This window comes from Cohnella thailandensis (assembly GCF_014212135.1).
GTDB lineage: Bacteria > Bacillota > Bacilli > Paenibacillales > Paenibacillaceae > Cohnella > Cohnella thailandensis.
The window spans coordinates 115,343-230,685 of the sequence record NZ_JACJVQ010000024.1; the positions used below are offsets into that span (position 1 = coordinate 115,343).

Sequence of the window (115,343 nt, forward strand, 5' to 3'; positions counted from 1 at the left end):
GCAGGGGATGTATACCCCGTTGCTGTTGGCCGTTGCCAAAGGAAGAGTAAATTGCACGCGCGCGCTGTTAGAGAAAAACGCCGATCCGAACGATGCGCTGCCTTCGGGCAAAACGGCGCTTATGATGGCGGCGGAGCTTCAAAACGAGGAGATGGTCCGAATCTTGCTGGGGCAAGGAGCGGCCTCCGGAGTTCGAGACTCCGAAGGCCGCGATGCCATGCATTACGCTAACAAAAACGAAGCGATTGCCACTCTTCTCTACTACGCAGGCACCTGATCCTTACTTTGCGTTCGCCATCTCTTCCCGGTAAGTCTCTATCCATTCCGGATGTTTAGGGACTTGCTGGGCGAATTTCAACAATAGCGACAATCCATCGGCGGCGTTGTCTTTCAAAGCCGATTGGAATTGCTCGTAGCTCTCCGGCTGGAACCGTTTAAACAAGTCTTCCATATTGATGTAGTCGTCAGGAGCGCCCTCCGGCCTTTGCGGCAGGCTGTCGTAACGGTATGCCTCCCGATGCTGAACGTCTCCCGCGGCCAGCTCTCTTGCTTCCGGGCTGATCTCCAATAAGTCGACGTACACCCGGTTTACCGGCAATTGGCCCTGCTTCCAGGCAGCGGCCTCTTCTTTGTCTCCCTTCTGAATTTGAATTCTCGGTAGATGAGAGAGTTGGTTTTCTGAGATTTTCATACGGCACCTCGATTATTTCCATTTGTTATCTATATCGGAAGGTAGTTGGCAAAGTTGAAGCCCTAGAAATTCATAAATCCGCGATTTTACTCCTTCCTGCTAAGTCCGAATACTCCTCCTGAGCCATTTGAATTTTAGCCGATTCTGATATAATTTTCCCCAATAGCAAGCCAGATCACGCGAATGATGGGAGAGCCATGACTGCGATAGCCGGAATATTCTTGGAAAATGAGACCGTTTCCGCGGAGCTGGCCGGAGAGATGATGAGGTCATTGGAGAAGTATCCCGCGAATGAGGTGCGAACTTGGCATGGCGGGTCGGCGTTCCTGGGCTGCCACGCGCAATGGTTTACGCCCGAATCGGTTCACGACCGGCAGCCTTGCCGGGATGAACGGCACGGGCTTGTCATCGCCGCGGACGCGATCATCGACAACCGGGAGGAGCTGTTCCGCCGGTTGCAGGTCGAGCGATCCAGACGGGAGCGGATGAGCGACAGCGATTTGATTCTGGCGGCCTACCTCCATTGGGGAGAAGAGGCCCCGAAGTATCTAATAGGCGATTATGCATTCGCGATATGGGACGAGCGGAAGCGCCGCTTATTCGGAGCGCGGGATCTGGCGGGGAGCCGCACGCTGTATTACGCGGAGCGGCGGGGGCGGTTCGCTTTCTGCACGGTGATGAATCCGCTGTTCGCGCTGCCAGGTGTCGCGAGAGACCTGAATGAGTCCTGGCTGGCCGAGTTTCTCGCGATCCCGATCGTCTTGGACACGATCGACGTCCGCTCAAGCGCGTACCGCGATATCGGCCAAATCCCGCCGGCCCATTCCTTTACTTACGAGGCTGGAAGGTTAAAGGTCGAGCGTTACGGATCCTTGGCGGCCGAGGTCCCGAAGCTGAAGCTGAAGTCCGACGGAGACTACGTGGAAGCGTTCCGCGACGTGTTCGGCGAGGCCGTCTCCTCCAAGCTGCGAAGCTGCCGCAAGGTCGGCGCGAGCTTAAGCGGAGGTCTGGATTCGGGGGCCGTCGTTAGCTTCGCCTCGGGCCCATTGGCCGAGGAAGGCCGAACGCTGCATACGTACAGCTATGTCCCCAAGCCGGACTTCACGGATTGGACGCCGGGGTACATGGCGGCGGACGAGAGTCCTTACGTCCAGGCGGTAGTGGACCATGTCGGCAATATCTCGCACAACCGGATGGACTTCGCGGATCGGAACTCGTATGAGGAGATCGACGATCTGTTGGAGTGGATGGAAGCCCCCTATAAATTTTTTGAAAATTCTTACTGGTTCAAAGGGATCCTCGAGCAAGCGAGCAAGGATGGCGTCGGCATTCTGTTGAACGGGGGGAACGGCAACTACACGATCTCGTGGGGACCGGCCTTGGACTATTACGCCCGGCTGATGCGACGATTCCGTTGGGTGCGCTTATCCCGCGAACTGAAGGCGTACGGTCGGCAGATGCATATCGGGAGATCGCGATTGCTCCCCTATATCGGCAAATCGGCATTCGCGCTGCCGTCGTCTACGAAGCCGCTGCCGGATATTCCGCTGGCGATCCATCCCGAATTGGCGGAACGCACCGGCGTATTCGCCAGGCTGAAGGGGCATGACGTCGGGCTAAGCGACTCCTGGATGAACGAGTTCGAGGCCCGGACGTACCAGTTCGACAGCCTGTCGATTTTGAACCATCAAGGGACGTCCTCGACCAAGCTATCGTTGAGGTATGCCGTTCGAGAGAGAGATCCCACGTCCGATCCGAGGGTCGTACGCTTCTGCTTATCCGTGCCGATCGAGCAGTATGTCCGGAACGGCATGGATCGCGCGCTCGTCCGGAGAGCAACCGAAGGGTATCTGCCCGACAGCGTCCGGCTCAATCAACGCGTTCGCGGAGTGCAAGGTGCCGATTGGATCTATCGGGTGCTCCCGTCGTGGGGCGCGATTACGGAAGAGCTGCATCGGTTATGCCACGATTCCGGGGCTTCGCGGTTCCTGAACGTAGAGCAGATTCAATCGTCGCTTCTGCGCATCGGCAATCCTCCCCGGCCCGAGCAGGCTTTCGACCGGCATGCGAGATTGTTGATGCAGAGCATCATCGTGTACCGTTTCCTCCGGCAATGCTCCTGAAGTTCCTATCGAAAGGAGGTGAACCTCATGAGAAAAGAGTGGATGGAACCGACTCTGGAGATTCTGGACGTCAGCCAAACGTTCGGGGGACCGAACGGCCTGTTCCCGGACCGCAACGGCAAGGGCTCGAACAACGGCCGCCCTCATGCTCCGGAAGCTTCCTAAGCAGATCGAATCGCGCCATACGAGGGTCCTCATCCGCTAACCCTGTTGAGGGCCCTCCTTAAATGTACAGTTAATTCCCGTACTCGGGAACTTACATACACAGGAATCGAGGTGTTCGATAATGGCTGACGCGGTCGGGCCAACCCTATACACGGCTTTCGGATTGAGCATAAGAAGCGAGCTTCGACTTACGGAGCTGCCGCAGACAACCGGCAAGACCGGCGCGGCGGACGTCGAGATCGAGATCGGGGATTTGTCGGCCGCCTGGAGGACACACGGGGATCCGGACGATTACTACGCGTACCTGGACGGACAATTTCTGTTCTATGTGCCCGACGTTGCGATCTACAGCATCCGCGGCGGGAAGCACATCGTCGTGTCTCCCTTCGCCGGAGCGGGGGAGCAGAGCATTCGCGTCTACCTGCTCGGCACCTGCATGGGGGCGATCCTGATGCAGCGCAGGACGCTGCCCCTCCACGGCAGCGCCGTCGTGATTAATGGACAAGCTTACGCGTTCGTCGGCGAATCGGGCGCGGGGAAGTCGACGCTGGCCGCCGCGTTCCGGAACCGGGGCTATCGGCTCCTGAGCGACGACGTGATCGCGGTAACGGTCGGCGCGGACGGCAACACCCCGATCGTCATTCCCGCCTATCCGCAGCAGAAGCTCTGGCAGGCCAGCATCGATCAGCTCGGCATGGAATCGGACGCGTACCGTCGTCTGTACCTCTCCAAGTTCGCCATCCCCGTCGAGTCCGGGTTTGCCCATGAGGCGGTTCCGCTTGCGGGTGTCTTCGAGCTGACCAAGACGGAAGGGGCCAAGGTGGAGCTCTCGGCTTATCAAGGCCTGGAACGGCTCGCCATCCTTCGAATGCACACGTACCGCGACTTCCTGATTCCTCATCTGGCGGGGGAGGAATGGCACTTCTCGACCGTTGCCGGAATGGCGAGCCGGGTCGGGATGTATCGTCTGCGCAGGCCGACGGCCGGATTCTCGGCGCACGAGTTGGTTGACCGGGTACTGCGGACCGTACTTGAGGAGAAGAAGGTCATGAACGGATGAGGGGCGGAGATCGGCTGGGATTCGTGCCTTTGCTCGTCTATCTGAAGAAGCTTCGCTCGTTTGCCGGGGGAAGGCTGTACCTTAACCTGTTCGGGACCATGATCGTCAGCCTTCTGGAGGGGATCGGAATTCTTCTGCTGGCTCCGATGCTGAGTCTGATCGGGCTGCTCGATTCGTCCGTAGGAGGCATCCCTTATCTGGCTTCAGTTGCCGAGCCCCTTCGGAGCTTGCCTGCCTCCTGGCAGTTGCCCGTCGTGCTCGCGGTTTTCGTTGCCCTGCTTCTGGGCCAAGGACTGCTTCAGCGTCGCCTGACGAACATGAATTCCGAGCTGGAGCAGGGCTTTATCCGCCACCTGAGGATGGACGTGTACAGGGGTTTGCTGCAGTCCGACTGGGCGTTTTTCCTAAGGCGCAGAAAGTCGGATTTTATCCACCACGCCACAACCGAGCTGCCCCGGGTCAGCTTCGGGATTTTTACGTTTCTGCAGCTGGCGACGTCCTTGCTGTTTACTTTGATCCAGATCGGTTTCGCTCTGTGGCTGTCGGCGCCGCTCACGATAGTCGTTCTGCTGTGCGGTCTGGCGCTTGCCGTTTGCTCCCGTTCCAAGGTGAGAAATTCAAGGGCGATCGGGCAGGAGACGACCGAGCTGATGCAGCGCTACGTGGCCGGCATGACCGATCACTTTAATGGCATCAAGGACATCAAGAGCAATCGTCTGGAAAAGCAGCATCTAACCTGGTTCGGAGAGCTATGCGATCGGCTGGAACGCAATATCATCCAGTTCACGAGGCTGCAGTCGGCTTCCCGGTTCCAGTACAAGGCAGCGTCGACTCTTCTCATCGCGGGTTTCGTTTATTTGGCGTTCTCCGTCCTTCACGTTCAAGCCGAGACCCTGCTGTTTATTGTCCTCATCTTCTCGCGTTTGTGGCCGAAGTTCTCGATGCTGCAGTCCGGCGCGGAGCAGCTCGCCCAAACGATCCCCGCCTTCCGCAACCTATGGGAGCTTCAGCGGGAAGTCGAAGCGGCTCAAGAACCGGAGCCGCCGGAAGAGAGCGAAGCTGTACGTATCGTTCAAGGCTTTGAGCTCCGCGACGTCTCCTACCGGTATGACCGCCAGGGGGACGCGTATGCGCTTCGCGACGTGAATCTTCGCATTCCGGCGAACCGGATGACGGCCATCGTCGGCAAGTCGGGCGCGGGCAAAAGCACCCTGATCGACCTGCTGATCGGACTTATTCAACCGGAACGCGGGGAGGTTCTGGCGGATGGCAAGCCTCTGGTCGAAGGGATGGGGAACGAGTTAAGGCGGGCGGTCAGCTATGTATCGCAGGAGCCTTTTCTGTTCCACGAGAGCGTGAAGGATAATTTGCGTTTGGCGGCGCCCGACGCAACCGAAGAGCAAATGTGGGAGGCCCTGCGGTTCGCCGCCGCGGAGCCGTTCGTCCGAAAGCTGCCGCAGGGGCTGGATACTCTGCTGGGAGACCGGGGAGTTCGCCTATCCGGAGGCGAACGCCAACGGATCGTTCTCGCTCGCGCTATTCTGCGGAAGCCTTCCGTCCTTATCCTGGACGAAGCCACCAGCGCGCTCGACAGCGAGCATGAAGCCAGCATTCAGGAAGCCTTGGTTCGGCTTCGGGGGAGCATGACCCTTATCGTGATCGCTCACCGGTTGTCCACGATCCGGGACGCGGATCAGATTGTGGTATTGGACGGCGGGAAGATCGTGCAGCGCGGCGGATATACGGAATTGGCGGAAGAGAACGCAGGGGTGTTCGGGAGGTTGTTGGGGTACCAGGTGGGGTAAGAGTGCACGGGAAGGGGAATCTCGGAGAAAGAATGATTTTCCGGGATCCCCTTGACGAGGGAATGAAATCGCTTTATTATGGGTTTATTAAATCGATTTAAAAGATAGGAAATGACCATGACCAAGGACCATGTAACGCTAAAGGATATCGCGCGGATCGCGGGCGTATCGACGGCGACGGCTTCGCTTGCCCTGTCGGGCGATTCCCGGGTGAACGTCAAGACGAGGCGCGCCGTGGAAGAAGTCGCGAAGCGTCTCAAGTATGTACCGAACGAGATCGGCAGAAGCCTAAGAGCCAAGAAGGCCGAGACGATCGCCCTTATCTTCCCGAATACGACCCACTTCGCGTTCTCCCATCCCTACTTCGTCCAATTGCTCGAAGGGATCACCGAAGTGCTCGTCGAGAACAGCTTCCACCTATTGCTGTCCACGGCTCCGTCGGAAGCCGACGAGGCCGCCGCCTACGACAAGATCTTGCGCAATCGGCGCGCGGACGGCATCATCCTCTGGCCGGCGTCGATCCGGGACCGCAACATTCAGCGCATCGTCGAGTCGGGCTATCCGGTCGTCTATCTCGGCAAGTGGCACCACGACGAGGTCGTCACGGTGGAACGGGAAGAGTTCGGGGGAGCCTATAAGGCGACCGAACATCTGATCAAGCAGGGACGAAGGAAGCTGGTCATGATCTCCGGCCCGCTGGACTATCAGGTAAGCATTGAACGGGTCGAAGGCTTCAAGAGAGCGCTTCAAGATCATCAGATTTTGTTCGAACCGTGGATGGTCGTCGAGAAGGACTTCTCGATGGAAGCCGGTGTCGAGGCGGCCAACGAGCTATTGGAGAGCGGGCATCGCTTCGACGGCATCTTCGCGGCGAACGACAGGATGGCAATAGGGGCGATGAAGGGCCTGCAGCAGGCGGGCATAACGATTCCGGGCGACGTCGCCGTCGTCGGCTGCGACAACATCGAGATGGCGGCCATGACGAGCCCGACGCTTACGACGATCGACCAACCGATGCGCGAGATCGGCGCGATCGCAGCCCGGAAGCTGATCGCCTTGCTCAATCGGGAAGACATCGGCGAGAAGCAGACCGTCGTTCCTTCGCAGTTGATAATCCGTGAATCTTGCGGCGCCGAAGCTTGATCGCGGATTGTTTTTTAAATGAAATTTAAATCGATTTAAAAGATTTGTTTGCAAGCGGTGTCAACTAGGATATCCCGGTTGGAGGTGAGGTGCGAAATCGAGGGTCCCGGAGGCAAAAGCAAGAAAAGGGGATAATCGAAAGAAGAAGCAGCAAGAGAATCAGCAAGAGTAAGAACGAGATCAGACAGAGAAAGCCTTGCAAAGAGAGATAGGACCGAGAGTGCATACTGATCCAACTTCGTAAGAGGAGGATTCTCCATGAACCATCGTTCCCGATTCATGCCTTCCCGCCTTGTGACTGGCGCGCTTGCCCTTATTCTCGTCGCCGGACTTGCGGCCTGCGGTAGCAACAATAACGACGTTTCGTCTTCCGCCTCGGGAGCTTCGTCCCAAGGGAAGGAGGCTTCCGGCAAGAAAGTAACCGTCACCTTCTGGAACACGTTCACCGGATCCGACGGAGACACGCTTAAAGAGATCGTCGACGGCTACAACGCCAAGAACGAAGGCAAGATCGAAGTGAAGATGGACATTCTTCCCGCCGACCAATTCAACCAGAAGCTCCCGCCTTCTATCGCCACGAGCACGGCGCCAAGCCTGGTCGCCATGTCGCCGACATCGGCTTCGGCCTTCATCCAGAACGGAACGCTTCTACCGCTCGACGATTTCTACGCGACGCCGGGCGTGAACAAAGCGGACTTCGAGGATTCGGCCATCCAGCTCGGACAGTCGGGCGGCAAGACGTATCTGCTCCCGATGCAGGTGTTCGGCATTCAATTCTATTGGAACAAGGATCTGTTCAAGGCGGCGGGCCTCGATCCCGAGAAGCCGCCGGCGGACTTCAACGAGCTCGCGGACTACGCCGTCAAGCTGACGGACGCGTCGAAGAACCAATACGGCTTCCTGATGCCGATCAAGGGAGCGCCGCAGTATTACTCGATATTCGTGTGGGGCAACGGAGGAGACATGGTCGACGTGGACGCCAAGCAATCGGTGCTGAACGCGCCGGAGAACGTCAAGACGTTCGAATGGCTCGCCGATCTGGCCGTGAACAAGAAAGTGACCCCGAAGGGGCTGAACGGCGTCGAGACCGACAAGCTGTTCCTCGGCGGCAAAGCCGGCATGTACATCACCGGTCCGTGGCTTGCGGCCGGGCTGAAGACGAACAATGTCAACTTCGGCGTCTCTCTTCCCCCTAAGGGCTCGGCGGCTCAAGCGACGATCGCCGACGGCGTCGGCTTCGCGGTGCCCAAAGGAACGTCCGACGAAGAGCGGCTGGCCGCTTACGACTTCATCGGCTACTGGAACTCGACCGAGATCGCCAAGGAATGGTCGCAGAAGATCGGCTTCCCGCCGTACCTCAAGTCGGTAGCAGACGATCCGGACATTCAGGCCGACGAGACGATCAAATCGATGTCGAACCTCGGCTCCGCGGGACGCGCCTTCCTTCCGGGCATCGTGAACGCGGACCGCATCAACTCGGACGTCTTGTTCCCGCTCATGGAACAGATCGTTAGCGGACTCGATCCGGCTGCCGGCGTGCAGAAGGCTTCCGATGCGATCGACGACATCCTGAAGACCGAGAAATAATCCGTAACGTACGCTAAGACAAGGGAAGACGCGGCCGGCCGCCGCTCTCCGGCAACCGAGCCGGAGCTTGGCCGAGACCGGCCGCGAATCCAACCAACGAAGGTGCTGAACATGACCAAAAGCTTCAAGAACGCGCTTCGCGTCTGGAACCGTCCCGACCGGGCGGCCTATCTGTTCATCGCTCCCGCTCTCGCGATCCTGTTCCTGTTCACGGTCGTTCCGCTGCTGGCCACCTTGGTCATCAGCACGCTGGACATGGACGTTTTCCTCCAGGTGAAGGGATTCGTCGGGTTTGATCATTTCTCCGCGCTGTTCCGGGACGAACGGCTGCTGGACGCCGCCCTTCACACGATCTACTTCGCCGGGGTCGAGGTGCCGCTGCAGATCGCGCTCGCGCTGCTGATCGCCGTCTACGTCTCCAAGAACACTCGCTTCCGCAAGTTTCTGCGGTCGGTGTATTTCGTGCCGTCGATCTGTTCGTTCACGGCGATCGGCATCCTCGCGTCGTTCTTGCTCGACCCGCAGACGGGCGTGTACCCGAATTACCTGACCCATCTGGGCTTGCCGAGGCTCGAATTCTTCCGCGATCCGACCTGGGCGATGCCGTCGGTTATCCTGCTGACCGTCTGGAGGAGCTTCGGATACAGCATGATCATTCTGGTGGCGGGAATCCAATCGATCCCCGACTCCTATTACGAAGCGGCTCAATTGGACGGGGCAAGCAAGCCAAGACAATTCTTCAGCATTACCGTCCCGATGCTCATGCCGGCCCTCAGCTTCACGGTCATCACGACGATGATCGCCGCTCTGCAGGTGTTCGACCAAATCTTCGTTACGACGCAGGGAGGACCGCTGAACAAGACCGAGACGATCGTCGGCTACATTTACAACACCGGGTTCCAGATGGCTCCTTACGATCTGGGCTACGCCTCGGCGATCTCGGTGATGCTCTTTGTCCTGATCATGGCGATCACGCTGGTCATGAACCAATATTTTCTCCGCAAAGAATCGGATATGGCTTAGGAGGACGACCGCATGGAACGACGCATAACGGGAGGGAAAATACTAGCCTTCATCGGCTCGGCTGCGCTGCTGGTTGCCGTGCTGCATCCCTTTCTCTGGCTCCTCGCGGCGGCCTTCAAGCCGGAGCAGGAGTTCATGAAGTATCCTCCCACCGTATTCGCCAGTCATTATACGTTCGACTCGTTCGCGAAGGTATGGGATTCGATTCCCCTGCTTGATTTCTTTAAGAACACGGTAATCTTCTCCGTCGGAGTCATGATTCTGTCGGTGTTCCTGGACTCGATGGCCGGGTACGCCTTCGCCCGAATGAAGTTCAAAGGAAATAAGACGCTGTTCACGCTCGTCCTCGTGACGATGATGATTCCTTTCCAAGTGCTGATGATTCCCTTGTTCGTCGAGGTGTTCAAGCTGGGCATGCTCGACACGTACTGGGGCTTGATCATACCGCGGGCGGCCAGCGCCTTCGGCATCTACCTGATGCGCTCGTTCTTCATCTCGCTGCCGAAGGACCTGGAAGAATCGGGCCGGATCGACGGCTTAAGCGAATTCCAGATTTACCGGAAAATCATGCTGCCGCTGTGCAATTCCTCCATGATTACGCTCGGCATCTTCCACCTCATGAACAACTGGAACGACCTGCTGTATCCGCTCATGCTGACGAGCTCCACCGAGATGAGGACGCTGTCGGCGGGACTGGCCATGTTCGTCGGCCAGCGCAACATCGAATACGGGCCGACGCTCGCGGCGTCCTTGCTGGCGCTGCTTCCGCTGCTGGTCGTCTACGTGTTCGCGCAGCGATTCTTCGTGCAGGGCGTGGCGACGTCCGGCCTGAAGGGCTGATCGGCTGAAGGACCGATCGCGCAAGGAACCGAAAGGCGCGGCAGCTATTCTTATCTCTACCTTACTAACAACTACGACTGAACGAGGTGCCTGACGATGACTCTGCTTAAAGCGAAATCGATTCTGAGCAAGGACTTCCGGATCGGCCGGGCGAGCGACAGACTGTTCGGCTCCTTCGTGGAGCATATGGGAAGCGTCGTGTACAACGGCATTTACGAGCCGGATCACGAGGCGGCCGACGAGGACGGCTTCCGGAAGGACGTGCTGGAGCTCGTCCGCGAGCTGAAACTGTCGGTCGTCCGATATCCGGGCGGCAACTTCTCTTCCGGCTACAACTGGGAGGACGGCGTCGGGCCGAAGGAGCGGCGTCCGGTCAAGCTCGATCTGGCATGGCGGCAAGTGGAGCCGAATTCGTTCGGCTTGGACGAATTCATGCGCTGGACCGGGAAGGTCGGGGCCGACGCCATCATGACGGTCAATCTGGGGACGCGGGGAATCGACGAAGCTCGGAACCTGCTGGAATATTGCAATTTTCCCGGGGGAAGCCAGTACAGCGACCTGCGCCGATCGCACGGCGTTCGCGATCCGTATAAGATCAAGACTTGGTGCCTGGGCAACGAGCTCGACGGGGAATGGCAGATCGCGCGCAAGACGGCGGACGAATACGGAAGGCTTGCTTGCGAGACGGCCAAAGCGATGAAGTGGGTCGATCCCGACATCGAGCTGGTCGCGGTCGGCAGCTCGGCGCGGCATATGCCGACGTTCCCCGAATGGGACCGCACGGTCCTGATGCATACGTACGAGCACGTGGAGCAGCTGTCGCTGCATCATTACATCGGGAAGAGAGAGAACGACACGCCGACGTTCCTCGCGATGCCGCTTGAGATGGAGCAGCAGATCAAGGACGTCATCGCGACTTGCGACTACGTCCAATCGGTCAAGCGCAGCAGCAAGAGGATGAAGCTGTCGTTCGACGAGTGGAACGTCTGGCGGGAACCGGACGTGCCGTATACGCCTTGGCAGACCGGCTGCCCGTATGACTGGGTCAAGTTCCATATGGAGGACGCGCTCGTGTTCGGCTCCGCGCTCCTATCCATTCTGCGGCACGCGGACAGGATCGATATCGCCTGCCAGTCGCTGCTCGTGAACACGATCCCGATGATCCTAACGAACAAGGGGGGCGCGGCTTGGCGCAACCCGACGTTCTACCCGTTCCTTCACGCGTCGCGTTACGGGCGGGGAGAAGTGCTTCGCCTCGAGACGGAGTCGCCGAAGTACGACACCAAGCTGTACACGGACGTCGCGAAGGTCGATTCCGTCGCCGTCTGGAACGAGGAGAAGGGCGAGCTCACCGTCTTCGCGGTGAACCGGAGCGAGGAATCGATCGCTTACGAGCTCGATATCCGGGATTTCGGGAACGTAAGCTTCGCCGAGCACCTCGTCATGAACCATGAGCGGCTCGACGCGGTCAACACGGCGGACAACCAAGGCGAAGTCAGGCCGCGGGCCGGCGGTACGACGACGCTGAACGGCGGACGGGCGGAGAGCGTGCTGCCGCCGTATTCGTGGAACGTCGTTCGGTTCAACGTCCAATCGGCATAAGAGAGGGAGGGGCTTAAGCGATGAGCGATTTGAAGACGAATAACGCGGAGGGAAGAGCCTCCGCTTCCGTCGGGGGCGGCAACCCGCTAATCCGGCACCGCGCCGATCCTTGGATTTACCGGCATGAAGACGGCTATTATTACTTCACCGCGACCGTGCCGGAATACGACCGGATCGAGCTTAGAAGAGCGAAGACGCCGGAAGAATTAGCCGCGGCCGAGCCCGCCGTTGCCTGGCGGAAGCGGGAGAGCGGGCCTCTGAGCGCGAATATTTGGGCTCCGGAGCTTCATTACATTCAGGGCAAATGGTATATCTACTTCGCGGCGGCGCATACGTCCGATACGGTCGAAGGCTTGTTCGACCACCGGATCTACGTGCTGGAGAACGGTTCGGCGAACCCGCTCGAAGGCGATTGGATCGAGAAAGGGCAGCTCAAGACCGGCTGGGAGTCGTTCTCCCTGGACGCCACGACGTTCGAGCACCGGGGCGTTCATTACCTCGTCTGGCCGCAGAAGGATCCGGCGATTCCCGGCAATTCGAACCTGTATATCGCCGCTCTCGATACTCCTTGGAGCATCCGAGGGCAAGCGGTGCGCCTCAGCGTGCCGGAGTTCGAGTGGGAGACGGTCGGCTTCCTCGTCAACGAAGGCCCGGCCGTTCTCAAGCGGAACGGCAAGATGTTTATCGCTTATTCCGCCAGCGCTACCGATCACCATTACTGCATGGGCTTGCTGACGGCTAGCGAGGACGCGGATCCGCTCGATCCGGCGTCGTGGACGAAGTCGCCCGTTCCGGTGTTTCGCACCGACGAGGAGGCGGGAGTTTACGGGCCCGGCCACAACAGCTTCACGACGGCGCCCGACGGAACCGACCTGCTTGTCTACCACGCGCGCGGGTTCAAGGAGATCGAGGGCGATCCGCTCGACGATCCGAACCGGCACACGTGCGTGCAGCCGTTCGGGTGGAAGGAAGACGGCACGCCCGACTTCGGCCGACCGATTCGCTGGGCGTAGAAAATAACGGCGAACAAGATTCCTGCTTTAACGATGCGATAAAATTGTGAACTCTATCAAAGTATGCTCTCTCTTTTTCCGGCAATAATTGATAGTACCAGAAGGAGGGAGAGCATGATTACGAGACCGTTTAACGTATTGCTCACGTTCAAGTCCGGCAAGATGAGAGTCGTGACCATCGTGGATTGCGACGGATTCGTCGATCTGCAGAATCGATGCTACAAGAATAATTTCATGCTGTATCCGGCGCTGGGCTTCTCGTTTAAGGTATCGGAAGTCGCGAGCATGGAGCCTACCTCGGAGATGACGGAGGATTTGCAGGGGCAGCTTGAATTGTACGATTGGCTCGAGTCGGGTGAAAGGAGCGATGCTTGAAAGGCAGCTAGGCCAACACCGAGCGGACATTACGTAAAATAGCTTTCAAAAATGGAGAATCCGGGGAGACGTTTGCTACTACTTTAATTTTTCGATTCCGAACGTCCAGGCTCTTGAATTGATCCGTTAGAACGACTCCAGTAAGCGGCAAGCCTTCCGGAATAGGCACTTCAAATGCGTAATTTTTGGATTGACTCGTAATAGGACAGACAACCGCAAATCCCGTCCTTTCGTTGAATTCCAACTCCGATAAAACAATCGCGGGTCGCCGGCCTGCCTGTTCTCGTCCCGCTTGCGGATCAAAGTCCAACAAAACCAGGTCTCCGCGCGCCGGAATGTTCAAATTCGCTCGTCTCCTTCGATCCCAAGGTCGATTTCCTCATGGCGCTCTGAATCCGGTTTAATCTTCGAGAGCAGCATTTGCAGATGAACCCGCAATTCCTCATTCGTTTCTTGGAGTTTTGTCTTTGGGCGAAGCAAAATGTGATTCTCCGGCGTCAGGATCGCTTCCAGCTCCATGCCTTCAACCAGGTTCAACTGCCTCATGAACTGATTCGGAATACGGACCGCGCTGCTATTGCCCCATCGGCTCAGCGTTACAGTCGTCATAAGGATCAAGTCCCTTCTTGAATGGTTATGGTCCAATTATAGCTCACCTCCTCTAATATGTATATCTTTAGGATATACAAAAGGGACACTGATGATACTTAAGTAAATGCCTGCGGAAAAAGATTGGCGTTTATTGTTCTATTGAACTCTAACCGAGCCGGTTAGAGTTTTTTGGCATAAGGAAGTGAATGAGCATGGACGAAATCCCAGCGTCGAGAAAAATCCAAGTACGGCCGGTTTATGGAGAAACGCAAGAACATCCTCGCATGCCCCACGCATAAGGTACCCATTAAGACTTTATCGGGAGGTATCTTATGCGCTCTCTATATGCCTATCGCTTCGAAACAAACTGGAAGATCGAGGCGGACATTCGGCAAGCGTGGAGCTTGATCAGCGGAGGCGATTATGGCAGCTGGTGGCCGGGAGTGAGCTCGATGCTTATCCATAAGAGTTCGTCTCCGTCGGGAGTCGGCAACCGGTACCGGTTTGTCTTTCATACCAGGCTGCCTTACAAGCTGGAGTTCGATGCGGAATTGATGGCGGCGAGAGAGCCGGAGTACATCCGAATTCGGGCGACCGGGGACCTGGAGGGGTTCGGCGTATGGACTTTAAAGCAGGAGGGGCGCGTCGCCCGCATACGATACGTCTGGCGGGTCAACGCCAACAAGAGGTGGATGAACGCGTTGGCTCCGCTGATCGGGCCCGCGTTCGTCTGGAACCACGATCAGGTGATGCGGGAAGGAGCGAAGGGCCTCTCGGACGCGCTAGGGGCCCCTCTTGTCTCCTGCAAGTCCAAGGCCGGATAAATCGCGAAATCCCTCTTAAGTAATAGCGTTCACATAGAGTCGGCATATCTGCTCCAATGCAGGAAGCGGCAGAGGCTGAGGCGAAGATTCCCCTCCTCCCAATCCGCTAAAGACGGAATGGGAAATAAAAGGTCCGATGAACATGTTGATCGACATCTCCACGTCTTCGTCCGCCAGCTTGACAAGTCCGCTCCGCGAGGAGCTTCGCAGCAAATCCGCCAGGATTCCGACGCTCCTCGGAATGGTCTGCTGAAACGACTCGCTGATTTCGGGGAAGCGGGCAGACTCCGAAAACACGATGCGGAGGATGGAAACGTACAGCGGGTTCGAAAGCTTCTGAGCGATGACCTGGGACATCATCAGCAGGATGCCGTAAAGCTGCTCCCGGCTCTCGGGAACGGGCAAGCTCGTAAGCGCGGGCTGCTTCTCTTCGGTCAGTTCAAGGATCACTTCGTTAAGAAGATCGGAGAACAAGGACTCCTTGGTGGCGTAGTATCGGTATAACGTCTGCTTGGATACTCCGGCTTCGGCGGTAACGAGATCCATGCTCGTTCCGGCGTAGCCCCGGGTAAAGAACAGTTTTCGCGCGGCCTCCAGGATTTGTTTGCGTTTAGCGGCTTGTCTCGACGTTTGAATAGGCATAGGCAAGATACTCTCCCATTGGTCTGTTGCTTCCACTAAGTATTTCATAGACGGATATGAGGGTCAATAAAGGAGACTTCGTTGACAGAAATATTGGAAAATTTTATATTGATATTATCAAACTGTACTGTACAGTTTGATAATCTTGCACGCAAACATCGGAGGATGAACGAGAGAAATGGATGGGCTGCGATTCGATTTGAGCAAGAAGCTGAACTTGTCTTTTCGTCTTTTCCTGGCTATTACTCTAGCATTGGCTTGCTTCGTGCCGTTCGCTTCTCCTAGGGCGGTATCGGCCGCGGGGGGGTTGGACGAGGGTGCCGGCAGCGAGGAGGATCCTTATCTCATCCGCTCGGCCGAACAGCTGTACGAGGTCAGCGTATCCCAAAGCGTCTATCTGAACAGCCGCTTTCGGCTGGCAGCGGATATCGACTTCACGGGCTGGGATTGGTCGCTTCGCCCATGGACGCCGATCGGCAGCGACGCCGCCCCCTTCACCGGAGATTTCGACGGCGCGGGGCATGTGGTTATCGGCTTGGCGATTAACGAGCCTTCTCTAGCGTATGCCGGCATGTTCGGCTATAACGACGGAACCATTCGCCGCTTAGGGCTTCAAGACGTCCATGTCTCCGGGAACAGTTATACCGGGGCTTTGACGGGTTATAATACGGGAACCATTCATGAGGCATTCTCGGCGGGAAGCGTCGCCGGGCTCAACCTTGTCGGCGGATTGGTCGGTTTGAATACCGGCGGAGGCATCGTTCGATATTCCCATTCGAGCGCCGACGTGTCGGGCAACGAAGCGGTAGGCGGCCTGGTCGGCTACAATTCGGATAACAGCAAGATTCTATTCTCCTATGCGACGGGGGATGCGAGCGGCTCTGCCCGGGTAGGCGGCTTGGTCGGCCTCAGCAACGGGACCGGGGCTCTTATCCAGCATGCCTACGCGACGGGAGATGCCGACGGAACCGTCTGGGATGTAGGCGGAATCGCCGGCTTTATCGGTCCGGGCAGCACGACCCAGTTCGTATTCGCCACCGGCAGCGTCGCCGGCGTACCGGCCGACAAGATGGGCGGCCTGGTCGGCTACAGCGCCAGCGGAAGCCTCTATTACGGCTTCTGGTTGACGGACGGAACGACGGTCGGAGCCTTCGGCTCCAACTATGGCTTCGCCGGCGCACTTAGCGGGCATACCTTGAGCGAACTGCAGCAAGAGCAGACCTTCGCGGGCTGGGGACCTTCCTTTACGGACAATTGGTGGTTGCCGGACGACGGCAGCTTGCCTCAGCTGGCTTCTTCCATCCAATTAACGAACGTATCCAGCTCCGTTTATCTGTCCAATGCGCGGAGCTTGACGTTAACCGGACAAGCGTCTTCTGTTGATGAGGATGATCTGAAGGACGGCCTCGGTCTGCATATTCGGGTAACGGACGCCGACACGGCTCCGGTAACGGACCTCTCCCGGCCTACCCTGATCCTTGACGGAAGCGGCGAGTGGCAGACGACGATCGACTATTCGGAGCTCCCTCAACCGATAGCCGATGGCGACTACGCCTTATCGGTATGGGGCGTCGGCCCGGATCGGAATACCGCGCTTAAGCAAACGACGATTCGGATCGACACCGAGGACCCGGTTATCGAATTCGACGCGGACGGTCAAGCGACGCCTGCGAGAACGGCGGAGAGCACCGTAACCGCAACGGATACGGGCAGCAGCGTCGCTTCTCTGGTATACGCGTGGACGCAGAGCGCGGACGTTCCCGCTAGCGGCTGGACTCCCTTTGCCAGCGGCGACGTTGTGAAGCAAACGGCCGGGGACGGCGAGTGGTATCTGCATGTCCGAGCGCAGGATGAGGCCGGGAACATCGCCGATGCCGTATCGAACGCTTTCGTACTCGACAACACGCCGCCGGTCCTTGTGCTCAATGGCAGCAATCCGATGAGCATTCCGCAAGGCGGGACCTATGCGGAGCCGGGGGCGACGGCGACGGATGCGATCGACGGCGGTCTCCCTTCCTCGTCCATCGGGATTTCGGGCACGGTGGATCCCGAGCGCATCGGAGAATATGCGATCCGATACGAGGTTGCGGATCTCGCAGGCAACGAGGCCGCGGCAACCCGCACCGTGCGCGTCTACGACGGCGACGCGCCAGCGATTTATTTGAACGGCGAGAGCCTCATAACCGTGGAAGCAAACAGCCCGTTCGTCGACCCCGGAGCAACGGCGCTGGACGTGCAGGACGGCGACCTGACTTCCTCGATCGCGGTCACCGGAACGGTGAACACGGCCGTTCCCGGCACATATTCGCTTGCTTATGACGTTACCGATTCCGCAGGCAACGCGGCCGAGACCGTGACGCGCACGGTAAAAGTGACGCCGCAGCCAATCGCGGCAAGTCCAAGCCCGGTCGTTCCCCGTTTGTATATCGACAAGAACGGAATCTTGATCGACCCGGCGGCGATAGACGCGGCGAAGCCGTCCGTCACGCTGGAAGCGACGCCTAAGGACGACTCGATTTACGTCAGCGTTCCGGCTTCGGTTCTGAGCGAATTCGCTAACCGGAACGCCGATTTCCTGATCGAGATAAAGTCACCCTACGGAAGCTATCGAATGCCGGTCGATCTGGCCTCGCGAATTCCCGGGCTGACGGATTTGCTAACCGAGAACGGCCTCGAATCCGGGGACATCCGCTTTAAGCTCACCATGACCGATAAGTCCGGAGACAAGGACATTCAGGAGGCGCTTGCCGCAAGCTTGCCGAATGGCAAAGCCATTAGCCCCATCGTGGAGTATCGCATGGAAATCATCGACATCCGAACAGGACGAACCATCGGGACGGCGGATTCGTTCGGCAAGGCTCTTGAAGGTATGATTCCGGTAACGGAGCAAATGACGGATATGCCCGATCAATGGGGCGCGTTCCGCTATAACGAAACGAACGGGACGTTCGAATTCGTTCCCGCACGGGCGGTTAAGAGCGGAGATGCATGGGTTGCGGCATTCCGATCTTATACCGATGGAATATTCGCGGCTGTACGGAATCCGGTAAGCTTCTCCGATCTCCGGAACGGTTGGAGCGAGCCGTATATCCGGCTTGCGGCGGCGAAGGATCTGGTAGACGGAATCGGCGGAGGACAATACGCGCCGGATAAATCCGTAACGAGAGCGGAGTTCGCCGCCATGCTTGTCCGGATGCTCGGACGAGGAGCCTCCGCGGGCGGCGCGGCGCCTTACGATGATGTGAAGCAGGATGCGTGGTATTTCGATGAGGTCGTCGAGGCGAAGGTGTTGGGACTGCTGGACTTTGCGAAGGGCAATCGCTTCCTGCCCGGGCAACCGTTGACCCGCGAGGAGATGGCCGGCATGTTGGCTTCCGTAATGGCCCTTGAGGAGCTGCCGATGACGAAGGAATATGTCAGCCTGGACGGCTACGAGGATATCGGCGACGTGAGCGCCGGTTATCTGGAGGACGTTCGCCTGATGGTTAAGCTGAAGATCATGACAGGAGTAAGCGAGGCGGAGTTCCGCCCGCAAGGGGAGACGACGCGAGCTCAGGCCGCTGCCGTGTTCATTAGAGCGCTGCGAACGCTCGGCATGATCGACTAAGATCTCTAGGATACACCTAACCGATTTACGATTGCCAGCCGCCTCCATTTCCGGAGGCGGTTTGGCGTTTTATCTCATATCCTCTCACGCTTTAAACGAGAACCCCTCTATCTTGAATTTCCTTAGGTGCTCTTGCACCTCCCTTCGCGTCCGAACCTTCGACTGGCCGAACCCTTCTTGGCGCAGCGCCTGGTCGACAAGCTCCCGCAGCTCGGCGAACCTTATCGGCGGCATGCCTCCTTCCGTCAGGACCATCAGCACGCTGCCGTCTTCCCGGTCCGGCGTGCTTATCATCAATAGGTTCTTATTGTTCGGCTGTTCGGCTGCCTCGCCGATCCCCAGATCCCCCTCGATGCTGTCCAGCGTTCGCTGCATTCGCTCTTTGCGATCCTCGATTTCTTCATACCGAATCAATCGCTCCAAGTAATCCAGCTTAAGTCCGACCAGCTTATCCCGCAAATTCCCCTCTCTTCCTTCCAGGTTCTTGGCCCATTGCTCCACTCGATACAATTCCGTCTTCACTTTCTTCGTGCCTCCCATGGTGGATAAATTAATCGGTTATCGTCCTGCCTTCCGAGCCATCCGACTTTCATATGTAAAGTGTTTTTCAGGATGGCGTTCCATATATATCCTGCAAAATAAAGAAAGGCGCCCATTAGGGCACCCTTGGTTTTTTGGCCAGACTGTTCAATTTTTCCACCTCCCCCTATCCAAATTGTCGCATATGTGGAAGGCGGGAGGAAGAAATATTTTCCACGCCTCCGAATGAACTTTCCGCCGCCTATGCTACTCTTATAAAGGAGCGAGGTGGAGAGATGAAGATCGCCCGAGGGGTCAAACAAGCGCAGAAGGGGAACAAAGAAGCGCTGCTTCAGCTGATCCTGGCAGAGAAAGACGCCTATTACCGGCTTGCCCTCTCCTATATGGGGGACGAGCACGAGGCCGTGGACGCTCTGGAGGAGATGATCGTCGTCTTGTACGAGAAGATCGGTCAACTGAAGAAGGCGGATTCGTTCTACAGCTGGAGCAAAACCATATTGGCGAATCATTGCAGAGCGGCGCTGAGAAAACGGAACAAGCTGGTTCTCGTAGACGAATGGGACAGCGACAAGGCTGCGAAGCCCGTACATAGCGGAACGAGCGATCCATACGAACAACAGGAACAACGCATGGACATCCGTCGCTCGCTCGAGAGGATCCATCCGGATCAGAAGGAAGCGATCGAGCTGAAGTATTTTCACGACATGGATTACGAATCGATCGCCAAGATCACGAACGTATCGGTCGGAACCGCGAAGTCGAGGGTGTTTAACGGGTTGCGCAAGCTCAGGGAATGGCACGGGGGTGAAAAGGATGGAGAGAATTGAGCGGCTGCTCGCGGACGAGAGAGAACGGATGGAGTCCATCAACGCGCCGGAAGGGTTAGAAGATAGACTTCGGCACGCGTTGGAGCGGGCTCCGGTCAAGAAGAAGCGCAGCAGAGCCCCAAGATGGACGGCCGCCGCGATCGTGCTTGCCCTGCTTGTATCGGCCGTGGGCTACAACTATGACGCCTTCGCCTATTATGGACAGAGAATTCTCGGCTTCGACGAGGTCATGACGGGCACGCTGAAGGAATTGAACGAGGCCGGATTCGGGCAAACGGTCGATCGGCGCGCGACGCTGCAGGACGGAACCGAACTCATCGTCAGCGGCGTCATGGCCGATGCGAACCAGTTCATTCTGTACTACACGCTGCGCAATCCGAACGGGATCGGCGAGCAGACGCGGCAGTTTTTCCGATTGTCGAGCATTACGGGCTTCTGGACGAACTCTCCTGCCATTAGCGGAACGTCCGTGATGAACGAGGAACAGACGGAGATGGTCGGCTCCTTGAGCTTCGAGCCCGTGAGTCCGTTCGCCAAGAAGCTGACGCTGCATTACGCCGAACAAACGGCCGATAATCGCGTGATCGAGGGCAGCCTGGTCTTCCCTTATCACCCCGACGAGGCGATCCAGACGCAGATTAAGCAGTCGATTAGGCAAAAGGTTGCGGTGGATCAAGGAACGATCAACTTCCAATCCATTACCGCGACTCCTCTCTCGACCGTAATCAAGGGGACGTGGAATGTCGAGGAGCTGGATCGGGTGCGGCTGCCGTTCGACGGAATCGAGCTTATCGCGGACGGCAAACCGGTATCGATGCAGGGAAGCGGGTTCAGCCATACGGTCAATGGCAGGACGTTCGAACTTCAATATGACGCGCTTCCTAAGGAATTGAATTCTCTGAAGCTGATCGTTCGACAATTCCCGGGGTATAAAGAGCTGGAGAAGAGAGTGGAGCTGTCGACCGCATCGGCTGAGGAGCCGATAGATTTAGCCGGCAAGGAGCTTTGGATCAAGAACGTCAAGACGACCGGCGGAGGCGCCGAGATTACGATTGCGACCGAAGACGACGTTCTTCTGGAAGGGGTCGCGCTGCAGACCTCGCAGGGTACGACCGAGCTGAACACGACCGTCGGCCAGACGGAGAAGAAGCGGGAGGACGGCCGTGTCCTCAAGGAACGCACGCTGCTGTTCGACTCGGCCGGTCAGCCGGAATACCTGCTCATTCAGGGGATGCATTATCGAAAGGCATACGATTACGAGGTGAACATTCCGGTGGATTAAGGCTCGGATACGCGATAGAGAAGAAGCTAGGCGGCTGCCTAGCTTCTTCATGCTGTTGAGGAAGGAGGTTATCCTTTACGCGACCGTGTTGCTGATTTCCTTTACGAAGCCATTTTGCTCGGCCAAGCCCAGCGCTTGATTGATGGCGTCACGGGCGCTGGCGCTGAATTCGAACCATTGATCCGCCGTAACGTCATGGATCAGAACGGTCGAGTTCTCGTTGAACAAGGTATAGAGATCGTATTGCCGGAGGCTTTGCTCCTTCGCGTCGATAAAATCGAAATGCCCGATTTTATAATACCCGCCCGAGTCGACCAAGTGGAAGGACCAGGAGTAATTGGCGGGAGCTTCAACCTTATTTCCCTTGTTTTCTTCCAGCAACCGATAAATAGCCGCGATATTGGCGTTCCCGTTGATCCGGTCGACGATGCCGCCCATCGTCATATGGATTTCGTGCAACAAGGCTTTCACGGACGTTCCATCGATCTTAAGGGGCGCGGTATCCACCGTTACCGTTCCGTCCCGGTAATCGACCTTGCTGCCGAACGTCTCCGCGATGAAGCGAAGCGGAACGTAGATTCGATCGTTCTTCACGTACGGCTTCGCGTCCAGCGCGACGGCTTGTCCGTCCTTCGTCGCGGTGCCGCTATTCGGCTTAAGCGTGACTTTCATGCCGCCGCTCTTCAAGGTCACTTCCGAATTCGCCCAATTCACGGTCGCGCCCAGATTCTCGCTGACGACTCTGAGCGGAACCATCGTGCGGTTGTTTTTGGTTTCGGGCTTCGCGTCGGAAAGGACCGTGACGCCGTCGATCTTCATGGCGGGACCTGCCGCGCCTGCCGCATAAGCAGGCAGAGATGTCAGGACTAAGGATGAGGCAAGAAATAGGCTTGCATAGAGCTTCTTCATTTTTACGCGCTCCTTCAGAGGCTTGTTGGGTTTGCGAGCAATCTCCATTAATAGACGCATCTAACTTATTTTTGTTTCAAGAGACCCGTCGATGTCTATTCCTCTTGACACCCTTACCCTCCCGCACTACAATAATCAACAATTAAACATCCGGATCATGCCGATGAAGAGATTCCAACTCGGAGGCGTTCTCGTCAAGAGCAGTCCAGGCGGACTGATTCCTAAGCTTACCGGCCCCGCCCGTTACCGCGGAACCAAGAGGATTGGACGCGCCCGCGCGCGACCGATCAAGTTGGGTGGCACCGCGAGCCGACGCTCCTCGTCCCAATTAGGGACGAAGGGCGTCTTTTTATTTTCCTACAAACCGAAGGAGAGGTAGAGAACATGAATCGAGTGTACAATTTTTACCCGGGGCCGGCGGCATTGCCGTTGGAGGTGCTGGAGCTGGGGCAGCAGGCGTTCGTCGAATACGGCGGTCAAGGAATGTCGCTCCTGGAGATGTCGCATCGAAGCGAGCCGGTGGAAAAGCTGGTCGAGGAGACGGAACAGCTGCTGCTGGAGATCATCGGATTGCGGTCGGGGTACGAGGTTCTGTTCATGGGAGGAGGGGCGAGCGCTCAGTTTGCTCTGGTTCCGATGAATTTTCTCGCCCCGGGTCAAGTCGGCCGTTACGTGCTGTCGGGAAGCTTCTCGGAGAAGGCCTACCAAGAGGCGCGGACGGTCGGCCAAGCGGAGATTCTGGCAAGCGGCAAGGCCGAGAATTGGGCTAAGCTGCCGGATCTCTCCCAGCTGGCCATCGGACATGACACCGCCTACGTTCACATGACCACGAACAACACGATCGAAGGCTCGCAGTGGACGGACATTCCCGATACCGGCGACATTCCGCTGATCGGCGACATGACGAGCGACATCCTGAGCCGCAGCCTTGATTGGACCAAGTTCGCGATGTTCTATGCGGGCGCGCAGAAGAACCTCGGTCCCGCCGGAGTGACGGCCGTCGTCGTTCGAAGCGATCTTCTGAAGGCCGGCAACGGGAAGATCCCGACGATTTTCCAATATGCCTCCTATGCGAAGAACAAGTCGCTGTACAACACGCCGCCCGTCCATTCGATTTTTATGATGAAGCTCATGCTGGAGTGGGTCGCGCGCCAAGGCGGCATCGCGGAGCTGGAGAAGCGGAACGAGGAGAAGGCTGCCCTTCTCTATGAGGCCATCGATACGAGCGGAGGCTTCTACCGGGGAATCGTGGAGGAGCCGTTCCGTTCGCGGATGAACGTGACTTGGCGGATGAAGGACGAGGAGCTGGAGAAGAAGTTCGCGCTCGAGTCGACGCAGTACGGATTGATCGGCTTGGCCGGCCACCGCAGCGTCGGGGGGCTTCGCGCTTCCATCTATAACGCGGTGCCGGTCGAGGCTTGCCGGGCGCTTGCCAACTACATGCGCGATTTCGCCAAACGGCACGGATAAGGGGCAAGGAACGGCGAACGCTAAATCCACGACCTTCCGGGTCGTGGATTTTTTGGGATTCGGAAGCGATATGGACGCGAGGGAGACCTTGACTTAATCTATTAGAGGAAGGAGGAAAGCCGACTTGTATCGAATCCTGATCTGCGAAGACGACCCTAAGCTAGCCGAGCTGATGGGAGATCATATTAAGAAATACGGCTTCGAGGTGGCGGCCGTGACCGATTTCGGCCGGATCCTGCAGCAGTTCCGGCAGGTTGAACCGCATCTCGTGCTTATGGACGTCAATTTGCCCCAATACGACGGATTTTATTGGTGCCGCCAAATTCGGAGCGTGTCCACCTGCCCGATTATCTTCATCTCGGCGCGAGCCGGAGAGATGGACCAAGTGATGGCGCTCGAATACGGGGCGGACGATTATATGACGAAGCCGCTTCAAGCCGAGGTCATGGTCGCCAAGATTCGCAGCCAGCTGCGCCGCGTTTACGGGGAATATGCCGCGCAAGCGGAGGAGCGGGTCGTTCGCGAAGCGGGGATGACGCTTTACCCGGAGCGGATGGAGCTTCATTACGGCGATGCGTCCGTGATCTTAACGAAGAAGGAGGCGCTGCTCGCGGAAGCGATGCTCGAACGCTATCCCCGGGTCGTCGCCCGGGAAGAGCTGCTGGAGCTGCTGTGGGACGACCAGACGTACGTAGACGAGAATACGCTTAACGTCAACGTGACCCGGCTGCGGAAGAAGCTGCAGGAGGTCGGGGTTCCCGAGGGGATCGAAACGATTCGCGGCGCCGGGTACCGGATCCGACCGGCGGAGGAGGGCGGGAAGCCGAGATGAAGCTGTTCCTGCGCGAGCACGGGCTGCTCGTTGTCCTCCAATTCGTGCAGCTCGCTCTTGTCCTGTCCGTCTACGTCCTGGATGGATACCGCGATTGGCGGACGGGCTTCTATGCCGTCTTCATCGGCATGTTCGTTCTCCTGGGTTATCTGGTCTATCGTTATTTCCGTCATGCCCGTATGTACAAGCTGCTGTCAGCCCCCCCATTATCTCTGGAGGAATCGATTGCGCCGCTAGGCGAGGCCGCCGTCCCCGGTGCGCTTCATGAGCTGCTGCAGAACCAATACCGGCAGTATCAGCATCAAGCGAAGGCATGGGAGCACCATAGAAGGGATCACTTGTCGTTCATGAACCAGTGGGTGCACCAGATGAAGACGCCGCTCGCCGTCATTCACCTGACCGTGCAGAACCGGGAAGAGCCTTCCTTCGCCAGCATCGGCGAGGAAGCGGAACGTCTCGAGCAGGGGTTGGAAAAGGTGCTGTACGCCGCCCGGTTGGAGGCGTTCGAGCAGGACTTTCAAGCGGAGCGGGTCAACCTGCGGGAGCTGGCGGCGGGAGCGATCAACGAGCATAAGAGGCTGTTTATCCGCAGCGAGGTGTATCCCGACAACCAGGTAGACCCGGAGCTGTGGGTCGAGACCGATGCCAAGTGGATGCGATTCGTCCTGAACCAGATCGTGAGCAATGCCATTAAATATTCGGCCGGCAGCCGGACGAAGGTAACTTTCGAGGCGAAGGCCGATGGCGGCGGCAACGTCACGCTGGAAATCCGGGATCGGGGCGTCGGCATTCCGCTTTCCGACCGGAAGCGGGTATTCCAGCCTTTCTTCACCGGAGAGAACGGTCGGCAGTTCCGGGAATCCACGGGCATGGGGCTCTATCTGGCGAAGAAGATTTGCGATCAGCTGCAGCATCCGATCGGGCTGGAATCGGCCGTAGGCGAGGGAACCGTCCTGAGGATCTCCTTCCGGCAAGTCCAACCTTACACGGATGTAAGGTAACTGAAAGCCTAATCGATAGGACGGATCTCCCTTCTCCGGTAGACTGACATCAAGAGTTCTTCATTCACGGAAAGGGAGTTAAAGACGCGATGGATATTCTTAAAGTGGACCAAGTGAGCAAAATATACGGCGAAGGCGTCCAATATCGGGCGCTGAACGATATCTCGTTTACGATGGAGAAGGGGGAATTCGTCGGCGTCATGGGACCGTCGGGCAGCGGCAAGACGACGCTGCTGAACCTGGTGGCGACGATCGACCAGCCGTCCAGCGGGGACATTTATATCAACGGGCAAGTTCCGCATCGGTTGAAGAAGAACAAGCTGGCGCAATTCCGGCGGCGGGAGCTCGGGTTCGTGTTTCAGGACTTCAATCTGCTGCATACGCTCACGGTCGAGGAGAACATCGTTCTGCCGCTCGTCCTAGAGGGAGAACGCGTATCGGTCATGGAGCAGAAGGCGCGCAGGCTCGCGGAGAGATTGGGAATCGAGCATATCCTCGGCAAGCGAACTTACGAGATCTCCGGCGGCCAAGCGCAGCGTGCCGCGATCGCGCGGGCGATCATCCATTCGCCCAGCCTGCTGCTGGCGGACGAGCCGACGGGGAACCTGGATTCCAAATCGGCCAAGGACGTCATGCTGACCTTGTCGGAGATTAACGGCACCGAAGGGACGACGACGCTGCTGGTTACCCACGATGCCTTGGCCGCCAGCTACTGCCACCGGGTGATCTTCATCAAGGACGGCCAGCTGTACAACGAGATCCATCGGGGAGACAATCGCCAGGCGTTCTTCCAGCAGATCATCGATATGCTGTCGTTGATGGGAGGGCATGCGCATGACCTTGCGTCGGTTCGCGTTTAACAACGTCCTCCGCAACAGCCGGATCTATGCCGCTTACTTCCTGAGCAGCGCCTTCTCGGTCATGGTCTTCTTCGTTTATTCCATGTTCGCGTTCCACCCCGGGCTGAACGGGGAGACGATCCAATCGGACGTATCCATGGCCATGCATTTCGCCGAAGCGATCATCTATGCGTTCTCGTTCTTCTTCGTGCTTTATTCGATGGGCGCGTTCCTGAAGACCCGCAAGAAGGAATTCGGCGTTCTCGTCATGCACGGCATGTCCAACATGCAGCTGCGCGGTCTGGTCTTCATGGAAAATATGATCATCGGCTTCGCCGCCACCGTAACCGGAATCGGGATCGGTCTCGTCTTCGCCAAGCTCATCCTGTTGGTTGCGCAGAACGCGCTGAGGCTGGACCAGACGTTAACGTTCTACTTTCCAGCGTCCGCATTAGGGTTGACCTTCGGGGCGTTTATGGTATTGTTTTTCGCCATCTCGCTGTTCACCGTCGCGATTCTGCGGGGCCATAAGCTGATCGACTTGCTTAAAGGTTCGACGAAGCCCAAGCCGGCGCCCATGGCGTCCGCTTTCCTGAGCTGGGCGGCCGTCCTGCTGCTTGCGGGAGGGTATGCGGCGGCGCTGTCGGTCAAGGGGACGCTCGTCGTTTACGCCATGATCCCGGTGACGCTTGTCGTCATCGTCGGCACTTATTTTTTGTTCACGCAGCTAAGCGTTTATCTCATTAATCGCAGCAGGGGGAACCGAGCGTTCTTCTGGCGCCGCACCAACCTGGTGCTGTTCTCGGACCTCGCTTACCGCATGAAGGACAACGCCCGGACCTTCTTTATGGTGGCGATCCTGTCCACCGTTGCGTTCAGCGCGATCGGCTCGCTGATCGGCTTCAAATCGATGTACACGAATATCGTCAAAGACGAGAATCCCTTCGCTATCGAATACATGTCGTCCGCGGGCAATCCCTCGGAGCTGTCGGCTCGGCACCTGGATCTTATCGATGGGGCTTTGGCGGAATCGGGCGCGGACTACCTGAAGTACGAGGCTGACATCAAGTACGCGAAGCTGGAGTCCGGGCAGACGGCTGCCGTCGTGAAGGCGTCCGAATTCAATTCGATCGCGAAGGCCGCCGGCGAGAAGCTTGCCGAGGTGCGGGGGAACGAAGCCGCGGTCGTGTATTACAACAACTCTTTATATAAGAAAAGCGCGGATTTGTCCGACGTCGCGCTCGCGGATTCGAAGGTATCCCTTCATCCGGTGCAGGCGATCCAGTCGGTGTCTCTCCGAATCTTCGGGGACTATTACGTGGTCCCGGACCCGTTGTATGAGCAATTGGGCAGCGGGGAGAAGGTGGACCGGTTCCATGCGTTCGACGTTCGGCATGGCTCGGCGGATCTGGTCGAGATAGGCGAACGGCTAGAGAAGGAGCTCAACCAAGACGGGGCGAACGGCCGTTTCGATTTCTTCAGCCTGGATTACCAGTTGTTTCTATTGGATCAAGCCTACGGGATGATCTTGTTCGTCGGACTGTTCATCGGCATCGTCTTCTTCGTGGGGGCGGGCAGCTTCCTGTACTTCAGGCTGTACACGGATCTGGAGGAGGACAAGCGCAAGTTCCAGGCGATCCGCAAGCTGGGATTAAGCGACCGGGAGATGTCCCGCGTACTGACCAAGCAAATCCTGCTGCTGTTCTTCGTTCCGATTCTGGTTGCGGTCGTTCATGGGGCCGTCGCTCTTACCGCCTTGCAGCATTTGTTCGACTACGGGCTGCTCCGCGAATCCTCGCTGGTGCTCGGAGCGTTCGTCTTGATTCAAATCGTTTATTACCTGCTAATCCGTACGAGCTACATCGCTAACGTGAAGCGGGCGTAGACGATAAGCCGCAACGGATAAAGAAGCCAGCCTCGCGGCTGGCTTCCAGACTGGTGACAAAGTCATACGGCGACTTGCATGCCCGATATCGGCTAACGGAAACTGGCGACTCTTAAACACTGATTTATTGCCCTTTGGAAATGTAACGGACATACAGTCCGTCAGCATTCGGAAATGGCTTTGAAAAGGGGCTTTTACCCTTCTAAGGGTTTTCTACGGGCTGTATGTCCGCAAGAGTCGCAGTTAACCCGTTTGAAGACGCGGGCATTCCTTTTTTTCGGCTGCGAGCGTCCGGTTTCATTGGACGCCGTGTTTACGAAGATATCTGGGTTTCTTGACACTCTGAAAGCCAGCCTCGCGACTGGCTTCTTTGCGTGCATCTTGAGTTACAGATTCCAGATCCGGTAAACGATAACCGCTGCTTCCGCGCGGGTAAGCGTATCGCCCGGAGCCAGCTTGCCGCTCTTGCCGTTGAGGATTCCGGCTTTCACGAGAGCGGCCGCGCTCGCCTTCGCGTCGGCGGAGAGGCTCGCCGCGTCGGCGAACCCGTCCAGCGTGCCTCCGGCTTCGAGCGGCTTGCCGGACGCCTTTAATGCGCCAGCGGTCAGCGCCATCATATCCTCGCGGGTAAAAGGGGCGTTCGACTGCGCAGCGCCGTCGCCGTCGCCGGCCCCGGCGAAGTCCGCGTCCTGCAGCTCCAGCGACCGAACGAGAAGGGCGACGAAGTCCTTTCTCGTAATCGAGGCGGATGGAGCGAACGTGCTGGCGGACGTCCCGCGGATGACGTCGCGCGCGGCCAACGCTTCGATAGCCGGCTTCGCCCAGCGCGCGTTCGCCAAGTCTCCGAACGTCTTGGATACGAACGCCACCGCGTAGCTGCTGAAGTGAGTCGTGCGGAAGACGACCGTGCCCGTCGCCGCGTCGTAGCGGCCGTTCGGAACCGGCGTCGCCTTGCCATCGCCGTCGATATACCAGACGACGATCGAATCCGGGCTGCGAAGCTCTTCCGCCGTCGGCTTATAAGGAATGGATATCGCAACGGGTGCGCTCGGGTTGCTCCAAGACGTCGCCTTGCCGTCGACGAGCAGGCTCAGCTCCAGAACCGGCCGATTGCCGATCTTCTCTCGCGTCGCGGCATCCAACGATTCCGGCGAGCCTACGGCCACGCGGATAGCTGCTTGCCCGGAGCCCGCCGTCTCGCCGGTCAGCATATCGCTCGGGATCGCGATCTCCGCCAGGCCCGTCTTCCAGGTCAGGACGAAGCTGTCTTGCCCTTTCAAACGCTCGGTCGGCAGTTGAACCCCGTAAGCGGTCGAATTCTCCTGCTTCGGCGTCTCGACGACGATCCGTTTCGTGCCGTCCGCGGCCGGCGAAGCCAGCTCGAGCGCTTTCTTCAGGTTGTCCTCCGACACGATTCCGGTCGTAAGTTGTCCTTCTTTCTTGACCTCTGGCTTGATCGAGACGACGCCATCCTTGTTCTCGATCGATCCCACCGACGGCGCCGTTCCGCCGCCGACGACGATAACCGGGCCGGAGCTCTTGCCGGTCAAGGTCAGCACGCCGAACACGGACGTATCCATGTATCCGGTGCCGGTCGTGTCGTTCCAAGCGGCGACGCTTTGACGGGCGCCGTCCTTCGCGTCGTTGATCTGAACGTCGAAGCCGAGCTTCTTGCCGTTATCCGGCGAGATCGCTTGAATCGGAATTTTCGCTTCCACGGCGTAGTTCGTCCCCGTCGCTTTGGTTGCGGCAACGAACCCATCGGCGAGCCTGGTCGGGCTGACCGAGACTTCATTGTCGTAGTTAACCCGGTACTGCCCGTCGTCTTCCTGATAGAACGAAGTCTTGCCGTTGTTCGGATCGAGGAAAATCTCGACGGAATCCTGCTCCCAAGCGTTCGGGTTCGCCTTGTCCAGCTGCGAGTCGCTTACTTGGATCAGCACGTACAAATAGTTCTCGTCCCAGAGAGCCTTCGCCGTGCCGGTCGCGCCCTGCCAAGCCGTCTGGTAACGGTCGATCGGAAGCTCGGACGCCTGGCTCCAGGCCGCGTCGACCGTTCCGTCGATGACGGGAGTCCCGTACGCGGCGTTCGCTTGGTTCGCCTCGGACGAGTCGGGAGCATGCTCCTCCATGTACTTGGCCGGGTCGATGACTCCATAATAGGCTTGCTTAGCCTGCAGATCTTTATCGAAAAGCAGAGGGTTGGAGGAAGCTCTCCAGCTCGTGTTGTCGTCCATGCCCCAGAAGGTTACCCTTGCGATGTGGTCGGCATGGGCGCGGAACAGATCCATCAGCTGCGCGTACAGGTAGCCTTGGGCTTCGGCCTGCTTGTCGGACAGCTGGTAGTTGCTTCCTGCCTGGATATCCAGCTCGGTGATGCTGACTTCGACGCCCAGCGAGATGAACTTCTCCAGAGACAGCTTCACGTTGTCCGGGTTCGTGTTGATGCTGTAGTGCGCCTGCATGCCGACGCCGTCGACCAGAAGCTTGCCGGGATGCCCGGCCGCGTAACGGTCGTTCAGCTCCTTGACCATGCCCGCGATGGCCTGGGCTTTGTTCTGGTTGTCCTCGTTATAATCGTTGTAGTAAAGCTTGATGTTCCACTCGGGGTGATCGTCCAGTACTTCTCTGGCCGCCAGGAACGCCTGCTCCACATAGTCCGGGCCGATGGCTTTGTACCACGGCGATTGCCGGAGAGAGGCCTGCCAGTCCGTCGGATTAGAAGGATTGTCGTTCATCGCTTCGTTCACGACGTCCCAAGAGATCACCTTGTCTCCGAAGTGCTCCATGACCGTGCGGATATGCGTACGGAGATTGTCCAGAGCTTCCTCCCGGCTCAGCGGAGAGCCGTCGGACGCGTTCGTGTTCATCCACTCCGGCGACTGCTGGTGCCAGACGAGCACATGCCCGTGCATCCGCATGCCCTCGGCAATCACCTTATCGACGAGCGCGTCCGCCGAGGAGAAGGTGAAGTCGCCCTTCGTCGGCTGCAGGGCATCCGGCTTCATGGCGTTGGCGGCCGTCGCGACGTTGTGATGCATCTTCAGCAGTTCAAGCCGAACGCCTTCCAGGTCTTCCGCGGAGATCGCGTTGCCGATCAGGAAGTCGTCCTGGTAAGCCGTCTTGACCGGAACCAGGTCCTTCTGAATGGAGACCGGTCCGGATCCGGTGCCGGCGAAGCCGATGTCGTCGATGTAGAAGGAGGCGGCCGCGTTGTTCGAGCTCTCGATGTAGACGGTCAGGTACTCGCCGCCTATGGAGTTGTAGCGGTACGTTCCTTCGTATAGAACCCAGCCGTCTTCCGAGCGGATCGTCTTGGCGGAGAGGTTCACGTAGTTGGCGCTGCTTCCGTCGCCGACCTGCGTGGAGAGCTGAAGCTGCGAGCTGTCGGGCGAGATCAGCTTGACCCAGGCCGAGATCTTGTACTCGCCGCCCTTGTCGACGTACTTCTCCACGCGCAAGGCCGGGCCGTGCCAGTTCTCGGATCGACCTTCTACTTTCAGCGCATAGGAGCCGCCTTCGGTATGGTTGGCCTCATCCGTCACCGTCAGCGTCTCCGTGCCGGCCCGTCCGACGAAGCCTCCCGCCGTTTGGTCCTCGAAGGTCACCGTGTCGAATGGAAGCGCGGGATCGCGAGGCGGCTCTTCCTCGCCGCCGGAGGAGGTTTTCTCCGTGATAAGCACATCCCCGATATAGAAAGGAACGGTCGCCCCGGCATCGTTGGATTGCACCCGGAGGGCGGTATCCTTGCTCGTATCTACCGTGAACTCCTTCGTCAGGGTAACCGCCTGGCCCGCCTGCAGGTTCGCGCCCGCCAGGAAGGCGTAGCTGTCCACCGTCTGCAGATAGGCCTGCGATCCGCTCGGAACGGCGGCGTCGGAATCGACGTAGACGGATACGGTGACCGAGTAGGTTTTGCCGTTCGCGAGGCCGATGTCGGCGAATTTGAAATCGGCCGCGTCCCAGCTGTTCTTGCGGTTGCTCAGGTATAATGCCGCTCCGTCGTCATTGCCGGCGAACGTCTTGTCCGCGACGGGAGTCAGGCTGACGCCTCCGGCTTGCGACGCCAAACCCTTGCCATTCGCGAACGTCTCGCGGTAGACCGTCGTCGCGTTGTCGGAAGTCTCGGCCTTGGAAGACGGCGCCAGCCCCCATAACGAGAAGAGCAAAGCCGCCGCGAGCAAAATCGAAGTGAACCGTTTGAGCTCCGTGCTCATGAGTCGCATTCCCCCAGAATCGTTTTTTTAAATCGGATTAAGCGCTTACATGAATTCCCGCAGCCTGGCCTCCTTTCTCGAACAAAATTATAACGATTATCCAGAAAACGGTTACCCGAGGAACTAAAGAATATCCTTTTGATATTTATCCAGTTGGTTTGTGCGTTTGCGTACAGGATTCTTGCGATTTTACAGTAGACGCCATTCCGCCGTTCGGCGATAGTAGCATCGAGCCATCCCAACCCCATGCGCAAAATGGAACAGAGAGAGGAGAACGAGAGAGAAAATGAGCAATCAAACGAGGAATCCGGGTGAACCTATCCCCGATATCAAGCTGTCGGACTTGTCCGTTCGAGAGAAGATCGGCCAGACGGTCGTCCTGCTGTCCGGCCGGGCGAGAGAGATCGAGATGGAAGGAAGCCTGGAGGCGTTCTTGGCCAAGTATCCGGTAGGAGGCTTCTTCGTCGGAGCGGAGATCATCAAGGACGTCATGACGAGCAACAGCTTCGAGCAGGTGAAGGAAGCGACGGAGCAGTACCAGTCGGCGACCAAGATTCCGCTGATCTTCGCTTCGGACTTGGAGAACGGCTGCGGGAGCATGATTCCCGGCCTGACGAAGCTGCCGTTCCCGATGGCGCTTGGCGCGGCGAAGAGCGAGCAGCTGGCCTACGACTACGGCAAGGCGACGGCGCTCGAAGCGCGGCTGGCCGGGGTGAACTGGACGTTCTCCCCGGTCGCCGACCTGAACGTCAACCGCTTCAACCCGATCACGTGCATTCGCGCGATCTCGGATAAGCCGAGCTGGACGATTCCGCTGCTGAAGGCGGTCGTCCGCGGCATGCAGGACCACGGGCTGGCGGCGACGGCGAAGCACTTCCCCGGGGACGGCTGCGATTATCGCGACCAGCATCTGACGACGACGGTGAACTCGCTGTCCCGCGAGGAGTGGCTGGCGCAGCACGGAGCTGTCTTCCAGGCGCTGATCGACGACGGCCTGGCTTCGATCATGACGGGGCATATCTCGCTGCCTTCGTTCCAGTCGGAGACGGTACTCGGCGGCCGCTTCCTGCCGGCGACGCTGTCCGCGGAGCTGTCGGACACGCTGCTGAAGCGGCAGATGGGCTTTAAGGGAGCGATCGTCAGCGACGCGCTCATCATGGGCGGGTACTTGAAGTGGTACGAGCGCAGCGATGCTTATCTGCGCACGCTGAAGGCGGGCACCGACCTGATGCTGTGGCCGGAGCTGACGTACTTCGAGACGGTGGAGCGGGCCCTCGAGACGGGCGAGCTGACGATGGAGAGGCTGGACGATGCCGTCGAACGGGTGCTGAGAATGAAGCGGCGCTTCGGCGTTCTCGCTTCCGAAGAAGAGCCTCGGCCCGTGCCGGTCGAAGAGGAGGATTCCGCCGCGATCGAAGCGTTCGCGTCCCGAACGTCGCAGCAGGTGGCCGAGCGCAGCCTGACGCTTGTCCGCGACGAGATCGGCCTGCTGCCGGCGAAGCCGGACGCGGTACGCAAGGTATTGATCGTCGGCATTACGCCGTCGAACGCCGATTACGAGGAGCTGTCCGCGCTGGGGGAGACGTTCAAGCGCCGCGGCATCGAGGCCGAGACGATCCGGGGCGTCTGGTACGAGGACCTGATCAAGCGCGAGCCCGAGTTCGATCTGATCGTCTACGCGCCGATTCTGCGCCACCATCATCCGATGGGGCCGCTGGCCTTCAGCGCCGACGAGGCATCCGCCTGCTGGAGCGCGCTGACCGCCGGCCGGAGCAAGTCGGTCGTCGTCTCCTTCGGCTCGCCGTACGTCATTGCCGATTACTTCGACATGGCGCCGGTCGCCGTGAACGCCTACAGCAACGTGCCGTCTTCGCATGAAGCGTTCGTGCGGGCTCTGCTGGGCGAGATTCCGTTCGCGGGCGTCGCTCCGGTGGACAATCTTTGATCGCGATTTAGCCCGCATAAATAGGGTGTACCCCGTCATCTCGGATGACGGGGTACACCCTATTGCTATTTAACCTCACGCGCTCAAGGCAATCTCCTCGTCGTCTTTCGCGCGGTTGAACGCATCCCGGTCGAACTCGCCTTCCGAGTCGGCGACGAGAAGAGACGTGACGGTCGTGCCCGTCGCGTTGACGGCGGTGCGGCCCATGTCGATGAGCGCTTCGACGCCGGCGACGATGCCGATGCCTTCGAGCGGCAGGCCGAGAGCGGTCAGCACGACGGTCGTCGAGATGACAGCCGGGCCGGGAACGCCCGCGACGCCGATCGAGGAGATGATGCTGACCAGAACAAGAACGATGTAATCCGTGACGTTAAGGTCGATGCCGAACACCTGGGCGGTGAAGACCGCTACGATGGCCGGCCAGACGCCTCCGCAGCCGTTGAAGTTGACGGACGCTCCGAGCGGGGCGACGAAGCTCGCGATGCGCGGGGAGACGTGCAGCCGCTTGGTGATGACCTCCAGGTTGACGGGCAGCGTCGCGTAGCTGCTTCTCGTCGTGAAGGCGACGGCGATGGTCGGATAGATCTTGCGGAAGAACCGGATCGGATTGACCTTCGCGACGAGCAGAACGAGTCCTCCGAACACGAGAACGAAGTGCAGAATCAAGGCGACGTACGAGGAGACGATGACGCTCCCGAGCTCCTGCAGCGTATCCCAGCCGTAACGGGCGGTGATGCCCGCGATCAGCGCGAAGACGCCGTAGGGAGTCAGGCGGATGACGAACTTGACCACCTGGTGAAGCACTTGGGTCAGCGATTCGATCAGATCCCGGACGGGTCTCACCGCCGCCTCGTTCTTGGAACCGATCTTGATGATCGCGACCGCCAGGAAGACGGCGAAGATCAGGATCGGCACGACCTTGCCTTCGGCGGCGTCGCTGAACGGATTGGAAGGAACGAGATCGAGGATGACTTCGGAGAACGTCGGAATCTCGCGCGCCTCGAAGCCTTCCGGCACCTCCTGGCGGATGCCGCCGCCCGGTCCGAACGCAAGGGCGACGAGAAGGCCGATGACCGAAGCGATCCCGGTCGTTCCGAGGAACCAGGCGAACGTTTTAAAGCCGATTTTCCTCAGATAGTCCAAGCTTTTGATCGAAGCGATGCTGTTCAGGACAAGCACGAAGACGAGAGGGATGACGAGCATCCGGATCAGGTTGACGTAGATGCTTCCGAACGTCGTGACGCCCTTCGTCTCGAGGTCGAGGTTCTGCAGGAGAATCCCGGCAAGAACGCCCAAGCCGAGCCCGATGAGGACGCGCGTGCCGAAGCCGACGCGTTTCTTCGCAAGGATAAAGAGGATGAAGAAGGCGAAAATCGAGGTGACGAAGCTGTACCAATTCGTCTCGATCGCCGATAGCAGGTTGTTCTCGATGTCGTTCATAAGGGATGAAGGCCTCCTATGCCGATGACGCGATTTCGGCTGCCGGATCGGCGAGCCGCAAACGGGAAAAATGGGCGGCCCGAAGGCCCCCATTTTCCGCCGGCCGTCTAGGGGACGGCATTCCGCGATAGGCAATATTATTTAGACAACAGTCGGTAAAGCACTTGAGCCGCTTCGGCTCTGGAAGTAATGCCTTTCGGGTCGAGCTTGGCGCCGTCGCCGGCGACGACTCCGCTCTCGACGAACGATTGGAACGCCTCCTGCGCGAAGCCGGCGATGTCGCCGGAGTCCGCGTAGGAAGAGAGGGACGCGCCCGTCTTCTCCGCCGGAAGCTCTCCGAGCTGTTCCAGCGCGCGATGCAGCAGGGTAAACAGCTCTTGGCGGGTAATCGTCTTGTTCGGCGCGAACAGGTTGTCGCCGACGCCGGTCGCGATGCCCAGCTTCTTGGCGGCGGCCAGATAACCCGTGTAATACGCGTCGCCCGCGTCCGCGAAGTTGGCCGCGCCGGCGGCTTCCGGCTGAATGCCGAACGCCTTGAGCAGCAGCACGATGAATTGTCCCCTCGTGACTTGCCCCTCCGGATCGAAACCTCCCTTGTCGGTTCCGGTCGCGATGTCGCGCGCGGCCAGGTAGCCGACGGCCTTGGAATACCAAGCGCTGCCCGGAACGTCCGCGAAGGATACAGGATTGTAGCCCACGATGTATTGCGAGAAATGCGCCGTCCGGAAGTCGACCGTTCCGGTCTCGGCGTTGTAGTGTCCGCGTACCGTCTCCAGCTCGCCTTCATCGGTAACGTAGTAAACGACGATGGCTTCCGGAGCTTCGCCCGCCTTCAGGGTATAAGGAAGGAAGACGTTCGCCTGCCCGCCTCCGAACGAGGAGATCTTCTCGGTTCCGAGGAACACCGTCAGGTCGTAGACCGGACGGTCCCCGAGAACCTGCTTGCCCTCTTCGGTCAATTCGCTCTTCGCGATAATGATCGTCACGTCGCCCGTGCCGGCGTTCGCGCTGATCGCTTCGATAGCCTTGGAATCGAAAGCAATCGTGCCTACCGAACCGTACTTGATTTGGAGGCTGGCGTTCGTTCCCTTGGCGATCTCGTCGAGAACGGCCTTCGGAATGTTCAGTTGTGCGGTCTTCGTGGCGTCGGCCGTCTCGACCTTCAGCTCCAGGACCGCTTTCTTGCCGTCGGACTCGGATTTCTTGACGCTCTCGATAAGCTTCGCGGCCGCTTCGGAAGTAAGGCTGGCGAGCGTGTCGCCCGTGCTCGCGTCCGTCTTGGACGGGACGTCCGCCGAGACGGTCACGGAGCCGCCGGTTCCCGGATTCGTTGCCGTGTCGTCATCCTTATCGGTATTGGTGTTAGCAGGCGGATTCGATCCGCCAATGGAGCCGCCCGAATTGGCGCCGACCACGACTTCGACCGATTTTCCGGCATCGTATGGAACGGCGGCCGGAGCAACCGGCTTGGTCCCTGTTTCAGATCTAACGGTTACGGGGCCTTGGTAGCCGGGCTTGGAAGCATAACGTACATAGTAGGTGCCCGCAGGCAGGTTGTCGATCGAATCCTTCGTCGGATCGTTCGCCGTGTAGACGCTGTTCGCTACGCTGGCGAGCTTGTATTCCAACGCTTTGTTTTTCGTTCCCGCAATCTTGCCGTCGGATGCTTGAGCGCCGGAAGCCGCTTGCGTAGAGAGGCCGGACGGAACGGTTTCAAGACGCGAGTAAAGGGATTTCAACGCCGTGATCAGATTCTTGTTGTGGAAGCCGATCTCGTATCCTTCGCCGAACGAGTAGTCCGGAGCGACGTTGGAGCTGGCGCTGACCCAAGAGTACATCAGCTCGACGTGGCCGAGAATCGGGGCAGCCGCGCCGTCTGCGTTAACGTTATTCTTGCTGTACGAGAACAGGTAAGGAACTTGCAGGCGGTCGGCCTTCAGCTCGGTGCCGTTCTTCGTATAAGTAATTTGCGCAGGAGGAGCGGCCGACTTGTTCTGGGTCTGGATGTTGGTCAGATACGTGCTCACGATGTCCCCGTACAGGTAGGCGTAATCGTGGTTATTCGTTCGGACTTGCAGCTCGTCGTTGTTATGCGGATGCAGGGAGCTAGCCACGTCGACGCCGGCCGTCAGCTTCGTATCCCAGAAGTAGATCTTGTCGACGCCGTACGCTTTCGCCGTGTTCGCGATAAATCGGATGTCCGCTTGCGTATTCGGGCACCAGGAGCCGCCGAACAGGATCACGTAGTTGCCCTCGGTTGCCAGAAGGCTCTTCAGCTCGTGGTAGGTCACATGCTGAAATACATCGTAATTGTCGACGCCCTGTTGGAAAATGGTCACCTTCGACTTGCCTTCCACGGCCGGAGTCGAAGGGTCGTATGCCGGATTCTCCGCCCAGAAAGTCTTGTTGAAGGCGTTGCCGATGAACTCCCAATTCGTCAGGGTGCGGTACTCGGCCGGCTTGGCCGCGCTCAGCACGTTTTGCACTTTCGCCTTATAGCTTGCCACGTTCGCCGGATCGGAGAAGTAGCTCGAATCGTAAGTCGCGCTCTCGTCCTCTCCGTGCTTCTCCAGGGAGGCGATGATCGGGGCGGAGGCTCCATTGCCGTCCTTGTGGTCCTTGTTGTACACGAGCAAGTACGGCGCTTCCGCCTTAGGAGCGGATACCTTCTCCCCGCTCGAATTCGTGTAGCTGACCTCTCCGCCGTAGACCCCGTAGGTAACGCTGCTAACGGAAGCCGAGTCCGTCAATGGGCGCGGGTTCGAATAGGTGGCGCCGCTGACGGACAGGTTCGGGAGGTACTTGTTCACCAAGTCCACGTAATAATGGGAGTACTTGTTGCCGCTGTCCGCGATGTTCAGATCTTGGCCGTCCAGCTTCGTGTCGAAGTTATAGATGGTCGAGATGCCGTATTCCTTGGCGACATCGTTGATATAGCCGATGTCGGCCTGCGTCTCGGCGCTCCAAGCGCCTCCGATCAGGAGGGCGAACGTTCCTTCGCTGCCGAGGATCGTGACGAGGTCCTCATAGGTCGTCGTCTTGAAGACGTGCGTCTTGTTGGCAAGGCTCGGATAGACGTCTTGGAAGTAATCGTAGTGGCTGACCGGGCTGGTTAACGAAGCCGTTACCGGCCCGGCGGCGCTCGCGGCTCCGACGCCAAGAGCGGGGAGCGCCAGAGCGGTAGCCAAGATCGGCGCAAGGAGCTTCTTGCAGGATTTGAATAAGTTCACTGGAGGGTTCTTCCTTTCGTAGTAGGATGACCGAAGCTAACGCCGATTTAGCAGATTTCTTCCTCCAAAGAACCGCCGCTGCCGCCGCCGGACGAGGAAGAGCCGGAATCGGAAGAGGAGCTGGGCGCCGGAGCAGGAGCCTGCGAGGAACCCGAGTCGGAAGAAGGAGCGGCAGGCGTTTGAGCGGCCGGAGCGGAGGATGCCGAAGAGCTCGCGGCGGATCCGCCGGAGGAAGAGGACGTCGTGGCCGATTCGTTCGCCTTAGGAGCTACGCTGCTCTTCGTGACGAAGCTGCCGGCCTTCTTCGTCGTTTCGCCCTGCGTAGAAGAGGAAGCGGCAGAAGAAGAGGAAGAAGAAGCGGAGGTTGTCTCACTGGCTTCTGCCTTTGGCTTCTCGGCAACGGCCTGAGCCGCAGGTTGAGAAGGTGCTGGAGCCGAGGCGGGAGCTTCTTGCTTCGCGGAAGAGCCCGTTGCCGCGGATGCGACGCTCTTGGTCGTCGGCTTCGCTTGCTCTTGCTTGGAATCGGCCGTCGGCTGGGCCGTCTTGGCCGACGAGGCGGCTGCCGGTTCCGATGCCGTATTGTCGGCCGCGCCATCGGACGCCTTCGGATGGGCGGCTTCCGGCGCCGGGGACTCCGAAGACTGCGGCGCTGCCGGAGCGGTGGAGGCTGCCGTCGTACCCGCAGGCTGAGAGGCATCGGCCTTCGGTTGCGCGGTCTCGGCCGGCTGCGGCGTTTCGGCTGCCGGCGTCTGTTCCGCTGTCGGCGGAGCGACGGTATCGCTAGCCGAGGTCGGAGCGGGATCGACTGCCTCCGGCTTCTGGCTGGCGGACACGGCCGCGTAGGTCAAGACGGCGAACGCGAGCGACGCGACGATCAGCGAGACGCTTAATTTCGATGCTGCGACTTTTCTTTTTCTCATGGATGGTCCTTCCCTTCATCGGATCTAATAGTGGAGTGTCTGTTTACGAGATAAAAAAAGAGACTTAACGCAGAACGCACGCGCGTTCGCGTTAAATCTCTGGCTGTCCAGTCGATTTCGCTTTTTATCATCCCGTAAACGGGCACATTTTGTGATCTGTTGCTATCGTAATGCACGCCAAAACGGGTGTCAATAACAAAAATAACAATTTCCTATTGAAATTATCGGATTTGCAGATTGAGGTAGGCTAATAAAGATTAAAATTTAGTTATTGACCAATCACTAACCGCATGGTATAGTGAGCTTGAGTTAGTAATTGATCAATCACAAATTGATTCGGGAGAGGTGCTTAAAATGAAAAAAACGATTGTGGTAGGAGCGACGGGAGGCACTGGAGCATCGGTGACGGAGGAGCTCGTCAGAAGAGGGATTCCGACGGTGGCGTTCGGCCGTTCCCGCCGGAAGCTGGAGCATTTGAAGGCCGCGTTCGGGAATCCGGCGCACATGACGATCGCGGTGGGCGATGCCTTCCGTCCGGACGATATCGTCGCGGCTTCGGAAGGCGCGGACGTCCTGTTCCACTGCGCCAACGTCCCGTACCATGAGATGGCGAGCAAGCTGATTCCCCTGGGCGAATCGGTGATGAAGGCAGCCGACCGGATGGGCGTGAAGGTCGTCGCCATCGACGGGATATACCCATACGGGAGAAGGCAGGCGGACCGGGTGACCGAAGAACATCCGAAGCAGCCGCATACGAGAAAGGGCAAGGTCAGGCTCGCTTTCGAGCACATGCTGTTCGATCCGCGTTGGAGCCGGGCCAAGGTGCTGATCGCCCGCCTTCCGGATTATTACGGACCGACGGCGAACGAAGCCTCGTACTTAGGCTCCACCCTGGAAGCGATAGCCGCGGGCAAAATGGCCTTCTTTATCGGCAACATGCGGGTTCCCCGCGAGTTCGTTTACCTGCCGGACGCGGCCTACATGATCGCGGAGCTCGCGGGCAGGGAGGAAGCCTACGGGCAGAATTGGAACATCCCCGGCGGCAGCATCGTTTCCGGCAATGATATCGTACGTTTCGCGCGGAAGGCGAGCGGCGCCTCAAAGCCGGTGATTCCGCTCGGCAAGATCGGCTTGTCCCTGCTCGGAATGGGCGTCCCGGTCATGAAGGAAGTCGTGGAGATGCTTTATTTGACCGAAGAGCCTCTGATCCTGAGCGGAGAGAAATACGAGCGGATGATCGGCCCGATCCGTTCGACGCCGATCGAAGCGGGGATCTCGGAGACGATTCGCGCCTTGCAACGGAAAAATAGCAATAGTGTCCCCATAGGTAATTGATTAATCACTAATTTCAAAAAGGGAGAGACCTGTCATGAACCGCTTGATCATCTACGCCCACCCGAGAAAGAAGAGCTTCAACCATGCGATCCTGGAGACGGCGGAGAGGAGCTTCCGCGAGGAAGGGGATGACGTTATCGTCCGCGACTTATACGAAATGGGTTTTCAGCCCGTGCTCGGCACGAGCGAGCTGTTAGGGGGAGTCGGAGAAGACGTCGTAAGGGAACAGTCTTATCTAACGTGGGCGGATCACGTCGTGATGATCTATCCGCTCTGGTGGACGGGAATGCCCGCCATTCTCAAAGGATATGTGGAACGAGTTTTCTCGTACGGATTCGCTTATAAATATGATAAGGGACTTCCCGTCGGGCTGCTGAAGGGCAAGCAAGCGACGGTGATCCACACGCAGAACAAGTCGTGGGGGCAGTACGAAGCCGACGGGACGGCAGAAGCGCTTCGGCTTACGATCGACGAGGGGATATTGGCGTATTGCGGCTTCGAAGTATCCTCGCATCTTGTCTACGACTCGGTGCTCTCCTCGACAGAAGACGACAGGATCGCTTGGCTGGAACGGCTTCCGGAACGGTTGAGGGAACATGAATAACGCGGCTAGACCCTTAATGAGCGAAATCACGAGTCGACTAGGAAGTTAGCAACCAAAAAACTCTGGCCGAAGGGCCAGAGTTTTCCCGCGATGCGTTCTTACTTCCCCGAGCTCTCCGAATAAGCCTTCTCCAGAGCGTCCAGGAACACCTCGGTCGGCTGGGCTCCGGACACCGCATACTTGCGATCCAGAACGAAGAAAGGCACGCCGCGAACGCCGATCTGGGCGGCGAACTGCTCGTCCTCGCGCACTTCCTCGGAGAAGTCCGAACTCGTCAACGCGGCAAGAGCGCCCTCCCGGTCCAAGCCGACCTCGGCGGCCAGATTGGCCAGCGTCTCATGATCCCCGATGTGAAGGCCGTCGGTAAAGTAAGCCTTGAATAGCCTCTCCGCCATCTCGTTGCGCTTGCCGAATTGCGACGCATAATGCGTCAGGCGGTGAGCGTCGAACGAGTTGGTCAGCACGGACTTGTCCATATGATACTCGAGGCCGATCGCCCGTGCCTGCTCGGTCAGATTGCGGTTGTTCGCCGCCGCCTGCTCGACGGTCATGCCGTACTTGCGGGCCAGCATCTCGTTCACGTTGTAATCCACGTCGCGCTTCGCGTTCGGATCGAGCTCGAAGCTGCGGAATTCCACCTCTATATCGTCGCGGTGAGCGAATTGCTCCAGCGCGCCTTCCAACCTGCGTTTGCCGATGTAACAGAACGGACAGGCAAAATCGGACCAGACTTCGACTTTCATCGGGCACCATCCTTTATGGAATATGGTTCTTATCAAATGTAACACACTTAACTTTCTGAAGCCAGATTGGCTTAATCGGCTTCATTCCAAATGGCTGCAAGTTGTCCGTAAAAGGAATGTCTTTAGAACTAAATTCGAGCGGAATAAGGAGATTAGTACCAAATTCAGTCTGAATTTTCCTTGTTTGATAGGACAGGCGCGTGGTATATTCTGGGTCGTAATATCCATAAAATTCTCTCGCAAAATGATAAAGGCAAACCTATCGAAAGGTAGGGACGCAAAGCCATGGGTCTACAGCTCTACGGAGCCAAGATTGCCAGGTTGCCAAAGTGCGCTTACGTGCTTTATTTTGGCATCCCCTATGGCGTGATGCTTTTTTTGCGTTGGGAGAAATTCGGAGGAGGACTGGGAAGTGGGCGGATTCAACAGAAAAACAGCACTACTTTTATGCATCGTCTTATCCCTGGTTTTCTCGAACCTGGGAGTCGTGTCCGCTCGGAGCGAGAACGGAGCCGGCGGCATGGCCGATCTGCAGGGCAACTGGGCGGAAGAGCCGATCTCCCGTTGGTTGGATCAAGGCCTGATTGCGGGGTACTCCGACCAAACGTTCAGACCCGGCAGCACGATCTCCAGGGCCGAGTTCGTCGCTCTCGTCAACCGGGCTTACGGCTTCGGCGAGCAAGGGACAACGAATTATTCGGATGTCCCCGCGGGCAAATGGTATTCGGCCGACGTTGCCAAGGCGACGCTGGCGGGATACGTGTCCGGATTCGCGGACGGATCCTTCAGGCCGGATGCCGTCATCAGCCGTCAGGAAGCGGCCAAGATCGTCGCCGGGCTGATGAAGCTGGAGACGAGCGGAGATTCGAGCCTAAGCGGCTTCAAGGACGCGGACCGAATTTCGCAATGGAGCCGTCCCTATCTGAATGCGGTCGTGGAGAACGGTTATATGACCGGGTTCGCGGACGGAACGCTGAAGCCGACGCAATCGATCTCCCGCGCGGAAGCGGTCGTTCTGCTGGACCGCATCGCCGGAACGCGGATCCAAACGCCGGGCACGACGGGCGGAGAGGCGGAGGAGACGATCGAGGGCAACGTAACGATTAATGCGGCGGGAGCAACCCTGAAGAATACCGTCGTCACGGGCGACCTGTATTTGGCTGCCGGGATCGGAGAGGGCGAGGTTTATCTCGACAACGTCACCGTCAAAGGCAGAACGATCGTGGCCGGCGGCGGGGAGAATAGCGTCGTTCTGAACGACGCCAACCTGAACGAAGTCATCGTCGAGAAGGCTAAAGGGAAGGTAAGGCTGTTCGCCAAGGGCAAATCGAACATCGCCAAAACGACCGTCAAGTCCGAGGCGAAGCTGCAGACGGAGAACGAAGAGCAGAAATTCGCGAACGTCGAGATCGCGAACCGCGGCGAGAACGTGGAGCTGCAAGGCCGGTTCGGCCATGTAGACGTTAAGAACAAGCTCACCTTGGTCGTGATGGCCGGAGCGAAATTGGACGAGCTGGTCGTCGGAGAACAGGCGGAAGGCGCCGTCGTCAACGCGGGCGACCTGGCGGTGCTGATCAGCGTCGTTCTAAACGCTTCTGTCAAGATGGACGGAGAAGGCACGATTCAGTCCGTCGAAATCAACGCGCAAGGCACCACGATCGAGTTGAGCGTCGAAAAGTATACGATGGGGAATGGAGTAACTCTCGTCGTTATCAACGGCAAGAACGTCACGGGCCAGCCCGATTCGAACGGCAGTAGCGGCAGCGGCGGCACTCCGCCGGCGACGACTGCGCCGCCGACGAATCCGGAGCCGAGTCCTAGTCCGGAACCAAGTCCTAGTCCGGAACCGAGTCCGGGTCCCGGAACGGGCTCCGGAGACGAAGAGCTGCCCGGCGTCTATGCGGCCGCCATTATCGGGGATAAAGTCTACTCCTACTTCGACCCCTACGAGAATTATTCCGCATTAAGCTATGTGCTCGAGGATTCGGTCAACGAAGCGGTATACGGCGCCGCCTATTCGGGCGAGGATGGACAGCTTGTCGAATTCATGGTCGAAGAAGGCGCGATACCGGCTTCCCGTTACGCAGCCTATTTGACGGACGGGATTCACTACGATCTCTACGATTTCCCGATGGTCGATACGATTTCGGCGAATGAGGCCGTATACGGATATGTTTACTACGAAGGCTTGGAGGATATCCGTTATCGAATCAACGACTATATCGTGTCGGATCTTGGCAATCAGGTAACGGAAGGCGCGCTTCCTCTTGCCGACGGGGACCGATTGACGATGTCCGTGAACGAATACTTCCTCGTCCAAGCGACTTGGAACGCGGCCGAGAAGAAGTGGGTTCTGGACAAGGTGGGCGGGATCTCCGCGCCGGCGGGATTGACGGCCGAGCCCGTCTCCGATACCCAAATCAAGGTTCAATGGGAGCAGGACCCGGACGCCGACTACTATTATCTGTATACGAGCGACTCGGCGGACGGCCCATATGTTCCCGTTACGGATTCTTCCGGCGGGAAGCTGAAGATCGCGGACGCCAGCTATGCGGTTTCGGATATCGCGCCGAACACGACGAAATACTTCAAGGCTACCTCATTCCGCGAGGACATCGGCATGGAGTCGGCGCTTAGCGAAGCCGCCAGCGCCAAGACCTATGCCAACGAGCACCTTGAGCTGGGCTTCGTTCCGACGGATTCCGTCCTGAATTCGGACGAGCCGATTCTCTATATGACGGATAAGGCTAACAAGAAGCTCTACGCCTTAAATTATGAGACGCGCGAGCTCGCCTCGTTGTCGTTCGACCTGCCGCCGGAGAGCCTGACTTATGCCGATGGCGAGATCTACGTATCCCTGTTGAAAATGAAGCATGACCCCTATGCCGATAAGGAGAGCGGAGCCATCGCGATCGTGAACGCGGCGGATCTGTCCGTCGAGCAAGTCTACGATATCGATCTGGACCCATACGATATCGCGGTAGGGCGCGACGGTTATATCTACGTATCGTCTGGGTCCGGCCAATGGACCGACGTGATCTCCTATTCCAGAAGCGATACTGCTTTAATTCTGGTGGAAAAGAGCACGATCAGGCAGCAAAGCTACATCGAGATGCATCCAACGCTGAATAAGCTGTACGCGATCAACACCGACGTTTCCCCGCGCGACTTGTCCGCGTACAATCTGTTGAACGGAGAGTTCGTCGAAGCTTCTTACCCGGGAGGCTATGATTCTCCTTACCACGGCACCTATGCGATGAGCACCAAGTTCAGGCTGTCCCCGGACGGGCAATACATCTTTAACGGAGCGGGAACGGTGTTCCAAGCCGCCGACAACCAAGAGGACGATATGGTATACGTCGGCAAGCTGAATAAGGGCTTCGAGGGCATCGCGTTCGATATAGCGAACGACCGATTCTTGACGGTCGCGGCCAACGCGAAGGGGATCGGCATCTACGACTACGCTACCTTCGCTCAGACGGGGGCGCTGCCGACCGACGGTCTGGGGCAAGCCGTCTTCAACGGCGGCGGGCAGCTCTTCGCCTTGACAACGTTCGGAGAGAAAAGCATCATCGAATTCATTCGATCCTAGTCAATCGCAGCACATCCTATGGCGTCGACACCGAGCGGAAGCTCGGAGTCGGCGTTTTTTTTTCGCGCGGATTCTACCAATCGCTCAACCATTTTTAACAGAGGAGGTTAATGGTACAAGCAGAGGAGTCTAGCCGGAATATCCTATGGTATCTCAAATAAGAAAGGGGGAGAACCATGAGAAAAGCTAGAGTATCCTCCTACGATTACCAAAAATCCGCCGGACACTACGATTGCTACTGCGAGTTCAAGCAGAAGAAATCTTACGGGTACGACGACAAGAAGAAATCCAGCGGGCACGACAAGCACAAATCCTATAGCCACGGCAAGAAATCGTACGGCTACGACATGAAGTCGTATGGCTACGATAAGAAATTGCATGGGCACGACAAGGGAAAATCCTGCGGCTGCGACAAGAGCAAGTCGTACGGCAAGCGCCATTACTATGGCTCTTGGCTTTAATCCGGAGGCGCCCGGGACAATGAGCGGCAGAGAACCGATGGGCTATTGCCATCGGTTTTCTCATGGAAGAATAAAATGGAAAAAGGAAAATAACTTAACGAGCTTCGGGAGGGATCCGGAGCTTTTTTCGATTTTCCGGCCTCCAAAAATGAGAGATTCTGGATACATAATTTTGACGGGATAGTACTAAAGGATTATCTTAATAGGAACCAACAGCCTACCGACTAATCGAAAGGAAGGAATGCACCTTGCTGAAATTGAACATTCGAGCCAAGCTGACCTCCATTACTCTAATATTGCTTATCGTGCCTATTTCCGTATTGGGCCTCGTTACCTATCGGGTAACCGAAGACGAGACGGACCGCATGATCGAGAATTCCTTGAAGAACAGCGTTCGGCTGGCCGGCCAGATGATCAAGACGCTCGACGAATCCGTGCAAAACGGGCAAATGACCGAGGAGGAAGCGCAGGAGAAGTTCCGCGTGCTAGCGCTCGGAGAGAAGGCGGAAGACGGAACGCGGCCGATCAACGAGACGATCGATCTCGGCGAGAACGGCTATTTCTTCGCGATGGACGAGCGGGGCGTCATGCTCGCGCACCCGACCCAGGAAGGAGCCAGCCTGTGGGAGAATAAGAACAGAGACGGATTTCTTTACATACAGAACATGGTTAAGCTTGCGCAAGAGGGAGGCGGCTTCACGACGTACGACTTCCCTCTGCCGGGCTCGGATAAGGAAGCCGTCAAAATTACCTACAGCGAGCAGGCGCCCGCATGGGGCTGGATTCTGGCCGCGGGTTCGTATTTGCAGGATTACAATGCCGCCCAGAAGCACATCGTAAGCGCCATCCTGATTACGCTCGTCTCTTGCGTGGTCGCCGGCAGCGTCGTGCTCGCGTTCTTCTCCATCCGCATATCCCGGTCGATCCGCCAGGTGACCGTCCGGGCGGAGGAGATCGCGGCCGGGGACCTGACGGGCGAGGCTCTATCGATTAGGAGAAGCGACGAGATCGGCCGGTTAGGGCAGTCGATCAACCACCTCATGGACAACCTTCGCGAGCTGGCGGGCAATCAGACTCTGAGCGCCAACGCGATCGCGGCTTCGGCTCACACGCTGACGACCGTCACCGCCGAGACGACGCAGGCGGCGAACCAGATCTCGCTTGCCGTCGCCGAGGTCGCCGGCGGCAACGATACTCAAGCGGCAAGCATCCGGGCGACGACCCGGGCGATGGAGGAGATGGCCGGCGGCATTCAACGAGTGGCGACGACGGCTTCAAGCTCCTATGAGTCCGCCGTCCAAACGCTTCGGCAAGCCGAGCTGGGGCAAAGCCAAATCGTCCTGTCGGAGGAGCAAGTGGCGAGCGTCAACGAAACGGTAGGGGACCTCGGCGGCCTGATCAACCAGCTCGGGATCCGCTCGGAGCAGATCGGGCTCATCGCCGAAGCCATCAAGGAAATCTCCGGGCAGACGAACCTGCTGGCGCTGAACGCCTCCATCGAGGCCGCGCGGGCCGGCGAGCAAGGCAAGGGCTTCGCCGTCGTGGCGGGCGAGATCAAGAAGCTGGCGGAACGCTCGACCGAGTCGGCCGGCCGGGTCGCCGAGCTCATCGAGAGCGTTCAAGCGGATATCGAAGCGTCCGTCGTATCCATGAGAAAGGGAGAAGAGGAGGCGGAACGGGCTGTCGGCGTTATCCGCCAGACCGGGGAAGCCTTCGCCCGCATCCTCGAGTCGACCCGAGGGGTGGTCGATCAGGTCGAAGAGACGACGGCAGCCGCCCAGCAGATGGCGGCGAGCTCGGAGCAGATCGCGGCGTCGCTCGATGAGATGGAACGGCTGTCCGGGCAGACGGCGGAAGCTTCCCAGTCGGTATCCGCCGCCGCCGAGGAGCAGCTCGCTTCCATGGAAGAGATCGCTTCCTCCGCGAGCAAGCTGAGCGACATGTCCGACCGGATGAAGCAGCTGGCGGAGAGATTCAAGCTGTAAGCCGGTAAGCGGAGAGCGCATAAAGGAGAGGAGTTCCGTCATGACTGCCGAGAAGAACATGCTCAAGCAAGCCTACAATAACTTCGCCGAACAACGGGAACGGACGGAGCTGGAGCCTTGGAAGCGGGAGGAACGGGAGAGCTTCCTTAACCGCGTTAAAAGTGAACGACGCGAATCCTTGCTGGAGATCGGGGCGGGCACGGGACGCGACAGCTTGTATTTCAGCCGGCAAGGGCTGGACGTAACGGCGGTCGATCTGTCGGAGGAGATGGTGAGGCTCTGCACGGAGAAGGGGCTCCGCGCTCGCTTGATGGATTTTTCCGAGCTGGATTTTCCCGAGGGGACCTTCGATACGGTGTATGCCCTCAATTGTCTCCTCCACGTCCCGAAGGCGAAGCTAGACGGCGTGCTGCAAGAGATCAAGCGGGTGCTGAAGCCGGGAGGGCTGTTCTTCTGCGGCTTGTACGGCGGGGAGGACTCGGAAGGCATCTGGGACAAGGATGCTTACGAACCGAAACGCTTCTTCGCGATGTACGAGGACGACCGAGTCGTTGCGGCGTATACGCGGCAGTTCGAGCTGCTCGACTTTCATACCGTGGATATGGGGCAGGGACGGCCGCATTTTCAGTCGCTGCTGCTCCGCAAATAAAACAAGCACCATGCTTCCGGAGGGAGACTCTAGGGCATGGTGCTTTTGCTATATTCCTTGATTATGGAACCCAACTCTTGAAACCCATTGCAATAAAGTTAGTTTGTTTATTAGACAAACTAAGTTACAAGTGTTATCATTACACCAAGCCAACCCAAACTTTCCCTCATACATTAAAGGAGGTGTTAAGCCATCATGGATCAAAATGTTAAGCAAGCGATACTTAAGGGAGAAACCACGCTTGGGATTGAATTTGGATCTACAAGAATTAAGGCTGTACTGATTGATTTCAATTTTGAAATAATCGCTTCCAGCACTTATGAGTGGGAAAATCAATTGATCGACGGTTATTGGACTTACAATCTCAACGAAATGATCAACGGGTTGCAAGAAGCCTATCACCTAATAAAGCAAGAAATTGAAAATAATTATGGCGTAACCTTGCAAAAAATCGGTTCAATCGGATGTTCTGCCATGATGCAGGGCTATATTGTACTTGACCAAGCAGGCGAGCTATTGGTTCCGTTTCGTACATGGCGAAATGCTACAACGGGTACAGCTGCATCGGTGCTAACCGAGAAGTTCCAATATAAAATTCCTCAACGCTGGAGCATCGCACATTTGTATCAAGCGATTTTAAACGATGAAGATCATATCGCTAGCATAGATTATCTTACAACTTTGTCCGGTTACGTACATTGGCTGTTGACTGGCAGCAAGGCTCTTGGAATAGGGGATGCTTCTGGCATGTTCCCAATCGATGAATCTGCACGGCAATATAATGAAAAAATGGTGAAGCAGTTCGACGAATTAATTGCGGATAAAGACTACCCGTGGAATCTCAAAGATATTTTGCCTAAGGTTCTTACCGCGGGTGAGCATGCCGGGTATCTCACTGAAGCTGGTGCAAGACTATTAGATCCATCAGGCAACTTGCAAACTGGCATTCCGCTATGTCCCCCAGAAGGTGATGGCGCAACAGGCATGGTCGCTACGAATAGCGTTAAAAAGCGCACCGGTAATATCTCCGTAGGCACATCGATTTTTGCGATGTTTGTACTGGAGAAAGACTTATCTACGGTGTACCCTGAGATTGACATCATGTCTACACCTGATGGCAGCCCCGTCGGTATGGCTCTTGCTAACAACTGCTCCAGCGATATTAATGCATGGGTCAGATTGTTTCGCGAATCTTACGAAGCAATGGGAATAAAACCTGATATAAACCAGATATTCAGTGTACTGTTCAATAAAGCACTGGAAGCTGACGCCGACGGAGGCGGCTTGCTAAGCTACGGCTACTATTCAGGCGAGAACATTACCGGGCTAGCAAAAGGTCGTCCGCTGTTCGTTCGTTCTCCAGAAAGCCGCTTCAATCTGGCTAACTTTATGAGAACACATCTTTATACCGCATTTGCTGCGCTAAGGCTAGGAATGGATATTTTGACACAGAAAGAGCATATAACGATTGACGGTATTTTGGCACATGGCGGGTTGTTCAAAACGCCGCTTGTCGGTCAAAAAATGTGTGCCGCAGCACTGAATGTTCCTGTTTCGGTCATGTCTACGGCTGGAGAGGGTGGCGCATGGGGGATGGCAATCTTGGCATCCTATATGCTTAACAAAGAACAGCACGAGAGCTTGGTAAATTATCTTACCACTAAAGTGTTCAATGACGCAGAAGTACAAGAGGTTTACCCTGACAGCGCAGATGTGAATGGATTTGCTTTGTTTATGGAGCGATACACGGAAGGGCTGGTAATTGAGCAGGCGGCGGTAGATCATTTTGTAGAAAATTGGAAGAAATAATACCCAACAAAAGATAATCCTGAATTTCGAAATACTTCACTTCGAAAATATGAAAAGCGCCGCGACGCTCACATCTCAAGTCGTCATTGCTTTAGCATCTTGTATTAATAGAAACGGAGATTCCATGATTTGCAGCCCCGGCATTCAGTTCACTTTGATGACTGGGTGGGCGGCCTAAATCCCCATCGCTTATATCCGGTCAGCTAGCCGCAATCAATGATTCCCCCAATTGCCGCCGTGCCCCCTGCTTTTCTCATCCAGATAGATATCCAGAGCTTTAATCCCGCGGCGCGCGAGCTTAATGAAGAGCACGACGCAGTAGATGCTGACCGCAATCGCGCCGATGTAAAGAAAGACGAGGATTAAGGACAGGAACCCGCCTACAAGGTTGAATCCGCTCAATCGTATCTACCTCCGTATCGTTAATAGCTTTAATGGACATCCCTCGACATTATACCTGATTTTTCCTGAAAACCCAACCAATTGATGAGACGACTCTGGACTGGTGTAACCGATGAATAGGAGAAAGAGGGCTCTCACCGAGCGCGGCTTATTTCATGGCGTCCAGTTTCGACCTAGACCTAAGTAGGGGGAACCTCCTCATCCCCGGGCGGTTCTTCGGTCGGTCGCTTATCCGATATACTTCAGTCATTGAAGAAATCAGCAGGAGGTCAGGAAGAATGACGGAAGCGGTACTAGAGCTTCGCAATTTGACGAAGAGAATCGGAAGGCGCAATATCGTCGATAATCTCACCTTCGACATCCCCGCGGGCGAAGTATTCGGGTTCCTCGGGCCGAACGGCGCGGGCAAGACGACGACGATCCGCATGATCGTCGGGTTGATCTCGATGACGAAGGGCGAGGTAAGAATAAAGGGAGTCTCGGTAAAGGATCATTTCGAGCTTGCGATGACGCATGTCGGAGCGATCGTCGAGAACCCGGAGATGTATAAGTTCCTCACGGGCTATCAGAATCTGGTCCATTTCGCTCGTCGCCATAGCGGCGTTACGAAGCAGCGGATCGACGAAGTCGTGAGCATGCTCGGCTTGCAGAACCGGATTCACGAGAAGGTCAAGCGCTATTCGCTCGGCATGCGCCAGCGTCTTGGCGTCGCGCAGGCGATTCTCCATCGCCCTTCGCTGCTTATTCTGGACGAACCGACGAACGGGCTCGATCCCGCGGGCATTCGGGAGCTTCGGGACTACCTGCGCAAGCTGACGAGAGAGGAAGGCATCTCCGTTATCGTCTCCTCGCACTTGCTGTCCGAGATGGAGCTCATGTGCGACCGGGTCGCTATCATTCAGTCCGGCAAGCTCGTCGACGTTCGCTCCATGCAGGATGCGAGCGGCGCCGCGCAGTCGAAGATCCTGCTCGAGGCCGGCGACCCCGCCGCGGCCCGGCAGCTGCTGAGCCAGCTGTTCGACGCTTCGCAGCTCGCCGTCTCCGGCCCGTATATCGAGATCGCCGCCGACAAGTCGGCTATCCCGAATATCGCCCGCGTGCTGGTCGCCGCCGATATCGAAGTGCTCGGAATCCATTCCGTTCAGAAGTCGCTTGAAGATCAGTTCCTCGAAATTACCGGAGGTGAGATGGTTGTCTAGCTTGTCGCAATTGATTCGCAATGAGAACATGAAGATTTATTTCCGCCCCCGGACTTGGCTGATGGTGCTGTTCCTGGTCGGCACCGTCGCGCTCATGAGCGGAATCATGAAGTGGGACGAGAGCCGGAGCGAGACGGCGGATTGGCGGGCCAGCCTCACCCAGCAGAACGAGAAGATGGCCTTGGACCTGCAGAGCTCCGCCGATATGGACGAGGGGTCTCGAGAGTATCTGCAAGAGAGAATCACGCTGAACGACTATCATTTGTCGCAGAATATCAACCCCGACAAGCTCACCTTGTGGAGCTACGTCAATAGCTCCGCCTCCCTGATCATCCTGGTGACGCTGCTGACCGTCGTCGTCGCGGCCGACATGATCGCGGGCGAATTCACCTGGGGAACGATCAAGCTGCTTCTCGTCGGCCCGGCTTCCCGGACGAAAATCATGCTCGGAAAATATATCTCGACTATGGTCTTCGCCTTGCTCCTGCTTATCGTCTGCTTCGCGGCCGCCTTGATAGCCGGCGGGATTCTCGCGGGCTTCGACGGGCTGAACACGCCGGATATTTACATGGGCTCCGACGGAATTATCCATGAAGGCAGCATGTTCCTTGCTTCCATCGAGAAATACGGGTACAACGTCGTCATGCTCGTGATGTACGTCACGATGGCGTTCATGATCTCGTCCGCGTTCCGCAGCTCCTCGATGGCGATCGCTTTCTCGCTGCTGTGCATGCTGGTCGGCAATACGCTGTCGGGACTATTAAGCGGATATAGCTGGGTCAAATATTTGATTTTCCCGAACATCGACCTCACTCAATACATGGAAGGAGCGACGCCGCTCCGTCCGGAGATGACGCTGGGCTTCTCCATCGCGATGCTTGCCATCTACTACGTCGTCTTCCAATTCGTCGCCTGGCTGTTGTTCACGAAGCGCGACGTAGCGGGTTAACTCGATTGAAGGGAAAAGATTAAAGGATAAAGGGGCACCCCTTAGTCGTCATGTACGACCTGAGGGCGTGCCCCTTTGAACAGTTCCGGATTCGGAGACGTCTTCGTAAACTCCGAGAGAAAGAGAGTCAAATACCGGACGACCTCCTCCGGCTCGAGTCCCCATTGCTTCTGAATGAGGTGCCCTCGAACCGCCATCCGCGAAAGCAGGCTGAGAACCGAATGGGTGAACATCTCGGCGAGAAGGTCGGGGTCGAATTCGGCGCGCAGGGAGCCGTCCTGCATTCCTTCCCGGATCGCCGAGCGGAAGTCGATGAAATCATGCTGTATGGCGGCTTTATAATTGAGCCGGAATTCCTCGGATGGGAACGTGAAGCGGTAATGATGGTCGAACATGGCGACGAATCGGATTTGCTCCTTCTGGTCCCGGTAAACCTCGAGCATTCCTTGCATCATCAGCGACAGTCTCTCCGCCCCTGTGCTTCCCTTCTGTCCTAAGCGATTCATCTGGGTCGCTATTTCTCTCAGGCTGCGAACCTGAAGCTCGAAGATGATGTCTTGCATGGAATTGAAGTATTTGTACAGAGTCACCCGGCTAATGCCGGCTTCGGCAGCGATGTTCCCGATCGTGACTTCGTTCCAATCCTTCTCCAGCAACAGCTTCTTGGCGGATTGCAGAATATATTCTTTGCGTTTAACGCGAATCTCTTCGATTTCCTCGTTCCAATTCTTCAAGGCCAACCATCCCTTCGGCGATTCCTCGCGAGCATGCCTCGCCGGATGCCGGAATAATCCTATCATATCCAATTCGCGCGTAAACGGAAAGCGTTAGGAAGAAAGAAAGTTAACACGAAATAAAAGGGGGTTTACAACGTGTTAACCTCAGTGTATGATAATTAAAGCCGTACGGACGGCATATTTGTTAATTATAAAACCTAGTATCCGCATGTGAAATATATGTCTACCAGACGACTGGAGACACAGCTGACTTCTACTCCTCGGGGAGTGGCGGTTTGGTTGTGTCTTTTTTCGTGCGGACTAAAGACAATTTTCTTAAGGAGAGGGTAGAAGACAATGTGGAGAAAACAGATTTGGAAAAAAACGTTGGCCGTCGGCGCGGTCCTAACGATGATGCTGACCCCGCTCATCGCCTGCTCGAACAATCAAGCGCAGCCTAGCGAGAAGGGATCCGCCGGCGCCCCTGCATCGGAGACATCCGCCGCAGGGGGAACGCCGGTATCCTACCGTCTCGGCGATATCGTGAACCCGGAGCAGACTAACAATTTCAATCCCTTCCTGAAGACCGGCAACTACGCCCCGCTGTTCGATTACATCTATAACGGCCTTTATTATTTCAATCCGGTCAAAGGCGAATTGGTTCCTCGGCTGGCATCCAATGCGGGAACCTGGTCCGAGGACGGCAAGAGCTTCACCGTCAAGCTGAACGCGAACGCGAAGTGGCACGACGGCGAAGCCTTCACCGCGGATGATGTCGTCTATACGTTTCAAGCATTGAAAGAGCATGCGGCGCTTGACTATTACAGGCTGTGGGGAGACGCAAGGCTTAAAGACGTGAAGGCGGTCGGCGAAGACGCCGTAACGTTCGAACTGAATGCGTCTTTCCCGTCGCTGCCCAACTATCTCTCCACGGTTTACATCGTGCCGGAGCATTTGTTCTCCAAGGAAGATCCAACGACGTTCTTGAACAAAACCCCGATCGGAACCGGTGCGTTTATCTTCCAATCGATCAACGAGAGCGCGATTATTCTGAAGGCGAACGCCGACTTCTTCGAAGGAGCGCCGAAGATTACGGAGCTGGTCATCCAGCGCTTCAAGGATTCTCCGGGGCTGACGTTGTCTCTGCAGAAAGGAGAGATTCAAGGATCGACCGGAACGCTGGCGATGCCTAGCCTTCCCAAGCTGCTAGAGAATCCGGACAACAAGCTTCAGCGATATCCGGGACTTGGCATTTTCGCCGTCATCATCAACAACGACAAACCCGGCTTAAACGATCCTGTTGTCCGTAAAGCGATCCAGCTTGCCATCGATAAGAACGAGCTCGTGGAGAAGGGCGAGATGGGCGCGGCAACGGTCGGCAATCCGGGCTTCCTGTCCCAGAGCTTCGGTGACCTCGTCGATCAATCGCTGCTCGAGAATCCCGATTATCAAGTCAACGTAGACAAGGCGAATGAACTGCTCGCTCAAGCCGGCTACGCGAAGAATAGCAAGGGCGTGTACGAGAAGGACGGAGTCGAACTCTCCTTCACCTACTACACGGCGGCGAACGCGCCGGCCCAGAACAAGGAAGCGGCCATGATTACCGATTGGCTATCCAAAGTCGGCATCGGCACGACGATCAAGATGGCGACATGGCCTGAGCTGACCAGCATCGCGGCTTCGGGCGATTACGATCTTATTCAGAACAGCATTACCGTTCCGCCGGATCCGCAAGCCGCGCTGGAAGTGTTCCATAGCAAGATGACGGCGCCTGTCGGGCAGAATACGCCGGGGCTGAACTGGATGAGGTTCCGCGACGACCAGATCGACGCCTGGCTGGACCAAGCCTCTTCGGCTTCGGAAGAGGAGCGGGCGGGACTCTACAAGCAGATTCAAGACCGAATCGCCGAGGTAGTACCGGTAGCCGTGCTCTATACGAGCGGCAAAGCTCCTTACAGCGAGACGAAGTTCACCGGCTACGACACGAACGTGCCCGCGACATCCTCCATCTCGTTAACGAAGGTTCAAGCCAAGTAAGCGCCGCGGCCTCGCGGTTCAGCGAAGGAGAAACAGGAATGAGAATTCAACCCTCTTATGCGGTTAGAAGGGTCGCGTTCGCCGCGGCGACCCTTCTCGCCGCGATCGTGATGAACTTTCTTCTGCCGAGGCTTATCGCGGGAAACCCGGCCGAGATGATCGCGTCCCAGACCGCGCTCGGCTCACCAGAGGTGGCGGAAGCGATCAAGAAGCAATTCGGGCTGGAGAACGACAGCCTGCTCTATCAATTCAAGCAGTACATCGTTCAATTGGTGCACGGAAACCTCGGGATCTCGTACTTCAACTACCCGACTCCGGTCGCGGAGGTGCTGCTGAAGGCGCTGCCTTGGACGCTTGGGATCGTGTTGCTCTCGACCGTGCTCAGCTATGCCGCCGGCTGGCTGATCGGCATTCGGGGCGCATTGAAGCCGGGGACTTGGTTCGACAATGCGGCCTTGGGCGTCAGCTTCTTCATCAATTCCGTTCCTTACTTCTGGATCGGAATTTTACTGATTCTGCTGTTCGGCTATAAGCTGGATTGGTTCCCGATGGGGCAGGCTTTCTCGGTGGACTACGATTCGTTGTCGGCGGCGGGCAAGCTTCGCTCCATCTCCTACCATACCGTTCTTCCGATCGTGTCGCTGGCCATCGCGTCGCTGGCCAGCCACATTCTGGTTCTCCGCAATAACTTGAGCCGGGCTCTTACCGAGGATTACATGGTTCTTGCCCGGGCGAAAGGGCTGTCCGGCCGCAGACGAACCTTCCACTATGGAGTGCGCAACGCGTTTCTCCCTTCTTTTACGGGCTTCATGCTGTCGCTGGGCCATGTCGTCGGAGGGGCGATCACCATGGAGATCGTCTTCTCTTATCCGGGCATCGGCATGCTGACTTACAATGCCATCCTGAATCACGACTATCCGTTAATCCAAGGCGCGTTCCTGATGATCGCGGTATCGATCATAGCGGTCAATCTATTGGCCGACCTGATCTATCCGTTTATCGACCCTCGCGTCAATCTGAATTAGGAGCGACTGCAGATGCGCAACAAACGAACCCTTCCGCGGGAACGCTCCGGCAAGGCGAAGCTATGGGGCGGAGCTTGCATCCTGCTGATCTTCGCGGCGGTCTCTCTGGCGACGGCCCAGATCGCGCCTTACCCCAAGAACGATATGGAGTTTGAAGTGTGGCTGAAGCCTTCCGCCGCTCATCTGCTCGGAACGGACAGCTACGGGCAGGATGTGTTCTCGCAATTAGTTTACGGGACGAGAACGTCCTTCCTCGTCGGCGTTCTGGCGGGGCTCATCACGACGATTATCGGCGTGCTGGTCGGGGTGACGGCCGGCTTCTACCGGCGCTGGGTCAGCGACGCCCTGATGTTCGTCGTCGATCTGCTGCTGATCATTCCCGTCATGGCTTTGATGATCATTCTGGCGTCATTCTTGCCCTCCATGGGGCTGACCAGCATCGTTCTGGTCATCGGCTTGCTGAGTTGGCTGTACATGGCCCGCAGCATTCGCAGCCAGACCTTGTCCGAACGGCAGAGAGGCTACGTCGAAGCCGCCCGGGTCGCGGGCATGAGCGATCTGTCCATCATGCTGCGGGAGATCCTTCCCAATCTCTATCCGATCATTCTCGCGAACTTGGTCAGCGTCACGACCCATGCCGTATTGGCGGAGGCGGGACTAAGCTTCCTAGGCATCGGCGACCCGAAGAACGTCAGCTGGGGGACAATTCTGGCGCTCGCGCACGCCAACAATGCCATCATGTACGACGCTTGGTGGTGGATCGTGCCGCCGGGGCTGGCGACCGCGCTGTTCTGCTTCGGCTTCATCCTTATCGGCAACGGCTCGTTGGAGCGGTTCCGGCACAAACGCGGCGCGTCGCAGCAAACATAGGAGGTGCTGAGCGGATGAGCTTGCTAGAAATCAACGACTTGCGAATCGAATACGTCTCGGCCAGAGGCCCCTTCAAGGCCGTGGACGGGGTGAGCTTCACGATAGAGCGGGGGGAGATCTTCGGCCTCGCCGGGGAATCGGGCTGCGGCAAATCCACGACCGCGTATGGCATCGGGCGGCTCCTAAGAGGACCGGCCCGGATCGCGGGCGGGAGCATCCGCTTCGACGGCACCGAGCTGACGGAGCTGTCCGATGCCCAGTTCGACGCCTACAGATGGGCACGAATCTCGATCGTCCTGCAGAGCGCGATGAACAATCTCAATCCGGTCATGAAGATCAAGGAACAGCTTATCGATGCGATTCTGGCCCATCGCAAGGCCACCCTTCGCTCGGACGCGCTTCGCCAAGCCGGGGAGCTGATGGAGCTCGTGGATCTGCCGAAGGACCGGCTGGAGAGGTTCCCGCATGAGCTGTCCGGAGGAATGCGCCAACGGGTCGTCATCGCCATGGCGCTCGCTCTGCGGCCGGAGTTAATCATTATGGACGAACCGACGACGGCTCTGGACGTGATTACGCAGAAAGGGATCATCGACAAGATCATCGAGCTTAAGCGGGCTTTCGGCTTCTCGGTGCTTTTTATCACGCACGATCTGCCGTTAATGCTGGAGATCTGCGACCGCATCGGGGTGATGTACGCCGGCCGGATAGCGGAGATCGCTACCCGGGAACGGATGCTGGCCGGTGCCCGGCATCCTTATACGCAAGGCCTGCTAAGGTCATTCCCTTCTCTGACCGGGCCGAGGGTGCGTCTCGAGGGCATTCCCGGATCGACGCCCGACCTCATCGCGCCGCCGCAGGGCTGTCGGTTCCGGGAGCGCTGCCCTCATGCGCTTCCGCAGTGCGGGAACGAAGCCCCGTTCGTTCTTGAGGACCGGGACGGCCGGGTCAGCTGCCATTTATACGCCAAGGAGGAAGCCTTCGATGAAGCCGCTGTTGCAAGTCCATAACGTCAGCCAGGTTTACGAGAGCGGCGGGCTCCTGCGCAAGGGCAAGGTTCGGGCGGTCCGGGACGTCAGCCTTGTTCTCGGAGAAGGGGAAGTGCTCGCCGTCGTGGGGGAATCCGGCTGCGGCAAAAGCACGCTGGCAAGAATGATCCTGGGGCTGCTTGAACCGACCGCCGGCCGCGTCGAATTCGAGGGCCGGGCGGTCGATCGTCGCCGAAGGGGACGCCTGGAGACGGCCAAGCGGCTTCAGATGATCTTCCAGGATCCTTTCGAGACGATCAATTCGAATCAGAGGGTGGAGACCGTGATCGGGCGGCCGCTGCAGCTTCATGGAGCGAAGGGACCCGTCCGCGAGCGGGTCCTGGAGCTGCTGGGGCAAGTCGGATTGACTCCTGCGGAGGACTACATCGATAAATATCCTTCCCAGCTGTCCGGGGGACAGAAGCAGCGCGTCATGATCGCCAGGGCGCTCGGCATCGGCCCGCGCGTGCTTATTGCCGACGAGCCGACCTCGATGCTGGACGTCTCGATCGGGATCGGCATTATGAACTTAATGCTCGATCTGAAGCGGGACAACGACCTGTCTCTTCTCTGGATTACCCATAACCTAGGCAGCGCAAGGTACATGTCCGACCGTATTGTCATCATGTTCGGCGGTCAGATCGTCGAATCCGGACCGACCGAGGACGTGATCGCCTCTCCCGGTCATCCTTATACGAGAGCTCTGCTCCATGCTTCTCCGGACCCTTGGCGGCAGAAGACGGAGGGGGAGAAGTTCGATGACGCGGAACGCGAGGAATCCGGATTGCCGGAGTCCGGCTGCCGATTCCGGAACCGATGCCCATGGGCTCGGGAGGAGTGCGGGCAGAACGAGATTCCTCTAACGTCGCTGGACGCGGAACGGGAAGTCCGCTGTTTATTCCCGTTGCCTTCCGATCCCGCCTCCTCCCCTTTGCCGCATGAAGAAAGGACGGTCGACTAGTGCAAAAAAGACCTAATATCGTTTTGGTTTATTGCGACGATCTGGGGTACGGGGACTTGGGCTGCTACGGCTCGGACGCCATTCGGACTCCGCATCTCGACCGGTTGGCCGAAGAGGGAGCCCGATTCACGGACTGGTATTCGAATTCGCCGGTATGTTCTCCCTCCCGGGCTTCGCTGCTTACCGGCCGTTATCCGGCACGAACGGGCATCGAACGCATCCTGACCGGCAAGCGAGGATCGGCCGGGCTGCCCTCGGACGTACCTACGATCTCCTCCGTGCTGAAGTCCCATGGATACCGCACCGGCTTGTTCGGCAAGTGGCATCTCGGAACGCACCCGGACAACGCGCCGAGCGCCCATGGCTTCGACGAGGCGTTCGGCTTCCTCGCGGGCTGCGTCGATTATTACTCCCATATTTTCTACTGGGAGCAGGCCGGCGGCGTTAACCCCGTGCACGATCTCTGGCATAACGGCCGAGAGGTGTGGAGGAACGGAGAATACCTGACCGACCTGATCACGGACAGAACGATCGAATTTATCGAAGCGTCCCGCAACGAACCCTTCTTCGCTTACGTGGCCTACAACGCCCCCCATTATCCCATGCATGCGCCCCAGCGCTATCTGGACCGCTATCCGGAATTGCCGGCGGACCGCCGGATCATGGCCGCGATGATTTCCGCCGTCGATGACGGCGTAGGAGCCATAGCGGATGCGCTTAAGAGAAAAGGCTGCTACGAGGACACGATCTTCTTTTTCTCCAGCGACAACGGTCCGTCCACCGAGTCCCGCAATTACTTGGACGGCAATGAGGACAAGTATTACGGCGGTTCGGCGGGACTGTTCCGCGGACATAAAGCGAGCCTGTTCGAAGGGGGCATCCGGGAACCTGCCATCTGGAGCTATCCGGCGGCGGTCCAAGCGGGCCAGGTTCGCCGCGAGCCCTGCATGATGGCCGACGTTCTGCCGACGATTCTGGATCTGGCGGACTTGCCTCCGTTGTCTTCCGTGGATGGGGATAGCGTGAGCTCCCTTCTGCGAGGGGGAGAAGGAATGGCCCGGGAGCGGTTATTCTGGTCGTATGGGGATCAGGCGGCCGTTCGCGAAGGAGATTGGAAGCTTGTCTTGAACGGGCGAATCGACTTCACCGAGACGGCGCCGGATGCCGTTCACCTGTCCGACTTGGGTTCGGATCCGTCGGAACGCGTCAATCTGAAGGACGAGTACCCCGAGATAACCGAACGGCTTCGACGAGCCGTCCGAGAATGGCTGGAAAAAACGAAAAATGAAGGCAACATTTAGAAGGGGGACTGCGAGATGAGAGCGGTCATGGTCATGTTCGATTCCTTGAACCGTCATATGCTTCCCAATTACGGCTGCGATTGGATCAAGGCGCCTAATTTCGCTAAGCTGTCGGAACGGATGGTTACCTTCGACAAGTGCTACGCGGGGAGTTTGCCCTGCATGCCGGCCAGGCGCGATCTCCATACGGGCAGGTACAATTTCCTTCACCGCAGTTGGGGGCCGCTCGAGCCGTTCGACGATTCCGTCGTAAGCTTGCTTAGGAGGCATGGCGTTTATACGCATTTGTGCACGGATCATGGGCATTACTTCGAGGCCGGGGGCGCTACTTATCATACGAACTACAACTCATGGGAGTTCGCAAGGGGGCAAGAAGGCGATCCGTGGAAAGGGCAGGTCGAGGATCCCCACATCCCGGAGTCGCTGTCGGGACCGAAAATCGGCGATTTATGGCGGCAGGACTGGGTGAACCGCCCTCACTTGGACTCGGAAGAGAAGCAGCCGCAGGCGGTTACGGTCGCGAACGGGTTGTCCTTTATCGAGACGAATCGCGATCAGGACAACTGGTTTCTTCAGATCGAGACGTTCGACCCTCACGAACCGTTCTTCACCCAACAGAAATACAAGGACCTTTACCCGCACGTCTACGAGGGCAAACACTTCGATTGGCCCGATTACGGAAGAGTGAAGGAAGCTCCGGAGGAAGTCCAGCACGCGATCTATGAGTATGCCGCGCTTGTCAGCATGTGCGACGAGTACCTGGGCAAGATCCTGGATGCCTTCGACCGGTGGAATCTATGGCAAGACACGATGCTTATCGTCAACACGGACCACGGTTTTCTCCTGGGAGAGCACCGTTGGTGGGGCAAAAACATTCAACCCTTGTACAGGGAGATCTCGAACATTCCGTTGTTCGTCTGGGATCCGCGGTACGGACGGTCAGGCACGCGTTCCGACGCGCTAGTCCAGACGATCGACCTGGCTCCGACGCTGCTTCATTACTTCCATATAGAAGCGCCCAAGGACATGCAGGGGCGTTCGCTTCACCAAGTCATCGAGCAAGATCGGCCGATTCGCGAAGCGGCGCTGTTCGGCATTCATGGCGGCCACGTTAACGTAACGGACGGCCGGTACGTCTACATGAGGGCGCCGAACGGCCCGGAGAACGGACCGCTGTACGAATATACCCTGATGCCGACGCACATGCACCAGCCATTCGGCGTCAAGGAGCTGGCGGATATCGAGCTGCAGGAGCCCTTTGACTTTACCAAAGGATGCCGCACGATGAAGATCCGAGCGAACACGTACTTGAACCCCTACCTGTACGGCAGCCTTCTATTCGATCTGGAGCGGGATTCGAAGCAAGACTCGACGATAGAAGAACCGGAGACGGAGGCGCGGATGATCCGGCATCTGGCAAGGCTTATGAGGGAGAACGGAGCGCCGGAGGAGCAATATGAGAGGCTCGGAATCCCGAGGGACGGGAACGTAGCCGAAGAGACGCTTCTCGCGGAGAGGTTGAAAAGGAAGGAGGGCTACGAAACCGATCTGGGGATCGGGGAACGGTGGACGGCGGAGGGAAGGAATCTCTACTTAGCCCTTAAATGCCTGGCGCCGGCAAAGCTCAGAGAGACGGCCGATGTCCGGCTGTCGGGATACTTGTCTTCCCGGCAGACCCTGGAGATCGGAGCGGATGTCGTATCCGCCTTCGCCGTCGAGCTGTTCGGCGGGGATACGAGGATCGCGTCCGTGCTCCGCCAGCTTTTTGCGGTGCCGAAGCCGTAATTCGAATGGTTTTGCGACCCGATAATTTTGCTTGGAACGCTCCCTTCGGGGGCGTTTTTTGCGTTGCAGCCAAAAATGAGAATTGTTTCGCTTTCGATGAGAAATCGCTCATTTTTAAAATTTTCCTTAACGAACCTTGTATAATAACGAGCAGTGTAGTCAATTTGGACTAAATTGGCAAAGGAGCTGGCAGACATTAATTGGTTATCCAGATTGGCCGTATTAAGCCTGGCGCTGCTTCTGACCGTGGGCACGGGTTCTGCAATCGCGGCATCGAATAGTTCTTTATACATAGAAGACGAGAAAGTAAGCTTGAACAAGAGCCTTCGCCTGGTGGACGGAGTAACCTTCGCCCCCGTCCAGGAGTTGGCGTCGTTGATGAATTGGCGCGTCGCTTATGACAGCGATTCCAATTACGTGGTCGTCATGAACGATGGCGGCGACAAGCTGGCGTTCCGGGCGGGAGAGTCCGAGATTCGCTACAACGGCAAGAATTACGATATCGCGCAGACGGCGAGATCGATCGACGGCAATACGTATCTTCCGCTGCGGGTTCTGACGGAAGCGATGCATGCCAGGATCGGCTGGGAAGCCGAGGATAAGCTCTCCTCCGTTATCGGCGTGGAGAGCTACGCGGTTCAGGCCGGCGATAATCTCGCCGGCATCGCGGAGGCGAACGGAACGACCGTCGCCGCCCTTAAGGCCCGCAACGGACTGACGAGCGAAGCCTTGAACGCGGGAGATCGCTTGCAGGTCATCGTTCCCGAGTTCATGGATCCGGCGACGGCGGACGTGGCGCTTCTCGCCAAGCTTATTCAAGTCGAGGCCGGATATGAATCCTATCAAGGGAAGCTGGCGATCGCCAACGTCGTTCTGAACCGGGTGAAGAGCGGGCGATTCCCGGATACGGTCAGCGGCGTCATCTACGCGGCGGGTCAATTCCCTCCGGCAAGGAACGGCAATCTGCAGACGCTGTCGGCGTCGAGCGAGAGCGTTCAGGCAGCCAAGGAAGCTCTGGCCGGCGAGAACAACGTACCGGGAGCGCTGTATTTCTTCAATCCGAAGCTGGAGCCGGCGAAGGCCAAGAAGGCCAGCGTCGTCAAGACGATCGGCAATCATATGTTCGTTAGATAACGATAAAGGCAGGATAAGAGCGGTGTCTCGGGGAGGAACCTCCCTGGACGCCGTTTTTGGTATTTTTGTTGCGTTGACAGACCTTGGCCCCGGTGATAGTATCAAGCCGACTTTTCCTACTACTCCATGCAAAGAATGTGATGATGTGGCTCAGACCCAGCCTCGAACCCTACCGGGTAGACGGCAAGCGATCTTAACGAAATACTTATCCGGAGAGGCCTTCGACTATCGCCAGTTGATCGCTCTCTTTATTCCGATCTTGATCGACCAAGCGTTCATTATCGGCCTTAGCCTGTTGAACACCGCCATGATCTCTTCCGCGGGAGTGGATGCGGTCAGCGCGGTAAATATGGTCGACTCTCTCAATGTCTTTCTGCTCAGCATTATCGTGGCGTTATCGACCGGCGGAACGGTGATCGTCGCCCAATACAAAGGAAGCGGCAATGTCGGGATGGTACCGAAGGCGGCGGCCAGCTCGATCTCCTCGGTATCGCTGTTCTCGCTTACGATAGGCCTTCTTATGATGCTTTTCCACAACCAGGTGTTAAATCTGTTCTTCGGCTCGGCAAGCCCGGAGGTCATGGAACTGGCGCGGACTTACCTGCTCGGAAGCTGCGCCTCCTACTTCGGCCTGGCCATCGTGGAAGCGGTGTGCGGAGCGCTGAGGGGGATCGGGAAATCCAAGGCATCGCTGGTTTTGTCCCTTATCTTGAACTTATCCTACGTTCTGCTGAACGTGCTCTTCATTAACATCTTGAAGATGGACGTACAGGGCATGGCCATCTCCGTGAACATTGCCCGTTACCTCGGGGCGATCTGCGCGGTCGTCTTCCTGCTGCGGATCGACACGGAGCTTCGGGTCCGTCTGAAGAATCTGTTCCGCATGAACCTGGGAATGGCGCGCAAAATCCTGTCGGTCGGAATCCCGTTCGCCGCCGAGCAGATGTTCTTCAACGGGGGCAAGCTGCTCACGCAGACGTTCATCGTCGGGATGGGCACCTACGCCATCGCGACGAACGCGGTCAGCGGAGCGATCGCGATGGCCCTTCAGATTCCTTCGAGCGCGCTCTCGATCGCGGCGGTGACGGTGGTGGGCCAGAGCATCGGCGCGCGGAACGTCCAGGACGCCCGGAAGTTCATCAAGTCGTTCCTCTGGATCTCGTCCGGGTTCTTCGTCGTCATGACGCTGATCGCGCTGCCGCTGTTCCATCCGATCGTCGACGGCTTGTTCCATTCTCCCGAAGCGATCAAGGACGACTTGTTCGTCATCTTCTTGATCAACGCGCTTGCCCAGATCCCTCTGTGGTCGGTCAGCTTTATCCTACCTTCCGCGCTGCGGGCGGCGGGCGATTCGAAGTTCACTTCCACCGTCTCGCTGCTGTCGATGTGGCTGTTCCGCATCGTTCTAGGCTACTTGCTGGGTGTCGTGTTCGACTATGGGATCGTCGGCGTGTGGCTTGCGATGAACATCGAATGGGGCGTTCGCGGGGCGATATTCCTGATCCGTTATCGCGGGACGAAGTGGTACCGGAAGCGGGTAATTTGAGCCGCATCCGGTACCGGATCGAGTCCGGGGCTAGTCCTTCACGACAAGCCCGAACAAATTCGCGAAGATGTAAGCCTGCTCTCGCGAGATGATGCAGCCCCGGAGACTCTCCGCGTCCACGCTGAGCCCGTCGAAATCGTTGTCGCTCAGATCGATTCCGGCGAGATCGGTCGCGGAGAACTGGGCATGGTCCAGCCTGTTCCGGCGGAGCTCGAAGCTCTTGAACTTCGAGTAGCTGAAGTCGGATTTGGCGAGCGAGCAGTCTTGGAAGGTTACTTGCTTCAGATCCGCGAACCGAATGGCGGCGTAATCCGCCAAGCAGCCGTCGAATACCGTATTCCGGATCGTCGCGTCGGCGAGGTTCAGGCCGAGCATCTTGCAGTTCGCGAACTCGACGCGGTGAAGAATGGCCCCGCTGAGGTCGAGGTTGGACAGGTCGCACTTCTCGAACCGAACGTCCGTCAGCTCGATTCCGGGCAGGGCGGAATCCGAGAACGTCACGTTGCGGAGAATGGTTTTCTCGATGCTCACCTTGCTTGCCTGGCATTCCTCAATTAGGCTATCGCGTATCAACGCTTTTTCCAGACGGTCGTCGGATTTCAACTCGTGAAGCTCCATAGCGGAAAGCGCGCTCTCGTCGGGAATTTGAGGCGTTTCCAGCTTTGGGGCTTGTTTTTTGGCGCTCATCTTTGTCCGCTCCTTGTTCGTCCCCGCCTGGGAACGTTAGTTCTCTTATTATATAGCGGCCTATCGTCGAGTAGCAAAAGACCCTTCTAACCCGGCAGCTCCAACACGAACGTGCTTCCCGCCGGAGAGCTCTCCGCCAGGCGAAGCTCTCCGCCGAGAGCGCTCGCGAGAAGGCTGCTGTAGGTAAGCCCCAGTCCCAGCCCGCGGATGTGCCGCTTCTTCCGCTCGCCCCGATAGAAACGCTCGAAGATGTACGGGAGCTCCTCCGCGGAGATGCCGCTGCCGTTGTCGGCGACTTCGATGCGCGCCTTGCCTTCCGCCTCAAGCAAACGAAGAGTCAGCTCGATCGGGCGGCCCGGCACGGCGGCCTGCTGGCCGTTGTTCAGCAGATTGACGACGATCTGCTGAATGCGCAGAGCGTCGCCGGCAATGTATACGGGCTGCTCCGGCAGCTCGGTCTCTACCGTCACGTTCATGCCGGCGTAAGGAAGCGACCATTGGAAGGCAATTTCGGACAGCAGCCCCCCGAGCTCCAGCCGGTCCTTCCGAACCTCGACATAGCCCGCGGCGAACGCGTTGTAATCGAGCAGATCCGTGACCATCCGTTCCATCCGGTCCGATTCCTTAAGCGCGATGTCCAGGAACTCCTTGGCTTCCTCCTGCTGCACGACATCGTCCCGGACGGCCATCATCAGCCCTTTGATCGAAGTGACGGGGGTTTTGAGCTCGTGCGTCACCCCGGCGAGCGACAAGGCTCGCCACTCCTCCAGCTGCTTAAGCCGGCTTGCCATATCCTTGAACGAATCGACCAATTCGTCCAATTCTTTCTCGTTCGATTGCACGTTCAGATTGACGTCGTAACGGCCGGCGCGGATCAGGCGGGCGCTCTCCGCCACTTGGCGAATCGGCAGCGACAGCTTGCGCGACAACAAGTAGATCGTCAGCCAGCCGCACAGAATGAGCGTTCCGAACAAAACGCCGAGCAAGGCGACCTCATTCGGGCTGTAGCTGAGAGACTTCTTGGAGAGCAGCAGCGATACTTGGCCGATTTGCTCCCCGTCCGCTTCGATCGGAGTGATGACCGCCTGAGAATTGTCCCTCCGCGAGGCGCTCAAATCATCCGACAAATAGCTTCTCACCTCGTCTTGGCGAAGGGGAGGCTTCGAATACTGCAGATTCCCCTCGTCGTCCGTGATGATCAAGCACAGATCGCCCTTGAAGTCGAAGTACCGCAGACGGCTGTCCAGCAGCGGGTCCATCTGGGGAGGAATGTTCAGCGTCCCGTCCGCCGACGTGACCCGATCGGCGATCTCTTGGCCCAGCAAGCCCGCCGTTTTCAGCCGGCTGTCCTTCGCCGTATCGCGAATCCAGTATAACGCGCACAGGGCGATGATCGTAAAGCCGACGCACAGAATGATAATATAGCGAAAAGTCCAATAGGACAGAATGGACGTCTTCTTGCGCCGCCGCATTATTCTCCAATCCACAGCTGATACCCCGTTCCTCTGAGCGTCCGAATCTCTCCCGCCTCTGCCGGCCAGTGGGCAAGGGACTGACGCAGCCTTTTGATCGATAGGTCGACCGCCCGGTCGCTCCCCTCGTAGTCCGCTCCCCACACGTGTTCGATTAACTGCTCTCTGGTGAAAATCCGGTTAGGAGACTCCGCCAAAAACAGCAGCAGGGACAAATCGCGAGGATTGAGCGGAACCTCGGCCGCGTTCAGGAACACGCTCTTGGAGGCGAAGTCCACCATCAGGTTGCCGAAGTGGCGCTTGCTCTCCCCGTCGGTCCAATGCGGCCGCCTGCGCAGAGCCGCCCGAACGCGCGCCACGACTTCGTCCGGCACGAAGGGCTTGGTCATATAGTCGTCGGCGCCGTCGTTCAGGCCCAGCAGCCGGTCCTGAATGTCGCCCCTGGCGGTCAGCATGATGACCGGACAGGCGCTCTTGTCCCGGATGGCGCGAAGCAGCTCCCAGCCGTCCATGCCCGGAAGCATGACGTCGAGCAGGACAAGCGAGAAATCCGAAGCCTCGAAGACGTTCAACGCCTCCAGGCCGTCGGAGACGACGGTCGCCGCGTAGCCCGCTTTGCGCAGGTAGGCGGCGAGAACCCTCGCGATCGCGTCCTCGTCCTCGACGATCAGGATGGATTTCATGGCGGCCGTTCTCCTCTCTCAGGGTCGTATACTAGTTACTTTTACATAGGAAGAATCGCGCCGCAAGGGCTTTCCCGAATTTCCCGGCTTTATTTCTCTCTGACATTCGCCCGACATATTCGCTTGCTATCATGGTCTCGAAGCCATAAGGACATTGCTAGTTTAGAGATCGAAGGAGGAAACCATAGTGAAGAGAAAAACGAAAGGCTGGCTGATCGGCGGGGCTTTGGCGGTAGTCGTCCTGGGGACGGGCGCGTACACGTGGTCGAATGATTATCTGGGCAATAACATCGACATCGAAGGAGTCATCCCCGCCGATGCGGGGGCCGCATCGCCATCCTCTTCCGCCGGTTCCTCCGCGGAGCCGGGAGCGAGCGCATCCTCGTCGGCCGCTTCCGGCGCGACGGTTACGGGAGAGCAGCTGAACGGCAACTGGACGATCTCGGAAGGCTCCAAGCTCTACCTCTCGGTGACGACCTCCCGGGAGACGGTGAATTTCGTGGACGAAGCGGTCAGCGGCAGCTGGGCACTGAACGTGGACGACGCCTCGCAGACGAGCGCCGAGGGCAAGATCGACATGGCTTCGCTCGATTCGGGCAACGGGCAGCGCGACGGGCATGTCAAAGGAGAAGAGTATCTCAACGTTTCGGAATTCCCGGAGGCGACGTTCCAAGCGACCTCGTTCGAAGGGCTTCCGGCGGAATGGACGGAAGGCTCAGCTTCCGACTTCAAGATGACGGGGACGCTGACGGTTCGGGGAGTCGAGAAGGAAGTTACGTTCGACGCCAAGACGATGTACCGGGACGGACAAGTCCTGCTGTCGGGAACGGCGATCGTGACGTTCGCCGACTTCGGGATGGAGAATCCGCACAGCGTCGTGCTCGATACCGAGAACGATCTCAGCGTTCAACTCGAACTGGTGCTCGATAAGGCGTAAAAAGCAAGACCGTACAAGGACAAAAGGCTACGGCGTCAGGGGACGACGCCGGGCCTTTTTGGCATGTTTACCGACTTTAATCGTTAGGACGACTGATTCCGCGGGTAATAGAGATAGCTATCCGTATCTCTATATCTAGGGGAGAGTGATGAAGTTGAGTAACCGAATTCGTCTGGAACCGGAAGCTCTGAAGTTCGCGGAAGAGACGTCGAAGCCCCCTTATTTGTATCAGCTCGGCCCGGAGAAAGGAAGAGAAGCGGTTGACGAGACGCAATCGGTCCCCGATCCTAATCCCGTTCCGCAGCCGATTGCTTTTATCGAAGAGACCAAGATCGTCGGCGGGCCGAGCGGCCACGTGAACGTTCGGATCGTTCGTCCGATGGACTCGAAGGGGACGCTGCCCGTCGTTCTCTATATCCATGGCGCGGGCTGGGTGTTCGGCAACGCCCACACGCACGACCGGTTAATCCGCGAGCTCGCGAACGCCTCCGGAGCGGCCGTCGTTTTCCCGAGCTACAGCCTGTCGCCCGAAGCGAAATACCCGACGGCTCTGAAGGAGATTTACTCCGTTCTCGAATGGATCTCGCTGTCCGGCGAGATTAGAGAGCTTGATCCCTCCCGGATCGCGGTGGCGGGGGACAGCGTAGGCGGCAACATGACGGCGGCGATCACCCTGATGGCGAAGGAGCGGAGAGGACCTTCCATAGCCGGCCAACTCTTGTTCTATCCGGTCACCGACGCTTCGTTCGACACGGACTCCTACCGCGAATTCGCGGAAGGCTACTTCCTCCGCCGGGAGGCGATGATGTGGTTCTGGGATCAATATTTGCCCGATAAGGAGCGGCGCGAGGAGATCACGGCATCTCCGTTAAAGGCGACGGTCGAGCAGTTGAGCGGCCTGCCTCCCGCGCTCGTCATTACGGCCGAAGCCGACGTGCTCCGGGACGAGGGGGAAGCCTATGCGGAGAAGCTGAAGCAGGCCGGCGTCGAGGTCACGGCTACCCGCTACGAGGGAATCATCCACGACTTCGTCATGCTGAACGCCTTGTCCGGCACGAAGGCGGCCCGGAGCGCCATCGCGCTCGCCGGCTCGTGGTTAAAAGATAAGCTTCGCTAAGCTTCTGCCCGTGCGCGGGTGCAACCTCTTGGTTTTTTTCATCGTAAAGGATTAATAACGCAAATATTCGGTTAATGGTGATTAAGAGGATCTATATCAACCGAATGGGGGATCGCGATGAAGATCGAATGGCCGAGGGAAGCAGAGGAAGCTTATCTTGCCGATTTCAGGGAGTCCGCCCGCCAGTCAACCGATATGATCAGTTTTTTTGCCCTGTACAAGTATTATTTGAAAAAGCTGAAGGACACCCATGTCCTCGATCGATACATCGTTGCCGTGGAAGCGGCGATACGGGAGAACGTGCGCTGTCCTCATTGCCGGAGCGAATACGCCTTCCGCTACTGGACGAGCATGGCGGGAGACCATCTCACGCATGCGGTCGAGCTGATCTGCCGGCCTTGCGGCGATTGTCATACCTTGGCCGAGGACCGGGATGCGGTTGTCTCCTTCAACAGCCGCGTCGTTCGCAAGGTCTACCACCTGGAGCGCAGAGGCAAGGGGCTTCGGGTCGAGGCCGGCTACGGGGATTTGCCCACCAAGGCCAGCCTGCTCTGGGATGCGGAACGGAACGTCCCGAAGCTGTGGATCAATCTGAATCAGGTTCGCGACGCGAGCGAAGTCAGCCTGTTCTGGAATCGGGCCCAGAAAATGCTGCGCAGGCGGCAGCGGCTCGCCGAGCGGCTTCGATAGAGGGCGGCCGGATATCGTATGAATCGTAACGAAAGACTCTTCGATCCGAAGAGTCTTTTTTTTGGCGTGCGGCGGTCTGTCCGGCAAGATGCGTATGTCCCGAAAGTCCATTAGGCGATAACGCCCAAAACATGTACAATAGGAGCAAAGAACGTAACATGGGGGGAGCAGGCATGGCGGTTATCGATCCGTCGAACCAGAGCGAGCGCGACAATTATAAGCTGCTGATCGGGAGTATTCTCCCGAGGCCGATCGCTCTCGTGACGACTTTGTCCGAGGAAGGCGTCGTGAACGCGGCGCCGTTCAGCTACTTCAATATCGTCTGCTCGAACCCGCCGCTCGTGTCGGTGTCGGTTCAGCGGAAGAACGGCGTGCCGAAGGACACTTCGCGCAATGCTTTGTCGGCGGGCGGCTTCGTCGTCCATATCGCGGACGAATCGAACGTCGCGGCGGCGAACGCGGCGGCGGCTGCGCTCCCTGCCGACGTAAGCGAGCTGGGGGCGGCGGGATTGACGCAGGTGCCGAGCGTCAAGATCGCCGTGCCCGGCGTCGCGGAGGCGAAGGTGCGAATGGAGTGCGTCCTGGAGCACAGCTTCCCGCTCGGCGGAACGGGCGAGACTCCGCAGTGCGACCTGCTGATCGGCCGGGTCGTATGCTTCCACGTGGCGGACGAGCTTCTGCATAACGGGCGCATCGATATCGAGAAGCTGCGGCCGGTCAGCCGGCTCGCGGGCAGCAATTATTCGAAGCTCGGTGAGATTTTCGCGATGGCCCGGCCGGATTGAGGGAAAGCCGAAAAAATCGACTAACGGCTCGCTCAGGAGGGCCATAACGAGGGAGATAGTCGAAAAAATCGACTAACGGTCGGCTTCAACGAGGCAACCAATTGAAACCAACCTTTGGGAAGAGAAAGGCGGAAGAGTCATGAGCTATTCGTTCGTCATCGAGCCGCTGCTGTTCTTCGAATTCGATTCGGAGGACGAGCAGCTCGAGAAATGCAAGGAGTGGGGCCTGCTGTCGGAGAAAGCCGCCCGCACCAAGAGCTATGCCTATAAAGGCAACGGCATGAACGAGACGGTGAACATCGTCGGCTTCGTCGACAAGATGACCGCCGTCATCGAGTTCGGCAACAAGCAGCGGCACTGCATCCATCCCTCCTTCTTGAAGGAGATGCAAGCCTCGACCTTCGGCCAGAGGAGCGCATCCAAGGCCGATTCCGAGGACGATTCGCCGGCGGCGGAATCGGAGTCCGCAAGCTCCCCGGATGCGGCAGCCGAGACGTCCGCGCCGGAATCGCCGACCGCATCGGCGAAGGCCGAAGCCGCGGCGGCTCCGGCAGCGCCGATCGAGGCTTCGGGGGAGGCGGAACCCGCCAAGCCGAAGGCCAAGAAAGGCAAGGCGAAGCTTGAGCTTCCGGAAGAGAAGGTCAAGATGGTCGCCACGGTGCAGGAATTCACGACGGTGCCGAACCACTTCTCCGACACCGACGACGAGGTCGTCATCTACGAATCGGTCAAGATCGTGGAACCCGAGGAGCTTGAGCTCGGAGCCGCTTGGTCCAGCCATAGCAACACGCTGAAGAAGCTGGAGCTCGCCATCGGCGACACGATCTCGTTCGAGGCGAAGGTCGCGGCCAAGAAGCTGACCAAGCATCCGGTGCCGTACAAGATCAACAACCCGTCGAAGCTTCAGAAGACGGAAGCTTGATTCGCGGCTCCAGCTAATTAAGTCTATTAACAATGGCCTCCTGTGCAGACAGGGGGCCATTTTTTTGTTGGAGACGAGTGCGTTAACGGCGATGCGATTCGCCATTGTTTCTCTCTATCCCAAAATCGCATTTCGCTATATGATGAAATTAAAGCGCTGCCATAGACCATAGGAATCGAGCTGCAACCCAAGTTCAATGGAGTGGTGACCCTCGCATGCTGCCGTCCCGGCTATTTCCGACTTTCGTGTCGCTGAGAACGAAGATGCTCGTCCTGTTCTGCCTGATGGTTACAGTGCCGTTCCTGCTCAGCGGCGCCATTACTTATTCGAAGTACTCCGCCAGGGCCGCGAAGGATGCGCAGGCTTATTCCGATCAGCTCGCCGAGCAGGTGGCGATCAACCTGGAACGTTACATTCAGGAGCTCGAACGGATCACGCTGTCCCTCTACTACGACGACAACGCTCTGGACATTCTGACCCGTCATGACGGGGGTTTTCGTACCGGCAACTATCTCGCTTCCGACGAATCGTTCAAAATGAACCAGCTCATCTCCTCCGCTATCTACGAGAGAACGGAGGTGGCCGGTGTGTTTATTTTCGCGCTTGACGGGAGCTTGTTCAGCAACCTGCAGGAGACGAGCAAGAGCAGCTGGCTTCCGCAGGAGAACGAATGGATGCGGGAAGCCGAAGCCGATGACGGGGGACTCACCGTTCTTCCGCCGGCCTCCAGCCCGAATTACCTGACCAACGTTCCCGAAGTCGCCTCGATCGCGAGGCTGATCAAGAACCCGTATACGAACGCGAAGCTGGGTTTCGTGAAGGTGGATCTGACGAGCTCCGGGTTCGAGAAGATTCTCTCTTCCGTGCGGATTACCGAGAACAGCAAGCTTTATATATTCAACAGAAACGGGGAGATGATTTATCCCTTCGACTCCAATCAGGAGGGCTTGGCTGCAGGGAACCCGGAAGAAGAAGCGCTGAACGATCGTCTCCGGCAAGACGGCCGAACTCTCGTCTCCGAGAGGGAGACCGGCTACGGCGGGCTTCGCATTATGGGCATCATCCCCCGAAGCGACCTGCAGAAGGACGCGCGCGAATTGATCTCTTTTATCCTTTGGATCTCGTTGGCCTCGCTGCTTGCGGCCTACCTGATATCCGTCTTGGCGTCGAATCAGCTAGTCAAGCCGATCCGCAGCTTGTACATGAAGATGAAGCGGGTGCAGAACGGAGAGCTCGGCGAACGGGCTCCGATTATGACGAACGACGAGATCGGCCTGCTGACCGCGGGCTTCAACGGCATGGTCGCCCAGCTCGACAAGAACATCAAGGAGATTTATGAGCTGGGCATCCGGGAGAAGCAGGCGGAGCTGTCGGCATTGCAGAGCCAGATCAATCCGCATTTTCTATACAACACGTTGGAATCGATCAGCATGGCGGCGGGACGCGACCGTCAGGACGAGCTCAGCCGCGTCATCTCCAGCTTGGGCAAGCTGCTGCGCTACACGGTAAACCGGCAGGAGAGCAAGGTAACGCTGCGGGAGGAGCTCGATTTCGTCGAGAACTACCTAAGCATTCAGTCCTTCCGCTTGGAGGATCGGCTGCGCGCGGACATCCGGGTGGATTTCTCCCACGAGTCGGTGCTCGTTCCGAAGCTGCTGCTCCAGCCCCTTGTCGAGAACGCGATCGAGCATGGGATGGGCAGCAAGCCTCTTACTCTGACGCTCACGACGAAGGCCGACGAGCAAGACCTGCTCATCCGCATCGAGGACGACGGGCGAGGCATCGGTCCCGAGCGACTTAATCAGATTGAGCGCATCCTCGCCGAAGTCGAACCGATCCGAGCGGAATCCGTTTCGGGGACGGGCAATCGGGAGAAGGGCTTCGCGCTTCGCAATATTCACCGCAGGCTCCGGATTCTATACGGGGAGTCCTACGGGCTAAGCCTGGATAAGTCCAGAACGCAAGGAGCGGCGGTGCATGTCCGTATCCCGTTCCAATGGGGGGAATCGTAACCATGAACATTTTGCTGGCCGAGGACGAGCCGAAGATTCGCCAGGGCCTGAGGGCGATTATCGAGGACGTGGTCAAAAACGAGCTGAGAATCCTGGAAGCGGACAACGGCAAAACGGCGTTCGAGATGTTCCGGACCAGCGAGCGAATGGACCTCGTCATCACCGACATCCGGATGAAGGAGATGGACGGCCTGGAGCTGCTGCGGCGGATCAAGCAGGAGCAGAAGGACACGCCTATCGTGGTGATCAGCGGTCATGACGAGTTCGAATACGCACGGGAGGCGCTGCGCTATGGCGTGATGGACTACCTGCTGAAGCCGATCGAGCGAGTGGAGCTGGCGAGGGTGCTTGCCCGAATCCAAGCCGAAGGCAAGGGAGGTCCTGCCGGGGACGAGTCCCCCGAGCCCGACAAGGAGAGGCTCGTCATTCGCAAGGTGAAGGAGCTGATCCAGCAGTCGCTCGAGCAGGAGATCTCCTTGCAGTTTCTGGCCGAACGCGTCTACCTGCATCCGAAATACCTCTCCGAGACGTTCAAGCGGGAGACGGGCCAGAACCTGTCCGACTACGTGACGGAGAGACGGATCGCGAAGGCGAGGCAGCTGCTCTCGGGCACGACGCTGAAGGTCGCGGAGGTGGCGGCCATGTGCGGAATTCCCAACCATAAATACTTCGCGTCGCTATTCAAGCAGCACACCGGAGCAACGCCGACCGAATACCGGGAGCGGGGATGACCTGTCGTTAATCCAGCTCCGATCTCTTCCTATTCGCAGGAAAACCCTTACGATTTTGAACCATTTCTGGAACCCGTGTCGTTCTCGGCGATGCGGGTCTTTCTTTATAATCACAAATGTAAGCGCTTATCAAACAATGACGAAAAGGGGTAAGCCATATGAAAAAGGGACTGGGCATCGGGCTTGCGACGGTGTTAATGGCGGGTTCGCTCGCGGGTTGCGGCTCCGAATCGAACGGCAAAGAAAGCTCCTCGGGATCGGGAGCGGCGACCAAGGAGGTCAAGCTGAAGTTCAGCATCTGGGGCAACGACACGCACAAGCAGATGTACGAGACGATGATCGAGAGCTACCGCAAGGACCACCCGAACGTGAGCGTCGAGATCATGACGATTCCTTCGGCGGACTACCAGCAGAAGCTGTCGGTGCTGATGGCATCGAAGACGGCGCCGGACGTCGTCTGGCTGATGGAGCGGTCGATCCCGCAGTTCCTAGAGGCTGGCCAGCTCGCCGACATTTCATCGATCAAGGACGACCCGGATTACAAGTTCGACGACCTCATTCCTTCGACGCTCGATCTGCTGACGAAGGACGGCAAGACGTACGGCATTCCGTTCTCGACTCCGCCGAACATGATTTACTACAACAAGACCTTGTTCGAGGAAAAGGGGCTGAAGACGCCGACCGAGCTGTACGCGGAAGGAAAATGGACGTATGACGAGATGGCGAAAGCGGCGGCCGTGCTCACGGATAGGAGTAAGGGCGTTTATGGCGTTAACCTGATCCGCCCGAACGGATGGACGACGAGCTGGACCGAATCTCTTCAGACGCTCGTGTGGGCTTTCGGCGGCGACTACTTCAGCGCCGACGGCAAACAATTCGCGCTGAATACGAAGGAAGGCATCGACGCCCTTCAATTCTACAGCGACGCCATGTTCAAGTCGGAGATTCACCCGAAGCCGGGCGACCAGACGACGTTCGAGACGGGCAAAATCGCGATGCAGCAAGACCTCTTCAGCTACATGGGCAAGGCGAAGGCAATCACCGACTTTAAATGGGACATCGCCCCGATGCCATCCGGCGCGGGCGGACAAGGTACGACGCTCGGCTATGCAGGTTACGCCGTTACGAAGGACAGCGAGCATGCCGCGGAAGCGACGGACTTCGTGAAGTACTTGACCAATCCGGAGAACATGGCGGTCACCTCGCAATTCTTCGTGCCGAGCCGTAAGTCCGTTCTGGAATCGCAGGAATTCCTCAACCAAGGACCTTCGCCGGAGAGCGTGAAGACGGCCGTGCTCGACCAGATGGCGAGCGCGAGGGTACGCCCGGCGTTCCAGAACTTTCAGCAGATCGACGAGAAGATGAAGATCGGCTTCGACTCCATCTACACGAAGTCCAAGCCGATCGCGGACATCGCGAAGGATCTGGAGAAGGAAGTTTCTCCGTTGCTTAACTAACAGATAGAGCCGAAGGGACCGGGACGCTGGCGCGCAGGCAACGAAATCGCCTCGGCGGCGGCCCGGCTTCCCCTCTCGGCCATGGAAGGAGTGGACCTCAACATGAGCAACGCGACATCTTCGAAGCTCCGGAGGCGCAACGCGTGGTACGGTTACCTGTTCATCTCTCCGATGATGCTGGGGTTTTTCCTTTTCCTCGCGGCTCCGATCGTTTACGCCTTCGGGCTCAGCTTCACCGATTATTCCCTGCTGCACCCCTCCTCCTTCGTGGGGGGAGACAACTACGCGCGGCTCGTCTCCGAAGACGCTCAATTCTGGCGCACGCTCGGGAACACGCTTTATTTCTCGGCGGGCCTGATTCCGCTCAACCTGGGGCTGGCGCTCGCTCTCGCTCTTCTTCTCAACCAGAAGCTTCCGGGCACGGGTTTTTTTCGCACCGTCATCTTCACGCCCGTCGTCACCTCCATTGTCGTCTGGGCGATCGTCTGGAAGTACGTGTTCGCGACCGACGCGGGACTGCTCAACCAGATTCTCGCCTCGCTGGGGATCGAAGGGCCGGCCTGGCTGTACGACACCGCGTTGGTCATGCCCGTCGTCATCGTGGTCAGCGTTCTGAAGAAGGTCGGGATGAACATGGTGATTTTCCTCGCGGCGCTTCAAGACGTTCCGAAGATGTATTACGAGGCCGCCACCATCGACGGGGCTTCGAGATGGAGGCAGTTCCGCAGCATCACGCTGCCGATGATCACCCCCTCTCTCTTCCTGACGCTCGTAATCACTCTGATCGGTTCCTTGAAGGTATTCTCGCAGATAGCGGTTATGACCGACGGAGGGCCCGGCACCTCCACCTACGTTCTCGTTTACTACATCTATCAGCTGGCGTACAAGGTGTTCGATTTCGGCTATGCCTCGGCGGTCGCGTTCGTGCTGTTTTTCCTTGTCTTGCTGCTCACCGTCGTGCAATGGAACCTGAGAACAAGGTGGGTGCATCATGAACAATAAATCCGGCAAAGCAATCTCCGCCGTCGTCCGGTACCTCCTGCTGATCGCGGTATCGGCGGTCATCCTCGTCCCTTTCTATTGGATGATCACCACGTCGCTGAAGGACCAGACGAAGGTGTTCGAGTTCCCGATGCGGATTCTCCCGTCCCCGGCCGTCTGGGGCAACTATGCCGAGGTGTTCGAGGCGCAGCCGGACTTCCTCCTTCATTACTGGAACAGCTTCTACATCGCCGTCGTCGTCACGGTCGGCACGTGCCTGTTCGCCGCCATCGCGGGTTTCGCGTTCGCCAAGATCAAGTTCCCGCTGCGCAGCGTCTGGTTCCTCGTGCTCCTGAGCGGAATGATGATTCCGGCCGAGGTGACGACGATTCCGAACTTCATCTGGTTCTCGAAGCTGCAGCTGGCGGACACGCACTTCCCGCTGATCGTACCGCCGATGCTGGGCGCGGGAGGGATATTCGGCGTCTTCCTGCTGCGGCAGTTCTTCATTACCGTTCCGAACGAGCTCGACGAGGCGGCGGAGATCGACGGCTGCTCGCCGTGGACGACGTTCTGGCGAATCATGGTGCCGCTGGCCGCTCCCGCGTTCGCCACGCTGTCGATCTTCACCTTCCTGAACAGCTGGGAGGACTTCCTGGATCCGATGATCTACATCAGTTCTTCGGATTTGTTCACCTTGCCGATCGCGATGAAGCTGTTTACCGATACGGCGGGCACGGCCTGGCATCTCTTGATGGCGGCGTCCGTCATGGCGACTCTTCCGCTGCTGCTGGTGTTTTTCTTCGCCCAACGCAAATTCATCGATGGAATCGCGACAACCGGGTTGAAATAGGAGGTTTGGGAAAATGAAGCTTGATCAAACGAGGCATGAAAAAAGGTACAAGGAACCTGTCGCAGCGGACGTTGTCGTCGTTGGAGGAGGCCCGGCAGGCATCAATGCGGCGATCGCGGCAGGGCGTCTCGGCGCGCGAACGGTTCTGATCGAGAGGTACGGCTTCGTCGGGGGCATGTCGACGGCCGCTCTCGTATACCCTTGGATGACGTTCCATACGGTGGAGGGCAAGCAGGTGATCGGAGGCATCGCGGACGAGATCGTCCGCAGGCTTCAGGCGATCGGGGCCTCGCCGGGGCACGTCCGGGACACGGTAGGCTTCGTCCATACGATAACGCCCTATCATCCCGAAGTGTATAAAACTCTTGCGGTCGACATGCTTCGCGAGGCCGGAGTGAAGCTGATCGCCCATAGCTTCGTGGATCGGGTCGAGTTGGAAGGGGATCGGATCGCGGCGGCCTGGGTAACCTCGAAGTCCGGCAAGCTGGAGATACGGGGCAAGGTCTTCGTCGACACGACGGGCGACGCGGATCTCGCGTATCTGTCCGGTGCCCCGACCCGGCAAGGACGGGACGAGGACGGGCGCACGCAGCCGATGACGATGAAGTTCCGAATGCGCGGAGTCGATCTGGCTAAGGTCAAGCAGTACATGCTGGCTAACCCCAACGAGTTCTACCGCAAGACGCCGATAGACGAGCTTGAGCAGCTGCCGCTGAGCGGGGTCATGGGCTTCTTCAAGCAATGGAATGCCGCGCAGCTTCCGATCAACCGGGACCAGGTACTCTTCTTCACAGGGCCGGAGCCGGACGAGGTTCTCGTCAACACGACGCGCGTTCAAGGCTTGGACGGCACGGACGTGGAGGACCTGACGGAGGCGGAGCATCTCGGCCGCAAGCAGGCTCAGCAGGTCGCGGACTTCATGATCAAGGAGCTGCCTGGCTTCGAGAAGGCTTCTCTCTCGCAGGTTGGCGCGCAGATCGGCATCCGCGAGACTCGACGCATCGTCGGCCGATACACGCTGGAGTCGTCGGACGTTGTGGAGGGGCGCCGGTTCGACGACGTCATCGCCCGCAGCGGCTACCCGATCGACATTCATGATCCGTCCGGCAAGGGAGTCGTCGCTTCCTGGGTGCAAGGGGACGGCGCGTACGACATTCCGTACCGCTGCCTCCTTCCGCAGAAGGTAAGCCATTTATTAAGCGGCGGCCGATGCATCTCGACTAGCCACGAGGCGCTCGCCACCACGCGGCTGACGCCGAGTTGCATGGCGACCGGACAAGCGGCCGGCGCCGCGGCGGCTTTGGCCGCGAAGCTTGGGATCGCCCCGCACGAGCTGGACGTGAAGGTTCTGCAGGAGGCGCTCCGGGCGGAGGGGGCATTGCTGGAGTAGGTCTTGGACGGAGCAGGCTTTGCTTGCAGGGCTTGGGTAGAGCAGGGGTTTCGCTAGTTCGCTCTAATTCGCTATGGAAGGGGAACGATGAAGCGATGAAGCATTCCGGCAAGCTGCCGAGATCGATTGCGGCCGTCCTGGTTGCCGCCATTCTGTTTACGTTCTGGGGAGGCCTCTCTCCGGAACGAGCCTTCGCGACGGACGAATTCGATACGATGAGGGACAAGTGGAAGACGATGCTGACCGGAGGACCCGACCTGAGCACGACAGATCCAGATATCGCGGCCCGGACGGCGGCGCTCGCCATGGAAGCCCAGTCTTACTGGAGCGCCATGGACTTATCGCCGACCCGCACTTACATCTGGTACGCGCTGCGCGCGACGAAGACGTCGGACCAGGTGAACGAGTCGTACAGCCGGCTAAGAACGATGACGCTCGCCGCGACGACGGTAGGCTCCTCCCTCTATGGCAACGCGTCGCTGAAGCAAGACATAATCGACGCGCTCGATTGGCTGTACGCCAACAGCTACAACACTACGATCGGAAGAACCTCCTATAACTGGTGGCATTGGCAGATCGGCATTCCGCTCAGCCTGAACGACATCGTCGCCCTGCTCTACGACGATCTCACGCCCGCGCAGCTTGCGACCTACGGGAGCACGGTCGACTACTTCACTCCGGCCGTCAACCTGTCCGGGGCGAACCGGGCCTGGCAGGCCGTGGTGGTCGGCGTGCGCGCCGTTCTCGTGAAGGATTCCGCCAAGGCCGCGGCCGCCCGGGACGGCTTGTCCGGAGCCGGCATCTTCCCGTACGCGACGAGCGGGGACGGCTTCTATGCCGACGGCTCGTTCATCCAGCACAGCCGAATCGCCTATACAGGCGGCTACGGCCTCTCGCTGCTGCAGATGACGTCCGACCTGATGTACCTGCTGTCCGGCTCGTCCGCGCAGGTGACCGACCCGAACCAAGCTCACGTATGGCAATGGGCATACGACTCCTTCCAGCCACTCATGTATAAGGGAGCGATGATGGACATGGTCCGGGGGCGCGAGATCTCCCGCAACTACGCCCAGGATCACGCGGTTGGGCACGCCGTGATCGCCGCGATCATCCGGCTCTCGCAATTCGCGCCGGAGCCCCATGCGTCCGCCTTCAAGAGCATGGCCAAGGGCTGGATCCAGGACGACACGTTCAGCAGCTTTTACTCGGACGCGTCCCCGGAGATGATCGCCTTGGCGAAGGGGATCGTTGCGGACTCCGCGATCTCGCCTCCCGCGCCGCTGAACAAGGTCCGGCAGTTCGCCGGGATGGACCGCTCGCTTCTGCTTCGCCCGGGCTTTGCCTTCGGCATCGCGATGTTCTCGACCCGGATCAACAGCTTCGAGGCGATCAACGGCGAGAACGGCAAAGGCTGGTACACGGGGGCAGGGGCGACCTATCTCTATAACGGGGACTTGGCGCAATACAGCGAGGACTACTGGCCGACCGTCGATTCCTACCGGCTGCCGGGCACGACCGTCGTCTCCCAGACGGCGAACGCCGCGCAGACGGGCACGACGAACTGGGCGGGCGGCTCGGTGCTGGACGGAACTTACGGAGCGGCCGGGATGGATCTCTCCTACGCCTCCTACAACCTGACGGGGCGCAAATCCTGGTTCCTGTTCGACGACGAGATCGTCGCCCTCGGGGCGGGAATTTCGAGTACGGCGACTTCCCCCGTGGAGACGATTGTCGAGAACCGCAAGCTGAACTTGGCGGGCGACAATGCCTGGACGGTCGACGGGACGGCTCAGCCGACCGCCCTCGGCGCCAGCCAAACGCTGACGAGCGTCCGCTCGATGCACCTTAGCGGCAACGCGGCGAGCGGCTCCGACATCGGCTATTACTTCCCGGACGGAGCGACGCTTCGGACCAAACGGGAGGCGCGGACCGGCAATTGGAAGCAGATCAACAACCGCAGCGTGACGCCGGCGACGAACATCACCCGCAACTACCAGACGGCATGGATCGATCACGGAACGGCGCCTACCGACGCTTCTTACGCGTATACCGTACTCCCGAACGCATCCGCTTCGGCGACCGAAGCCTACGCATCCAGTCCCGAGACGGCCGTTCTCGCCAACACGGGCGCCGTGCAGGCGGCCAAGGAGACGACGCTGAACCTGATCGGCGCGAACTTCTGGACGGATTCCTTGCAGACCGTCGATCTCATTACTTCCAATAAGAAGGCTTCGATTATGACCCGCGAGACGCCGGACACGAGCCTCGCCGTGGCTGTCTCCGATCCGACCCAGGCGAATGCGGGCACGATCCAGATCGAGCTGGCCCGTTCGGCAAGCGGCTATACGGCCGATCCCGGCATTACCGTCACCCAGCTCAGCCCTACGATCAAGTTCACGGTGAACGTCAACGGGGCAAAGGGCAAGTCGTTCCAAGCGAACTTCACACTCGGAACCAACCCCGGCGGCGGCGATCCCGAGCCCGAGGAGCCGGAGCTCGTCTCGGTCATCGTCGATAACGCGGATGCGACCGGCGTAACCAAGACGGGAACATGGAAGACGGCCGGCACCCAGACCGACCGCTACGGAGCGAATTATCTTCACGACGATAACGCGGCCAAGGGGACGAAAAGCGTCACGTTCGCGCCGACCCTGCCTTCCTCCGGCTATTACCGGGTATCGATGATGTGGCCGCAGCACGCGAACCGGGAAGATGCCGTCCAAGTCGGCATCGTCCATGACGGGGCGACGAGCACGGCGGCCGTCGACCAGCGCTCGAACGGAGGCGTCTGGAATCCGCTCGGAACCTACTACTTCCAAGCCGGGACGGGCGGAAGCGTGACGATCCGCAACGACGCGCTAGCTTCCCCGGACGGGTTCGTCGTCGCCGACGCGGTCCGGTTCGAGCGGCTGCCCGATCCGATTATCGTCGATAACGCCGATTCGTCCGGCGTGACGAAGATCGGGACGTGGACGACGGCGAACACCCAGGCGGACCGCTACGGAGCGGACTACCTGCACGACGGCAACGCGGGTAAAGGAACGAAGAGCGTCACGTTCACGCCCGAGCTTCCGATATCGGGGACCTACGAGGTGTACCTGATGTGGCCCGAGCACTTCAACCGGGAGGACGCGGTTCAGGTGGACGTCGTCCATAACGGGACGGCGAGCACGGTCGCGGTCGACCAGCGGTCGAACGGAGGCGTCTGGAACCTGATCGGCACGTATGCCTTCCAGGCGGGAACCGGCGGAAGCGTGACGATCCGCAACGACGCCCTGGCATCTCCCGACGGCTACGTCGTTGCGGACGCGGTGAAGTTCGTTCCCGTCGGTTGACCCCTTTTGCTCCTTTATACGGATGAGAAAACCTGCCCACCCGCAGGTTTTCTCCCGTTTATAGAGAAGTGGACATTCTGACGATCGTTTTGGATAAAAGGGTGACGGTTAGAGGGTTGCCGACGCCCGCGCCATCCGGTAAACAGGAAGTAACGACTAAAGAGCAGGCAGGGGGAGTCCGCATGAGTCGGTTCAGATGGTGGCCGCGGAGAAGAAGCGTGGTGACGGCATGGCTGCTCAGCTACTTGATCGTGCTGTTCGTTCCGATCGTTCTGAGCGCGGCGGCGTACACCCAAACCCGGGCGACCGTCGACGAGCAGATCCGGAGCGGGAACGAGCTGCTTCTCGCGCAGATGAGAGAGAAGATCGACGGCCAGATCGGCTCCGTGAAGCGCTTGGTCGCCCAGATCTATGCCAACGTGGAGATTCAGAGCCTGTTCTATACGAACAAGGCGAGCCGCGGGGATTACCTGTACGATCTCTACAAGGTCACCCAGGACCTGCAAGGGATGAGCTCCGCGTATACGTCCTACGACGAGTTCTATATTTATTGGACCCAGGGCGACAGCGTCCTGATGCCATACGTATACAAATCGGCCGACAACGCCTACGAGGAATGGTACGCGGGAGGTACGATGTCCATGGACGAATGGAGGCGGCTCGTCCGCAGCACGGACACCCGGAAGTTCATCCGGACGAGCCGGCTGAACGAGGCGGGCGCGATCGTCCCCTCCGTCAACTATGTCAGCACGTTCCCGGCGGACGAGAACAAAGATTCAGTCGGAACCGTCGTCGTCATGCTGGACGCCGAGCAGATGCGAAGGGATGCCCTTAACGTCAGGGAGTTCAGCGGCGGCGAAGTGTTCATTCTCAACGGGGAAGGGGAGGTGCTCGTATCCAGCTTAGAGGAAGGGGCGGAGCTTCCCGGGAGCGCGGGGGGTTCGAGCGGCCGGATGAACCCGGAGCTTCCCGGGCTCGATCGCCTGAAGGGAGAGCAAGGAAGCTTCGAAGAGAGCTTCCGCGGGGAAGCTTCGCAATATTCGTACATCCGCTCGGTGCACTCCGATCTGACGTACGTCACCGTCGTTCCGAACTCGCTCGTCTGGAAGGAATCGGCCTATGTCGGCAGGCTGACGACGGTCAGCATCCTGTTCAGCCTGCTCGGCGGCCTTGGGCTGACGGTCTTCTTCCTTCGCCGCCATTACCGGCCGCTCGGCAACCTGGTCCGGACGCTCTACGGAGGCGATCCCGCCGCCGCCGGGAGCCAAGGAGTCATGAACGAGTATCTTCTAATAGAAGAAGAATGGAAAAGAAACGCCGGGGAACGGGAGCGGGACCGGCAGAGGTTCCGCCAACAGAACCGCGAGCTGAGAGACTCCTTTATCGTCCGGCTTCTGAAGGGACGGGTGGAAAGGCGCTTCTCGCGCGAGGAGCTGCTCGCCGCGTTCGACATGAAGTTCGAGAGCGACCGGTTCGCGGTCATCCTATTCGACGTGGACGGCAACGAGGCGTTCCTGGAGCGGATCAAGGAGATGCAGCCGGAGGGCGGACAGGGCCTGCTTCGCTTCATCGTCTCCAACGTGGCGGAGGAATGGATCGGACGCTCGCACGCCGGATATATGGCCGACACGGGAGATTTATTCGCGTGCCTAGCGTGCTTGAGGCCCAATACGCCGCCGGCGGAGGCTCTGGCCGAACTGAAGCAGGCGGCCGAGAATACCCGCGGCTTCCTCAAGCAGCGCTTCCAGCTGGAAGCGTCCGTCGCGATCAGCGGGGTACACGAATCGTTAAGCGGAATCGCCGAAGCCTACCGGGAAGCGCTCGAGACGATGGAATACAAGTACGTCGTCGGCGACCGCGAGAGCAGCCTCTCTTACGAAGAACTGGAGAGGTCCGAGCGGCTGCCGGCCGCCGTAGAAGGATACGACTATTCGCTGCAAACGGAGCAGCAGTTGATCAATTACGTGCTCGTGGGCGACATCGCGAAGGCCCGTCGGACGCTGGACGAGATCATCGAGCGCAATCTGCGGAACGGGGAGTTCACGACCGAGCTGGCCCGCTGCCTCATGTTCGATCTCGTCTGCACGTTCCTGAAGACGATGGGCGAGCTGGGCGACGTGCAGGCCTCGTTCCTGGAGAAGCACCCGAAGGCGCTCGAGCGGTTGACCGGCCTCCGGTCGGTGAAGGACATCCAGGCCAGTCTGGCCGAGATGCTGGAGGAGGTGTGCCGCCTAACCGCGGCCAAGCAGGAGGCGAACCGGAGCCGCGGCCGCGACCGGCAGCTCTCCTCGTTCGCGGAGTCCATCCAGGGTTATATCGAGAAGCATTACGAGGACCCCAATCTGAACATCACGATGATCGGCGACACCTTCGGGATGAAGGCGACCTACCTCTCCAAGCTGTACAAGGATCAGACGGGAGAGGGACTCTTGGACGCGATCAATCGAACGAGGATCAACCGGGCTAAGGAGCTTCTGAGGACGGAACGGACCTCCTTGGAGGAGGCCGCCGGAAGGAGCGGCTTCAGCAGCGTCAACACGTTTATCCGGGCGTTCAAGAAGGTCGAAGGGGTCACCCCGGGACAGTATAAATGGCTCGAATGACGGGTTTGGGCAGCGATTCCGAAGGGCTGAGGGTCTGCTTGATCCTCTTTTGAACATCGGATCGGAGGTTTTGGGAAGCGAAGCGCAAGTTGTGGTGACGGTTTTGGAGGTTCTGCGCCTACCCTGAAGAGGGGGCCGGGCCGCATAATCGGGGTGAGGAATCCGATGAGAGGGGTCCTACAATAGAAGGAGGTCGATTGCTTCATGCAAGCTTCAACCCGCAAGGCATCATCCGCCATTCTGCTAAGCCTGATGCTGACCAGCACGGCGCTCACCGCATGCTCAAGCTCCAATAACGGGTCGGGCGGCCCGTCGCCGAGCGCATCGCCGAGCAGCAGCGCCAGCGCGCCCGCAAGCGAATCCGCGTCGCCGAGCGATTCGCCGAACGCGGGCGGATCGGTCTATCCGATCAAGACGGACGTCATGCTCACGAGATGGCTGGACTCCGGAGCGTTCTCGCAGCAGCTCGCCGTCACCCCCAAGCTGGAGGATTTTCCGTTCAACAAAGAATTGGAAGCGCGTACCGGCATCAAGGTCAAATACGAGCTGCCGGCCGTCAACCAAGCCAAGGAACAGCTTAACATCATGTTCGCTTCGGGCGAATACACGGACATCATCGAATGGAACTTCGTGACTGGCTATCCGGGAGGACCGGAGAAAGCGATGCAGGACGGCAATATCCTGAAGCTGAACGACCTGATCGACAAGTACGCTCCTAATCTGAAGGCTTACCTGGCGGCGCATCCGGAGGTCGACAAGCAGATCAAGACGGACAGCGGCGCGTACTACGGATTCCCGTTCATCCGCGGCGACGATTACCTGATGACGTACGGAGGCCCGATTATCCGCAAGGACTGGCTGGACGACCTCGGCCTCGAGGTGCCGACGACGATGGACGAATGGTACACGATGCTCAAGGCCTTCAAGGAGAAGAAGGGGGCGACGGCTCCGCTTACGTTCATCAGCACGCCGCGCCTGTTCGACGACCTGCAGCAAGGCCTCTTCTACGGAGCGTTCGGCATCAAGCGCGACTTCTACATGGACGACGGCAAGGTCAAGTTCGGTCCGGCCGAGCCCGGCTTCAAGGAATTCCTTACGACGATGCGCAAGTGGTACGCCGAAGGCCTGATCGACAAGGACATCGCGACCGTCGACGGGAAGATCCGCGACGCCAATATGACGTCCGGCAAGTCGGGAGCGACGTACGCCCTCGCAGGCGGAGGAATCGGCAAGTGGCTGACCGCGATGAAGGAAGTCGATCCGAAGTACGACCTCGTAGGCGCCCCGTATCCGGTTCTGAACAAGGGCGACGTGCCGAAGTTCGGCCAGAAGGACTTCGCCGCGCCTCAAGGCGGCAACTTCGCGATCTCGCCGAAGAGCAAGAATCCGGAGCTCGCCGTCCAGTTGCTCGACTACGGCTACAGCGAGGAAGGCAGCTTTTTCTTCAACTTCGGCAAGGAAGGCGAAGCCCATACGCTCGTGGACGGCTATCCGACCTACACGGATCCCGTCAAGGAGAACCTGTCCCTTAACCTTGGGCTCTACACTCGCGCCACCGGAGGTCCGTTTGTCCAAGACAAGCGTTATTACGAGCAGTTCGCCGCGCTTCCGCAGCAACAGGAAGCCGTTAAGACGTGGGGCCAGACGGACGTCGACAAGCACCAGCTGCCTCCGATCTCGCCGACCGCGGAAGAGAGCACCGAATTCGCCAAAATCATGAACGAAGTCAACACGCTCGTCGACGAGACGACGATCAAGATCATTCTCGGCACAGACTCGATGGACGCCTATGACAAATTCCTGACGAAGCTAGAATCGCTGAACATCGACCGGGCCATCGAGATCTATCAAGCGGCGCTCGATCGCTATAACGCTCGTTAAGCCATCAGCAATAGGGGTGCTATCCAAGTTGGGAAAGAGAGCGGAGAGAACGGACTGGGGGCTCTTCCTTCGGAAGGACTGGAGCCGCAACAAGCTGCTGTACGCGATGATGCTTCCGGCCTTGGCCTATTACCTGGTCTTCCAATACGGTCCGATGTACGGGGCCGTCATCGCCTTCAAGGATTATTCGCCCGCCGAGGGCATTCTGGGAAGCCCATGGGCAGGGCTGTCCCATTTCAAGGACTTCTTCGAAGGGTTCTACTTCGAGCGGGTGTTCACGAACACCGTCCTGATCAGCGTCTACACGCTGCTGTTCGAATTCCCGGCGCCGATCGTCCTGGCGCTTCTGATCAACGAAGTGCGAAGCCGCGCGTTCCGCGGCTTCGTGCAATCGGTGACGTACATGCCTTATTTCGTGTCGTTAATCGTTATCTGCGGCATCGTCAAGGACTTCACGAACAGCGGCGGCATCATCCAGCAGGTCGTCGCTTCGCTCGGAGGCGCCGATACGGCTTTGCTGCAGAACCCGGACTACTTCCGCCCGGTCTACGTCGCCTCGGAGATCTGGCAGCGCATCGGCTGGGAGTCGATCATCTACATCGCGGCGCTCAGCTCGATCGACACGGAGCAATACGAGGCGGCGAGGATCGACGGGGCGGGAAGATGGCGGCAGATGCGGAGCGTGACGCTGCCCGGGCTCTTGCCGACGATCATGATCATGTTCATCCTGCGGATGGGCAATCTGCTTAACGTCGGCTTCGAGAAAATCATCCTGCTTTACAACTCCTCGATCTACGAGACGGCCGACGTCATCTCCTCCTACGTGTACCGCAAGGGGCTGATCGAATTCGACTGGAGCTTCAGCGCGGCGGTCGGCTTGTTTAACTCCGTTATTAACCTGGCTCTGCTCGTGCTGGCGAACTACCTGTCCCGAAGAGTCAATCAGAACAGCTTATGGTGAAGGAGGACGGACCGTGAGACGCACTATCGGAGATCGGCTTGGAGATGCCGTCATCGCCGCCATCCTGCTCGCCCTCGTTATCGTGAGCGCCTATCCTTTCCTCTATGTCCTGCTGGCGTCGTTCAGCGACGGGAATCAACTGCTGGCACACAGCGGGCTGCTGCTGCGGTCCTACGGGTTCCATCTGGACGCTTACGAGACCGTTTTCCGCAATTCGGCGATCTGGAAAGGCTACCTCAACACGATAACCGTCGTGGCCGGCAGTCTCCTTCTCAACATGCTCGTGACGTCGATGACCGCCTACGTGCTGTCGCGTCGCCGGGTTTATTGGAACAAAGCGTTTATTTTCCTCATCGTATTCACGATGTTCTTCAACGGCGGCCTCGTTCCGTTCTATCTGGTCGTCAAGGGAATCGGCCTCATCGACTCGCTGGCGGCGCTGATCGTTCCGTTCGCCGTCAATACGTTTAACCTGATCATCATGCGCACCGCGTTCGCGTCGGTTCCCGAAAGCCTCGAGGAATCGGCGACGATCGACGGGGCCAACCACTTCACCGTGTTCTGGCGGATTATTCTGCCGCTGTCGCTTCCGGTGCTGGCGGTTATCACGCTCTACTACGCGGTGGAGAAATGGAACGCCTGGTTCTACGCTTCCCTGTTCCTTCGGGACCGGGAGCTGTTCCCCTTGCAGTTGATCCTGCGGGAGATTCTGATCTCGAACTCGACGGACAGCATGCTGGGCGGGGCGAGCGTCGATCAGGCCGTGCTGGTGAGCGAATCGCTCAAGTATGCCACGATCATCGTCGCGACGGTTCCTATCCTGTGCCTGTACCCGTTCGTTCAGAAGTACTTCGTCAAAGGCGTCATGGTAGGGGCTCTTAAGGGATAAAGGGCGGTTGTCCGGATAAAAAAAGCAAAGGTGGATGCGCAATGGAACAGTGGATAGATGAGGCTTGGGGAGCGGCCGCGGACAAGCTGGCGAGAACGAGCGAGCGGATCGGAGCCTCGTTCCCGCTCGCGTCGATCCGGGGCCGGTACGACAACCGCGACGTCGACTGCTGGACGAACGGCTTCTGGCCGGGCATCCTGTGGCACGCTTACCGCGAGACGGGAGACGAGCGGTACCGGCGGATCGCCTGCGCCGTGGAGGTACGGCTCGACGAGCCGCTTCAGGAATACGAGAAGCTTCATCACGACAACGGTTTTCTGTGGAGCCTGTCCGCGGTGGCGGATTACAAGCTGACGGGCGATCCGATGTCCCGCCGCAGAGGATTGATCGCGGCGAGCCACCTGGCGAGCCGGTTCAACCTGAAGGGCGGCTTTATCCGCGCTTGGCTCTATCCGGGAAGCGAGGGGCTCGCGATCATCGACTGCATGATGAACCTCGGCCTCCTCTTCTGGGCAAGCGACGAGCTCGGCGATCCGAGGTTCCGCCATCTCGCGGTCGCGCATGCGGACCGGACGCGGTTGGAGTTCGTCCGCGAGGACGGCTCGGTGCATCACATCGTCCGCTTCGATCCCGAGACGGGCGAGCGGATGGAGGCGCTGGGCGGGCAAGGCTATGCGCCCGATTCGGCTTGGTCGCGGGGAGCGGCCTGGGCGATCTACGGCTTCGCGATCGGCTATCGGTACACGAGGGAGCGAAGGTTCCTGGAGACGGCGAAGAAGGTCGCCGATTTCTTCGTCGGCCAGTTCGCGGAAGGGACGGACGACCTGGCGCCGCCGTGGGACTTCCGGGCGCCCGCGGAATCGCGCGGCGTGAAGGACACGACGGCCGCGGCTTGCGCGGCGAGCGGGCTGCTGGAGATCGCGGAGCAGCTGGGCGAAGACGGAGAGGCGGAGTTCTACCGGAATTGGGGAACGAGAATCGTCCGTTCGCTTTACGAGAGCTACCGCCCGGAGGATCCCGGCGAGGAAGCGCTGATCGTGAAGGGGACGGGAAGCTATCCGCACGGCAACGAGGTGGAGACGCCGCTCATCTATGGCGATTACTTCTATGTAGAAGCGCTTCTTAAGCTTAAGGGGCGCAGCGAGCTCTTCTGGTAATTCGGCAAGCAAGCTGAATATTCTGGGGAGGGATCGATTTATGTCAATCGGACAAAGGGCAGGACGGAGAGGAGCGGCGCCGCTGGCGCTTCTTCTCGGCCTTGCAACGGTCGCAACGGGAGTCGGAACGTTCGTGCCGGCTCCCGTTCTCTATGCGGCGGGAACGGTGGAGAGGGTAACGGTCAGCCAGGCGGGCTACAGCGCGGGCGACACGAAGCTGGCTTACGTTCTGGCGGACAATAAGCTGAGCGACCTTAGCTTTCAGGTGAAACAGGGAGGGACGACGGTCGCGACCGGTCAGCTGCGGGACGAAGGGACGACTTGGGGCAAACAAGTGTACGTCGCGAACTTCAGCTCGGTCAGCCTGACCGGCTCCGGCTTCTCGGTTGTCACGAACGGAGTGTCCTCCTATTCATTCCCGATCGGGGCGAACCAGTGGGAGAGCTACCTGGACGAGATGACGGCGTTCTACCGGATCCAGAGAGCGACGGCGACGGAGGATGCTTATACGGCCGGCTACAGCACGGTAGCGCCGTCCGCCAAGGTGTTCCACGAGGCCGGGCATCTGGACGACGCTTCTTCCCCGGATCGTACGGAGCACTACGACCTGACCGGCGGCTGGTACGATGCCGGGGACTACGGCAAGTACGGCGGCAACCAGTGGGTGGCGGGCTCGATCGCTCTCTCCTACCTGCGCCATGCGTCGTCCCCGTCCGTCCAGTACGACAACGACGGCAACGGCGTTCCCGATCTGATCGACGAAGCCCGCTTCGGCAGCGAATACTTGCTGAAGTTCGTCGACGCCTTCGGCGGGGCGCAGTACAACCTGAAGAACAACGCCACGTTCATGCATCCGGAATTGTCCACCGACAACATCCCGGGCACGTCGGACGACCGCATCTATCAGGACCTCAGCGTCGGAGGCTCGGCCAAGGCGGCCGGCGCGCTCGCCGCGACCGCCAGGGCGATCAACGCGGCGCTGGCGAACGGCCGGATCGATTCCGCGCTGGCGGCGGACTTCGAAGCTTTCTCCGAGGAGGCGGAGGCGGGTGCCGTCGTCTCTTACGAATACGCAGCGGCGAACATCGACGGTCCCCATGGCTCATACGCTTCTGCCGGCGGGACGGCGAACCCTCTTCTGTGGGCGGAGACGGAGCTTTTTCTACTGACAAATGATATCGCTTACAGGGATGCTGCCGAGGCTCGGGTCGCCTTGCTGGCTCCCGGGGACCTGCTGTCCACGAACTATTGGGACATGCGGCCTCTGGCGCTCGCGGAGCTGTATCCGGCCGCTTCTTCTTCCGCCCAGCCCGCGATCAAGGCTCTCCTGGACGAGCAGAAGAACTTCTTCCTGTCGTCGGCGAACGACACGCCGTACGGGGTGCTTAACCAGTTTAAGAATTTCGGGGTGAACGAGCCGCACGCTTCTTATTTGGGGGATATGCTTCGTTATTACGAACTATTCGGCGATCCGGTCGTGCTGCGGGCGGTGCAGCGGGGGCTTTATTGGATCTTCGGCGATAACCCCTGGAACGTCAGTTGGGTATCCGGCATCGGGACCGACTACGTCGACTATCTGCACACCCGGCTGGATACGGAGGCGCGGAGCGCGGCGAATCCGGGCGTCGTCATTCCCGGCGCGATGGTGTCGGGACCGAACATGAAGGACACGAAGGATAAGAAAAGCGTCAGCCCGTGGTACGAGGACCGCAAGCTGATCGACGACGACACGAACCAGTGGCGCTACAACGAATACAGCGTCAGCATCCAGGCGGGGCTGCTCTATACGATCGCCGGCATGAGCGCTTTGAACGGGAGCTCCTGGGCGGACGGGGAGGATCCGCAGGATATCGAGATCGGAACCCCGGTCATTGGCGACTTCGTGACGGGAGAGGTGAGCGTGTTCGCCCGGCCTGAGGGGAAGGTCGAACAGGTCGAGTTCAAGGTGGACGGCGGCGTTTACGTCCCTATGTCCGTGTCGAAGGGCGTGTACGAGGGCGCGGTGGACACGAGCTCGTTGGCTCCCTACGCTAACAAGAGGGTGGATGTGCGAACGACCGATTCGGCCGGGGTTCGCAGCTACAGCTCGACGTTCTTCACGGTCGCGCCTCCGCTCCCGAGTCCGGACAGTCCGCTGCTCTATGACGACTTCGGCGGCTCCGGCACGTGGGGCGGCGTCGGTCTGGATTGGGTGAACTGGTGGAACCAGGCCGGGGGGACGGGCTCCTACCAGAAGACGACGGCGGACGGGCGAACCGTCGGGCTCTTCAAGCAGACGCCGGCCTCGACGTCCTCGTGGGCGAAATTCGAGCCTTGGCACGACCGCGTCGACCTGTCGGGCTACCGCTACCTGAAGTTCGCGATGAAGAACCCCGGCTACCCGGACAGCCGCGTGCGGATCGAGCTGAACGACGGCGTGCGCAGCTACGGGCTGTCGGGAGGCTGGATGGACGTTCCGCAGGCGTGGACGGACTACCAGTTCGACATGGATGCCTTCGCGAGCCTTGGCATCGATAAAAGCAACCTCGGTATCGTCATTTGGCTGAAGCAGGATTCGGTGACGTACGGCGAGATGCTCGTCGACGAGATCAAGGCCGTTAACGTGGCTTCGGGGACGGCTCCCGCGCTGACGGAGGCGTCCCGAACGCCTTCCCACGGGGATGGAGAGACGACGTTTACGTTCCAGGCTTCTTATTCGGATGCCGACAACCAGAAGCCTTTTGCGGTGGAGCTTGTCATGGACGGCGTTATTCATCGGATGACGGAGACGGATAGCTCGGACGCGACGTTCACGGACGGCAAAAGCTATTCTTACTCGATGAAGCTGCCGCCGGGCGATCATCGCTATTACTATAGGACGACGGACACCTTGTCCAGCGTCGTTCGCACGGCGGACTTGTCGGGACCGTACCATGCGGATACGCAGGACGTGAACTGGAAGCTCGACGAGGAGAGCGGTTCGGCGGCAGCGGACTCCTTCGGCAACGGCTGGACGGCCGGCTTGGCGGGCTCGGTCGGCGGCGGGCCGGTTTGGACGTCGGCGGGCCGCTTTGGGGGGGCGCTCTCGTTCGATGGCGTAGACGATTCCGCAAGCGCGTCATGGGGACAGCTGACCGGCGCCTCGGAGCGGACGGTCGCGGCGTGGTTCCGCACGACGAGCTCGGCGGACGCCGCTTTTGTAAGCTGGGGAGAGGATGGCTCTGCTTCGATTCCCCCGGCACCGGGCGGGCTCTCCCAGCTCGGCATCGGCGGCGGCAAGCTCGGCTTCTTCGCGGGAGGAAGCGACGCCGCCATCGCGCTGACGGGGTATGCCGACGGCCAGTGGCATCACCTGGCGGCCGCCTACGACGGCACGAAGGTGAGGCTGTATGTCGACGGCGTGCTGAAGCTCACGAAGACGATTGCGTTGGCCACGGCCTCGAGTCCGCTGATGCTGGGCAGGTCGGCCGGCGGCGGGTCTTGGTTCGCCGGAGATCTCGACGAGATTTGGGTGTACCACCGGGCGCTGTCCGGGCCGGAGGTGGCGGGTTTGGCTTCGCCGGAGCCTTACGGGATCTGGACGCTCGAGGAGGGAAGCGGTTCGGCGGCCGCGGACAGCTCCGGAGGCGGCAGGGACGGCGTCTTGTACGGCGGGCCAACGTGGACGGATGGCGGGCTGCTCTTCGATGGAGTCGACGACTATGCCGCTATCCCGTGGGGGCAGCTCACGGTGAACGCGTCCCGGTCGATCGCGGTGACGTTCCGCACGGCGAGCGCCGCGGATGCCGTCCTCGCCGGCTGGGGAACGAACTCGGGCAGCGCCCTGTCCCTGCTTGGCTTCAAGGGCGGTTCCTTCGGCTTCCTCGGCAACGGCAATGAGTTGACGATTCCCGCCGCCCAGGTCGCCGACGGGCAATGGCACCGGGCCGTCGTCGCTTTCGACAAGAGCGTCATGCGATTGTTTGTCGACGGCGAGCTCGCCGCGCAGAAAACAACGACGCTCAACACGGGAATCAGCGACCTGAACCTGGGCCGCGCTCCTTATGGAGCATCTTATTACAAGGGCGAGCTGGGGGACGTTCGAATCTACGATTATTCGGTGACCGAACGAGGTGCGGAAACGTTGTTCGCTCAACAATAGAGGCAGGGCTGCGTCCGCGTTTGCTTGCGGTGGCGAGCGAGCGGGGCCGCAGCCTTTTTTATGGCGGATTCGGATCTTGTCGAGAGGAGTAAGGGCGAAATTCCATTCGCAATTGTCGGAGGAGTATTTTCACAGAAGAGGAAACCATGTTACTGTCGGAATAGGACATGCGAAGAGGGGACGACTGTTCATGTTGAAAGTTGCTGCTGCGATTATTGAGGACGAAGAAGGGCGCTTGCTTATCGCCCGTCGCAAGCCGGGGAAGTCGCAAGCGGGACTCTGGGAATTTCCCGGCGGCAAGCTGGAGCCGGGAGAGTCCCCCGCGGAATGCTTGCGGCGCGAACTTCGGGAGGAGATGGCGATCGACATCGCTCCATACGAGAGCTTCGGCGAGAACGTGCACGATTACGGGAACGTGACGATTTGCCTCATCGCTTGGCGGGCGAAGTGGCGACCGGGGACGATCCGGTTAACGGATCACGATGAGTACCGTTGGGCGCGGCCAAGCGAGCTGGCCTCCTTCGAATGGGCGCCTGCCGACATTCCGTTCGTCGACAAGTTGGTAAGAGAAACGGTCGGATGAGTCGCCATGACTCATCTGATCGAAGAAGCCGCTCGATGCATGTGCCAGATGAGTCGCCATGACTCAACTGATGGACCATGACGCTCGATGCGTGCGCCAGATGAGTCGCCATGACTCAACGGTTAGCGATTAGAGAGCAACGCCTTATGCTTTCCCGCGTTGATAACCCACCAATTCCATAAATCCGTAGCCCTCAATGGCTTCGGTGCCGCCCGCCAGGGTTCGCATGGTGCCCGTCACGGCGACGACGCCCTCCCAAATCGCCTGAAGCGGACCGATGATCGGCATCTCTTGGCGATCCGTCAGGGAGACGACGCGCAAAGAGATGGCGAATTCCGGAAGCTCGATAGCCCATTCGACCGGATACTCCGCCTTGGCCCATTCTCCGCTCCAAGCTCGCTCGGAACGAAGCGAGACCGACTCCGTCGTCGCGATGGAGCCGTCTTCGCGGATAAGCTTGGCGACCGAGTAAGGCTCCGAATCGGAATTCGCCGATCGCAGCCGGCTGATCAGCAGCTCCTGCCCGCTTCGCAATTGAAGACCGAACCAATCCCAGCCGTCTCCGTATAGCAGGCCGTAATTGCGCCCCCACTGATGGTCGAACCAACCTTCCCCTCGCACCGTCTCCAAGCGCCCCTCCATATGTAGCTCGCCCGATACGAAATTTCTCGTAGAGGAGTAATAGCGCAGGCCGTTGATTTTCCCCTTCTCATCGATCAAAGCGATCGGCTTCATGGGCTCGAAATTCAAGCGCAGCCGCCCGTTTCCGGTTGTCAGCTTCAATTGCGAACCGGAGCTGGCATCGTCTTCGAACGTCAGGCTATTGTCCCCGTACAAAATTCGGGTAGGACGCGCCTGAACGGATGCGTGCGGCAGCAGCCGATGAGGCTCGGGCAGCGAAGCGGTCAGAAGCTGCTTGTATTGTCCCCAGGTATGGGTATCGAGAGGGTTTTTCATAAGGTAGACCGGAAGGTAGACGGAAGTCATCTGGTACGCGAGCATTCGGTCGATCTGCGAGGAGGTTTCGAATCGGGCTCGATCCAATTGGTGGAGCGAATGGATCACGTAATGGCCTTTAGGAGCAGCAAGCTCTCCTACCCGGAAAAACGAGGCCATGACGGCATAGCGCTGCCCCTCGCTTCCAGTCAGCAAAGCGTAGACGTACCACCATTCCGCGTTCGAGAGGGGGTGGCCGGAGGCGTCTTGCGGCAAGGAGATCGCGGCTGGCAAACGAAACATTCGGGAATCCCTCCCATCCGGATTTTCTACCACAGTATGTGGGCGAATGCGGAGGGGTGATTGCGGACGGATGACGAAAAGGTTGGCGGATGACCGGGAACGACGAATGCTGTAAGCCGACAATGTCGGCTTACAGAGCGAGAATCCCGCACCCGGGAAGCTGTAAGCCGACAATATCGGCTTACAGATCGAGAACCCCGCGCTGCCGCGGGAGGCTTTAGAAGCACCCGCCCCGCCGAAGCCGAGCCGTTATTGCGTGCAATATTCATAGTCTCCCAGACATACAATGTAGCAACCGGGAGGCGATTGTTATGGTGCTAATGGTCCTTATTGCGCTAGCCTGCGCGTCGGGGTTTGTCCTGTTTCGCCGAAATACCGTTCCCGTTCGGTCGTCGCCCCTCCCCAAGTCCTCCGTTGCCGGTTCCGCCCTCTCCGTCATCATTCCGGCCAGGAACGAGGAGCTCAATCTCCCTCATTTGTTATCCTCTCTTCGGCAGCAGACGCGCAAGCCGGATCAGATCATCGTGATCGACGACTTCTCCGCGGATCGGACGAGAGCGATCGCCGAGAGCTACGGAGTCGTCGTAGTCGACAATCCCCCTCTGCCCGAAGGCTGGACCGGGAAAAACTGGGCCGTCTGGAACGGCTACCGGATCGCGACGGGCGACTACCTGCTTTTCCTTGACGCGGACGTCCGGCTTGCTCCCGATGCCGTTCAATCCCTTCTGGCCGCTCAGGCGGAGAGGGGAGGAGTCCTGTCGGTCGTCCCTTTTCACCATACGGAGAAGGGATACGAGAGGCTGGCGCTTCTGATCAATATCTTGGGAATCTTCGCGTTCACTTCGCCGTTCGAGCGAAGCAACTCCCGCCAAGGCTTGTACGGATCCTGCATTCTGGCCTCCCGTTCCGATTACGTGAAGGCAAAAGGCCATGAGGCGGTCCGTTCGGAGCTGCTCGACGATTTGACGCTGGGGGGAAGATTCAAGCAGGCGGGCGTTCGCGTCTCCAACTTCATCGGCGCCGGGCTCGTTTCTTTCCGCATGTACCCCGGGGGAATTCGCAGCGCGATCCAAGGCTGGGGCAAAGGAGCCGTGCTAAGCACGGCCATGCTGAAGCTCCGGACGACTCTGCTCGTCGCCGTCTGGCTGCTCGGTCTGCTGGCGGTCGAAGCGGCTCCGTTCCTCCTCCATCTCTCCTGGTCGTGGCCTCTCCGGGTCGGCTATGCGATCTATACGCTGCAGATTCTCTATTTCGTTCGCTATACGGGACGTTTCGGCTTCGCGGTTCCCATCCTTCATTTATTAAGCTCGGCCTTCTTCTTGTTCATTATGCTGTATTCTCTATTTCGGGTGCTGTTCGTCGGCAACGTGGCATGGAAAGGAAGAAACATCGAGATAGGGGGCAGGCAGAAGCGATGATCGTCCTATGGTTTCTGATAGCTTTTCTAGTCGGTTCCTTCATGTTCTCGTATTGGCTCGGGAGGCTTGCGAACGTCAATCTCCGGCGGATCGGCGACGGGAACCCGGGAGGGGCGAACCTGTGGAGCGCGGCCGGTTACCCGTATGGCTTGGCGGGGATCGCCCTTGACTTCCTCAAAGGGTATCTGGCCGTTCTTCTTATCCAGCAGACGACGAACGCCAACGGCTTCAAGCTGATCCTGATCGCGCTGGCCCCGATTCTCGGCCATTGCTTCTCTCCGTTCTTGAACTGGAAGGGGGGCAAGGGGATCGCGGTGACGTTCGGGGTGTGGAGCGCGTTGACGGACTTCTCGGCTTCCTTGGCCTATGCCGTGATTCTGGCGTTGCTGTGGCTCCTGTTTCGCTGGGTGCATCGCGGCCGGCCGATGACCTCGGAAGTCAATGCCCTCCAAGTGGTATTGGGAATGCTGCTGCTGGCTATTTTCCTATTCAACCGAAGCTATGAGGCGGCCATCCTCTGGTTCTGGGGCGGCAACCTCCTTCTGCTGGCGATTACCCACCGGAGAGAGCTGAGAAATTTAATGACCGCCTGATTAAAAAAAATCCGCAACCTAAGTCCGCGAAAGGAGGTTATCTAGGTAGACCGAGCGATAAGGAGCAGGAGCATGCCTATGGAGAGGAATCCAGTCGAATTCAGGCGAGACGGGAGTAGGGCGAAGCAGGACGGGAAGCTGGGCAAACCCCTTACGGTATGGGACGACCGCCCGGTAAAGGGCTTCCCGTTCAAGGCCTCCGATGTAAGCGGAGCGGCTCAGCGAATGATTGTCTATAAGAGCGTAGATCTGTCTATTGAACTGCACATCCGGATTTCTTACAGCGAATTCGATCTAGGGGAAGAACAGCTGTGCTGGAATTCGGTCGGCCCGGTCGACCGGGAATCCGCCGCAACCGCGCCCCGCGTCGACCTGGGGATATACAGCTATCGTCACTACATCATCACGGTCATTCAGAAGGCCGAATTCGTCGCGGATCCGGAAATCACGCGAATGGCGGCGTACGCCGTCATGGAGAAGATCAGGGAGAAGTCCTTGTCGATGTCGATAATCTAGGCAAGACCTACCGCAACTCATGCAGCGGACAAGCCTGCGAACATGGTTTTTCCTTTACCCCCGACCCGCCCGACATGATTCGATAAAAAGTCGCCGCATAAGACAAAAGGATCATGTATAATCAAGAAAAACGCGCGTGTTAGTCAGATAACGGGCAACTTGGCGGATGGGCGGAAGGGAGCAGCTGCGGGGATGTCGAGTCGACTTATGCTCCTTTTGGCAGGTGACTTCGAGGGGATGAATCCATCCACCCAGAAGGAAATCTTCAAGGAGTACTATGAGCTTGTATATGGGTTGATCTTCTATCTGGTAAAGGACCATGCGACAACGGAGGATCTCATTCAAGAGACCTTCCTTCATATTCTGAGGAAGATGCCGGATATCGATAGCGAAGGCAAGCTTAAAGGATGGATTCGGACCGTCGTTAAGAACCGGGTCTATACATATTTGAGAAGGAACAAGAAACTCAGGAACGAAATCGCCGATGACAGTGTCTCGATTATGGACGAGCTCGTCTTTGTCAGCGGCGCGGAGTCCATCGAGGCGGAGGTCGAGACCAAGATGATGTCGGAGGCGATCGGTCGCTGCCTGCAGGACCTGAAGCCCGAGTATCGCGCGCTAATCGAACTGAGATGGAAGCAGGAGCTTAGCTACAAAGAGATGGCCGACGTTCTGGATACCAGCGAGCAGACGATCAAGCATAAGCTTCATCGGGCCAGGGAAGCCATGAAGAAGAGATTCGTTAAACTGTGGGGGGAACAGGCGGATGCAAGACGAATTCGATAGGCTGTTCGACGCTGCTTTCGACGAAGCCGCCAAGAAGCATACCCTGACTCCAAGCTCGGACCGTTTATGGGAGAAAACAGAGAAAGCACTGCGCAGAAGAAAAAACCGAAGAAGAAGGCTGAGGAGCTTGCCTCTTGTCGCTCTTTCCTTCATGTTCGGGGCGTTGCTTTTCGGATCGCCGAAGGTTTCGGACGCATTCGAGCCTTTCTTCGAGAAGGTAATCTCCTTCCCCGAAGGGGTTGTCCGGGTTATCTTCGGCACGGGCAGGGAGGTCGACATTAAACCGAAGACGCCGGCCCCTCCGCCGGAATTAACTCTATCCGATTTTGGGATAGACGGTCCGGTGGAACCGGGAGAAGAGCGTGTCGTCGACGTGCAGAACGCGAAGCCGATTTATTCCTCCTGGGAGGAGGTAGAAGCCTTGCACGGCTGGGCAGCTCCAGACAGCTCGACGATTCCTTCCGAATTTAAGCTAAAGGAGATTTTTGCGCTCTTCTATCCGAAAAGCTCGATTTTAAAAATGGCAACCGGCAATTACGTGACGGAGGATGGAGCTAACTTCACCGTGGCCATACGCCAAATGACGGAGAACGATACCGGGAGCTCCACCTATCGAGAAAAGGACGGCCAGCTGGAGCAGGTGAACATAAGGGGATTCGATGCGTTTCTTTTCATTACCTACGAGGGCTACGCGAGCCTGGAATGGAGAACGGGAGTTTGGGCGATATCGATCAACGGCAAGCTGGATCGGGAATCGATTCTCGCCATTGGGAATGGAATCGAATAAGCAAAGGCCGTTTCCCGAGCGCTAAGATCAGCTCGGAAACGGCCTTTCTGCATTGGGGGGGGATTTAGCCGACTAGGACGGTATCCGAGTATTCCGTCACGGATTCGGTCACGCTGCCCTGTTTGGCGTAATGAATAGATTTCACTCGGTAATAATAGCCGGCCGTTACGGTAAAGGACGTGGAGCCGGAATAATAGCTGTTATTCGTCGTGCTGAGCGTCGTGGCTGTCGAGGCATCGACCCACGACGACCCCGTATACCGCTGAAGCGTCACGATGGCTCCCAATTCGGATACCGTGGACTTGGTCTGGGTTATGGCGTCGACGACGGTCAGCTTACTGCTGCTAACCGTAAACTGCAATTCGGAGGATTGCAGATAAGTATAGCCTGTGTAGTTGACAAAGGGCATGATCTCGATTGGAGGCGCGGAGGTAAGCGGCTTCGTCTCCGCATGAGCGATCGGTGACGTCATTGCGAGCAGGAGAGCCATGCTAAGGACGGATAGCAGAAAAGAACGGCGGAGCGTGTGAATCGTTGACATCGGACATGACCTCCAATTAAGTAGAATGGAGTAAATTCTCGTTGTCAGCCCTGGATGTTATCGCAGCGGAATTTACTAGAATAAGGAAGATTTATGTCCATTATACTCGATTTATGACGAACGTACACTAGCATAGATAGACGAATCTCCCGAAATATGGTTCTATAAGAGTTGTTAGAGCAGATTCTGCGTGTGCGGATCCGGGGGAATCTATGTCCACCTATGCGAGAGACTTCGTATTGAACCTATTGATCGTCTTCTCCCCTCTGGTATTCTATCCATTTCTACAAAAGACTCGTTCGAACAAGGCGCTTTTTAACGCGTTTTTATTCGGAGCTTTGGCCCTTGCGTTGGCGGCGACCATGTGCTTCCCGATCCAAGTCGGCGGTTTGAGCTTCGATATGCGTTCCATCCCGCTCGCCGTCGGGGCGCTATACGGAGGCTGGACGGTTGCGCTTCCCCTCTATGCGACCGTCCTTCTTGTCCGTCACTTCCTGGATTCTCCGAATGAATGGCTGTATGCCTTCTCTTTTCTGCCCAGCTTTGTCGTCTGCTTGCTAACCCACCTGCGGTTTCAGTCCAGCAATCTATGGGGGAGAATCGGGCTGGCCATGATCCTCTGCACGCTAATCAAGCTGCTGACGCTGTCCCTCTACCTATTCTCGATCGGTCAATTCGAGAGGATCTTCAATGATAGCCTCCTGGTTTATCTCCAGCAGATGGTTTCGGCAGGTGTCTATGTCTACATGATAGAGACTTTTATTAAATACAATCGGATCCAAGAAGAAATCGTCCGAAGCGAGAAGCTGAAGATCGTCGGCGATATGGCGGCATCGGTCGCGCACGAGATTCGCAATCCGCTAACCTCCGTCAGGGGGTTTCTTCAACTGATAAGCTCGGCGGAGTTGGAGCCTGCCAAAAGGGCTTATTATACGGGGATTTGCGTCGAGGAGCTAAACCGGGCGGAGCGGATCATCGCCGACTATCTGTCGCTGGCCAAGCCGGAGCCGGAATGCACCGAACGGATCGACCTGAACGAGGAACTGGTCTACGTGGCTAACGTTCTCCAATCCTATGCGACCTACAATAACGTAGACATTCAATTGACGCTGCGGAAGGAGGAAGAGCTGCTCGCTCTCGGGGACCGTCATAAGTTCCGTCAAGCACTGATCAATATCAGCAAAAACGCCGTCGAAGCGATGGAGGGAGGAGGCACTCTGATTCTTCGCTCGGACAGGAGGGCGGGAAGAGGCATCGTCCTGGTCGCCGATTCCGGCAAGGGAATGGACTCCGAGCAGATCAAGCGGCTGGGCACTCCTTATTATTCGATGAAAGACAAAGGTACGGGGCTAGGCACGATGGTCTCCTTCAATATTATCAAGAAGATGAACGGCAAGATCGAGATCGACAGCGTCGTGGGCCAAGGAACCGAATTCCGTCTGAGCTTCCCGCCGATCCCAAAATGAGAAAAAGCCGGAGCCGCGCGTTTCGCACGCGGCTCCGGCTTTTCGGATATTCGGTTTATTTGACGAGACTGTTTAGAACGTTGTCGATGATTTGGCTGTTGGCCACCACTCCGGAATAAAGCCAGCTCGTTTCCCGGCCGAACTCGTAGACATGGCCGTTCTTTACGGCCGGAATGCTTTGCCATACCGCGCTCTTCAGCTCTTCGCTGGCTTCTCCGTCGCTGTTGATCAGGAAGAGATGATCCGCGTCCAGCGTCGCTAGCTTCTCGAGCGAGACCGCATTCCAGGCGGCTGTCGCTCCCGTAGAGATCTCCTTCACGAGCGCGGGAGGCGTCATGCCGAGATCGCCGTACAGAACGGCGCCGGAGGACTGGTCTTGGCTTACGATGTAGAAATTCTTGGCGACGAGCCAGACGGCCGCGGCGGATTGGGTGCCGATCGAAGCCTGCAGCTTCTCTTTCGCGTCCTTAGCCTTGGCGTCGTAGTCGTCCAGCGCTTTCTGGGCTTCGGCGCTCTTGCCGAGAACCTCGCCTACGGCCAGAAGCGATTCTCTCCAGTTGCCGGTAGCTTCGTCTCCGATGACATAAGTAGGAGCGATCTTGCTATATTGGTCGTACTTGTCGCCTTCGACCGTCGCCGAAGAGCCTACGATGAGCAGATCGGGCGAGAAACTCGTTACTTCCTCGAAAGGAAGGTCGTAAGAGATCTTCGGCACATCCTTCAGGCTTCCTTGCAGGTATTCCTGGATGCCGTTCGTGACCGACCATTGGGCGACCGGGGTCACGCCGAGGGCGACCAGGTTGTCTTCCAGGTACGAAGCGATAATGCGCTGCGGATTGGCCGGAATCGTGACTTGGTGTCCGAGCGCGTCCGTCAGCGTGCGTTCCGTCGCGGCCGCCGGAGCGGAAGCGGAAGGAGAGGCCGAAGCGGATGCGGATGCGGGAGCGCTGGCGGATGGCGATGGAGCGGCATTGTTGTTATTGTTGCCGCATGCGCCCAGCACGGTCGAGATGGCGAGCAGGCCTGCGGCCGCGAGAGCGAGTTTCTTGCCTTTCGGTTGTGTCACGGATAAATCCCCCTGATTGCATAATAGGATAACGTTCATTTTCTCGATGTTGTCTATGATAACAATTCTCATTTTCATTTTCAACTGTTTTTTGCAGGAGGGGAATGATAAGAAGACGAAAAAAATCCTCCCCGGATCGGATCCCGAAGAGGAATAATTAACAAGCGAGGATTAGAAGCAGCTGAACGAAGAAACCCGGTTAAGGTCGAACCCGGAGAATACCCACATTCTCCCGGTCCAACGGAAGCCGGAAACCGATGTGCGCCCTACGAATATCGGATAGAACCAGAAGCCGGGGCCGAAGGTCGGCCAGATGTAGGTGTTGCGGTAAAGGCAGCCGACGATCGCTCCGGGGTCGACGGCCAAAGCGGAGGCGAGGGGCTGAGGAGGCGGCGACTGCGGCGGAGGGGCCGTAGGCGGCTGCACTCCTCCCGCGCCTTGCCCGCCGAATGGCGGCGCCGGCGGGGACGGGGGCATCTGAGGGCCGGAAGGCCCGAACGGCGGCATGAAGACCATGACCATTCACTCCTTGTGGGGATCCGTATGGAAGATGCTTATTTTCTCGTTGCGGCTCGGACGGACGGTCGTTTTTTACAACAAAGAGATGGCAAGAAGATTGAACAGGACAAGCGGGAGAACGAAGCTGCTGTAGGGGCTGGGATAGGGGAGAGGAGCCGGGAAGAAGGCCCGTTCGTTCCCTTCCGTCGATAGCCTTAGGTAGAGAATTCCTTTGTCGCAGTGAACGATATGACCCTCGAATACGTCGCCGTCCATCGTCTCCACCTTCACAAGCTTGTGAAAGTGGGGAGCGCACGTCTTATGGACATGATCGTGCAGGGACTTAAGATGATGAACCAATGCGGGTTCCGGCTTATAAATATACTTCGGCTCGGAACGTTCGGCAGTCGTCAGGCTCATTGAGTTAACCTCCGATCGTCGCGGTGAATTGGAATCATTGTATGCGATCGCCTAGTCAGGGGTGCCACGCGGACATATCGCATCGAAGGCGCAACAGTGTTAAAATTGGATGATGAGATAGCGATGGGCGCCTCAAAAAGCCCGGAGTTATAGGAAAGGGGTTAGTGGAGTTGAGCAATTACGAACAATATTTCGCCGGCAACCGGGAGGAGCACCTGAAGGAGCTGAAGGAATGGCTGTCCATTCCGAGCATCTCGGCCTTGTCCGAACATAAGAAAGACATCAATGCCGCCGCAAGCTGGCTTGCGGACGCCCTGAAGCGCGCGGGCATGGAGAAAGTAGAGATTCACGAGACGAAGGGCCACCCGATCGTCTACGCGGAGCGAATGAAGGCTCCCGGCCGCCCGACCGTTCTGATCTACGGCCATTACGACGTCCAGCCCGTCGATCCGCTTAACTTATGGACGACGCCTCCGTTCGAGCCCGACATTCGCGACGGCAAGATCTATGCCCGCGGCGCGACGGACGATAAGGGCCAGCTGTTCCTTCACGTGAAAGCGGTCGAAGCGATTCTCCGCCAGGAGGGCGAGCTTCCGCTTAACGTCAAGTTCTGCATCGAGGGAGAGGAAGAGATCTCCGGGGAGAGCCTGCCCGAGTTCCTCAAGGCGAACAAGGAGAAGCTGGCGGCGGACGCGGTCGTGATCTCCGACTCCTCGCTGCTGGAGCCGGGCAAGCCGTCGATCTGCACGGGGCTTCGCGGACTGTGCTCCCTGGAGGTCACGGTGTCGACGGCGAAGACCGACCTGCATTCCGGATTGTACGGCGGCGCGGTACCGAACGCGCTTCACGCTCTCGTCTCGCTGCTCGATTCGCTTCACGATAAGCAGGGACGGGTGACGGTCGAAGGCTTTTACGAAGGCGTGCCGGAACTGACGGAGCTGGAGAAGGAGGACCTGGCCAGCTACAATCCGGACGAGAAGAAGCTGGCGGCCGATCTGGGGCTGGATTCCTTGTACGGGGAAGAAGGCTACTCGTTCACCGAACGCACGGGCGCGAGACCGACTCTGGAGCTTAACGGCGTATGGGGCGGCTTCCAAGGCGAAGGAACGAAGACGGTCATTCCGAAGGAAGCGCACGCGAAGATCACGTGCCGCCTTGTCGGCAGCCAAGATCCGGAGAAGACGCTGGATCGGGTGGAGAGCCACCTGAAGGCTCATATCCAGCCGGGGGCTAACGTTCAAGTCGTACGGGGCGAGAGGGCGTTCGCCTTCACCTGCGACCCTTCCGATCCGATGCTGCAGCTCGCCGCGGATGCCTACGAGGAGGTATACGGCAAGCGCGCGGTATTCACGAAGGACGGAGGCTCGATTCCGGTCGTCGCCACCTTCTCGAACGTGCTTCGGGCTCCGGTCGTCATGATGGGCTTCGGCTTGCCGGACGAGAACCTGCACGCCCCGGACGAGCATCTGAATCTGGACAACTTCGACAAGGGCTTGATTACCCTGGTGAAGTATCTGCATAAGGCGGCTCAAGCGAAATAAAGGAGCGGCTATATTATCGGGAAGACGGGATCGGAGAGCTTATGGTTAACCGGGTGGATTCGCACGAGTTCGGGGAGTCTCTTCCCCAACAGATTTACAAGCTGATCTTGAAGAAAATCATTGCCAAAGAGATCAAGGCGGGAGAGAAGATCGTCGAGGAGGATATCGCCCGCGAGCTGAACACGAGCCGCGCTCCCGTCCGCGAGGCGCTCTATTTGCTTCAAGTGGACGGCATCGTCGAACGGCTTCCGAGACGGGGAACCGTCGTCAAGTCGTTCTCGCAGAAGGAGATCGAGGAGTACAACCAGGTCGCGAAGGAGCTGCTCCATATCGCGGTCGATTACTCGCGCGGGAACTGGACCGAGCCGAACCGCGAACGGCTGGCGATCTACGCGAAGCAAGTCCAAGAGGCTTACGAGCGGAAGGACGTCATGGAATACGAGACGGTTGCGGGCTACATGCTTTTGTTTATCGTGCATGCGGCGGACAACAAGGCATTAGTCAGGCTCTATGAGACGGCCATGCATATTCTCGACGTGTTCGTTCAGGTTCGCTGGGACGAGGAGTCGATGCGAAGCTTCCACGCGCGGCTTAGCGACGTTCCCGTCGCGATTCTGGAATCGGACTTCGACAGGGCGAAGGAATCGATCGGCGAGGCGATGAAGCAAGGGATCCGATGACGGAGCATAGAGACTGGATAGCAACGGATAAGGGCGGCAGCGCGGAGTCGAGGCCGCCCTCCTTAGCTTCTTGTTAGATTGCAAACGCTTACCTAGTTCTAAGGCTGCGATTTAAACCTGGTCTTGTCAACTTTGCTGACAATGTGTCAATATAGGAGCTAACTGTCGAGAGTTTCTCGTTCGGAAGAGAGACCGCACCGGGGCGTCGACATCGTGGGGGGATACGAATGAATCGCAACTGGTTTACACGGATGCTGCTGTCCTATGTACCCGCTTTCTTTATTCTCTCCGCTTTCCTCTTCTTCGTCTTTTTTAAGATTCTTAGCGACAACAATAGAGAGGCTGCCGCCCGTTCGAACGATTACGTCGCGAAGCAGGCCCAGCTCATCATCGATTCCTCCCTGGCGGCTCTCGACCAGAAGATTACGCTGGAGATGCTGCGGAATCGGACGATTATCGATTATTTCACCGAACCGTCCGTGCAGGATTTGACCCTTCAGGTCAGCGTCATGAACGTGCTCGCGGAGCTTAAGATCGCCAACCCGTTAATCCACTCTATCTACATGTTCCGGACCAAGGATAACACGGTTCTGAACATGAGCACGACCTATTCTCTCGATCAATACCCTGACGCTCCGTTCATTCAGTCGATTCTTCGGTCTCCGAACAGCAAGTGGTCGGATCTGCGCGCGTACCGGGAGCTCTCTTCGGAGTCGGGAACGCCGGTCGTCACGCTTACCCGAAGCGTGACGGTGTTCTCGGACCGTTACGGCTTGATCGTCGTTAACGTGAACGCGTCGTCCCTCCAATCGCTGGTGAGGGAGATGTACGACCCGGCCGCGACCCGGCTGCATCTGCGCGACCGGAACGGCAACGATCTGTTCGCCGCTTCGACGGATATGTCCGCGGAATCGGCCGAGAAGCCGGCCATGGCTTCCACGGCAGCCTCCGACTACACCGGCTGGCGGCTCGTCAGCGAGCTTAAGGATGGCAAGGCCATTCATTTTCTTAACTCGCTGTTTGACGTGTGGTTCGTGCTAGGCGTCGTCGTCTGTCTTGCCGCATTATTATGGATCGTGTTCATGACCCGCCAGAACTACCAGCCGATCCGCAAGCTGGTGGCGCAGCTAAGGAATTATTCCGCGGAGGAGCGGACGACGGAGACCGCGGGATTCTCGGGGGAGTTCCACTTCATCAATTCGGCTCTCGAGAACATGATCAATCAGAACATTCGCTTTCAGTCGCAGCTTCAGGACGATCTCAAGGTCAAAAGGAACTTCTTCATGTACGAGCTGCTGGAGGGAATGCGTCAGGTTCGTTCGGAAGAGTGGGCCGAGGAGGCCGGCAAGCACGGGTGGCCGGAGTCGTTCGGCAAAGCCAGGGTCGTCGTTCTGGAGATCGATCATTTCGCGGATTGGCGCCGGACCTACACGCAGGAAGAGCAGGACTCGTGGAAAAGAGAGATCGAGAGCATCGTGGCGGACCAAGTGGAGAAGGAGGGCGGCGAATACCGGGCCTGGCAGCTCTGGACCGCCTCGAGCCAGCTTACGGTCATTCTGATGAGCCCGTCGGCGAGCCCCGATTCCGATGATCCACAGATCGTCGGAAGATGGCACGAGCGCATTCGCGCGGAGATCCCGTTCGAGCTGACGATAGGCCTCGGAGAACCGGTGGAGCATCCCGACAACATTCACGACGCTTGCCAGGAGGCGCTCGAAGCGCTTCAATACAAGGCGGTCGACGGCGGCAACCGGATTCTGGCTTATTCCGCGGCGAAACCGGCCGGGGAACGGGCCTTCGGCTACCTGAAGCAGGCCGAGACGGTCGCCGAGCATCTGCGGCTGTCGGATGCCAAGTGGAGGGTGGAATTGCGTTCGCTGTTCAGGCAGCTGGAAGCCGACCGTCAGCCTCGCGAGGATATCGGGCAGGTGCTAAGCTATCTGCTGTTCCACTTGAACAAAGCGATCGATGGCATGGGTGAGGAGCACCAGAGGTCTTGGGCATCCGACATCCTGCCCGCCCTGCATAGAACCTTGAGCGAAGCGGAGATGCTTAAAGAGATCTCCGCCGCCTTCTTCGAGGCGCTGGAACGGTTCGAGGAGCGGAAGGAGAACGCCAGGAACTCGCGGTCCCAAGGCTCCGCCATCAAGGAAGTCAAAGAGTACATCGAGAGGGAGTTCGCCAACCCCGACCTGTCTCTCGATTATCTGAGCGAGAAATTCGGCATCAGCGGCAAATATTTGAGCCGGTTGTTCAAGGAGGAATTCGGGCTCAAATTCGTCGATTTCCTGATCGATCTCCGAATCAAGGAAGCCCTTAGGCTTCTGACCGAGACGAGCGACTCCGTGCAGGACATCGCGGAGCGGCTTGGCTACAGCAGCCCGATCTCCTTCGCGCGAACGTTCAAGAAGATCGTCGGCATGCCTCCAAACGATTATCGCAAAGAATACCAAGCTTAAATCGAACCGATCGCAACCCGATTACGCGCCGCCGAGCGCGCGGTCGGGTTGTTTGTCTAGATGCGTTCGCTTGCGCGGAACGCAGGCGGAACAAGGCTTAGGGCGCCGTAGAAAAAAATTGGCCGGTAGAGAAAAGTTTGTTGCGGGACGGAGTTGCGAAATGTCGGACGGCATGGCGGATGTGATGAATAGTAACGCCGGAAAAACGCTTACCATGACGCAAATGTTCCTTTAGGTTCGGCCAGGCGAAAAGTGTTTGTTGTTCCTCCGGCGGCTCGACGGTTTAATTAGGGCATGACTTGGCGGCGATGCGGCCGGTCACAATACGGTTTCCCAGAAAAGGAGAGTCAGAGGAATGGCACAGAGAAGCGCAAGGAAATGGACGATGGCCGTCGCGGCCGGATTGCTCGGAGCAACCGCGCTGACGGGTTGCTCGAACGGATCTTCGGATTCGAACTCTTCGGCGAACGGCGCAAGCGGAACGGAGAAGATCAAGCTGTCGTTCGAAACCTCCGTATACGCGGAGGCCCCGCACAAGAAAGCGATCGATGCCCTGATTCAGAAGTACAACGAAGCGAATCCGAACGTGGAGATCACGGTTCACGGAACGGACTACGAGAACTTCTGGGACAAGCTGACGACCGAGATCATCGCGGGGACCCAAGGGGACATCGTGCAGGTGTACCCGGAGAATATTGCGACCTACAACGCTCTTCAAGGAGATCAAGGCGCCTTCGTGAACCTGGACGACAAGATCAAGGGAACCGATCTGGAGACCGGTCTGGTCGGCCAAGACCTGAGCAAAGTAAACGGCTCTTATTATGCGTTGTCCAGTTACGCGTGGGGCTCGACCGGCATCTTCTACCGGAAGTCGCTGTTCCAGCAAGCCGGCATCGACCCGGCATCGATTCGGACGCTGGACGACTTCAAGGCGGCGGCCATCAAGCTGGGCATGGACACGAACGGCGACGGCACGATGGACCAATACGGGTTCTCCAGCGTCGTCGGCTCCCATCCGTTCGTCTCGTCGGAATGGTACCGCCTCGTGGCCCGTCCGGTATCGGGCGGCGTCTTCTTCGGCGACGGGGAAGCCGGACCTTATACGGCGGATCGCATCAACGTCAATTCCCCGGCTAACGTATGGGCGGCCGAGTGGTGGCAGGATCTGATGGAGAACCCGCAGGCGACTCCTCCCGGAACCCGCGACAAGAAGGTAAGCCGCGAGATGTTCTGGAACGGCCAAGCCGCCATGGTGATGGACGGCCCTTGGTTCATCGGGATGACGAAGGAGCGCGACGAGTCTCTGATGGACGATCTCGGCTTGATCGCCCAGCCGTCCGTCGTGTACGAAGGCCAAACGTACCAGCCGAACCCGCACAACTATCCGCTCGTCTCGATGATTTCGAAGAACAGCAAGCACCAGGAAGAGGCATGGAAGTTCATCGAGTGGATGGCTTCCCCCGAAGCCCAGGAGATTATCTCCGGGTCCGGCATGATTCCGAGCAGCAAGGCTTACGCGGGAACGGAAGCTTACGCGCAAGAGAATCCGCTGGCCGCCCAGTTCTTCGACTTCCAGAACAACGCGTACGCGCCGGCCGTCATGGATCCGCCGATCGCCGAGCTCGGCACGCTGAACCAAATCCTGATCAACGCCGCGCAGGACATGTTCGTCGCCAAGCAAGACGCGCAGACCGTGCTGGACAAAGCGGCGGACGAGATGAAGAAAGCCATGAACTAAGACGGTTCGGCGATCCGGCGGCCGGTCGGCCGCCGCCGGATCGTTCGGCCAAGGAAGGAGGAGGAAGGGAATGAACAACCAAGAAGCGAGTCTTAAGCAACCTTCCTTGAATCAAGCTCCCCCCGCGGAGAGAAGGGGCTTCTGGCGCTCGGAGCTCCGCAGGCTGAAGAACAATCGGGCGGCCTATCTGTTCATCGCGCCGCTGGCGCTCGTGATCGGACTCGTGCTGCTTTACCCGATTCTGAAGGCGGCACTGATGAGCTTTCAATACTGGATGGTGGCCAAGCCTATCCCGGAAGGACATCCTTTCGTCGGGCTGGACAATTACGCGGCCGTGCTCGACTCGGGCTATTTTCTCAAATCGCTCGGCATTACGTTCCTGTATATCCTGGTTACGGTCGTCCTCCGGTTCGCGCTCGGGATGGCTGCCGCCGTGCTGCTGAACATTCCGTTCAAGGGAAGAGGGCTGGTGCGGGCGCTGGTCATCATTCCGTGGGCGATCCCCGAAGTGGTGACGTGCCTCGTCTTTATCCTTATGTACGATTATCAATACGGCGTCATTAACGATTTGCTGCTTAAGATGAATATTCTGTCCAACCCGGTGGCGTATTTGGGAGAATCCGATACCGCCTTGTGGGCGGCCATGTTCGTTAACGTGTGGAAGGGCTTTCCTTTTGCGGGCATCATGCTTCTCGCCGGTCTTCAAGGCATCCCCAAGAGCCTGTATGAAGCAGCCAGCATCGACGGGGCGTCCGGTTGGAGGAAGTTCGTCAGCGTCACGATGCCTTCGCTGAAGCCGGTGTCGGTCATCGTATTCCTGCTTCTCGTCATCTGGACGATCAAGGATTTCGGCATCGTCTACGTCCTGACCGGGGGCGGGCCAAGCCGGGTGACGGAGATTCTGACGATCTTCATCTACCGCGCGGGCTTCAAGTCGTTCGATTTCGGCCTGGCTTCCGCAGCGGGAATGTTCCTGCTGGTCATCTCGGTCGTCTTCACGGTTCTTTACATGAAGGCGACGAAGGCGGGTGAATCGGCTTGAGAACGAAGAATATGCCGCTCGTCTATATCGCAGCCGTTCTTTTATCCTTGTTCGCCGTCGCTCCGTTCATCTGGATGATCCTGACGTCCATTAAGCCGCAGGCCGAGATTTACAGCAAACCGCTCTCCTATCTGCCGAACGAGCTGAACCTGCAAGGCTACAAGAGCATGCTCGACGTTCGCGCGGACGCGAATCTGAACTTCATCCAATGGTTCAAGAACACGGCGTTCGTCTCGCTGCTGACGACCGTGCTGTCCTTGGTCGTCTCTGCGTTGGGCGGCTATGCGATGTCCCGGTTCCGCTTCCGGGGGCGCATGACGGTCGGCTACGTCATCCTTCTGACCCAGATGCTGCCGGGATCGCTGCTCATCATTCCGCTCTACCTGATCATGAAGGATTATCACCTGCTGAATTCCTATTTCGGGCTCGTCATCGCCTATGCGACCGTCGCGGTTCCATTCTGCACGTGGATGCTGAAAGGCTACTTCGACAGCGTCTCCACGGCGATCGACGAAGCGGCGAGCATCGATGGCGCCGGCCGCTGGACGACGTTCGTGAAGGTCATCCTGCCGCTTACGCTGCCCGGTCTCGTCGTCACGGCCGTCTTCTCGTTCCTGACCAGCTGGAACGAATTCATGTTCGCTCAGACGTTCATTACCGATTACGATAAGTGGACTCTTTCGGTCGGAATCGCGAGCTTCCAAGGCCAGTATGTCGTGAACTGGGACTACCTGATGGCGGGCTCCGTCTTGACGACGCTGCCTATCGTCATCGCGTTCTGGCTGCTGCAGAAGCACCTTGTCAGCGGGATGACGGCGGGAGCGGTCAAGTAAGGGCGGACGATTCGATCCAACGCTAACCTAGATCATTACAAGCCTAGATCAATGCGAGCAAAGATCAATACGAGCCTAGATCATGCGAACTTAGAGAAGCATTAGCCTAGAGAAATATTAACCCGGTTAAAATCTAACTTAGTGAAGTCAAAGGAGATTCAATCGATGAATCCTATCAAATTCGGCATCGTCGGAATGGGCATTCGCGGTTCTCTATTCGCGGACACGCTGCTTCAGAATCCTTACGCGGAGCTGGTCGCCGTCAGCGACGCGTTCGAATCGACCCTGACCAGAAGCAAGGATAAGTATGGAGTGCCCGGCTATCCGCACGTGAAAGAGATGCTGGAGAAGGAGAAGCTGGACGCGCTCGTCATCGCGACCCCGGACTTCCTGCATCGGGAGCCCGTCATGCTCGCCGCCGAGCACGGCGTACACTTCATGGTGGAGAAGCCGTTCTCCACAAGCGTCGAGGAAGCGGAAGAGATGCGCGAGGCCGTAGGCCGATCCGGCGTCAAATGCATGGTCGCCTTCGAGAACCGGTGGAACTCGCCGTTCGTTGCGGTGAAGCAGGCGGTGAAGAACGGCGAGATCGGGGACATCCTGACGATCAACTCCCGGCTTAACGACACGATCTACGTGCCGACCCAGATGCTGAAGTGGTCCAAAGGCTCTTCGCCGGGCTGGTTCTTGCTTCCTCACGCAACGGATATCGCGCTGTGGTTAAAGGAGACGGCGAAGCCGGTGAGCGTTTACGCGGTCGGAACGAAGAAGAAGCTGGCCGGAATGGGCATCGACACCTATGATTCGATCCAATCCGTCGTCAGCTTCGACGACGGAACGCATGCGACATTCACGACCAGTTGGGTGCTTCCGGAATCGATGCCGCTGATCTACGACTTCAAGTACGAGATAATCGGC

93 protein-coding genes and 1 riboswitch (2 of these 94 running past the window's edge) are annotated in these 115,343 nt (G+C 58.3%); of the genes, 72 read left to right on the forward strand and 21 right to left on the reverse strand.

Translation table 11 applies throughout. From position 1 onward, the window contains the following. Positions 1-277, forward strand: partial view of an ankyrin repeat domain-containing protein gene (locus H7B67_RS26195; RefSeq protein ID WP_185122839.1) — the 3' portion only. Its footprint begins 1,649 nt before the window's first position; only the last 277 of its 1,926 coding nucleotides appear in the window; its start codon lies beyond the left edge, outside the window; it ends in the stop codon at positions 275-277. A gap of 3 nt (positions 278-280) precedes the next feature. Here the strand turns inward: H7B67_RS26195 and H7B67_RS26200 are convergent, their stop codons facing one another. After that, positions 281-691: a hypothetical protein gene (locus H7B67_RS26200; RefSeq protein WP_185122840.1), complete on the reverse strand. Its 411-nt coding sequence runs from the start codon at positions 689-691 to the stop codon at positions 281-283. A 197-nt stretch (positions 692-888) separates the two neighbouring features. Here H7B67_RS26200 and H7B67_RS26205 point away from each other — a divergent pair, with 197 nt between their 5' ends. The 11 genes from H7B67_RS26205 to H7B67_RS26255 all read left to right on the forward strand — a co-directional run bounded on the left by H7B67_RS26205 (position 889) and on the right by H7B67_RS26255 (position 13,427). Further along, entirely contained in the window at positions 889-2,814 is a 1,926-nt protein-coding gene (locus tag H7B67_RS26205) for an asparagine synthase-related protein (protein ID WP_185122841.1), read from the forward strand. A 27-nt stretch (positions 2,815-2,841) separates the two neighbouring features. Further along, the gene (locus H7B67_RS26210; RefSeq protein WP_185122842.1) at positions 2,842-2,979 is read left to right on the forward strand and encodes a paeninodin family lasso peptide; all 138 of its coding nucleotides are present in this window, start codon (positions 2,842-2,844) and stop codon (positions 2,977-2,979) included. 121 nt (positions 2,980-3,100) lie between these two features. After that, complete coding sequence (locus tag H7B67_RS26215; RefSeq protein WP_185122843.1) at positions 3,101-4,039, forward strand: phosphoenolpyruvate carboxykinase (ATP); 939 nt, start codon at positions 3,101-3,103, stop codon at positions 4,037-4,039. Continuing rightward, positions 4,036-5,844, forward strand: coding sequence for an ABC transporter ATP-binding protein (locus tag H7B67_RS26220; RefSeq protein WP_185122844.1), 1,809 nt, complete (start codon positions 4,036-4,038; stop codon positions 5,842-5,844). The genes H7B67_RS26215 and H7B67_RS26220 overlap by 4 nt, the downstream gene beginning before the upstream one ends. 117 nt (positions 5,845-5,961) lie before the next feature. Beyond that, complete coding sequence (locus H7B67_RS26225; RefSeq protein ID WP_185122845.1) at positions 5,962-6,987, forward strand: LacI family DNA-binding transcriptional regulator; 1,026 nt, start codon at positions 5,962-5,964, stop codon at positions 6,985-6,987. 258 nt (positions 6,988-7,245) lie between these two features. Continuing rightward, positions 7,246-8,574 (forward strand): ABC transporter substrate-binding protein, encoded by a 1,329-nt coding sequence (locus H7B67_RS26230; RefSeq protein WP_185122846.1) that lies wholly within the window; start codon positions 7,246-7,248, stop codon positions 8,572-8,574. Positions 8,575-8,685: 111 nt separating this feature from the next. Next, positions 8,686-9,597: a carbohydrate ABC transporter permease gene (locus H7B67_RS26235; RefSeq protein ID WP_185122847.1), complete on the forward strand. Its 912-nt coding sequence runs from the start codon at positions 8,686-8,688 to the stop codon at positions 9,595-9,597. A 12-nt stretch (positions 9,598-9,609) separates the two neighbouring features. Next, positions 9,610-10,437 (forward strand): carbohydrate ABC transporter permease, encoded by an 828-nt coding sequence (locus H7B67_RS26240; RefSeq protein WP_185122848.1) that lies wholly within the window; start codon positions 9,610-9,612, stop codon positions 10,435-10,437. Positions 10,438-10,533: 96 nt separating this feature from the next. After that, entirely contained in the window at positions 10,534-12,039 is a 1,506-nt protein-coding gene (gene arfA, locus H7B67_RS26245) for an arabinosylfuranosidase ArfA (protein WP_185122849.1), read from the forward strand. A 20-nt stretch (positions 12,040-12,059) separates the two neighbouring features. Beyond that, positions 12,060-13,052: a glycoside hydrolase family 43 protein gene (locus tag H7B67_RS26250; protein ID WP_185122850.1), complete on the forward strand. Its 993-nt coding sequence runs from the start codon at positions 12,060-12,062 to the stop codon at positions 13,050-13,052. A gap of 114 nt (positions 13,053-13,166) precedes the next feature. Beyond that, the gene (locus tag H7B67_RS26255; protein ID WP_185122851.1) at positions 13,167-13,427 is read left to right on the forward strand and encodes a hypothetical protein; all 261 of its coding nucleotides are present in this window, start codon (positions 13,167-13,169) and stop codon (positions 13,425-13,427) included. Positions 13,428-13,434: 7 nt separating this feature from the next. Here the strand turns inward: H7B67_RS26255 and H7B67_RS26260 are convergent, their stop codons facing one another. Together H7B67_RS26260 and H7B67_RS26265 are read right to left on the reverse strand one after the other, a co-directional pair. Beyond that, positions 13,435-13,770 carry a type II toxin-antitoxin system PemK/MazF family toxin gene (locus H7B67_RS26260; RefSeq protein WP_185122852.1) on the reverse strand — a complete coding sequence of 112 codons (336 nt, stop codon included), beginning with the start codon at positions 13,768-13,770 and terminating at the stop codon, positions 13,435-13,437. Then, positions 13,767-14,036 (reverse strand): AbrB/MazE/SpoVT family DNA-binding domain-containing protein, encoded by a 270-nt coding sequence (locus H7B67_RS26265; RefSeq protein WP_185122853.1) that lies wholly within the window; start codon positions 14,034-14,036, stop codon positions 13,767-13,769. The genes H7B67_RS26260 and H7B67_RS26265 overlap by 4 nt, the downstream gene beginning before the upstream one ends. Before the next feature lie 314 nt (positions 14,037-14,350). Between H7B67_RS26265 and H7B67_RS26270 the strand changes: the two genes are divergently transcribed. Continuing rightward, positions 14,351-14,842, forward strand: coding sequence for an SRPBCC family protein (locus H7B67_RS26270; RefSeq protein ID WP_185122854.1), 492 nt, complete (start codon positions 14,351-14,353; stop codon positions 14,840-14,842). Between the two features lie 15 nt (positions 14,843-14,857). Here the strand turns inward: H7B67_RS26270 and H7B67_RS26275 are convergent, their stop codons facing one another. Beyond that, complete coding sequence (locus tag H7B67_RS26275; RefSeq protein ID WP_185122855.1) at positions 14,858-15,484, reverse strand: TetR/AcrR family transcriptional regulator; 627 nt, start codon at positions 15,482-15,484, stop codon at positions 14,858-14,860. Between the two features lie 178 nt (positions 15,485-15,662). Between H7B67_RS26275 and H7B67_RS26280 the strand changes: the two genes are divergently transcribed. Beyond that, positions 15,663-19,091 carry an immunoglobulin-like domain-containing protein gene (locus tag H7B67_RS26280; RefSeq protein ID WP_185122856.1) on the forward strand — a complete coding sequence of 1,143 codons (3,429 nt, stop codon included), beginning with the start codon at positions 15,663-15,665 and terminating at the stop codon, positions 19,089-19,091. An 84-nt stretch (positions 19,092-19,175) separates the two neighbouring features. Here the strand turns inward: H7B67_RS26280 and H7B67_RS26285 are convergent, their stop codons facing one another. Next, the gene (locus tag H7B67_RS26285) at positions 19,176-19,613 is read right to left on the reverse strand and encodes a hypothetical protein (RefSeq protein WP_185122857.1); all 438 of its coding nucleotides are present in this window, start codon (positions 19,611-19,613) and stop codon (positions 19,176-19,178) included. A 293-nt stretch (positions 19,614-19,906) separates the two neighbouring features. On the opposite strand from H7B67_RS26285, the gene H7B67_RS26290 reads away from it, so the two are divergent. Both H7B67_RS26290 and H7B67_RS26295 read left to right on the forward strand, forming a co-directional pair. After that, positions 19,907-20,458, forward strand: coding sequence for an RNA polymerase sigma factor (locus tag H7B67_RS26290; RefSeq protein WP_185122858.1), 552 nt, complete (start codon positions 19,907-19,909; stop codon positions 20,456-20,458). Beyond that, entirely contained in the window at positions 20,445-21,740 is a 1,296-nt protein-coding gene (locus H7B67_RS26295) for a DUF4179 domain-containing protein (protein WP_185122859.1), read from the forward strand. Before H7B67_RS26290 ends, H7B67_RS26295 begins: the two co-directional genes overlap by 14 nt. Positions 21,741-21,815: 75 nt before the next feature. Here H7B67_RS26295 and H7B67_RS26300 read toward each other — a convergent pair whose 3' ends face one another. Continuing rightward, positions 21,816-22,649, reverse strand: a complete 834-nt coding sequence (locus H7B67_RS26300; RefSeq protein WP_185122860.1) for a copper amine oxidase N-terminal domain-containing protein — start codon at positions 22,647-22,649, stop codon at positions 21,816-21,818. Positions 22,650-23,033: 384 nt separating this feature from the next. Between H7B67_RS26300 and serC the strand changes: the two genes are divergently transcribed. The 5 genes from serC (at position 23,034) to H7B67_RS26325 (ending at position 28,676) form a co-directional block, all read left to right on the forward strand. Continuing rightward, positions 23,034-24,119, forward strand: coding sequence for a 3-phosphoserine/phosphohydroxythreonine transaminase (serC, locus tag H7B67_RS26305; protein WP_185122861.1), 1,086 nt, complete (start codon positions 23,034-23,036; stop codon positions 24,117-24,119). Between the two features lie 124 nt (positions 24,120-24,243). Beyond that, on the forward strand, positions 24,244-24,951 hold the full coding sequence (locus H7B67_RS26310) for a response regulator transcription factor (protein ID WP_185122862.1): 708 nt from the start codon (positions 24,244-24,246) through the stop codon (positions 24,949-24,951). Next, positions 24,948-25,952, forward strand: coding sequence for a sensor histidine kinase (locus H7B67_RS26315; RefSeq protein ID WP_185122863.1), 1,005 nt, complete (start codon positions 24,948-24,950; stop codon positions 25,950-25,952). Before H7B67_RS26310 ends, H7B67_RS26315 begins: the two co-directional genes overlap by 4 nt. An 89-nt stretch (positions 25,953-26,041) precedes the next feature. Beyond that, positions 26,042-26,812, forward strand: a complete 771-nt coding sequence (locus H7B67_RS26320; protein WP_185122864.1) for an ABC transporter ATP-binding protein — start codon at positions 26,042-26,044, stop codon at positions 26,810-26,812. Continuing rightward, positions 26,787-28,676 (forward strand): FtsX-like permease family protein, encoded by a 1,890-nt coding sequence (locus H7B67_RS26325; protein ID WP_185122865.1) that lies wholly within the window; start codon positions 26,787-26,789, stop codon positions 28,674-28,676. Before H7B67_RS26320 ends, H7B67_RS26325 begins: the two co-directional genes overlap by 26 nt. Positions 28,677-29,062: 386 nt before the next feature. On the opposite strand, the gene H7B67_RS26330 is transcribed toward H7B67_RS26325, so the two are convergent. Further along, positions 29,063-32,893 carry a glycoside hydrolase family 10 protein gene (locus tag H7B67_RS26330; RefSeq protein ID WP_185122866.1) on the reverse strand — a complete coding sequence of 1,277 codons (3,831 nt, stop codon included), beginning with the start codon at positions 32,891-32,893 and terminating at the stop codon, positions 29,063-29,065. Positions 32,894-33,179: 286 nt separating this feature from the next. Between H7B67_RS26330 and H7B67_RS26335 the strand changes: the two genes are divergently transcribed. Then, entirely contained in the window at positions 33,180-34,838 is a 1,659-nt protein-coding gene (locus H7B67_RS26335) for a glycoside hydrolase family 3 protein (RefSeq protein ID WP_185122867.1), read from the forward strand. Between the two features lie 75 nt (positions 34,839-34,913). On the opposite strand, the gene H7B67_RS26340 is transcribed toward H7B67_RS26335, so the two are convergent. From H7B67_RS26340 to H7B67_RS26350, 3 genes are all read right to left on the reverse strand, one after another. Beyond that, the gene (locus tag H7B67_RS26340) at positions 34,914-36,278 is read right to left on the reverse strand and encodes a dicarboxylate/amino acid:cation symporter (RefSeq protein WP_185122868.1); all 1,365 of its coding nucleotides are present in this window, start codon (positions 36,276-36,278) and stop codon (positions 34,914-34,916) included. A 137-nt stretch (positions 36,279-36,415) separates the two neighbouring features. Beyond that, positions 36,416-39,508 (reverse strand): S-layer homology domain-containing protein, encoded by a 3,093-nt coding sequence (locus H7B67_RS31365; RefSeq protein WP_185122869.1) that lies wholly within the window; start codon positions 39,506-39,508, stop codon positions 36,416-36,418. Between the two features lie 47 nt (positions 39,509-39,555). Beyond that, positions 39,556-40,428 carry a hypothetical protein gene (locus H7B67_RS26350; protein WP_185122870.1) on the reverse strand — a complete coding sequence of 291 codons (873 nt, stop codon included), beginning with the start codon at positions 40,426-40,428 and terminating at the stop codon, positions 39,556-39,558. A gap of 354 nt (positions 40,429-40,782) precedes the next feature. On the opposite strand from H7B67_RS26350, the gene H7B67_RS26355 reads away from it, so the two are divergent. Beyond that, complete coding sequence (locus tag H7B67_RS26355; RefSeq protein ID WP_185122871.1) at positions 40,783-41,763, forward strand: NAD(P)H-binding protein; 981 nt, start codon at positions 40,783-40,785, stop codon at positions 41,761-41,763. A gap of 34 nt (positions 41,764-41,797) precedes the next feature. After that, positions 41,798-42,367 carry an NAD(P)H-dependent oxidoreductase gene (locus H7B67_RS26360; protein WP_185122872.1) on the forward strand — a complete coding sequence of 190 codons (570 nt, stop codon included), beginning with the start codon at positions 41,798-41,800 and terminating at the stop codon, positions 42,365-42,367. A gap of 98 nt (positions 42,368-42,465) precedes the next feature. Here H7B67_RS26360 and H7B67_RS26365 read toward each other — a convergent pair whose 3' ends face one another. After that, a complete protein-coding gene (locus H7B67_RS26365; RefSeq protein ID WP_185122873.1) occupies positions 42,466-43,110 on the reverse strand; it encodes a DsbA family oxidoreductase in 645 nt (214 codons plus the stop codon). Between the two features lie 242 nt (positions 43,111-43,352). Further along, positions 43,353-43,439: riboswitch (cyclic di-GMP riboswitch) on the forward strand. An 83-nt stretch (positions 43,440-43,522) separates the two neighbouring features. On the opposite strand from H7B67_RS26365, the gene H7B67_RS26370 reads away from it, so the two are divergent. From H7B67_RS26370 to H7B67_RS26390, 5 genes are all read left to right on the forward strand, one after another. Further along, positions 43,523-46,702, forward strand: a complete 3,180-nt coding sequence (locus tag H7B67_RS26370; RefSeq protein WP_185122874.1) for an S-layer homology domain-containing protein — start codon at positions 43,523-43,525, stop codon at positions 46,700-46,702. A 176-nt stretch (positions 46,703-46,878) separates the two neighbouring features. Next, entirely contained in the window at positions 46,879-47,163 is a 285-nt protein-coding gene (locus H7B67_RS26375; protein ID WP_185122875.1) for a hypothetical protein, read from the forward strand. 248 nt (positions 47,164-47,411) lie between these two features. Next, entirely contained in the window at positions 47,412-49,148 is a 1,737-nt protein-coding gene (locus H7B67_RS26380) for a methyl-accepting chemotaxis protein (protein WP_185122876.1), read from the forward strand. 40 nt (positions 49,149-49,188) lie between these two features. Further along, positions 49,189-49,797 (forward strand): class I SAM-dependent methyltransferase, encoded by a 609-nt coding sequence (locus H7B67_RS26385; RefSeq protein WP_185122877.1) that lies wholly within the window; start codon positions 49,189-49,191, stop codon positions 49,795-49,797. A 195-nt stretch (positions 49,798-49,992) separates the two neighbouring features. After that, complete coding sequence (locus tag H7B67_RS26390) at positions 49,993-51,606, forward strand: xylulokinase (RefSeq protein WP_185122878.1); 1,614 nt, start codon at positions 49,993-49,995, stop codon at positions 51,604-51,606. A gap of 213 nt (positions 51,607-51,819) precedes the next feature. On the opposite strand, the gene H7B67_RS26395 is transcribed toward H7B67_RS26390, so the two are convergent. After that, complete coding sequence (locus H7B67_RS26395) at positions 51,820-52,008, reverse strand: hypothetical protein (protein ID WP_185122879.1); 189 nt, start codon at positions 52,006-52,008, stop codon at positions 51,820-51,822. A 278-nt stretch (positions 52,009-52,286) separates the two neighbouring features. Between H7B67_RS26395 and H7B67_RS26400 the strand changes: the two genes are divergently transcribed. Together H7B67_RS26400 and H7B67_RS26405 are read left to right on the forward strand one after the other, a co-directional pair. Further along, positions 52,287-53,207, forward strand: a complete 921-nt coding sequence (locus H7B67_RS26400; RefSeq protein WP_185122880.1) for an ABC transporter ATP-binding protein — start codon at positions 52,287-52,289, stop codon at positions 53,205-53,207. Further along, entirely contained in the window at positions 53,191-54,156 is a 966-nt protein-coding gene (locus tag H7B67_RS26405; RefSeq protein WP_343069211.1) for an ABC transporter permease, read from the forward strand. The genes H7B67_RS26400 and H7B67_RS26405 overlap by 17 nt, the downstream gene beginning before the upstream one ends. Before the next feature lie 41 nt (positions 54,157-54,197). Here H7B67_RS26405 and H7B67_RS26410 read toward each other — a convergent pair whose 3' ends face one another. Further along, the gene (locus tag H7B67_RS26410) at positions 54,198-54,890 is read right to left on the reverse strand and encodes a TetR/AcrR family transcriptional regulator (protein WP_185122882.1); all 693 of its coding nucleotides are present in this window, start codon (positions 54,888-54,890) and stop codon (positions 54,198-54,200) included. A gap of 339 nt (positions 54,891-55,229) precedes the next feature. On the opposite strand from H7B67_RS26410, the gene H7B67_RS26415 reads away from it, so the two are divergent. The 9 genes from H7B67_RS26415 (at position 55,230) to H7B67_RS26455 (ending at position 66,556) form a co-directional block, all read left to right on the forward strand. Continuing rightward, entirely contained in the window at positions 55,230-56,909 is a 1,680-nt protein-coding gene (locus tag H7B67_RS26415) for an ABC transporter substrate-binding protein (protein WP_185122883.1), read from the forward strand. A gap of 38 nt (positions 56,910-56,947) precedes the next feature. After that, the gene (locus H7B67_RS26420) at positions 56,948-57,934 is read left to right on the forward strand and encodes an ABC transporter permease (RefSeq protein WP_185122884.1); all 987 of its coding nucleotides are present in this window, start codon (positions 56,948-56,950) and stop codon (positions 57,932-57,934) included. Positions 57,935-57,946: 12 nt separating this feature from the next. Continuing rightward, entirely contained in the window at positions 57,947-58,804 is an 858-nt protein-coding gene (locus tag H7B67_RS26425) for an ABC transporter permease (RefSeq protein ID WP_185122885.1), read from the forward strand. A 14-nt stretch (positions 58,805-58,818) separates the two neighbouring features. Further along, positions 58,819-59,811, forward strand: a complete 993-nt coding sequence (locus tag H7B67_RS26430) for an ABC transporter ATP-binding protein (protein ID WP_185122886.1) — start codon at positions 58,819-58,821, stop codon at positions 59,809-59,811. Further along, on the forward strand, positions 59,786-60,790 hold the full coding sequence (locus H7B67_RS26435; protein ID WP_185122887.1) for an ABC transporter ATP-binding protein: 1,005 nt from the start codon (positions 59,786-59,788) through the stop codon (positions 60,788-60,790). The genes H7B67_RS26430 and H7B67_RS26435 overlap by 26 nt, the downstream gene beginning before the upstream one ends. Then, on the forward strand, positions 60,790-62,091 hold the full coding sequence (locus H7B67_RS26440; protein ID WP_185122888.1) for a sulfatase-like hydrolase/transferase: 1,302 nt from the start codon (positions 60,790-60,792) through the stop codon (positions 62,089-62,091). Before H7B67_RS26435 ends, H7B67_RS26440 begins: the two co-directional genes overlap by 1 nt. Positions 62,092-62,106: 15 nt before the next feature. After that, a complete protein-coding gene (locus tag H7B67_RS26445; protein WP_185122889.1) occupies positions 62,107-63,876 on the forward strand; it encodes a sulfatase in 1,770 nt (589 codons plus the stop codon). A 213-nt stretch (positions 63,877-64,089) separates the two neighbouring features. Beyond that, the gene (locus H7B67_RS26450; RefSeq protein ID WP_185122890.1) at positions 64,090-65,010 is read left to right on the forward strand and encodes a cell wall hydrolase; all 921 of its coding nucleotides are present in this window, start codon (positions 64,090-64,092) and stop codon (positions 65,008-65,010) included. A gap of 145 nt (positions 65,011-65,155) precedes the next feature. Next, on the forward strand, positions 65,156-66,556 hold the full coding sequence (locus tag H7B67_RS26455) for an MATE family efflux transporter (protein WP_185122891.1): 1,401 nt from the start codon (positions 65,156-65,158) through the stop codon (positions 66,554-66,556). 30 nt (positions 66,557-66,586) lie between these two features. Here H7B67_RS26455 and H7B67_RS26460 read toward each other — a convergent pair whose 3' ends face one another. The 3 genes from H7B67_RS26460 to H7B67_RS26470 all read right to left on the reverse strand — a co-directional run bounded on the left by H7B67_RS26460 (position 66,587) and on the right by H7B67_RS26470 (position 69,398). After that, positions 66,587-67,243 carry a pentapeptide repeat-containing protein gene (locus H7B67_RS26460; RefSeq protein WP_185122892.1) on the reverse strand — a complete coding sequence of 219 codons (657 nt, stop codon included), beginning with the start codon at positions 67,241-67,243 and terminating at the stop codon, positions 66,587-66,589. A gap of 86 nt (positions 67,244-67,329) precedes the next feature. Further along, positions 67,330-68,730, reverse strand: coding sequence for an ATP-binding protein (locus H7B67_RS26465; protein WP_185122893.1), 1,401 nt, complete (start codon positions 68,728-68,730; stop codon positions 67,330-67,332). Then, positions 68,715-69,398 carry a response regulator transcription factor gene (locus H7B67_RS26470; protein ID WP_185122894.1) on the reverse strand — a complete coding sequence of 228 codons (684 nt, stop codon included), beginning with the start codon at positions 69,396-69,398 and terminating at the stop codon, positions 68,715-68,717. The genes H7B67_RS26465 and H7B67_RS26470 overlap by 16 nt, the downstream gene beginning before the upstream one ends. Positions 69,399-69,585: 187 nt before the next feature. Between H7B67_RS26470 and H7B67_RS26475 the strand changes: the two genes are divergently transcribed. From H7B67_RS26475 to H7B67_RS26565, 19 genes are all read left to right on the forward strand, one after another. Next, positions 69,586-70,335 (forward strand): YceI family protein, encoded by a 750-nt coding sequence (locus tag H7B67_RS26475; RefSeq protein ID WP_185122895.1) that lies wholly within the window; start codon positions 69,586-69,588, stop codon positions 70,333-70,335. A 148-nt stretch (positions 70,336-70,483) separates the two neighbouring features. Continuing rightward, positions 70,484-71,452 carry an alpha/beta hydrolase gene (locus H7B67_RS26480; RefSeq protein WP_425353893.1) on the forward strand — a complete coding sequence of 323 codons (969 nt, stop codon included), beginning with the start codon at positions 70,484-70,486 and terminating at the stop codon, positions 71,450-71,452. Positions 71,453-71,569: 117 nt separating this feature from the next. After that, positions 71,570-72,142, forward strand: a complete 573-nt coding sequence (locus tag H7B67_RS26485) for a hypothetical protein (RefSeq protein WP_185122897.1) — start codon at positions 71,570-71,572, stop codon at positions 72,140-72,142. A gap of 173 nt (positions 72,143-72,315) precedes the next feature. Further along, the gene (locus H7B67_RS26490) at positions 72,316-72,927 is read left to right on the forward strand and encodes a flavin reductase family protein (protein WP_185122898.1); all 612 of its coding nucleotides are present in this window, start codon (positions 72,316-72,318) and stop codon (positions 72,925-72,927) included. A 139-nt stretch (positions 72,928-73,066) separates the two neighbouring features. Next, positions 73,067-73,849, forward strand: a complete 783-nt coding sequence (locus tag H7B67_RS26495) for a hypothetical protein (RefSeq protein ID WP_185122899.1) — start codon at positions 73,067-73,069, stop codon at positions 73,847-73,849. Positions 73,850-74,064: 215 nt separating this feature from the next. Next, the gene (locus H7B67_RS26500; RefSeq protein ID WP_185122900.1) at positions 74,065-75,861 is read left to right on the forward strand and encodes a cache domain-containing sensor histidine kinase; all 1,797 of its coding nucleotides are present in this window, start codon (positions 74,065-74,067) and stop codon (positions 75,859-75,861) included. 2 nt (positions 75,862-75,863) lie between these two features. Beyond that, on the forward strand, positions 75,864-76,592 hold the full coding sequence (locus tag H7B67_RS26505) for a response regulator transcription factor (RefSeq protein ID WP_185122901.1): 729 nt from the start codon (positions 75,864-75,866) through the stop codon (positions 76,590-76,592). Between the two features lie 158 nt (positions 76,593-76,750). Beyond that, a complete protein-coding gene (locus H7B67_RS26510) occupies positions 76,751-78,049 on the forward strand; it encodes an ABC transporter substrate-binding protein (protein WP_185122902.1) in 1,299 nt (432 codons plus the stop codon). Positions 78,050-78,151: 102 nt separating this feature from the next. Further along, positions 78,152-79,051 (forward strand): carbohydrate ABC transporter permease, encoded by a 900-nt coding sequence (locus tag H7B67_RS26515; RefSeq protein ID WP_245363550.1) that lies wholly within the window; start codon positions 78,152-78,154, stop codon positions 79,049-79,051. Next, positions 79,041-79,883 carry a carbohydrate ABC transporter permease gene (locus H7B67_RS26520; protein WP_185122904.1) on the forward strand — a complete coding sequence of 281 codons (843 nt, stop codon included), beginning with the start codon at positions 79,041-79,043 and terminating at the stop codon, positions 79,881-79,883. Before H7B67_RS26515 ends, H7B67_RS26520 begins: the two co-directional genes overlap by 11 nt. Positions 79,884-79,896: 13 nt before the next feature. Further along, positions 79,897-81,273, forward strand: coding sequence for an FAD-dependent oxidoreductase (locus H7B67_RS26525; protein ID WP_185122905.1), 1,377 nt, complete (start codon positions 79,897-79,899; stop codon positions 81,271-81,273). 95 nt (positions 81,274-81,368) lie between these two features. Further along, entirely contained in the window at positions 81,369-84,608 is a 3,240-nt protein-coding gene (locus H7B67_RS26530) for a polysaccharide lyase family 8 super-sandwich domain-containing protein (RefSeq protein ID WP_185122906.1), read from the forward strand. A 182-nt stretch (positions 84,609-84,790) separates the two neighbouring features. Beyond that, on the forward strand, positions 84,791-87,211 hold the full coding sequence (locus H7B67_RS26535) for a helix-turn-helix domain-containing protein (RefSeq protein WP_185122907.1): 2,421 nt from the start codon (positions 84,791-84,793) through the stop codon (positions 87,209-87,211). Between the two features lie 204 nt (positions 87,212-87,415). Further along, a complete protein-coding gene (locus tag H7B67_RS26540; RefSeq protein WP_185122908.1) occupies positions 87,416-89,092 on the forward strand; it encodes an extracellular solute-binding protein in 1,677 nt (558 codons plus the stop codon). Between the two features lie 106 nt (positions 89,093-89,198). Continuing rightward, positions 89,199-90,053 carry an ABC transporter permease gene (locus H7B67_RS26545; RefSeq protein WP_185123029.1) on the forward strand — a complete coding sequence of 285 codons (855 nt, stop codon included), beginning with the start codon at positions 89,199-89,201 and terminating at the stop codon, positions 90,051-90,053. Between the two features lie 13 nt (positions 90,054-90,066). Further along, positions 90,067-90,942, forward strand: coding sequence for a carbohydrate ABC transporter permease (locus H7B67_RS26550; RefSeq protein WP_342592487.1), 876 nt, complete (start codon positions 90,067-90,069; stop codon positions 90,940-90,942). A gap of 41 nt (positions 90,943-90,983) precedes the next feature. After that, positions 90,984-92,099: a glycoside hydrolase family 88 protein gene (locus H7B67_RS26555; RefSeq protein WP_185122909.1), complete on the forward strand. Its 1,116-nt coding sequence runs from the start codon at positions 90,984-90,986 to the stop codon at positions 92,097-92,099. Positions 92,100-92,139: 40 nt separating this feature from the next. Beyond that, positions 92,140-96,219 carry a glycoside hydrolase family 9 protein gene (locus H7B67_RS26560; protein ID WP_185122910.1) on the forward strand — a complete coding sequence of 1,360 codons (4,080 nt, stop codon included), beginning with the start codon at positions 92,140-92,142 and terminating at the stop codon, positions 96,217-96,219. Between the two features lie 190 nt (positions 96,220-96,409). Beyond that, positions 96,410-96,802 carry a (deoxy)nucleoside triphosphate pyrophosphohydrolase gene (locus tag H7B67_RS26565; RefSeq protein WP_185122911.1) on the forward strand — a complete coding sequence of 131 codons (393 nt, stop codon included), beginning with the start codon at positions 96,410-96,412 and terminating at the stop codon, positions 96,800-96,802. 144 nt (positions 96,803-96,946) lie between these two features. On the opposite strand, the gene H7B67_RS26570 is transcribed toward H7B67_RS26565, so the two are convergent. Next, entirely contained in the window at positions 96,947-98,041 is a 1,095-nt protein-coding gene (locus tag H7B67_RS26570) for a lipocalin family protein (RefSeq protein WP_185122912.1), read from the reverse strand. A gap of 311 nt (positions 98,042-98,352) precedes the next feature. Here H7B67_RS26570 and H7B67_RS26575 point away from each other — a divergent pair, with 311 nt between their 5' ends. The 5 genes from H7B67_RS26575 (at position 98,353) to H7B67_RS26595 (ending at position 102,141) form a co-directional block, all read left to right on the forward strand. Further along, a complete protein-coding gene (locus H7B67_RS26575; protein ID WP_185122913.1) occupies positions 98,353-99,459 on the forward strand; it encodes a glycosyltransferase in 1,107 nt (368 codons plus the stop codon). After that, complete coding sequence (locus H7B67_RS26580) at positions 99,456-100,052, forward strand: glycerol-3-phosphate acyltransferase (RefSeq protein WP_185122914.1); 597 nt, start codon at positions 99,456-99,458, stop codon at positions 100,050-100,052. The genes H7B67_RS26575 and H7B67_RS26580 overlap by 4 nt, the downstream gene beginning before the upstream one ends. A gap of 78 nt (positions 100,053-100,130) precedes the next feature. Next, a complete protein-coding gene (locus H7B67_RS26585) occupies positions 100,131-100,568 on the forward strand; it encodes a hypothetical protein (protein ID WP_185122915.1) in 438 nt (145 codons plus the stop codon). A 237-nt stretch (positions 100,569-100,805) separates the two neighbouring features. Then, on the forward strand, positions 100,806-101,354 hold the full coding sequence (locus H7B67_RS26590; RefSeq protein WP_185122916.1) for an RNA polymerase sigma factor: 549 nt from the start codon (positions 100,806-100,808) through the stop codon (positions 101,352-101,354). Continuing rightward, positions 101,335-102,141 carry a hypothetical protein gene (locus tag H7B67_RS26595; protein ID WP_185122917.1) on the forward strand — a complete coding sequence of 269 codons (807 nt, stop codon included), beginning with the start codon at positions 101,335-101,337 and terminating at the stop codon, positions 102,139-102,141. The genes H7B67_RS26590 and H7B67_RS26595 overlap by 20 nt, the downstream gene beginning before the upstream one ends. 64 nt (positions 102,142-102,205) lie before the next feature. Here H7B67_RS26595 and H7B67_RS26600 read toward each other — a convergent pair whose 3' ends face one another. Then, positions 102,206-102,682, reverse strand: a complete 477-nt coding sequence (locus tag H7B67_RS26600; protein WP_185122918.1) for a hypothetical protein — start codon at positions 102,680-102,682, stop codon at positions 102,206-102,208. Positions 102,683-102,894: 212 nt separating this feature from the next. Here H7B67_RS26600 and H7B67_RS26605 point away from each other — a divergent pair, with 212 nt between their 5' ends. After that, the gene (locus H7B67_RS26605; protein ID WP_185122919.1) at positions 102,895-104,148 is read left to right on the forward strand and encodes an ATP-binding protein; all 1,254 of its coding nucleotides are present in this window, start codon (positions 102,895-102,897) and stop codon (positions 104,146-104,148) included. Between the two features lie 55 nt (positions 104,149-104,203). Here the strand turns inward: H7B67_RS26605 and H7B67_RS26610 are convergent, their stop codons facing one another. From H7B67_RS26610 to H7B67_RS26620, 3 genes are all read right to left on the reverse strand, one after another. Further along, positions 104,204-105,214 carry an iron-hydroxamate ABC transporter substrate-binding protein gene (locus tag H7B67_RS26610; protein ID WP_342592486.1) on the reverse strand — a complete coding sequence of 337 codons (1,011 nt, stop codon included), beginning with the start codon at positions 105,212-105,214 and terminating at the stop codon, positions 104,204-104,206. A gap of 171 nt (positions 105,215-105,385) precedes the next feature. Then, positions 105,386-105,730 (reverse strand): transporter, encoded by a 345-nt coding sequence (locus H7B67_RS26615; RefSeq protein ID WP_185122920.1) that lies wholly within the window; start codon positions 105,728-105,730, stop codon positions 105,386-105,388. A gap of 75 nt (positions 105,731-105,805) precedes the next feature. Beyond that, positions 105,806-106,132: a hypothetical protein gene (locus tag H7B67_RS26620; RefSeq protein ID WP_185122921.1), complete on the reverse strand. Its 327-nt coding sequence runs from the start codon at positions 106,130-106,132 to the stop codon at positions 105,806-105,808. A gap of 170 nt (positions 106,133-106,302) precedes the next feature. Between H7B67_RS26620 and H7B67_RS26625 the strand changes: the two genes are divergently transcribed. From H7B67_RS26625 to H7B67_RS26655, 7 genes are all read left to right on the forward strand, one after another. Beyond that, positions 106,303-107,673: a dipeptidase gene (locus H7B67_RS26625; RefSeq protein WP_185122922.1), complete on the forward strand. Its 1,371-nt coding sequence runs from the start codon at positions 106,303-106,305 to the stop codon at positions 107,671-107,673. Positions 107,674-107,714: 41 nt separating this feature from the next. Continuing rightward, positions 107,715-108,353, forward strand: coding sequence for a GntR family transcriptional regulator (locus tag H7B67_RS26630; RefSeq protein WP_185122923.1), 639 nt, complete (start codon positions 107,715-107,717; stop codon positions 108,351-108,353). 227 nt (positions 108,354-108,580) lie between these two features. Then, the gene (locus H7B67_RS26635) at positions 108,581-110,812 is read left to right on the forward strand and encodes a helix-turn-helix domain-containing protein (protein ID WP_185122924.1); all 2,232 of its coding nucleotides are present in this window, start codon (positions 108,581-108,583) and stop codon (positions 110,810-110,812) included. 355 nt (positions 110,813-111,167) lie between these two features. After that, positions 111,168-112,550, forward strand: a complete 1,383-nt coding sequence (locus H7B67_RS26640; RefSeq protein WP_185122925.1) for an ABC transporter substrate-binding protein — start codon at positions 111,168-111,170, stop codon at positions 112,548-112,550. A 70-nt stretch (positions 112,551-112,620) separates the two neighbouring features. Beyond that, positions 112,621-113,592, forward strand: coding sequence for a carbohydrate ABC transporter permease (locus H7B67_RS26645; protein ID WP_185122926.1), 972 nt, complete (start codon positions 112,621-112,623; stop codon positions 113,590-113,592). Next, positions 113,589-114,425 (forward strand): carbohydrate ABC transporter permease, encoded by an 837-nt coding sequence (locus H7B67_RS26650; protein ID WP_245363548.1) that lies wholly within the window; start codon positions 113,589-113,591, stop codon positions 114,423-114,425. The genes H7B67_RS26645 and H7B67_RS26650 overlap by 4 nt, the downstream gene beginning before the upstream one ends. A gap of 165 nt (positions 114,426-114,590) precedes the next feature. Further along, positions 114,591-115,343 carry the 5' portion of a Gfo/Idh/MocA family protein gene (locus H7B67_RS26655; protein ID WP_185122927.1) on the forward strand. It continues 258 nt past the right edge of the window, so only the first 753 of its 1,011 coding nucleotides appear in the window; its start codon is at positions 114,591-114,593; its stop codon lies off the right edge, out of view.

What these genes read in the sequence shown, in the direction of transcription:
- H7B67_RS26505 (WP_185122901.1), top strand. Translation starts at nt 75,864, where the DNA reads ATGAACATTTTGCTGGCCGAGGACGAGCCGAAGATTCGCCAGGGCCTG.
- H7B67_RS26640 (WP_185122925.1), top strand. Translation starts at nt 111,168, where the DNA reads ATGGCACAGAGAAGCGCAAGGAAATGGACGATGGCCGTCGCGGCCGGA.
- H7B67_RS26265 (WP_185122853.1), bottom strand. Translation starts at nt 14,036, where the DNA reads ATGACGACTGTAACGCTGAGCCGATGGGGCAATAGCAGCGCGGTCCGT.
- H7B67_RS26500 (WP_185122900.1), top strand. Translation starts at nt 74,065, where the DNA reads ATGCTGCCGTCCCGGCTATTTCCGACTTTCGTGTCGCTGAGAACGAAG.
- H7B67_RS26460 (WP_185122892.1), bottom strand. Translation starts at nt 67,243, where the DNA reads ATGAGCGCCAAAAAACAAGCCCCAAAGCTGGAAACGCCTCAAATTCCC.
- H7B67_RS26230 (WP_185122846.1), top strand. Translation starts at nt 7,246, where the DNA reads ATGAACCATCGTTCCCGATTCATGCCTTCCCGCCTTGTGACTGGCGCG.
- H7B67_RS26600 (WP_185122918.1), bottom strand. Translation starts at nt 102,682, where the DNA reads ATGTCAACGATTCACACGCTCCGCCGTTCTTTTCTGCTATCCGTCCTT.
- H7B67_RS26325 (WP_185122865.1), top strand. Translation starts at nt 26,787, where the DNA reads ATGACCTTGCGTCGGTTCGCGTTTAACAACGTCCTCCGCAACAGCCGG.
- H7B67_RS26630 (WP_185122923.1), top strand. Translation starts at nt 107,715, where the DNA reads ATGGTTAACCGGGTGGATTCGCACGAGTTCGGGGAGTCTCTTCCCCAA.
- H7B67_RS26390 (WP_185122878.1), top strand. Translation starts at nt 49,993, where the DNA reads ATGGATCAAAATGTTAAGCAAGCGATACTTAAGGGAGAAACCACGCTT.
- H7B67_RS26435 (WP_185122887.1), top strand. Translation starts at nt 59,786, where the DNA reads ATGAAGCCGCTGTTGCAAGTCCATAACGTCAGCCAGGTTTACGAGAGC.
- H7B67_RS26515 (WP_245363550.1), top strand. Translation starts at nt 78,152, where the DNA reads ATGAGCAACGCGACATCTTCGAAGCTCCGGAGGCGCAACGCGTGGTAC.
- arfA (WP_185122849.1), top strand. Translation starts at nt 10,534, where the DNA reads ATGACTCTGCTTAAAGCGAAATCGATTCTGAGCAAGGACTTCCGGATC.
- H7B67_RS26375 (WP_185122875.1), top strand. Translation starts at nt 46,879, where the DNA reads ATGAGAAAAGCTAGAGTATCCTCCTACGATTACCAAAAATCCGCCGGA.
- H7B67_RS26235 (WP_185122847.1), top strand. Translation starts at nt 8,686, where the DNA reads ATGACCAAAAGCTTCAAGAACGCGCTTCGCGTCTGGAACCGTCCCGAC.
- H7B67_RS26485 (WP_185122897.1), top strand. Translation starts at nt 71,570, where the DNA reads ATGAAGATCGAATGGCCGAGGGAAGCAGAGGAAGCTTATCTTGCCGAT.
- H7B67_RS26510 (WP_185122902.1), top strand. Translation starts at nt 76,751, where the DNA reads ATGAAAAAGGGACTGGGCATCGGGCTTGCGACGGTGTTAATGGCGGGT.
- H7B67_RS26315 (WP_185122863.1), top strand. Translation starts at nt 24,948, where the DNA reads ATGAAGCTGTTCCTGCGCGAGCACGGGCTGCTCGTTGTCCTCCAATTC.
- H7B67_RS26320 (WP_185122864.1), top strand. Translation starts at nt 26,042, where the DNA reads ATGGATATTCTTAAAGTGGACCAAGTGAGCAAAATATACGGCGAAGGC.
- H7B67_RS26540 (WP_185122908.1), top strand. Translation starts at nt 87,416, where the DNA reads ATGCAAGCTTCAACCCGCAAGGCATCATCCGCCATTCTGCTAAGCCTG.
- H7B67_RS26240 (WP_185122848.1), top strand. Translation starts at nt 9,610, where the DNA reads ATGGAACGACGCATAACGGGAGGGAAAATACTAGCCTTCATCGGCTCG.
- H7B67_RS26330 (WP_185122866.1), bottom strand. Translation starts at nt 32,893, where the DNA reads ATGAGCACGGAGCTCAAACGGTTCACTTCGATTTTGCTCGCGGCGGCT.
- H7B67_RS26250 (WP_185122850.1), top strand. Translation starts at nt 12,060, where the DNA reads ATGAGCGATTTGAAGACGAATAACGCGGAGGGAAGAGCCTCCGCTTCC.
- H7B67_RS26335 (WP_185122867.1), top strand. Translation starts at nt 33,180, where the DNA reads ATGAGCAATCAAACGAGGAATCCGGGTGAACCTATCCCCGATATCAAG.
- H7B67_RS26565 (WP_185122911.1), top strand. Translation starts at nt 96,410, where the DNA reads ATGTTGAAAGTTGCTGCTGCGATTATTGAGGACGAAGAAGGGCGCTTG.
- H7B67_RS26445 (WP_185122889.1), top strand. Translation starts at nt 62,107, where the DNA reads ATGAGAGCGGTCATGGTCATGTTCGATTCCTTGAACCGTCATATGCTT.
- H7B67_RS26590 (WP_185122916.1), top strand. Translation starts at nt 100,806, where the DNA reads ATGAATCCATCCACCCAGAAGGAAATCTTCAAGGAGTACTATGAGCTT.
- H7B67_RS26220 (WP_185122844.1), top strand. Translation starts at nt 4,036, where the DNA reads ATGAGGGGCGGAGATCGGCTGGGATTCGTGCCTTTGCTCGTCTATCTG.
- H7B67_RS26360 (WP_185122872.1), top strand. Translation starts at nt 41,798, where the DNA reads ATGAACCGCTTGATCATCTACGCCCACCCGAGAAAGAAGAGCTTCAAC.
- H7B67_RS26560 (WP_185122910.1), top strand. Translation starts at nt 92,140, where the DNA reads ATGTCAATCGGACAAAGGGCAGGACGGAGAGGAGCGGCGCCGCTGGCG.
- H7B67_RS26530 (WP_185122906.1), top strand. Translation starts at nt 81,369, where the DNA reads ATGAAGCATTCCGGCAAGCTGCCGAGATCGATTGCGGCCGTCCTGGTT.
- H7B67_RS26525 (WP_185122905.1), top strand. Translation starts at nt 79,897, where the DNA reads ATGAAGCTTGATCAAACGAGGCATGAAAAAAGGTACAAGGAACCTGTC.
- H7B67_RS26535 (WP_185122907.1), top strand. Translation starts at nt 84,791, where the DNA reads ATGAGTCGGTTCAGATGGTGGCCGCGGAGAAGAAGCGTGGTGACGGCA.
- H7B67_RS26570 (WP_185122912.1), bottom strand. Translation starts at nt 98,041, where the DNA reads ATGTTTCGTTTGCCAGCCGCGATCTCCTTGCCGCAAGACGCCTCCGGC.
- H7B67_RS26295 (WP_185122859.1), top strand. Translation starts at nt 20,445, where the DNA reads ATGGAGAGAATTGAGCGGCTGCTCGCGGACGAGAGAGAACGGATGGAG.
- H7B67_RS26355 (WP_185122871.1), top strand. Translation starts at nt 40,783, where the DNA reads ATGAAAAAAACGATTGTGGTAGGAGCGACGGGAGGCACTGGAGCATCG.
- H7B67_RS26520 (WP_185122904.1), top strand. Translation starts at nt 79,041, where the DNA reads ATGAACAATAAATCCGGCAAAGCAATCTCCGCCGTCGTCCGGTACCTC.
- H7B67_RS26200 (WP_185122840.1), bottom strand. Translation starts at nt 691, where the DNA reads ATGAAAATCTCAGAAAACCAACTCTCTCATCTACCGAGAATTCAAATT.
- H7B67_RS26340 (WP_185122868.1), bottom strand. Translation starts at nt 36,278, where the DNA reads ATGAACGACATCGAGAACAACCTGCTATCGGCGATCGAGACGAATTGG.
- serC (WP_185122861.1), top strand. Translation starts at nt 23,034, where the DNA reads ATGAATCGAGTGTACAATTTTTACCCGGGGCCGGCGGCATTGCCGTTG.
- H7B67_RS26275 (WP_185122855.1), bottom strand. Translation starts at nt 15,484, where the DNA reads ATGCCTATTCAAACGTCGAGACAAGCCGCTAAACGCAAACAAATCCTG.
- H7B67_RS26270 (WP_185122854.1), top strand. Translation starts at nt 14,351, where the DNA reads ATGCGCTCTCTATATGCCTATCGCTTCGAAACAAACTGGAAGATCGAG.
- H7B67_RS26480 (WP_425353893.1), top strand. Translation starts at nt 70,484, where the DNA reads ATGAAGTTGAGTAACCGAATTCGTCTGGAACCGGAAGCTCTGAAGTTC.
- H7B67_RS26490 (WP_185122898.1), top strand. Translation starts at nt 72,316, where the DNA reads ATGGCGGTTATCGATCCGTCGAACCAGAGCGAGCGCGACAATTATAAG.
- H7B67_RS26300 (WP_185122860.1), bottom strand. Translation starts at nt 22,649, where the DNA reads ATGAAGAAGCTCTATGCAAGCCTATTTCTTGCCTCATCCTTAGTCCTG.
- H7B67_RS26255 (WP_185122851.1), top strand. Translation starts at nt 13,167, where the DNA reads ATGATTACGAGACCGTTTAACGTATTGCTCACGTTCAAGTCCGGCAAG.
- H7B67_RS26585 (WP_185122915.1), top strand. Translation starts at nt 100,131, where the DNA reads ATGGAGAGGAATCCAGTCGAATTCAGGCGAGACGGGAGTAGGGCGAAG.
- H7B67_RS26420 (WP_185122884.1), top strand. Translation starts at nt 56,948, where the DNA reads ATGAGAATTCAACCCTCTTATGCGGTTAGAAGGGTCGCGTTCGCCGCG.
- H7B67_RS26605 (WP_185122919.1), top strand. Translation starts at nt 102,895, where the DNA reads ATGTCCACCTATGCGAGAGACTTCGTATTGAACCTATTGATCGTCTTC.
- H7B67_RS26430 (WP_185122886.1), top strand. Translation starts at nt 58,819, where the DNA reads ATGAGCTTGCTAGAAATCAACGACTTGCGAATCGAATACGTCTCGGCC.
- H7B67_RS26385 (WP_185122877.1), top strand. Translation starts at nt 49,189, where the DNA reads ATGACTGCCGAGAAGAACATGCTCAAGCAAGCCTACAATAACTTCGCC.
- H7B67_RS26545 (WP_185123029.1), top strand. Translation starts at nt 89,199, where the DNA reads ATGATGCTTCCGGCCTTGGCCTATTACCTGGTCTTCCAATACGGTCCG.
- H7B67_RS26555 (WP_185122909.1), top strand. Translation starts at nt 90,984, where the DNA reads ATGGAACAGTGGATAGATGAGGCTTGGGGAGCGGCCGCGGACAAGCTG.
- H7B67_RS26350 (WP_185122870.1), bottom strand. Translation starts at nt 40,428, where the DNA reads ATGAGAAAAAGAAAAGTCGCAGCATCGAAATTAAGCGTCTCGCTGATC.
- H7B67_RS26415 (WP_185122883.1), top strand. Translation starts at nt 55,230, where the DNA reads ATGTGGAGAAAACAGATTTGGAAAAAAACGTTGGCCGTCGGCGCGGTC.
- H7B67_RS26280 (WP_185122856.1), top strand. Translation starts at nt 15,663, where the DNA reads ATGGATGGGCTGCGATTCGATTTGAGCAAGAAGCTGAACTTGTCTTTT.
- H7B67_RS26495 (WP_185122899.1), top strand. Translation starts at nt 73,067, where the DNA reads ATGAGCTATTCGTTCGTCATCGAGCCGCTGCTGTTCTTCGAATTCGAT.
- H7B67_RS26205 (WP_185122841.1), top strand. Translation starts at nt 889, where the DNA reads ATGACTGCGATAGCCGGAATATTCTTGGAAAATGAGACCGTTTCCGCG.
- H7B67_RS26595 (WP_185122917.1), top strand. Translation starts at nt 101,335, where the DNA reads ATGCAAGACGAATTCGATAGGCTGTTCGACGCTGCTTTCGACGAAGCC.
- H7B67_RS26615 (WP_185122920.1), bottom strand. Translation starts at nt 105,730, where the DNA reads ATGGTCTTCATGCCGCCGTTCGGGCCTTCCGGCCCTCAGATGCCCCCG.
- H7B67_RS26365 (WP_185122873.1), bottom strand. Translation starts at nt 43,110, where the DNA reads ATGAAAGTCGAAGTCTGGTCCGATTTTGCCTGTCCGTTCTGTTACATC.
- H7B67_RS26645 (WP_185122926.1), top strand. Translation starts at nt 112,621, where the DNA reads ATGAACAACCAAGAAGCGAGTCTTAAGCAACCTTCCTTGAATCAAGCT.
- H7B67_RS26400 (WP_185122880.1), top strand. Translation starts at nt 52,287, where the DNA reads ATGACGGAAGCGGTACTAGAGCTTCGCAATTTGACGAAGAGAATCGGA.
- H7B67_RS26575 (WP_185122913.1), top strand. Translation starts at nt 98,353, where the DNA reads ATGGTGCTAATGGTCCTTATTGCGCTAGCCTGCGCGTCGGGGTTTGTC.
- H7B67_RS26215 (WP_185122843.1), top strand. Translation starts at nt 3,101, where the DNA reads ATGGCTGACGCGGTCGGGCCAACCCTATACACGGCTTTCGGATTGAGC.
- H7B67_RS26210 (WP_185122842.1), top strand. Translation starts at nt 2,842, where the DNA reads ATGAGAAAAGAGTGGATGGAACCGACTCTGGAGATTCTGGACGTCAGC.
- H7B67_RS26225 (WP_185122845.1), top strand. Translation starts at nt 5,962, where the DNA reads ATGACCAAGGACCATGTAACGCTAAAGGATATCGCGCGGATCGCGGGC.
- H7B67_RS26290 (WP_185122858.1), top strand. Translation starts at nt 19,907, where the DNA reads ATGAAGATCGCCCGAGGGGTCAAACAAGCGCAGAAGGGGAACAAAGAA.
- H7B67_RS26425 (WP_185122885.1), top strand. Translation starts at nt 57,947, where the DNA reads ATGCGCAACAAACGAACCCTTCCGCGGGAACGCTCCGGCAAGGCGAAG.
- H7B67_RS26470 (WP_185122894.1), bottom strand. Translation starts at nt 69,398, where the DNA reads ATGAAATCCATCCTGATCGTCGAGGACGAGGACGCGATCGCGAGGGTT.
- H7B67_RS26635 (WP_185122924.1), top strand. Translation starts at nt 108,581, where the DNA reads ATGAATCGCAACTGGTTTACACGGATGCTGCTGTCCTATGTACCCGCT.
- H7B67_RS26580 (WP_185122914.1), top strand. Translation starts at nt 99,456, where the DNA reads ATGATCGTCCTATGGTTTCTGATAGCTTTTCTAGTCGGTTCCTTCATG.
- H7B67_RS26620 (WP_185122921.1), bottom strand. Translation starts at nt 106,132, where the DNA reads ATGAGCCTGACGACTGCCGAACGTTCCGAGCCGAAGTATATTTATAAG.